This is a genomic window from Bradyrhizobium sp. CCBAU 11386 (assembly GCF_028128955.1).
Lineage (GTDB): Bacteria > Pseudomonadota > Alphaproteobacteria > Rhizobiales > Xanthobacteraceae > Bradyrhizobium.
In genome coordinates, this window is the sequence record NZ_LBKA01000251.1 from 1 (window position 1) to 115343 (window position 115343).

Below are 115343 nucleotides of genomic sequence, written 5' to 3' on the forward strand. Positions count from 1 at the left end.
TCGAGGCCGTATACATGACCGCTCCCCGATCCATTCGTCGAAGCACCAAAAAGCCCTTGCCGAGAGGGGGCCGTCCATACATGCCGAGAGGGGGCCGTCCATACATGACGAGGAGGAGGCTCCGCGGCTCTACCTGACGCCGTCAACGCGGAAGCAGCCCCACCCCACCCTCTCCCCGTAAGAACGGGGCGAGGGAGCGCAGCTGCGTATGCCGACATGGCTCGGTCCAATTTTCGTCTATTGATCCGGCCGCGGCTCCGGCTGCGCCTCGTCGGTGGGAAGCTTGGCGCGCTCCCAGCCGTCGGTGCCATCAGGATACCAGGTGATGTTGGAATAGCCGTAAGCCAACGCACGCTTGGCGGCGTTCCAGGACATCCAGCAGTCGGCCAGGCAATAGATCACGAGCAGCGCGGCCTTGTCGCCGCGCGACGCTTGCGCGAGGCCGCGCTGCAAATAATCGTCCATGGCTGGCGGCAGATTCCCGTAGCCCGTATCCGGAAGCCACAGGCTGCCGGGAATGTTTCTGCGCGGCGCATCGCGCCAGACGGTGCCTTCGGGAAGATTCTTCGGCTTCGGCGCGCGCGGCATCACGTCGATGAACACGCCGCTCTTCGCGCGCCAGATCGCCTCGGCTTCGGCTGTGGTGAGCACGCGCGCGCCGGCGAGCGTCGCCGGCACCGGCGCGCGGTAATTGTCGGTGCGGTAGCCCTCGGGCTCGAACGGCTCCTGCTGCTGCGCCCATGCCGGCGCCGCCAGAACGGCGGCGACCAGCGCAGCGGCAACGCGCCGCCTCACTGCGCCTTCTTGGCCGTCTCCGCGCCGAGCGGCCGGTCGCTCTCGTCCAGCAAGGGAACGCCGAAGTCGAGCAGGATCTTGTTGATCTCGCCCTGGTTCTCCTGGATCAGCTTGTTGAGCTGCCGCTTCCAGTTCTGGTCGACGGGACGCACGCCCATGCCGATGCGATAGACCAGCTTCGGCCCGGTGGTTTCCTTCACCAGCGGCGTGACGTGGAGCGAGCCGGCCTTCTTGGCATAGAAGCCCGCCATCGGTCCCCACAGCACGCCGGCGTCGATCTTGCCGGCCGAGAGGTCATCGATCATCGCCTGCGCGGAATTGTCGAAGCGCGTGTCGATCATCAGCGGATAGGGTTTTGCGTCGCCCATCAGGCCGGCGATCGCCATATTGGTCGCCGGAGGCGTGCCGGCGACGATGCCGACATGCTTGCCCTTCAACTTCGCGTCCTCAAGCGTGTCGACGTCCTCGAGCCCGCTGCCGGCCTTTGCGACCAGCGCATAGGTCGTGCGGTAATAGGGATTGGTGCCCTGCACGAGGTCGTCGCCTTGCGGGAAACCCATGATGACGTCGCAGCGATGTGCGCCCAGCGTCATCCGCACGAAGCCTGTGGCCTGCGGGAAGAAGACGTAGTCGAGCTTCTTCCCGAGCTTGTCGGCGAACAGCTCGGCGAGCTTGTTCTCGAACCCCTCGCCCTTCTCGTTGGAGAACGGCAGATTGCGCGGATCGGCGCAGACCCGCAGCACCTTTGGGTCGACCAGCTCGAACGAGAGGTCTCCGGTCTCGCTGGTCTGCGCCATGGCGACGTCGCCCGGCGCACAGGACGCAACCAGCCCCCACAGCAAGACCAACCAGCGACGATGTCGTCCGGCCTCCGTCATCGCGCTTCCTCCTCGTTTTGTTTGAATGTTATCCATGCAACGCATGACGCGCCATGTTTTGCCAAACTTTGTGCTGGCCTCTCATTGTTGCAGTGCAATGCAGCAAACCCTTTGAACTGAGGCGGAAAAGTGTCTCACATCGCTTCAAGGATCGCCGCCCTGACCCTGCTCGGGATAGCGACGCTAGCACGCACGGAAGCAGCCGAATTGCCTGTAAGCGAAGTCGCGCCGGGAATCTTCGTACACGCTGGGACCATCGCCCTGATGACGCGCGAGAACGAGGGTGACATCGCCAATGTCGGCTTCATCGTGGGCGCGGATGCGGTCGCCGTGATCGACACCGGCGGCAGCCTCCGCGAAGGCGAGGCGCTGCTGGCGGCCGTGCGGGCCCGCACTGAGAAGCCGATCCGCTACGTCATCAACACCCACGGCCATCCCGACCATGTCTTCGGCAATGCGGCCTTCGTTGCGGAAGGAACCAGCTTCGTTGGCCACAGCAAGCTGCCGCAGGCCCTGGCAACGCGCGGGCCCTACTATCTCGACAATTTCAGACGCATCATGGGCGGCGAGCTGATCGATCCCGTGAAGATCGTACCGCCCACCCTGCTCGTTTCGGACACGATGACGCTCGACCTCGGATCGCGCCGCCTGACCTTGCGGGCCTGGCCGGCCGCGCACAGCGACAGCGATCTGACGGTGTTCGACGAGACGACCAAGACGCTGTTCACGGGCGACCTCGTCTTTCTCCGCCACATTCCGGTCATGGACGGCAGCATTCGCGGCTGGCTTGCCCTGCTCAAGGAGCTTGAAACGGTTCCGGCGGCTCGCGTCGTTCCCGGTCACGGCCCCGTGAGCGACTGGCCTGCGGCGCTAGCCGATGAACGACGCTATCTCACGACGGTGCTGTCCGACGTCCGCACACTCAACAAGAAGGGCGCGCCGATCCGAACCGCCGCGGACAAGGCAGCTGAATCGGAACGGACGCACTGGCAGCTGTTCGACGACTACAATGCCCGTAACGCTACCGCAGCATTTTCAGAAATTGAATGGGAGTAGCGGGCGCGCTACGCTGTACCAGGATCAGCTTCGCGGACCCTGACTGCTTTGTCCGCACGGGACCATGACCATGACGGGATGCATACGCCGCTTGCCCCTGATCGCCCTCCTCCTCGGCGTCGCCTTCGCCGCGCCGGCGCAGGCCGAAGAGGCCTACGATCCCTGGCCGGGCCTGGTGCAGGACATCTTCAGCAACCGTCCGATGAACGACGGCGCCGACGTGATCGGCATCGAGATGCCGTATCGCGCCGAGGACGCGGCCATCGTGCCGGTGACCCTGCGCAGCAAGCTCTCGCCGGGCGATGCCCGCCGCATCCGCTCGATCACGCTGGTCATCGACCACAATCCGGCGCCGATGGCGGCGAAGTTCGAGCTCGGGCCGGATGCCAATGTCAGCGAGATCTCCACGCGCGTGCGCGTCAACAACTACACCGATGTCCACGCGGTGGCCGAGCTCAGCGACGGCCAGCTCTACGTGTCGAAGACGTATGTGAAAGCCTCCGGCGGCTGCTCCGCGCCGGCGGGAAAGAATGTCGAGGAAGCGAGGAACCGGCTTGGGCAGATGCGCTACCGGCAATTCGCGCGCGAGGACGCGCCGGCGAGCCGTGTCCGCGAGGCGCAGATCATGATCGGCCATCCCAACAATTCCGGCCTGCAAATGGACCAGGTCACGCAGCTCTATATTCCCGCCTTCTTCGTCAACCAGTTGAAGCTGACGCAGGACGACAGTCCCGTTCTGTCGATGGAAGGCGGCATCTCGATCTCCGAAGATCCCAATCTGCGCTTCACCTACGTGTCGAACGGCGCGAAGCGCTTCCGCGCGGAAGCCAAGGACACGGATGGGCACGTGTTCCGCAACGAGTGGGATGTGGAGAAGCCGGGGACGTAATAGTCACGCCGTCATTCCGGGGCGGTCCGCAGGACCGAACTATGGTGCGCGATTGCGCACCTGAGAATCTCGAGATTCCGGGTTCGATGCTTCGCATCGCCCCGGAATGACGGTGTTAGATCAGAAGCACCTCACCTCGGCTTCCGCCTGCGCCCGCCTCAGATCATTCACCGCCGAATTCGCCTGCTCCGAGGTGCGAAACTGGACGCCGAGATTGCCGCGGACCTGGGACATGCTGAGCGCGGTCTCGGCGGTGACATAGCGCTCATAGGTGACGATCGAGGCGACCACGTCGATCGAGCAGGAACATTGCTCGATCGCGGCCCGCGTCTCGCCATTGGCCTTCATGCAGCCGTAGACGTACTCCGCGCGCGCCGACGTCGGATAGTCGTTGGCCTCCTCGGCGCGCGCCGCGGACACGGCCGCCGCCAGCACCGCCAATGCGGCGACAATCGGTCGTAGCTGTCCCGCCAGATTCATGAGCGTCCTCCCGCTGGTTGCGACGAAAGCTATGCTATGCGTATTGTCCTGAAAAGCACTCCTTCGAGGAAACGGCTCACAAGGTGATGAGAGCACTTGGTCGAACATTGGCGCTCGCGGCGACGCTGGCACTGGCACAGGTCGCAAGCGTCCGCGCCGCGGATACCATCCGCCTTGCGGTGCAGAAGACCGGAACATTCTCCTGGGAACTGGCCGCGATCCGGGCCGGTGGCCTCGACAAGGACGCCGACCTGTCGCTGGAGGTCAGCGAGCTTGCGAGCCCCGAAGCCGGCAAGATCGCGCTCCGCGCTGGCAGCGCCGACATCATCCTGTCGGACTGGCTGTGGGTGTCGCGCGAGCGCGCCCTCGGCGCCAAGCTCACCTTCTACCCCTATTCCAGCGCACTCGGCGCGGTGATGGTGCCCGCGGCCTCGCCGATCAAGACGCTCGCCGACCTCAAGGGCCGCAAGCTCGCCGTCGGTGGCGGCGCGATCGACAAGAGCTGGCTGCTGCTGCAGGCGCGGATGAAGCAGGACGGCATCGACCTGAAATCGGAAGCGACCATCGTCTATGGCGCGCCGCCCTTGATCGCCGCCAAGGCGCTCGACGGCGAGATGGATGCCAGCCTCAATTTCTGGAATTTCTGCGCCCAGCTCGAGGCCAAGGGCTTTCGCCGCCTCGCCGGCATCGAGGACATCCTGCCGAAGCTGGGCGCCAAGGGAGCGGTCTCCGCGGTCGGCTATGTCTTCGACGAAGGCTGGGCGGCAAGCCATCGTGCGGCGGTGGCGCGCTTCATCGCGATGACCCGCAAGGCCAAGCAATTGCTGGTCACCTCCGATGCGGCCTGGGAGAAGATCGCGCCGCTCACCGGCACGAGCGATGCCGTCATGCTCAAGACCTATCGTGACCGTTATCGCGACGGCATTCCGCGCCGGAGCATCGCCGACGAGGAGACGGATGCGCGCGTGCTCTATCGCGTGCTGGCCGAGACCGGCGGCCGCGACCTGGTCGGGCCGGCGGCCGAGCTCGATCCCGGCACTTTCTATCACGCAGTCCCCGGAGACTGAGGTGCTGCGTCTGCTCTCGTTTTCCCTGTTCCTCGCGACCTGGTGGCTTGCGGCGCTGTTCGTCGGCGGCGCAAAGCTGCCCTCCCCGCCTGCCGTGCTCAACGTCATCATCGAGGAAGCCTCGAACGGCGGGCTGTTCCTGCATCTCGGCGCCACGCTGGCCCGCGTCGCACTCGCCTTCGTGCTGGCGATGTCGCTCGGCAGCGCCATCGGTTACCTGATGGGGCGGGTGAAGCTCGCCGACCGGCTCGGCGATCCCTGGCTGATCCTGCTGCTCAACCTGCCGGCGCTGGTCGTGATCGTGCTGGCCTATATCTGGGCCGGCCTGACCGAGGCGGCCGCGATCGCCGCAATCGCCATCAACAAGCTGCCGACCGCCATCGTCACCTTGCGCGAGGGCACGCGCGCGCTCGACCGCTCGCTGGACGAGATGGCGAGCGTGTTCGCGATGCCGCGCTGGCGCGCCTTCCGCCATGTCGTGCTGCCGCAGCTTGCGCCCTATATCGCAGCCTCGGCCCGCTCCGGGTTGTCGCTGGTGTGGAAGATCGTGCTGGTCGCCGAGCTCTTGGGACGGCCGAACGGCGTCGGCTTCGAGATCGGGGTCGCGTTCCAGCTGTTCGACACGCCGCGGCTGCTCGCCTATTCCCTGACGTTCGCCGCCGTCGTGCTCGTGATCGAGACGGTGCTGGTGCAGCCGTTCGAGGCCCGTGCAACAAGGTGGCGGCCCCGTGCGGCTTGAGGTCGATATCACAGGCAAAGCGTTCAGGAACGCGGCGGGCGGGACGCAGGACGTGCTGGCGCCGATCAAGTTCGCGCTTCAATCCGGCGAGGTCGGCGTGCTGATCGGCCCGTCCGGCTGCGGCAAGAGCACGATGCTGCGCATCCTCCTCGGCCTCGACCGCGACTTTCACGGGACCATCGCGCGGCCACCGGAGGCACGGATCGGCATGGTGTTCCAGGAGCCGCGGCTGCTGCCGTGGCGCTCGGTCGAGCAGAATGTGCGGTTGGCTGCGCCCGGCATCTCCGATGCGCAGCTGTCGGAGCTGTTCAGGATCCTCGAGCTGGAGCAGCATCGCAACCACTTCCCGGGCGAATTGTCACTGGGGCTGGCTCGCCGCGTCGCACTCGCCCGCGCCTTTGCGGTCGAGCCGGACATTCTGGTGCTCGACGAGCCCCTCGCCTCGCTCGACGACGCGCTGGCCGGCCGCCTGCGCGACGAGATCGCGACGCTGGTGGCAAGCCGCCCCGTGATGACACTGCTCGTGACCCACAGTATCGACGACGCGGTGCGCCTCGGCGACCGCCTGTTCTTCCTGTCGCCGCGCCCGGCGCGCATTCTGGCCGAGGTGCCCATCGGCATCCCGCGCGAGGCGCGCGGCGACGCCGCGATTGCCGCGATCAAGGCCGGGCTTGCGCGGCGAGCCCAGGATGAGCAGGGCGGCGAACGCACCGGGCGCGATGTCTCATAGGCAGCCGCGCCGCGCGTGTGCTAAACAGGCCGCCAGCGGAGCCTAACGATGAGACGAGCGGTTGCTCTGACGACGCTTGGCCTCGCACTCGTCGCGATGACGGCGAGCGCGCAGGACATGATGCGTGACGTCGACCTCACCTCGCCCGCCATGGTCTCCGCTGAAATGAGCCGACAGGAGGTCGAGGCCGTGCTGGCCAAAGCGAGCGCCGGCACGCCCGCCAACTTCACCGGCACGCGCCTGTCGGGGCTCGATCTCTCCGGGCTCGACCTTTCCAGGGCAGTGCTTCGCGCGGCACGGCTCAACAGGACAAAACTCGGCGGCGCCCGTCTTGATCGAGCAATCCTCGATCAGGCGTGGCTTCTCGACGCGGATCTCACGGGCGCGAGCCTGAGGGGCGCCAACCTGTTCGCCGCGCAGATGGCACGCGCTCACCTGGACGGCGCTGATCTGACCGGCGCGCGCATCGCAGCCGATCTCAGCGGCGCGAGCCTGGTCGGGGCCACGATCGCCGACGCGAATCTCAGCGCCGACATGCGCAACCAGTCGATGGGGTTGATGCGCGCCGTGCTGAGATCGGCCAATCTGGAACGGTTGAATGCGCGCAACGCCGACTTGTCGCGCGTCGATCTCGAGTTTGCCTCTCTCAGGGGAGCCGACCTGAGCGGTGCGTCGCTCCGGCACGCCCAGCTCGGCGGCGCCGACCTGACCGGGGCGACCCTCATCGACACCGATTTCGAGGGCGCCGATCTCACCTCCGCCAAGCTGATCGCACCGATCGGCCTTGACCGCGCCAAAAATTTCGACAAGGCAAAGAACCGCGAGCGCCTGATCAGGCAATAACGGCGTCGACTGGGGAGGATGATTTGATGCGTTGGAGTCTGGTGTTGATCGCGTTGCTGGCATTTGCCGGCCAGGCCGCCGCGCAGAGCAAGGGCAAGGGCATCCGGCTCTGGAATCTGACGACGGAGACGATCTCCGGTTTTCAGCTCTCGCCCGCCGGCAAGACCGACTGGGGCCCAAACCAGTGCCTGAACGACAAGGACAAGGAGGTCGACCACGACGAGCGTTTGCGCATTACCGGCGTCGAGCCCGGCCGCTACGACGCCAAGGTCAGCTATTCCAATGCGCGGCAGTGCATCGTTCGCGACATCGAGATCAGGCCGGACGCGGTGTTCTCGATCGCCGACAAGGATCTGAAGGACTGCACCAAGTAACGCGCGCGGCTTACGCCTTGTCGTTCGGGTGCGGATATTCGCAGCGCCACCGCACCGCATGCCACTTCGGATGCTCGCCGACCCATTGCGCGATGTAGGGCGGTGCGGCCATCGCGCATTGCCGCGGCGACCCCGCATAGTTGAACACCAGATGCTGTTCCTCGCAGGTCGCAGGCGAGAGCACCGCACACACAGTCACCACCAGGTCGATCGGGTTCATGCCGGAATCCTCTCGCGGGACGATGGAATTAGCACGAAAGGTTACGTTTCAAGGAGAGGGAAGTTTCAATCCGGCGTGAGGGATCGGGAGCCGGGAACCGTCTCCGTCATGCCCGGGCTTGTCCCGGGCGTCCACGTACTTCGTGCTGCGTAGCCAAGCGTGGATGGCCGGGACAAGCCCGGCCATGACGATGCCGATGCTTTAATACCCTAAGAATTTGCATCATGCGCAAGAGCGCTAGAAATTCACCCCGAACACCAGCCGCGCCTGATGGCGCTCGAAATTGACGAGATCGAGATTGGCGCCCGATCCGGCCGGACGGCCCCAGGCCTGCATGCTCCAGCTCACGGTGAGGCGCGAGCGCTCGGAGAGCTGGAAATAGGCGGTCGGGCCGACGAACAGGGCCTGGCCCGAAAACTCGCCGAGGCCGATGCCCTCGTATTGCCGGAAGTAGCGCAGCTCGCCGCCGAGCAGCATGTTGGGCCGCACCCGCACGAGGCCGGCGAAGGCCGCGCCGATCGTGGAGTTTTTCTCGGACAATCCCCCCACTTCGAAGCGCGCCCATTCCGGCTGATAGATCAGGTTGAGCGCGCCGATGGCGAAGTTCGGGATCAGTTCGCGATCGAAGGCGAGCGTGAAGTCGGTGCCGTACATCCGCCCCTTGGCGCCGCTGGTCTCGTCGATGCGGTCGCCGTGGAGCTCGGCGGCGACGGTCAGGCCAAACGGCGCGCGCTCGCGGTCGAGCAGGCGATAGCGCAGGTCGAGCGAGGCGCCCTGGAAATTGAATTGACGGCGATCGTCGATATCGGGGACGCCGGTGATGTCGTGCAAGCTTGCGGTGGCGCCGACCTCGATGCGGAAGTTCGGCAACGGCACCACCTCGATCTCGACCTCCTGCGCGAGGGCGCGATAGGTGCCGCCGCCCTTGCCGAACCGCCCCGTGGTCTCGCTCTGGAATTCGCGCTCGCCGGGATTGCCGACATCGGTGCCGATCATGAAGCCGAAGATGTGCTCGGTATCGAAGCCCTCTTCGGCGCTGACATATGCCGGTGCAAGCGCGATCGTGCAGGCAGCCATGATCCAGAAGGTTTGAGCTCTCGCGCGCATCCCGAACACTACCACGGCTTCGATGGCATTCGCCACCGAAGCCGTGGCAGGTTCGTCAGTCTTACTTGCGCGAAGCGCAGGCGTACATGTTGATTTCCATGCCGACCGACACTTCCACGATCTTCGGAGCTTTCCAAGCCATCCGGGATCTCCCAAGGTATAGAGCGCGACATCGCGCGGGGCAAAACCTAGGGCTGCGTCAGGCACAGCGCAAGCCTGGAATCGCAGAGCGAACACAGCGAACTGTCGCATATCGCTCGCGAATTTCCCTCTCGGGCAAACTGTCTTCGCTCCCAGTCAAGCGCCGCTGCTTTCACCGCAACAGGCGCAGCAGTGCGCGGCCGGCGCGCGAGTTCAGCTCCTTCGCATCCAGCGTTCCGTCCTTGTCCGGATTCGCCGCGTTGAAGCGCTGCTCCACCACGGACAGATATTCGTCGAGCGTGAGAGTCCCGTCGCGGTCGGGATCGGCAGCGGCGAGTTCTTTCGCCGTCAGCCGTCCGTGCAATTCGCGCGCATCCAGCGTGCCGTCGTGATCGGGATCGAGCTTGGCGAACAATGCAGCGGCCGCCTTCTTCACCTCGGCAAGGTCGAGCGTGCCGTCATTGTCGGTATCGAACATCTTGACGGCATTGCCGGAGGCCGACCAGGCCGGAGCGGACAGCATCGCAATCGCGAGCGCAAGCGCAACAGAGCGGCGTGACATCATCGAAACCTCCCCTGATAGAGCACCCCGATTCGAACGGGATCGAGACGACATAAATCCGCAAGCGCGCCGCCGGTTCAAGCCTGCAATTGCACCCTGCCCCGCCTGCAACCGACGGGACCCGCCCCTGCACGCCACTTCGCGTCGCGGAATTTCAGCAGCGTCTGTACGCAACTCGCGACATTGCCGAAAGGTTTACCCGAAGTAACCGGCCGCCGGGTCCAACATATCGGCAGCGGGCATTCGACTTTCGTATTGACGCGTTTTGCATTCAGGCGGAGTGTTGCTGTCGCAGCGTCAAAAGGCGCGCATATTGGGAGGAACGGATGAAACGCTTTGCGATGGCCGCGAGCCTCGTCATGCTTGCATCAACGTATGCAAACGCCCAGACCGCCGAACAGCTGGTCAAGGGTGCGACCGACACGTCGAACGTTCTCAACTACGGGATGGGCTACAATCTCCAGCGCTTCTCGACCCTGAACCAGATCAACAAGGACACCGTCAAGAACCTCGTCCCGGTCTGGAACTACTCCTTCAACGACGATCGCAGCGAGGAATCGCAGCCCCTGGTGTACCAGGGCGTGATCTACGTGACCTCGCACAACGCGACCATGGCGGTCGACGCCAAGACCGGCAAGCAGATCTGGAAGAGCAAGATCGAGTATCCCGCCGAGACGCCGCGCATCGTCTGCTGCGGCATCATCAACCGCGGCGCCGCGCTCTACGACGGCAAGGTGTTCCGCACCACCCTCGACGCCAACGTGATCGCGCTCGACGCCAAGGACGGCAAGGAGCTGTGGCGGCAGAAGGCGGCCGACATCAAGGAAGGCTATTCGATGACGGTGGCCCCGCTGGTCGCCGACGGCGTCGTCATCACCGGCATCTCCGGCGCCGAGTTCGGCACCCGCGGCTTCATCGACGGCTGGGATCCGGCGACGGGCAAGCATCTCTGGCGCACCCATTCGATCCCCTCGCCCGACGAGCCGGGTGGCGACACCTGGAAGGGCGACACCTGGAAGCTCGGCGGCGGCTCGACCTGGATCACCGGCTCCTACGATCCCGAGCTGAATACGGTCTATTGGGGCATCGGCAATCCCGGCCCGTTCAACTCGGCGGTGCGCCCCGGCGACAACCTCTACACCTGCTCCGTGCTGGCGATGGATCCCAAGACCGGCAAGATCAAGTGGCACTACCAGTTCTCGCCGAACAATCCGTTCGACTATGACAGCGTGGCCGAGATGGTCCTCGCCGACATGAATGTCGAGGGCAAGCCGACCAAGGTGCTGATGGATGCCAACCGCAACGGCTTCTTCTACGTGCTCGACCGCACCAACGGAAAGCTGCTCGCGGCCAATCCTTACGTGAAGGTGAATTGGGCAACCGGCATCGACATGAAGACGGGCCGCCCCATCGAGACCGACGTTTCGAAGGACGCGCGCGAGGGCAAGAAGGTCACGGTCTATCCGTCGATCCTCGGCGGCAAGAACTGGGAGCCGATGTCGTTCAATCCGCAGACCGGCCTTGCCTACGCCAACACGCTCGCCTTCGGCGGCAGGTACAAGACCGAGCCCGTCACCTTCAAGCAGGGCGAATGGTATCTCGGCATGGACCTCACCGATCTCTGGGAATGGGGTGACGGCCCGCGCGGCCATCTGAAGGCGATCGATCCCATGACCGGCAAGGCCAAGTGGGAAGCGCCAAGCGACATCCCGCGCTTCTCGGGCGTGCTGTCGACCGCGGGCGGCGTCGTGTTCTCGGGCGCGCTGACCGGCGAGTTCGAGGCTTTCGACGCCGACACCGGCAAGAAGCTCTGGCAGTTCCAGACCGGCTCCGGCATCGAGGGGCAGCCGGTGACGTGGCAGCAGGACGGCGTGCAGTACGTTGCCGTCACCAGCGGCTATGGCGGCGTCTACTCGCTGTTCTCCGGCGACGAGCGGCTTGCCAAGGTGCCGCCCGGCGGCTCGCTGTGGGTCTTTGCAGTCAAGCAGTAACCACGGCACGATGCTGAAGGACGTAGCTCACAAGACGGTGGCGACAATCGCCACCGTCGCGGCGCTGACGGTCGCGCTTGCCGCGACCGTTCGTGCCGCGGACGATGCAACCGGCAATCCCGTGCAGGCACAGATCGACCATGGCAAGTCGACCTATGCTTCAAAGTGCTCGCACTGCCACGGTCCCAACATGATGAACTCCGGCACCATCACACCGGACCTGCGCGCCTTTCCCGACGACAAGACGCGCTTCATCACCACCGTGAAGAACGGCAAGAACAACAAGATGCCGCCCTGGGGCGATATCCTCAGCGACGACGAGATCGGTGATCTCTGGGCCTTCATCTCGAGCCGGAGGAAGCCATGAGGCGCTGGCCAGCCGCCTGGAGCCTCGCCGCGATCCTCGCGGCCACGGGCGCGCACGCGGCCGATGATCCCTTGAATGTCTGTCTCGACGAGGACCGGCCGCCGCTCTCGGTGCATCACAAGGGCAAGGCGGATTCCGGCTTCGACGTGCTGCTGGCGCAGGCGATCGCGGAGCGGATGGGGCGACCGCTGAAGATCCAGTGGTTCGAGAGCAAGCTGGATGAGGATTCCAGCCCGCAGCTCGAGGCCAATGCGCTGCTCTCCGACGGGCGCTGCTCGCTGGTCGGCGGCTATGCGCTGACGACGGATTCCCTCGTCAAGCCCGGCATGAAGACGGCGCGCCTGCCGGATTTCGCTGGCGCCACGCGCGAGGACCGGCGGCGCCGCGTCGCGCTCGGCGTGCTCACGCCGAGCCAGCCTTATGTCTATTCGCCGATGACGGTGGTGCTCGGGCCGAAGGCGGAGGGGCGCAAGATCGCGGACATCGGCGATCTCGCCGGACTCCGCCTCGCCATCGAGAGCGGATCGCTGGGCGATGCGATCCTGATGACCTTCGACAAGGGGCGCCTGATCGACAACATCACGCATCTCGTCCCCGGCCGCGACGATCTCCTCGGCGCGCTGGCACGTGGCGACTACGACGCGACACTGATCGACCTCGGCCGCTTCGATGCCCATCGCGCCGCGCATCCGGATGCGCCGATCACCGCGTCCGGCTACTATTATCCGATCGGCGCCAATCGCGGCTATGTCGGGCTCGCCGGCGATCCCGCGCTGATCGACGCCGTCAACAAGGCGCTGACCGAGCTCGCCGCTGAAGGCAAGATCGCCGAATTCGGCAAGCAGGCCGGCCTCACCTATTTGCCGCCGCGCGAGCCCGCGATCCTCGGCGATGTCTGGATGAAGATCATTCAGCGGTGAGGTCGCCTCTGACCGAGATCATCTGGCAACGGGTGATGCGAAAGGCCTGATTGCCCGGATGGCGCGCGGATAGGCAGCGCCATACCTTCCAATGCGCCAATCTGTCTCGCCTGCCGCCCATGGCAGACACGGTGTGATGCAGTAGGTTCGGCAAAAATCCGGGAGAGAATCATGTCCGCAAAACTCGATCGCCGCCACTTCGTCGCCGCCGGCGCCACTGCACTCGCGATGCCTTTCGTCGCGCGCAGCGCCTCGGCCCAGGGCACATCCCAAGGCGCATCCCAAGGCACATCCCAAGGCATCTGGCCGTCGCGGCAGATTCGCATGATCTGCAGCTACCCGGCCGGCGGACAGACCGACCTGCTCGCGCGCGCCTATGGCGAATTCATCTCCAAGCAGGTCGGCAAGACCGTCGTGATCGAGAACAAGCCCGGCGCCTCCGGCGCGATCGGCACGGCGGACGTTGCCCGCGCGGAGCCCGACGGCCACACCATCCTGTGCTCGATCTCGACCACCTACATCATGAACCGGGTGGTGATGAAGAATCCCGGCTACGACATGGACAAGGACGTGACGCTCGTCAGCGTCATTCCGGGCGCCGGCCTCTTGCTGGTGGCGAACCCGAAGACCGGCGTCAAGACGCTGGAGGATTTCGTCGCGTTCGCGCGCAAGAGCGGCAAGGTGAACTTCGGCACCTACAGCGCGGGCTCGGCCCCGCACATGACGATCAACGAGCTCAACAAGCAGTATGGCCTCAACATCGAGCCGGTCCATTACCGCGGCGAAGCGCCGATGTGGACGGGCATGCTGGAAGGCACGCTCGATGCCGCGATGGGCAGTTACACGGCCGCGCAATCCGTCCTGCAAAGCGACCGTGGCACCGTGTTCGCGGTGCACTCGAAGAAGGTCGACGCGATTCCCACCATCAAGACGCTTCCCGAGCAGGGCGCGACGTCGAAATTCTTCACCGTCAGCGGCTTCACCGGCTGGGCGGTGCCGAAGGCAACGCCGCAGCCGGTGGTCGACCGCCTGGCCGGGCTCTGCGTCGCCGCCAACAACGATCCGAAAGTGAAGGAGGTGCTCACGACCTTCGTGCTCGAACCCGCGATCGGCTTCAAGGAGACCAATGCCCTGTATCAGCGCGAGCTGCCGATCTGGATCGAGAGCGCGCAGTCGCTTAGCCTCGAACCGGCCTGAGTCTTCGGGCATGGCGCAGCGGGCGAGCTTCCACTGCGTGGCCCGGCATCCGACCAAAGCCTAAGTCGAAGTCGGCGACGGCATCCATTATCATCCATTATCATGGGTGCAGCCGGAGACCCCCGGGGTCCGGACGAGAAAGGCCGATCGCATGACACCGGATGCCATCGCCATAGCCGCCATGATCATCCTGCTCTTTCCGATGGGCTATTTCACGCTGGCTTCGCCCGCTTTCCTGCTGGTGAAGCTCGACATCCGGCCCGTCGCCCTGCTGCTGCGCGGAATGTTCAATGTCCATTTCCTGGTCATGGGCGTTGCCGGAATCATCGGGACTGCGGCCTTCCTCCTCGCCGGACGTCTGCTCTTCGCCGCGGTCGTCGGCCTGCTTGCAGCTGTGGCGATCGGCGGGCGCCGCAGGTTCATGCAGCGGATGGATGACCAGCTCAGCGCGAGTGACGCGGGCGATACCGAGGCTCCGCGTCGGCTGCGCCGGCTGCACTGGAGCGGGATGCTGTGCAACGCGGTCCTGCTCGCCGCTCTGCTGGCCAGCATTCCCTACATTGCCACGTCGGCGTAAAGCACATTGGGCGTAAAGCACATTGGCGACCCGCCGGGAGCTCCCCGGCGTGCGCTCAATGCTCGTTCGCGGCCGCGGCGCTCTGCTGCCCCTTGTGGATCGAGGACGGCACCACGCCGAAATACTTCCGGAACACGCGGCTGAAATGCGACGAGCTGGAGAAGCCCCAGGAGAACGCGACGTCGGTGATGGTCTTGCCGGCGTGGGCCTCGAGCTCCTGGCGGCAGTTCTGCAAGCGCGCCTGCCAGATGTAATCGCTCACCGTGGTGCCGCGCTCGGAGAACAGCATGTGCAGATAGCGCTTGGAGCAGCCGAGCTCGGCGGAGATCTGGTCGATGCACAGATCCGGATCGCGCAGATGCTCGCGGATGAAGAACTGCGCACGCACATACATCGCCTCGGGCCCGACCCGATCGAACATCGTGTCGGCTTCGCGCAGCGGCAGCAGCAAGAGGTCGATCAGCGAATCGGCGACGCCGACCGCGCTGTTCGCCGACAGCTTGGCCGCCTCGTCGAAGGTCGCGTGGACGAAATCGTGGGCGATCCGCCCCGTACCCGTCTTCGCCGACAATTTGCAGGCCGGCATCCGCTGCGACGGGAAGCCGCGGTCGCGCAGCAGCGCCTTCGGCACGATCACCACGTCGTGACGCGTGAAGGCGGGGCTGATGATCGAATGCGGGCAGGAGACGTCATAGGCGATGATGTCGCCCGGATTCAATTCGATGTGGCGACCTTCCTGTTCGAAATAGGACACGCCGTAGGTCTGGAAGTGGATCTTGATGTACGGGTGCTGGTTGGCCTTGGCGCGCGCGAGCGTGTGCGCGATGCGATGCTGGCTGACCTCGATCTGGCACAGCTTCAGGCGCGAGACCGAGGTGTAGTCGATGCGGCCTTCGAGCGAGGAGGCCTCCAGCGGATCGACGTCGAAATACCCACACAGGCTGGTCAGCCCGTCGATCCAGCTCTGGATCTGCCGCTTCGGCGTCATTCCAGTCGTCGAGAGCGTATGAATTGTGTCGGACATTAATCCAGCCACTGGTTTGATTCGGAAATTCGACGCGAATCACGACCAGCGCTGCTGGAGCCCTCAGCCGAGATTGCGTGACGTTTGCCTCGAATTTGAGTGGTCTGTTGCAACGAGCGCCATCGTTTCATTGCCACCCTCGAAGATTAATCCTCCGCCTTAGTTGCAGCGCCGTCAAGGGGAACCTGAGCGCTGAACGTGGTCCCGACGCGGTGCAGAAGCCGCTGAATTCGCTACTGCAAAATCAAAATCTTCGCGTCCGTGCGCTGTCAAGCAAACCGGCTTCTCTCTTGGGCAAGTTTCCCGTTGACGAAGGCGTTAGGGATTGCGGCAGGAACAACAAGAACGGGCCGCTCCTGCACGTGGACCCGTGGCTCTCATCAGGAGGAGGAAACACCGCACCATCGTTTCTGGTCCCAATCGTGACCGCCCTGCACGAGCAGACGCCGGACGAGAAGCCCGGTGATTGAGCAACGCTTCGGAAACAATAAACGATACCAACGGAGGAAATGACAATGCGCAAGGTGCTACTGGCGACCTATCTTGGCTCCGCGGCGGCTCTCGCCGTCGGCAGCGCTTCAGCCAATGACGAGCTGATCAAGATGTCGCAGAATCCGAAAGACTGGGTGATGCCGGCGGGCGACTACGCCAATACCCGGTATTCCAAGCTGAACCAGATCAACGCACAAAACGTGGGCAAGCTCCAGGTCGCCTGGACCTTCTCGACCGGCGTGCTGCGCGGCCACGAAGGCGGCCCGCTGATCATCGGCAACACGATGTACGTCCATACACCGTTCCCGAATAAGGTCTACGCTATTGACCTTTCCAACGAGAACAAGATCGTGTGGAAGTACGAGCCGAAGCAGGATCCGAACGTCATCCCGGTGATGTGCTGCGACACGGTCAACCGCGGCCTGTCCTATGGCGACGGCAAGATCATCCTGCATCAGGCCGACACCAACCTCGTCGCGCTCGACGCCAAGACCGGCCAGGTGGCGTGGTCGGCGACGAACGGCGATCCGAGCAAGGGCCAGACCGGCACCTCGGCGGCACTGGTCGTCAAGGACAAGGTGCTGGTCGGCATCTCCGGCGGCGAATTCGGCGTGCAGTGCCACGTCACCGCTTACGATCTCAAGAGCGGCAAGCAGGTCTGGCGCGCCTTCTCCGAAGGTCCGGACGACCAGATCAAGGTCGATCCGGCCAAGACGACGTCGCTCGGCAAGCCGGTTGGAGCCGACTCCTCGCTGAAGACCTGGCAAGGCGATCAGTGGAAGATCGGCGGCGGCTGCACCTGGGGCTGGATGTCCTACGATCCGGCTCTGAACCTCGTCTATTACGGGTCGGGCAATCCCTCGACCTGGAATCCGAAGCAGCGTCCGGGCGACAACAAATGGTCGATGACCATCTTCGCGCGCGACGCGGATTCCGGCATGGCCAAGTGGGTCTATCAGATGACGCCCCATGACGAGTGGGACTATGACGGCGTCAACGAGATGATCCTCTCGGATCAGCAGATCAACGGCCAGCCGCGCAAGCTGCTGACGCATTTCGACCGCAACGGCCTCGGCTACACCATGGACCGTGAGAGCGGCGAACTGCTGGTTGCCGAAAAGTACGACCCGAAGGTGAACTGGACCTCCGGCGTCGACATGGACAAGAACTCGCCGACCTATGGCCGTCCGAAGGTGCTCGACGCAGCTTCGACCGACAAGGCCGGCGAAGACCACAACGTGAAGGGCATCTGCCCGGCCGCGCTCGGCACCAAGGACGAGCAGCCGGCAGCCTACTCGCCGGACACGCAGCTGTTCTACGTTCCGACCAACCACGTCTGCATGGACTACGAGCCGTTCAAGGTGAGCTACACCGCGGGCCAGCCCTATGTGGGTGCGACGCTCTCGATGTATCCGCCGCAGGGTGAAAGCCACATGGGCAACTTCATCGCCTGGGACGGCAAGACCGGCAAGATCGTCTGGTCGAACAAGGAGCAGTTCTCGGTCTGGTCGGGTGCGCTCGCAACCGCCGGCGGCGTGGTGTTCTACGGCACGCTCGAAGGCTACCTGAAGGCGGTCGACGCCAAGTCCGGCAAGGAGCTCTACAAGTTCAAGACTCCCTCCGGCATCATCGGCAACGTCACGACCTATGAGAACGGCGGCAAGCAGTACGTCGCAGTGCTCTCGGGCGTTGGCGGATGGGCCGGCATCGGTCTCGCCGCAGGCCTGACCGATCCGACCGCCGGTCTCGGCGCGGTCGGTGGCTACGCAGCCCTCAGCAACTACACGGCACTCGGCGGTACGCTGACCGTGTTCTCGCTGCCGACGAACTAGCCTCAACTCCGTATCGCTCCGGCGCGTGGATCAACTCCACGCGCCGGCTCGTCCCCCGGCTCCTTCGAGGAACAATCTCTTGCGTAAAATCTGCTCTGTCATTGCTGCGGTAATCTTCGTTGCGTCCGGAGGAATTGCGGTCGCGGACGGTCCGGGCGACCCGACCTCCGTGAAGAAGGAAGACGACGGAAAGTGGCTCGATAAGGAAGGAAATCCGACCTACAAGATTTCGGCCGACGGCACCGTGGACTGGTTCACCTACTCTGGATACCGCCGCTATCACTCCGACTGCCACGTCTGCCACGGCCCCGACGGCATGGGCTCCACCTACGCACCGGCGCTCAAGGATTCCGTCAAGAGCATGAGCTATGGCGACTTCCTCGGCGTGATCGCCTCCGGTCGCAAGAACATCTCGACCGCGCAGGAGAACGTCATGCCGGCCTTCGGCGACAACCCGAACGTCGCCTGCTACATGGACGATCTGTACGTCTATCTGCGCGCGCGCTCGACCGAAGCGTGGGGCCGGCAGCGTCCCTCCAAGAAGGAGGAGAAAACAGAGGCCTACACCAAGGCGGAAGACGCCTGCATGGGCAAGAAATAAACGCTACGAGGACTGCCGAGACTACTTCTTGGCGCCCCGTGAGAATCTGAGGAGTTTACGATGAAGACACGTGCCGCCGTTGCTTTCGAGGCGAAGAAGCCGCTTGAGATCGTCGAGCTCGATCTGGAAGGACCGAAGGCCGGCGAAGTCCTGGTCGAGATCAAGGCGACGGGCATCTGCCATACCGACGCCTACACGCTCGACGGCTTCGACAGCGAGGGAATCTTCCCGTCGATCCTGGGCCATGAGGGCGCCGGCATCATCCGCGAGATCGGCCCCGGCGTGACCTCGGTGAAACCGGGCGACCACGTCATCCCGCTCTACACGCCGGAATGCCGGCAGTGCAAAAGCTGCCTGAGCCAGAAGACCAATCTCTGCACCGCGATCCGCGCGACGCAGGGCAAGGGCGTGATGCCCGACGGCACCAGCCGCTTCTCCTACAAGGGCAAGCCGATCTACCACTACATGGGCTGCTCGACCTTCTCGAACTTCACCGTGCTGCCGGAGATTGCTGTCGCCAAGATCCGCGAGGACGCGCCGTTCGACAAGAGCTGCTACATCGGCTGCGGCGTCACCACCGGCGTCGGCGCCGTCGTCAACACCGCCAAGGTCGAGCCGGGCGCCAACGTGGTCGTGTTCGGCCTCGGCGGCATCGGATTGAACGTGATCCAGGGCGCCAAGATGGCCGGCGCCGACAAGATCATCGGCGTCGACGTCAACGATTCCAAGGAAGATTGGGGCCGCCGGTTCGGCATGACCCACTTCGTCAACCCGAAGAAGATTACCGGCGACATCGTTCCGCATCTCGTCAACCTCACCGACGGTGGTGCCGACTACACCTTCGACTGCACCGGCAACACCACCGTGATGCGCCAGGCGCTTGAAGCCTGCCATCGCGGCTGGGGCACCTCGATCATCATCGGCGTCGCCGAAGCCGGCAAGGAGATCGCCACCCGCCCGTTCCAGCTCGTCACCGGCCGCAACTGGCGCGGCACGGCCTTCGGCGGCGCGCGCGGCCGCACCGACGTGCCGAAGATCGTCGACTGGTACATGAACGGAAAGATCCAGATCGATCCGATGATCACCCACGTGCTCAAGCTCGAAGAGATCAACAAGGGCTTCGACCTCATGCACGAGGGCAAATCCATCCGTTCCGTCGTCGTCTACTAGCTCACCGCCATCACCCCCAAGGAGGATCGACCCATGACTGTTGCACTCCACCCATCGATCGACAACGGCCTCAAACAGGGCAGCGGCAGCTTCGCCGGCGGTACGCTCGCCTGCAAATGCAAGGACCATCAGGTCAAGATCGGCATCAAGGGCGACGTCGCCCACAACCACGCTTGTGGCTGCACCAAGTGCTGGAAGCCGCCGGGCGCGACGTTCTCCGTCGTCGCCGTGGTGCCGCGCCAGAACGTCACCGTGCTCGAGAACGGCGACAAGCTCCAGATCGTCGATCCCTCCGCGGTGATCCAGCGTCACGCCTGCAAGGCCTGCGGCACGCACATGTACGGCCGCATCGAGAACAAGAACCATGCGTTCTACGGCCTCGACTTCATCCATCCCGAACTGTTCCAGGAACAGGGCTCGCAGGCGCCGCAATTCGCCGCCTTCGTCTCCTCGGTGATCGAATCCGGCGTGAAGCCGGAGCAGATGGCCGGCATCCGTTCGCGGCTGAAGGAAATCGGGCTCGAGCCCTACGACTGCCTGTCGCCGGCGCTGATGGACGCGATCGCGACCCACGTGGCGAAAGCCAAAGCAGCCTGACGAAGGCCGCCTGAACGAGGCGGCCCGAGCAGGGCCGCCAGACCCACGCCACGTCCGCTCGCTGGTCCCGACCAGCACCAGCGAGCCGGACGGAGGTGACTTCCAACGGCGAAGCCGCCGCTTCTGCACTCTGTGTCTACGAGGGCCACGCGCTCCCTCAGTCCTGGTCTCTGAATGACTGCGCAGTGCCGCCCGCTTCCCGCCTGAAGTCCGCGGCTCCTGCGTTTCTCCCTCCCTCGACTGAGGCATCCTGCTTCGTCCGTACAGTCTTTCTGGCGGACGAAGCTTTTTTATTGCGACCTGCTTTGCAGTTGCGCAATGCGCGCGGCGCAATGCCGCGCCCTGCTTTTGACAAACCACAGATGCAATCTGTTCACGCTGACAACACCCGGCTGTGCCGGGCCGGCCGATCGCTGCTACGATCGCGCCGTGACGATGCCGCGCGAAGTTCAATCAAACAAGAACAAAACGGGAGGTATCGAGCACATCCAGACATCGCTATTGGCGTTCCTGCCTCCCTCCGGGATCTGCCCGCGCGGGACGACGGCGGGGCGCGGCGACGACGCACGAGCCGCCGCCGGCGCTGCCGGCGCATTTGAATTTCATGCTTATGAAGAGCGAGGGAAGATCATGATCAAGGTGAAGATCAACGGCCAGGAACAGAGCTGGGACGGCGACCCGAATCTCCCGCTACTCTGGTTCCTGCGCGACGAGGCCGGGCTAACCGGCACCAAGTTCGGCTGTGGCCAGGCCCTGTGCGGCGCCTGCACCGTCATCGTCGACAAGGAGGCCGTGCGCTCCTGCATCACGTCGGTCAACGACGTCGCCGGACGCGAGATCACCACGATCGAGGGATTGCATCCCAACGGCGATCACCCGGTTCAAAAAGCCTGGCGCCAGGTCAACGTGCCCCAATGCGGCTTCTGTCAGGCCGGCCAGATCATGCAGGCCGCGGCGCTCTTGATGGACAACCCGAAACCCTCGCACGACCAGATCCGCGAGGCGATGTCCGGCAACATCTGCCGCTGCGGCTGCTACCAGCGCATCGAGAACGCCGTCCATCTCGCATCGACGGGAGTGTGACATGAATTTCATCGACAATCCGCGGAAGCTCCACAGCTTCGAAAAGAACATCCGTGTCGAGAAGGTCTCGCGCCGCAGCATCCTGAAGGGGCTCGGTGTCACCGGCGGCTTCGTGCTCGCCGCGCCCGTGATGTCGCGCCAGGCGTTTGCCTATGAGACCGGCGCCGGAAAGATGCCGCACGGCGTCGTGGTCGATCCGCGCGTGTTCGTCGCAGTCGCGCCCGACGGCATCGTCAGCATCGTCGCCCACCGCTCCGAGATGGGCACCGGCGTGCGCACCAGCCTGCCCCTGATCGTGGCCGAGGAGATGGAGGCCGACTGGTCCAGGGTGAAGGTGCAGCAGGCCCATGGCGACGAGGTCAAGTTCGGCAACCAGGACACCGACGGTTCCCGCAGCACGCGGCATTACCTGATCCCGATGCGCCAGATCGGCGCCGCCGCCCGCACCATGCTGGAGCAGGCCGCCGCCAAGCGCTGGGGCGTGCCCGCGACCGAGGTCAAGGCCGTCAATCACGAGGTCGTCCACAGCGCCAGCGGACGCAAGCTCGGCTTCGGCGAGCTCGCCGCCGACGCCGCCAAGGAATCGGTGCCGAGCATCGAAGGCCTCAAGCTGAAGGACCCCAAGGACTTCCGCTATCTGACCAAGGGCCAGATCGGCATCGTCGATCTTCACGACATCACCACCGGCAAGGCGCAATACGGCGCCGACGTGCGCCTGCCGGGGATGAAATATGCCGTGATCGCGCGCCCGCCGGTGACCGGCGGCAAGCTTACCTCGTTCGATCCGGACGCGGCGTTGAAGGTGCCCGGCGTCGAGAAGGTGATGCAGGTGCGCGGCTGGCCGTGGCCGTCGAAATTCCAGCCGCTCGGCGGCGTCGCGGTGATCGCCCGCAACACCGGCGCCGCGATCAATGGCCGCGACGCGCTGAAACTGGTCTGGGAGGACGGCCCCAACGGCAAATACGACTCCGTCGCCTACCGCAAGGAGCTCGAGGAGGCCTCGCGCAAGCCCGGCCTCGTCGTGCGCAAGGAGGGCGATGCGGACGCCGCCCTGAAAGGCGCCGACAAGGTGATCGTCGGCGAATACTACGTCCCGCATCTCGCCCATGTCGCCATGGAACCGCCGGTGGCGGTTGCCGACGTCAAGGGCGACAAGGCGGAGATCTGGGCGCCGGTGCAGAGCCCCGGCGGCACCCGCGAGGACGTCGCCAAGACGCTCGGCATCCCCGAGCAGAATGTCACCGTCAACGTCACGCTGCTCGGCGGCGGTTTCGGCCGCAAGTCGAAATGCGACTATGCGCTCGAAGCCGCGCTGCTGTCGAAGGAGCTCGGCGCGCCGGTGAAGGTGCAGTGGACGCGGGAGGACGACATCCACAACGGCTTCCTGCACACCGTCTCGGTCGAGCGGATCGAGGCCGGCCTCGACAAGAGCGGCAAGGTGATCGCCTGGCGCCACCGCAGCGTGGCGCCCAGCATCGCCTCGACCTTTGCGGCCGGCACGGTGCATCAGGCGCCCTTCGAGCTCGGCATGGGCCTCGTCGACATGCCGTTCGAGATCGCCAACATCTCCTGCGAGAACCCGGAGGCTGCGGCGTTCACCCGCATCGGCTGGTTCCGCTCGGTCTCGAACATCCCGCGCGCCTTCGCGGTGCAGTCGATGGTCGGCGAGATCGCGAACGCGACCGGCCGCGACCAGAAGGAGACGCTGCTCGCGCTGATCGGCAGCCCGCGGATCGTCAAGCCCGCGGTGAAGGACATGTGGAACTATGGCGAGCCCCAGGACAGCTACCCGATCGACACCGCCCGCCTGCGCAAGGTGGTCGAGCTGGTGGCCGAGAAGGGCGAATGGGGCCGTCAGGTGCCGAAGGGCCACGGTCTCGGCATCGCGGTACACCGCAGCTTCGTCAGCTATATTGCGACCATCGTCGAGGTGGCCGTCGACGACAAGGGCAAGCTGACCGTGCCGCGGGTCGACACCGCGATCGACTGCGGCACCTATGTCAACCCCGAGCGCATCGCCTCGCAGATCGAGGGCGCGGCGATCATGGGCCTCAGCCTCGCCAAATATGGCGAGATCACCTTCAAGGACGGCAAGGTGCAGCAGAAGAACTTTGACGACTTCCAGGTCGTCAGGATCGACGAGTCTCCCGTGGTGACCAACGTCTACATCGTGCCGCCCGCGCCAGGCATGCCGCCGAGCGGCGTCGGCGAGCCCGGCGTTCCGCCGTTCGCACCGGCGCTGATGAATGCCATCTTCGCCGCGACCGGAAAACGCATCCGTGCGCTGCCGATCGGCAAGCAATTGGAGGCGTGAGCGCGTGATCCGGAAAACCACCCAGACCATCGGGCAGAGCAACACCGATCCAAAGGTTCAGGAGATGAACCAGAAGGAAAAGGACAAGCTGGATCGTCACGGGAAGTAGCGACGCCGTGCTTTTCCACGCGGCTGTTTCCGCGTCATGGCCGGGCCTGTCCCGGCCATCCACGTTCTTTTCACGCGAAGCCAGGACGTGGATGCCCGGGACACCTAGCGCGAAGACGCGCTTCGCGCTTCTGCCCGGGCATGACGAGTTCGTGGCACGGGCGTCGGCCTTGCCACAAGCCACACGCACAAAATGCGGCGGACGTTTCCGTCCGCCGCATTCGCCACCCCCCTTGCTGCTCCGCTTCTTTCGATCCGCCCGCGGAGCTATTTCTTCAGCGCGAACACCCAGATCGCGCCGCCCTGCGGCACGTTGGCCTCGATGCCGATGTTGTTGGTCACCAGCGCATCCTGAATCCGCTGCGCGTCCACACCCCATCCCGACTGGATCGCAATGTATTGCGTGCCGTCGATCTCATAGGACACCGGCATGCCCATGATGCCGGAATTGGTCTTCTGCTCCCACAACAGCTCGCCGGTCTTGGCGTTGAAGGCGCGGAAGTTGCGATCGTTGGTGCCGCCGGCAAAGATGAGATCGCCCGCGGTCGCCGTCACCGAGCCGAACAGCTGCGACTTCGGGAAGTTGTGCTGCCACACCTTCTTGCCGGTGACGGGATCCCAGGCCTGCAGCTCGCCAAAATGATCCGCGCCCGGCTTTGTCTTCAGCCCAATGTCTTCCGGCTTGGTGCCGAGCCAGAGCTCACCCGGCTTGAGTGCGACCTTCTCGCCGGTGAAGCCGCCGCAGAAGTTCTCGTTGGCGGGCACGTAGACCAGGCCGGTCTTCTGGCTGTAAGCCGCCGACGGCCAGTCCTTGCCGCCCCACAGCGACGGACAGAACTCCACGCGCTTGCCAATCACCGGCTTGTGCGCGGGATCGACGATCGGCTTGCCGGTTTCGGCATCGATGCCCTTCCAGACGTCGGTGGAGACGAACGGCCAGCCTGCCACGTAGTTGATCTTGGTCGGCGTGCGCTCGAGCACCCAGAAGATCGCGTCGCGCCCCGGATGGACCAGGCTCTTGATGTTGCGGCCGTCGCGTTGCAGGTCGATCAGCATCGGCGCTTCGACCTCATCCCAGTCCCAGGAATCGTTCTGGTGGTACTGGTGATAGGTCTTGATCTTGCCGGTGTTCGGATCGAGCGCAAGCACCGACGAGGTGTAGAGATTGTCGCCGGGATGGGTCTCGCCCGGCCACGGCGCCGCGTTGCCGACGCCCCAATAGATCGTCTTGGTGTCCTTGTCGTAATTGCCGGTCATCCAGGCCGAACCGCCGCCGTTCTTCCAGTCGTCGCCCTGCCAGGTGTCGTGACCGGGCTCGCCTTCGCCGGGAATGGTGTAGGTCCGCCACAGCTCCTTGCCGTCCTTGGCGTCATAAGCGGCGACATAGCCGCGCACGCCGAACTCGCCGCCGGAGCCGCCGACGATGACCTTGCCGTCGACGATCAGCGGCATCAGGGTCATGTACTGGCCCTTCTTGTAGTCCTGCACCTTGGTGTCCCACACCACCTTGCCGGTCTTGGCGTCGAGCGCGACGACATGATCGTCGGTGGTGGCGAGATAGAGCTTGTCCTCCCAGAGGCCGACGCCGCGGCTGGTCGGATGCAGCTGGAACAGATCGTCGGGGAGCTGCCGCTTGTAGCGCCAGTATTCGTCGCCGGTTTTCGCGTTCAACGCGATCACCTGCCCCATCGGGGTTGCCACGAACATCACGCCATTGTTGACGATCGGCGGCGCCTCGTGGCCTTCGACGACGCCTGTTGCAAACGTCCAGACCGGCGTGAGACCCTTCACGTTCGAGGTGTTGATCTGGTCGAGCGGGCTGTAGCCCTGCCCGTCATAGGTGCGCCGATAGAGCATCCAGTTGCTCGGTTCCGGATTCTCCAGGCGCTGCGCGGTGACCGGAGAATAATTCTCGATCGGGCCAGACACGGCGGCGGTCGAGGCAAGACAGGTGAAGGCGACGAAGCCGGACAGTAACCACTGCTTCCTGGTCATGGACGTTCCCCTTTTTCATCCGTTTGAATTCTTGTGTTGAATTCTTGTCGTTCGTCCCGTCGTCCGCCCATCGGCGGATGCGGCCTCTCGTGACGCGGGCATGACCCGCGACCGTCCATCATCCTGGCTGCGCGCCACCTACCTTTCCGACGAAGTTTCCGCCGACGCTGAGCGAACCGTCAGCGAACGCCAGCGGCAGCGCCGCGAGCCGCCGCGGTGCCGGCCCGAACACGACCTGCGCGCCCGCGCGAGGATCGTATTCGGAGTTGTGGCACATGCACTTGAGCACCTCCTTGTCGCCGACGTCGCTCTTCACCCAGGCGGTGACGGGACAGCCGGCATGGGAGCAGATCGCCGAATAGGCGATGATGCCGTCGAGGGCGCGCGCGCGGGTCTGCTCGTCGAGCTCGGCGGGATCGAGCCGGATGACCAGGATCTCGTTGAGCCGCGAGGCGCTGCGCACGACCGAGGTCTTGGGATCCTTCGGCCAGGCATGCACCGGCGGCCCGCCGGCCGGCAGGTCGGCCGTGGTGATCAGCTTGCCCTCCTGGTCACCTTCGGAGAAGACGAGCACATCGCCCTTCTGCGGCCGTTCGTCGGAGCCGGGCGGGTCCTCGCCTGCGCGCGCCGATGTGGAACAGCCGAGGCAGGCGGTGGTGGCGAGCGCACCCAGCAGCAGCGTTCGCCGCGTCTGCTCCGTGGCCGCGTCAACTTCAGGCTCCGAAGTGTTCTCGGAGGATGAGGAATTGATGTTGAACGATGCGCGCGACATGCACGCTAGCAGGCGCTGGAACTCTGCCGAAAACAAGGCGAAGAATTGGCGCCGCAGTGCATCAATGTGGCTCTGCTCGCTTTGATTGAACGAGAGTGAACGCGTTCAAACGTATTTTCACCAGTTCTACGTCGCACCACGCGAGCGGCATGATGATTTTGCAGACCAGACCGATGATGTTGGAATTGGTGCAACGCGCCATCGCGCGAGCTGCACGTTTCTCAGGCAGGCATTTGGTATTTCACGATCTGAGCACGTGACGCGGCGAAGCGATGCGGCCTGCGACGGTTGCCGACGCCATTTCAAAACTGTCGGCGATGCGGCGTGCCTTGTCGATGAAGAGCGCAGCGGCCGCAGGCGGACAGACGTCGCGCGCGGTCTGTTCGAACAGATCGAGCCAGCGGTCGAAATGATCGCCGACAAGGCTGAGCGGCAGATGCGCCCGCATCGGCGAGCCATGATAGCGGCCGCTCATCAGCACGACTGACGACCAGAAATCTCCGAGCTTGGCGAGATGCTCGTCCCAATTCTGCACGACCGCGAATACCGGCCCCAGGAGCGCGTCCTCGCGCACGCGCCCGTAAAAGCGGGTGACGAGTTCCGCTATCATCTGTTCGGTGATCCCGGTGCGCTCAATCGCATCCTGGGTCAGCAGGTTCCGCCGCGCGGCCGCCGCCTCGCGCTCGGCCTTCAGTCGATCCGACATTGTCCTTTGTTATCCGTTCCGTTGTTCCCGCAGGCCACCCGTTCGACATTGTCGGGCCGATTGCGCGCGGCGTCTTTGTCGCAGCGCAAATTGCGGGACGGGCGGCGAGGCTCGAACGCCCCGCCGCCTACGCCGTGTCATCAGGCGCCGTAAGTGTAAAAACCCTGCCCGGTCTTGCGGCCGAGATGGCCGGCATCGACCATTTCCTTCAGCAAGGGGGCCGGACGGTATTTGGGGTCGTTGAAGCCTTTGTAAAAGACCTCCATCACCGACAACATGGTGTCGAGCCCGACGAGATCGGCGAGCGCCAGCGGCCCGATCGGATGATTGCAGCCGAGCTTCATGCCGGCGTCGATCTCTTCCGCCGTCGCGATCCCCTCCTGGAGGGCGAAGATCGCCTCGTTGATCATCGGGCACAGGATGCGGTTGACCGCGAAGCCCGGGCTGTTCTTGGCCGTGATCGCCACCTTGCCGACGCGCTGGGCGAAATCGAGCGCCTTGGCGTGAGTGTCGTCGGAGGTCTGCAAGCCGCGGATCAGCTCGAGCAGCGCCATCACCGGCACAGGATTGAAGAAGTGCATGCCGATGAAACGGTCGGGGCGATCGGTTGCGGCGGCAAGCTTCGTGATCGAGATCGACGAGGTATTGGTTGCAACCAGCGTGCGCGGCGACAGCGTCGCGCAGAGGTCCTTCAGGATCTTGACCTTGAGCTCCTCGTTCTCGGTGGCGGCCTCGATCACCAGGTCGCAATCGGCCAGCTTCGCCCGGTCGGTGGTGCCGGTGATGCGCTTGAGCGTCGCCTCGCGGTCGGCCGCCGACATCTTCTCCTTCTTGACCAGACGCTCGAGGCTGCCGCCGACGGTCGAAAGCCCGCGGTTCACCGCCGCATCGGAAATGTCGACCATCACGACCGAGAGCCCGGCTGCGGCGCAGATTTGCGCGATGCCATTCCCCATGGTCCCTGCCCCGATGATGCCAACGGTTTGAATCATTGCGTCACATCCTTCTCATCCTTGCGGGCGTGCCGGTAGCGGCCCGGCCCCATTGTTCCTGCATCAGGCTCTAGCACCGCCAGTTGCCGGGTGCGACCTGATCCTGCCCCTTCCTTAAAGCATCCATGGCGGGAATAAAGCCGCAAAAGGGCATGATTTCGAGGCCTCGCGGCCCGTTTGGCCCGAGCCATGCGGCGCATGCGCCTGCCCGAGGGCGCGGCGGGGGCCGGGTCGATCGGCGGGGCCACCTGCGGCGTCGGGCCTCGCCTCATCCGAGACGCAGCACCTTGCCCGGATTCATGATGTTCTTGGGGTCGAGGGCCCGCTTGATCGTGCGCATAATGTCGAGCTCGGTCCTGGAGCGATAGTGCTGGAGCTCGTCGAGCTTCTCGATGCCGATGCCGTGTTCGGCCGAGATCGAGCCGGCCATGGAGGTGATGAGGTCGTTGACGACCCGTGTGATGGCCGCAGAGTACTGGGTGAGCGTGTCGCGATCCATGCCCTTCGGACCCATGAAGGAGAAGTGCAAATTGCCGTCTCCGATGTGGCCGAGCGGATAGGGGCGGATCGTCGGCAGGATGTCGAGCACGGCCTTGAGACCCCTGTCGATGAACTCGGGAATCCAAGAGATTGCGACCGACACGTCGTAGCTCAGGCCCGGCCCCTCGGCGCGCGATGCCTCGGCCACGCTCTCGCGAATGCGCCACATGTTGCGCGACTGCGCTTCGGTTTGCGCGATCACCGCATCGAGCACCCGGCCCGCCTCGAGCTGATCGGCCAAGAACTGCTCCATCCTGTCCGACATGCCCGCGCCGCCGTCCTGCCGCGGCCGGGCTGACGACCATTCGAGAAGGAGATACCATTCGGTCCCGGCCTTGAGAGGGTCCTGGGTGCCGGGAATGTGGCGCAGCACCATGTCGGTGCAGGCGCGGCTCATGAGCTCGCAGGAGCCGACATTGTCGTCGGACGCGGCATGCGCCTCCGACAGGAGCTCGATCGCCGCCCTGGGATCGCGGATCGCGAGCCATGCCGTGCACACGTCCTTCGGCGCGGGCCAGAGCTTCAGCACCGCCTTGGTGATGATGCCGAGCGTCCCTTCGGCGCCCATGAACAGATGCTTGAGGTCATATCCGGTATTGTCCTTCTTGAGTGCGCGCAGCCCGTCCCAGACCTCGCCGCTCGCCAGCACGACCTCGAGACCCAGCACCAGATTTCGCGCATTGCCGTAACGCAGCACCTGCACTCCTCCGGCGTTGGTGGACAGATTGCCACCGATCATGCACGAGCCCTGGGCACCCAGGCTGAGCGGAAAGAATCGATCATAACGCGCGGCCGTGTCCTGGAGCGTCTGGAGGATGCACCCCGCCTCCACCGTCATGGCGTAGCCGACGGGATCGACATTCAGCACATGATTCATGCGACCGAGCGACAGCACGATGCCGCGGTGCGCGGGCCACGGCGTGGCACCGCCCATCAGGCCGGTGTTGCCGCCCTGCGGCACGATGGCAATGCCGTTGTCGTAGCAGAGCTTGACGGCAGCGGAGACTTCCGCGGTGTTGGCCGGACGCACGATCGCCGCGGCCTGCCCCGCCAGTTCGCCGCGCCAATCAGTCACGAACGGGCGCTTGTCCTGCTCGTCCAGGATCAGGCCCTTGTCACCCACGATGGCCCGCAAGCGGTCGAGAATGGCGGGCGTCACGGGCGCGGTCGGAATGGAGGGAGCGGTGACAAGGGCTGCACCCGGCATGTGTTCCTCGCTTTGCGGCTCTTCTGCGCAGCCTGGGGCGCGCCGGCCTTCGTTCTTGTTTTCAATTCTGGACGTTTGCGCGATGAACCTAGCACGAAGGTGGCGTTTGCGGGAGCGTCCCCGGCTGCGACGCTTGTGCAGACCTGCCTCGACTGCCGAACCGGAAGCGCACTTCCGTCGGCGCCCGGCGTGCCCTACTGTGCCGCGATCAACCTGGATTGGAGATCATGAGCCGCTTCTGGAGTCCGGTCGTCCACACGCTTTCGCCCTACGTCCCGGGCGAGCAGCCGAAGCAGGATGGCGTCGTCAAGCTCAATACCAACGAGAATCCCTATCCGCCCTCGCCGCGCGTGCTGGCGGCGATTGCGTCGGCTGCGGAGCGGCTGCGCCTCTATCCAGATCCGCGCGCCACGCGCCTGCGCGAGGCGATCGCAGCGTACTGCGATGTTGCGGCCGAGCAGGTGTTCGTCGGCAATGGCTCCGACGAGGTTCTGGCCCACACCTTCCCGGCCCTTCTGAAGCACGACAGGCCGCTGCTGTTTCCCGACGTCACCTACAGCTTCTACCCGGTCTATTGCCGCCTCTATGGCGTAGCTCACGAGGAGGTGCCGCTCGATGCCGCGATGAAGATCGAGATCGCCGACTACAGGCGGCCATCGAGCGCCATTCTTCTCTGCAATCCGAACGCGCCCACCGGCATCGCCCTTCCGCGCGACACGATCGCGGCGCTGGTCGCCGAGAATCCCGACCGGCTGGTGGTGGTGGACGAGGCCTATGTCGATTTCGGCGCCGAGAGCGCGGTGCCGCTCGTTGCGCGCCACGACAATCTGCTCGTCATCCAGACCTTCTCGAAGTCGCGCTCGCTCGCCGGCCTGCGCGTCGGCTTTGCCATCGGCCAACCGCCGCTGATCGAGGCGCTGGAGCGGGTGAAGGACAGCTTCAACTCCTATCCCGTCGATTGTCTCGCCATCGCCGGCGCCGTCGCCGCCATCGAGGACGACGCGTGGTTTCTCAAGACCCGCGCCCGTATCGTCTCGAGCCGCGAAGCCCTGACCCGCGATCTCGGACAACTCGGCTTCGAGGTGTTGCCCTCCCTCGCAAACTTCGTGTTCGCGCGTCACCGAAGCCGGAGCGGAGCCGATCTGGCGGCCGCACTTCGCCAGCGCGGCGTCCTGGTCCGGCATTTCCAGAAGCCGCGCATCGACGACTTCCTGCGCATCACGGTCGGAACGGAGGAGGAATGCGGCCGACTGATTGAAGTGCTGCGCGGCTTGATTTGATCCCGGGGCGTGACGGCTCGCTGTCCGATACCTTCGCAGGGATCGCCCCGCAGGACGCGCCGGCCTTCATCGCCGCGCAGATCGTCGGGGCACTTCTCACCGTTCCGCTCGCAGGCTGGCTGTGGGGCGGCGACCCGGCGAAGCGGGACGCCCCGCCGCTCGCATCCTGACGCCGGATCCCGCGGCTGCGGCATTCGCGGCCGGATGAAGCGGGTTTTCAAAACGCTTCTGCCGAGTATTCTGTGAGCCGCCTCCCGCGGCGGCGGTGCCTCGCTGCTTTTGCTCCACACGACGAAACTTGCAGGGACCAGCCCGTGACGCGCTTTTGCAGCCTCGACATCGACGCCCCGGAGGCCTACGCCCGACCGCTGAAGTTCAGGCGCGGATGAACGACTTCGCACGATCCGCGGGTGCCGCCTTCGCGCTGATCGGCGAGGCCGATTCCGAGCTTCTGGGCATCGTCGCCTTGTCGGTGCGTGTCAGCCTGACCGCGAGCATCGTCGCGCTCCTGATCGGCGCACCGTTCGGCGCCTTGCTTGCAATCGCCCGTTTCCGCGGACGTCAAATCATCATCGTGCTGACCAATGCGCTGCTCGGCCTGCCGCCGGTCGTGGTCGGGCTCGCGCTCTATCTGCTGCTGTCACGGTCCGGCCCGCTCGGGGCGGCCGGCCTGCTGTTCACGCCGGCGGCCATGGTGATCGCGCAGACGCTGCTCGCGACACCGATCGTGGTGGCGCTGGTGCATCGGCCGGCGAGCTTGCTCTGGGCGGAGTATGGCGATCTGGCGCGGATTGACGGGCTGTCGGTCCTGCGCAGCATGGGGCTCCTGTTCGCGCTGGGACGGACCTCGCTGCTGACGGCCTTTCTCGCGGCCTTCGGGCGTGCCATCGCCGAGGTCGGCGCCATCATCGTCGTCGGCGGCAATATCCGCGGCTTCACGCGCACGATGACGACCGCGATCGCACTGGAAACCAGCAAGGGCGATCTGCCGCTGGCGCTGGGGCTCGGGCTGATCCTGCTCGCGCTCAGTGTGGCGGTATCGACCGTCGCTTTCTTGCTAGTTGGCCGCGTTGGGGAAAAATAGCTGCTCGCCGCCGACCTTGTAACCGGCAATCGCCTGCTGTCCCTTCGGGGAGACCAGCCAGTCGATGAAGGCCTGCCCATCCTGCGCCTTCACGTTCGAATGCTTTGCCGGATTCACCAGCATGACGCCGTACTGGTTGAAGAGCCGCTTGTCGCCCTCGGTCAGGACGGCAAGCTCGCCGCGGTTCTTGAACGACAGCCAGGTGCCACGATCCGACAGAAGATAGGCGTTCGAGGACGAGGCCATGTTCAGCGCCGGACCCATGCCCTGGCCGATCTCGCGATACCAGCTGTCCTTGCCGGCACCGAGATCGACGCCCGCCTCCTTCCACAATCTCAGCTCGGCTGCGTGCGTGCCGGACTTGTCGCCGCGCGAAATGAACGGCGCCTTGGCTGCCGCGATCTTGCGCAGCGCATCCGCGACATCCTTGCCGCCGGCAATCTGCGCCGGATCGCTCTTCGGCCCGACGATGACGAAGTCGTTGTACATGACGTCGAAACGCTTCACGCCCTGCCCTTCGGACATGAACTTGTCTTCGGCGGGCCTGTCATGGACGAACACCACGTCGGCGTCGCCTCGCCGCCCGATATCCAGCGCCTGGCCGGTGCCGACGGCAACGACCTTCACGCTGATGCCCTCGGCCTTCGAGAACAGCGGCAGCAAATAGCCGAACAGGCCCGACTGTTCCGTCGACGTCGTCGAGGCCACGGTGATCGTGCGATCCTGCGCGAATGCGATGGTGGACCAGAGCAGAACCGCTCCGATGGCGACTATTCTTCTCATGTGTCGTCCCTACACCAGATGCCGGATGTTCCAAACTACCTTCGACGGAGCGGCGCAGGGAACCCCGACGTTCGGCGCAACGCGCCCATGGCGAGGAGCCTCGCGGCGCTGCCGTGGCTTCATGACGATCGCAGCTTCTCTCGCGAGCGATGGCGCGCGGATGTTCTGCAATTGGTCCCACCCAGATTGACATCGGTGTGACGGCCGGGGCAGTTTTTCACATTGCTGGCGAATCAGCGATTGCCTCACGCCGAGTACCTCTTGGACAACTCCCAGTGCTTTCGAGACTGATATCGTTGCTGCGCCGCATCCCTGCGGTGAAATGGGCGTTTACGAGGCTTCGGCCCTTGCCGCAGGGCGGCAGCATCGACGTTTCGCCGATCGCCACGGATGATTCGCCTGCCATCGCTGTCGACGTTGCAGAAGCCGCGCCCACTCCCGACATCAGCATCAAGACCGATGTCAACGACCCAGGCATCACGGTCGCAGCGCCGGTCGCCGAGGACGACACCGCGATCTCTGTCATCGCGGAGAGCCCGCCGGCCGCGCAGACAGAGACCGGCGTCAGTGACGATTCATCTCCGGAGAGCTCGACGGAGCCGGTCGTCGTGGAGGAGGCTTCGGTCTCGCCTGTCGACGTGGAGACCGCGTCCGTTGATGTTGCTGACCTCACCGTCAGCAGGGGCTCACCTGCGGAACTCCCGACGCACGTCGAGTCGGTCGGCACGGAAGAGGCCTCAGTCCAGCCCGTCGTCGTCGATAGCGCGCCGGTCGACATTCCCGAGCTCGCTGTCAGCGGCAGTCCAACTCGTGAACTGCCGACCGACGTTGAGCCCGTCGTCACGGAGGAGACACCGGTCTCGTCTGTCGATGGCGAGACCGCTCCGGTTGCTACGCTCGACCTCATCGTCAGCCACGAGCCATCCTCAGACGTTCTCGTCGATATCGAGCCGGCCATCGTGGACGACCCGCATATCGCCCTCGCCGACATCGAAGTCTCTCCGGCTGATATCCCTGCCGTCAGCGTTGACAGCGGTTCATCCGCCGACGTCGCCGTGGAGATCGAGCCGGTCCCAAGCGATCCCGCACCGGTCATAGCGGTCGCCACGGAGGACGCTTCTGCCGACACCTCCGGCGAGGTCGCGGACATCGCGCCGGAGCCGATCCTTGCGTCTCCCGCACTGGAGATCCGCAGCACACCGAAAGTTCGCGCAAGAGCGACGGACCCCGCCGACCGCACGGCGCTGATCCGGCAGCGCTGGGCGGAGACCGGGATCAGGATGTGGAATCCGCGGCTTCACGGCACCGGCGATGCCACGTTGAACATCCAGGGCCGTGTCGAACTGCTGCCGCCCGCGCCCGGCGAGACGATGCCGCGCTACGACAAGCTCGAATTCAGGATGCTGGGCGGGCAGATCGTCTGCGAGGGCGTCATCGTCGAGGCGCCCGCACAGGCGAGCCATCGCAGCTTCACCCGGCTCGCCGAGCCTGGGAAGCCAGACCGGGTCCGCGAGCCGGTGCGGGAACGCCAGGCCGCTCTCGCCTGACCTTTTCCTCTGCGACGACGCCCGCCATATGCTAGGCTGATGTCCTCGATATGGGAGCTCGCATGCCCACAAAATCATTGCGATTGATTGTGATCGTCGCCCTCTGCGTCTCGCAGGGAGCCTTTGCCGCTTCCGGCAAGTGGTCGCGCCATGCGCCCGCCACCGATCCGGCCGCACCCTACAAGGCCGACCGGCTCTCGTCCTCGCGCGGCGAGACGATCCTCGACACGCCGGGGCAGACCACCGTGCTGACGCGGCAGGTCCTCGACGACATGAACGCGAGAAGCCTCCGCGACGCCATGCGCTCGACCGCCGGCGTCACGATCGGGCGGTGAGACGCTGACGCCCAGCGCCGCGATGGCAGGCGCGCCGTTATTCCCGTGCCGTCCCCGAAATATTCCCGACACGAAGTCGTTGCTGCCGCACCTTGCACGACGTAGCTTGCGCACCGGCCGACGCAAAGGTCGCGTCCGATCGAAACGACAAGAACACTTTGGGAGGCAAACTATGAGAAGGCTCACGGCCGCGCTGTGCGCGCTGGTATTGTTCGTACCGGCTGCGCAGGCACAGACCATCAAGAGTTTCCTGGCGGCGGTCATGCAGAAGTGGACGGCGCCGTTCGAGCCGTTCCAGCTCGTCGACAACATCTATTATGTCGGAACCGACGGCATTGCCGTCTATGTCATCAAGACATCGCAGGGCCTGGTCCTGATGGACACGGCGATGCCCCAGTCCACCGGCATGATCAAGGACAACATCGCGAAGCTCGGCTTCAAGGTTGCCGACATCAAGATCATCCTCAACACGCACGCGCATCTCGACCACACCGGCGGCTTCGCCGAGATCAAGAAGGAGACCGGTGCGCAGCTCATCGCCGGCGAGCGCGACAAGCCGCTGCTCGAAGGCGGCTATTATCCGGGCGACGAGAAGAACGAGGACCTCGCCTTCCCCGCGGTGAAGGTCGATCGCGCGGTGAAGGAAGGCGACAAGGTCACGCTCGGCGACACCACGCTGACGGCACATGCGACGCCCGGCCATTCGCCGGGCTGCACGAGCTGGGAGATGACCGTCAAGGACGGCAAGGAGAACCGCGAGGTGCTGTTCTTCTGCAGCGGCACGGTGGCGCTGAACCGGCTGGTCGGCCAGCCGACCTACCCCGGCATCGTCGACGACTACCGCGCGACCTTCGCCAAGGCCAAGGCGATGAAGATCGACGTGCTGCTCGGGCCGCATCCGGAAGTCTATGGCATGCAGGCCAAGCGCGCGGAGATGAAGGAGGGCGCGCCGAACCCGTTCGTCAAGCCGGGCGAGATCGCGACCTACGCGACCGGCCTGTCGGAGGATTTCGACAAGCAGCTCGCCAAGCAGACCGCGGCGCTGGAGAAGAAATAGCAGCCGTCTTGCGCTCTCTCACCTCTCCTCCCGCGGGGGAGAGGTGAATCAGGTGGGCCGGCTGACCGCGCGGCAATACGCTGCACCGCGCCGTCACCGACGCGCATGGTTAACAGATCGTAGCTGCGGCGATTGCGGGCGAACAGTGCCCGAGACATCCGCCTCCGCCGCTGGATATCGCTAACGCCGCCTCACCAATGCACGTGGCCGGAAAATCTGCGGTAACGTGCAACCTGCGCTGGCTTTCGCGCGGAACCCGATCTGACGCGCCCTTTACCCCCGATGTGCAAGATCGCCCTCGTTTTGAAGGGATCCGGGGCGCGTATTTCAATGCCTGTCGCCAATTTGACGTCTCATTTCGCCGCCGCCATGCGGCTGTTTCGCGTGCCGGCCGACAACCCCGACCTGACGCGCGCGCAGTTCGACGCCTTCTCCAAGCAGGTCCCGCTGCTCTACTTCATTCTCATGAGCAACACGATCGCGGTCGCCTACACATATGTGAACGTGGCGCCGGACTGGCTGACGATGATCGTGCCGAGCGTGCTGACCGTGCTTGCGGCCCTGCGTACCTTCTGGTGGCTGCGCCAGCGTCACCTCGTGCGCAGCGACGGCGACATCCTGCGCAATCTACGCGCCACCAACTGGCTGACCGTGCCGATCGGTGCCGGCTTCACCGCCTGGTCCTTCGCGCTCTACCCTTACGGCGATCCCTTCGCCAAGAGTCAGGTCGCCTTCTACATGGCGGTGACCGTGATCGGCTGCATCTTCTCGCTGATGCACCTGCGCTCGGCGGCGCTGATCGTGACGCTGATCGTCGACGTGCCCTATGTGCTGTTCTTCTTCGCCACCGGCGAGCCGACATTGAAGGCGATCGCGGTCAACAACCTGCTGGTCTCCGGCGCGATGGTGACGGTGCTGTTCATCTATTACCGCGACTTCGCCGATCTCGTATCGAGCCGCAAGTCGCTGCTGGCGCAGCAGGCGGCCACCCAGGCGCTTTCGGACGAGAACTTCCGCCTCGCAAATCTCGATTCCCTCACCGAGCTGCCGAACCGCCGTCGCTTCTTCGCCGAGCTGTCGAGCGCCTTTGCCGATGCCGAGCGCAGGAATGTTCGTGTCGCGGTCGGGATCATCGACCTCGACGGCTTCAAGCCGATCAACGACAACTACGGCCACAGCGTCGGCGACCGCGTCCTGATCGAGGCGGGCCGGCGCATCCGCGAGGTCTGCGAGGGCTTCGGCCCGCAGCGGGTGGAGTTCGCCCGGCTCGGCGGCGACGAGTTCGGCCTCGTCGTGTGCGGCGACCCCGAGGAGGCGGATCTGGCGCGGCTTGGCGAACGCATCGGCGACCAGGTCAAGCTTCCCTACCAGCTCGACAGCGCCCATACCGGGCTGTCCTGCTCGATCGGCTTCGCACTATTCCCGCAATCGGCAACGACGGCGGAGGCGCTCTATGAATGCGCCGACTATTCGCTCTATCACGCCAAGCGCCATCTGCGCGGCCGCACCGTGATCTTCTCGAGCGAGCTCGAGGCCGAGATCCGCAGCCGCGGCGTCATCGAGAATCTGCTGCGCACCGCCGATTTCAGCACCGAGATGGACCTGGTGTTCCAGCCGATCGTGGACGCCATGAGCGAGCACACCGCCGGCTTCGAGGTCTTGGCGCGCTGGCACAGCTCCCGCCTCGGTCTGGTTTCACCGGCCGACTTCATCCCCGCCGCCGAGCGCATCGGCCTGATCCGGCCGCTGACGCAGGCGCTGCTGGTTCGGGCGCTCGCGACGGCCAAGACCTGGCCCGACCACATCCGCGTCTCGTTCAACCTCTCCGCCCACGACATCTGCGCGGCCGAAGGCATCCTGCCGCTGATCACCATCGTCGAGAAAAGCGGGCTGCCGCCGCACCGGATCGATTTCGAGATCACCGAGACCGCCGTCACCTTCGATTTCGTGCGCGCGCAGCAGTCGATCGCGGCATTGAAGGCAATGGGCTGCGGCATTTCACTGGACGATTTCGGCACCGGCTATTCCTCGCTGAGTCACGTGCACCGTCTGCCGCTCGACAAGATCAAGGTCGACCGCAGCTTCGTCGCCGACATCAACGACAATCCGGTCAGCCACAAGATCATCAAATCGCTCACGGGCCTGTGCGACGACATGGAGATCGCCTGCGTCGTCGAGGGCGTCGAGACCCGCGCCCAGCTCGACAGCCTGCGCCGCCTGGGATGCGATTTCATCCAGGGCTATTATTTCGCAAAGCCCATGCCGGGCAATGCGATTGACGACTATCTCGCGAACGAACGGCAGCGCCTCGACGGCGCCGAGGCCAAGGACGTGGCCTGAGGCCAGGGACCGGGCGCGCTATTTCGTCAAACTGGGCAGATCGAGCCCCTTGTCACGGGCGCAATCGATCGCGGTCTCGTAACCCGCATCGGCATGGCGCATGACGCCGCTTGCCGGATCGTTCCAGAGCACGCGCTCGATGCGCTTTGCAGCCTCCGGCGTGCCATCGGCGACAATCACCATGCCGGCATGCTGGGAATAGCCGATGCCGACGCCGCCGCCATGATGCAGCGACACCCAGGTCGCGCCGCTGGCGCAATTGAGCAGCGCATTGAGCAGCGGCCAGTCGGACACCGCGTCCGATCCGTCCTTCATGGCCTCGGTCTCGCGGTTCGGGCTTGCCACCGAGCCGCTATCGAGATGGTCACGGCCGATCACGACCGGCGCCTTGAGTTCGCCGCGCGCCACCATCTCGTTGAAGGCAAGGCCGAGCCGGTGACGGTCGCCGAGGCCGACCCAGCAGATCCGCGCCGGCAGCCCCTGGAATTTGATGCGCTCCTTCGCCATGTCGAGCCAGTTGTGCAGATGCTTGTCATCAGGCATCAGCTCCTTGACCTTGGCGTCGGTCTTGAAGATGTCCTCGGGATCGCCCGACAGCGCAGCCCAGCGGAACGGCCCGACGCCGCGGCAGAACAGAGGGCGGATATAGGCGGGGACGAAGCCGGGGAAATCGAAGGCGTTCTTCAGGCCCATGTCCTGCGCCATCTGGCGGATGTTGTTGCCGTAGTCGAGCGTCGGGATTCCTTGCGCGTGGAAGTCCAGCATGGCCTGGACATGCTCGACCATCGAGGTCTTCGACGCGCGCTCGACGGCCTTCGGATCGGAGGCGCGTTTCGCTTCCCATTCGGCGAGCGTCCAGCCTTTGGGGAGATAGCCGTTGATCGGATCATGGGCGCTGGTCTGGTCGGTGACGATGTCGGGCTTGACGCCGCGACGCACCAGCTCCGGGAAAATCTCCGCGGCATTGCCGAGCAGGCCGACCGAGACCGCCTTCTGCGTCTTGGCAGCATCGGCCATGATCGCGAGCGCTTCGTCGAGCGTTGCGGCCTGGCGATCGAGATAGCCGGTGCGCAGCCGCATCTCGATGCGGCTCGGCTGGCATTCAACCGCGAGCATGGAGGCTCCGGCCATGGTCGCGGCCAGCGGCTGCGCGCCGCCCATGCCGCCAAGGCCGGCGGTGAGGATCCATTTGCCGGCCAGGCTGCCGCCATAATGGCGACGGCCGACCTCGACGAAGGTCTCGTAAGTGCCCTGCACGATGCCCTGGCTGCCGATATAGATCCAGGAGCCGGCCGTCATCTGGCCGTACATCATCAGGCCCTTGCGGTCGAGCTCGTTGAAATGGTCGAGCGTCGCCCAATGCGGCACGATGTTGGAGTTCGCGATCAGCACGCGCGGAGCATCGGCGTGGGTGCGGAAGATTCCGACCGGCTTGCCGGACTGGATCAGCAGCGTCTCGTCGTCTTCGAGCTTGCGTAACGCCGCCGTAATCCGGTCAAAGCTCTCCCAGTCGCGCGCGGCGCGGCCGATGCCGCCATAGACGACGAGCTCGCTCGGGCGCTCCGCGACATCAGGATCGAGATTGTTCATCAGCATGCGCAAGGGGGCTTCCGTCAGCCAGCTCTTGGCGCTGATGTCGCTGCCACGGGGCGCGCGGATGGTGCGGTCGTTGTCCAGTCGGCGGTTCATGCGGAACACCTCTTCAGGCAAGTCTCGGAAATGGATCGGATGAGAGCACGCCGATCGCAGCCGCCGGCAGCGCGTCGGCCTCGACGAGTGCGGCGGCCTTGGCGAGATCGCCGGCCATATAGCGGTCGGCGCCGAGCGCGGGCACCTGTTCGCGAAGCGCGGCAATGACGGCGACGAGCGGCGTGCTGGTCGCGTGCGGCGCGCGCAGCGTAATGCCTTGCGCGGCGACCAGGAGCTCGATGCCGAGGATGGCAGCGAGATTGTCCGCCATATCGGCGAGGCGCCGTGCGGCATGCGCGGCCATCGACACGTGGTCTTCCTGGTTGGCGCTGGTCGGCGTCGAATCGATCGAGCAGGCGAGCGCACGCTGCTTGTTCTCGGCATAGAGCGCGGCCGCCGTGACCTCCGCGATCATGAAGCCGGAATTGATGCCGGGATCTGGCGTGAGGAACGGCGGCAGACCGAAGTTCAGCGCGGGATCGACCAGCGTCGCGATGCGCCGCTCGCTGATCGCGCCGATTTCCGACAGCGCCAGCGCGATTGTATCGGCCGCAAACGCCACCGGCTCGGCGTGGAAATTGCCGCCGGAGACGATCTCGCCGGTCTCGACCAGGACGAGCGGGTTGTCGGTGACGGCATTGGCCTCGACGATCAGAGTTCGCGCAGCTTGCGTGATCAGATCGAGCGCGGCACCTGCGACCTGCGGCTGGCAACGCAGGCAATAGGGATCCTGCACACGTTCGTCGCCTTCGAGATGCGACAGGCGGATGTCGCTGCCGTCAAGCAGCGCAGTCAGCGTCGCGGCTGCGGCGATCTGCCCGGCATGGCCGCGCAGCGCCTGGATTTCGGGGCGGAACGGCGCCGTGGAGGCCATTGCCGCATCGACCGACAGCGCGCCAGTGACGAGCGCAGCACGGGCCAGATGAAACGCACGCAGCACGCCGGAAATGGCATAGGCGGTCGAAAACTGCGTGCCGTTGATCAGCGCAAGCCCTTCCTTGGGGCCGAGCGTCAGGGGCGCGAGCCCCGCGCCGGCAAGGGCCTCGCCGCCGGACACAGTCTTGCCGTCGACAATCGCCTGCCCCTCGCCGATCATGACGGCCGTCATGTGCGCGAGCGGTGCGAGATCACCGGAGGCACCGACCGAGCCCTGCTGCGGCACCAGCGGACAGACACCCCGCGCCAGCATTCCCTGCAACTGCTCGATCACCTCGCGGCGTACGCCGGAGGCGCCGCGCCCGAGCGAAATGATCTTCAGCGCCATCATCAGCCGCACGATCGGCTCCGGCGTCGCCGGACCGACACCGCAGCAATGCGAGACGATGAGGTTGCGCTGGAGCAGCGCGGTCTGATCGGACGGGATGCGCTTCGAGGCGAGCTTCCCGAAGCCGGTATTGATGCCGTAGACGGGTGCGTCTGCTTGCGCCGCCTTGGCGACGATCGCGGCGGCCGCCTCGACACCCGGCCAGAACGACGGATCGAGCGCGACGGGCTGTCCGGCAAGCACGCGCGCGAGATCGTCCAGGCTGACCGTTCCCGGTTTGACGACGATCGCCGCGCCCTGCTCCGTCACTGTCCCCTCCATACCCGGCGGTGCAGCGGATTGAAGCCGATGCGATAGACGAGCTCGGCGGGACGCTCGATGTCCCAGATCGCGAGATCGCACCATTTGCCAGCCTCTAACATACCGGTCTCCTGGAGCAGCCCGAGCGCTCGCGCGCCTTCGCGGGTGACGCCGGCGAGGCATTCGGACACCGTCATCCGGAACAGCGTCGCCCCCATGTTCATCGCCAGCAACAGCGAGGTCAGCGGCGAGCTGCCGGGATTGCAGTCGGTCGCGAGCGCCATGTGAACGCCGTGCTTGCGGAACGCCTCGACCGGTGGCTTTTGCGTCTCGCGAATGAAATAGAAGGCGCCGGGCAGCAGCACGGCCACCGTTCCCGCCTTCGCCATCGCGGCCGCTCCGGCTTCGTCGGTATGCTCCAAATGATCGGCCGACAGCGCGGAGAATTTGGCAGCAAGCGCAGCACCGCCAAGGTTCGACAGCTGGTCCGCATGAAGCTTGACCGGCAGCCCAAGGCTCCTCGCCGTCTCGAACACCCGCGCGGTCTGATCGGCCGAGAACGCAATGCCCTCCATGAAGGCGTCAACGGCATCGGCAAGACCAGCCTTTGCGACCGCGGGCAGCATCTCCTTGCACACGAGATCGATATAGCGATCCTTGTCACCATCGGCCTCGGGCGGCAGCGCATGGGCGCCGAGGAAGGACGTGCGGATCGCAACCGGCCGCTGGCGGCCGAGGCTGCGCGCGGCTGCGAGCTGCCGGATCTCGGTCTCGGCGTCGAGGCCGTAGCCCGACTTGATCTCGACCGTGGTGGCGCCCTCGCCGATCAGCGCATCGAGCCGCGGCAGCGCGCTTGCGATGAGCTCGGCCTCGCTTGCCTTGCGCGTCGCGGCCACCGTCGAGACGATGCCGCCGCCGGCACGCGCAATCTCCTCGTAGCTTGCGCCCTTCAGACGCAGCTCGAACTCGTGTGCGCGGTTGCCGCCATAGACGAGATGGGTGTGGCAGTCGACGAGGCCTGGCGTGATCCAGCGCCCCGCGCAATCGATCCGCTCGATGGCATCCGCATCCGCCGGAAAGTCCGCGTCTGCGCCCGCATAGACGATATGGCCGCCGCGCGCGGCAATCACGCCATGCTCGATCTCGCCGAGATCGGGGCGATCGGCCCGCATCGTGGCGAGGCGGGCATTGTGCCAGATCCGGTCGAAGCGCTCTGCCATGCAACTGTCCCTTCGCGGATGTCCCTGCGCCCTGGGATGCTTGACTTATATGTCTAGACATATAATCGTAAGGCGGTTCTGTCCAGCCGGCGTGTGATCATGACCCGACTGCATTTCGCCTCCGCGCTCCTGCCCTCGGGCTGGGCCAATGACGTGCAGGTGGTGATCACCGCCGGCGCGATCGCGGCGGTGACACCGGGCGTCGCGCCGGCCGCCGGCGACGAGCGCCACCAAATCGCGCTTCCGGGGCTTGCAAGCCTGCACAGCCACGCCTTCCAGCGCGGCATGGCGGGACTTGCGGAGCAGCGGGGCGACTCGACCGACACGTTCTGGACCTGGCGCGAGACGATGTATCGCTTTGCGCTGGCAATGACGCCGGACGACGTCGCGACCGTTGCGACACTGCTTTATGTCGAAATGCTGGAGCAGGGTTTTACCCGCGTCGGCGAATTCCATTATCTGCATCACGATCGCGACGGCTCGCCCTACGCCGATCTCGCCGAGATGGCTGCGCGCATTGCGCAGGCCGCCGAAGCGTCGGGTATTGCGCTGACGCTGCTGCCGAGTTTTTATGCGCATGGCTCTTTTGGAGGCGCGGCACCACATGCCGGCCAACGCCGCTTCATCTGCTCGGTCGATCGGTTCGCCGCGCTGATGGCTGCGTCGCGTAAAGCGATCGCAACATTGCCAGGAGCCAATATCGGCATCGCGCCGCACAGTTTGCGCGCGGTGGCGCCGGACGAGCTCGCGGCGATCATTCCGCTCGCCGACGGCGGCCCTGTGCACATTCATGCCGCAGAGCAGGTCAAGGAAGTCGAGGATTGCCTGGCCTGGTCGAGCCGGCGCCCGGTGCAATGGCTGCTGGAGCACGCACCGGTCGATCAACGCTGGTGCCTGATCCACGCAACCCACACGACGAACGAGGAGGTCACCGCGCTCGCCAAGACAGGCGCGGTTGCCGGCCTCTGCCCCATCACCGAAGCGAGCCTCGGCGACGGCATTTTCCCCGCCCGCGAATCCCTCGACGCCGGCGGCCGGTTCGGCGTCGGCACCGATTCCAACGTGCTGGTCGGCGTCGCCGACGAGCTGCGCCAGCTCGAATATGGCCAGCGGCTGAAGCATCGCCAGCGCAATGTGCTCTCCAGCGGCGCAGGCGCCTCGACCGGACGCACGCTGTTCGATCATGCCCTCGCCGGCGGCTCGCAGGCACTTGCGCAGCCGACCGTCGGCCTCACGCCGGGCGCGCGCGCCGACATCGTCACGCTCGACTCCACGCATCCGTCGCTCGCAGGACGTCAAGGCGATGCGGCCATCGACAGCTGGATCTTTGCGGCAGGCAGCGGCGCGATCGATTGCGTCTGGGCCGGCGGCGACAAGGTCGTCGAGGGCGGACGGCACCGGCTGCGTCAGGCGGCGCGCGAGCGTTTCAACGCATCGGTGCGGAGGCTCCTCGCATGAGCCTCGCTACGGACGGCGCCGACCAGCCGACGCTCTACAAGCGGATCCGCGCCGACATCGAGAAGCGCATCCTGACCGGCGAGTGGCCGCCGGGCCACCGTATTCCGTTCGAGCACGAGCTGGTGGCACGCTACGGCTGCTCGCGCATGACCGTGAACAAGGCGCTGTCGGAGCTCGCGCAGGCCGATTTGATCGAGCGGCGGCGGCGGGCCGGCTCCTTCGTCCGCCGGCCGCAGCATCAGTCGGCGGTGCTCAAGATCGCCGATATCCGCGCCGAGATCACCGCACTCGGCCGCGCTTACGGCTACGAGCTGATCCATCGCAAGCTGCGCATAGCGACCGCCGCCGACCGCGACCGTCTCGGGGTGAAGAAGGCCGGCAAGGTGGTCGCGATAAGCTGCCGCCACAGCGCCGACAACGTGCCGTTTGCCGTCGAGGACAGGCTGATCGATCTCTCGTCCGTGCCGAACGCTGCGACCGCGGACTTCTCGCGCGAACCGCCCGGCTCGTGGCTGCTTCACCATGTCCCATGGACAGAGGCCGAGCATACGATCAGCGCCATCGTCGCGGACGATCGCGCGGCGCAGGCGCTCGACATCGCCGTCGGCGCGCCCTGCCTCGTGATCGACCGCTACACATGGCGCAGCACGCGCACGATCACCGCGGTGCGGCTGCTCTATCCCGGTGACTCTCACCGCCTTGTCGCCCGATTCAAGGGAGGCTGAGAGACCAATGTCGGCACAATTCGTGCAACGCTTCGGGCAACGGTCTGCATGGACCGACACGAACAGATCAACAGGACGTCAATCCATCGATCGGCAAGAGGACGACAATCATGCGTAATTCGAAAGTATTTGCGACAATCATTGCCCTTGCGGCTTCCACTCCGGTGCTCGCCGACGACGTCAAGGTCGGCGTCGGCATCTCCGGATGGACCGGCTTCGCACCGCTGACGCTGGCGAAGGAGGCCGGCATCTTCAAGAAGAACGGCCTCGACGTCACGATCAAGAAGATCCCGCAGAAGGACCGCCACCTTGCGATTGCTTCCGGCGACATCCAGTGCGCGGCGACCACGGTCGAGACCTGGATCTCCTGGAACGCCAACGGCGTCCCCACCAAGCAGATCTTCCAGCTCGACAAGAGCTATGGCGCCGACGGCATGGCCGTGCGCAACGACATCGCCGCGATCAAGGATCTGAAGGGCAAGACCGTTGCGGCCTCCGCGCCCGGCACCTCGCCGTATTTCGCGCTGGCCTGGATGCTCAAGAAGAACGGCCTCACCACGAAGGACGTGACCGTGGTGAATCTCGAGCCCGCCGCGGCGGCGCAGGCCTTCGTCTCCGGCCAGAACGACGCCGCGATGACCTATGAGCCGTATCTGTCGACCGTGCGCGCCGCGCCCGACAAGGGCAAGATCATCGCCACCACGCTGGACTATCCGATCGTGATGGACACCTTTGGCTGCACGCCGAAATTCCTGAGCGAGAATCCGAAGGCCGCACAGGCGCTCGCCAACAGCTATTTCGAGGCGCTCGACATGATCGCCAAGGACCAGGCCAAGGCCTATGAGATCATGGGCGCGGACGTGAAGCAGACCGGCGAGCAGTTCGGCAACTCGGCAAAATATCTGCGCTGGCAGGACAAGGCCGCGAACCAGAAGTTCTTCGCCGGTGATTTCCTGACCTTCAACAAGGATGCCGCCGAGCTCCTGCTCGAGATCGGCATCATCAAGGCCGCGCCGAAGGTCGAGGACCTCTACGACGCCAGCTTCATCAAGTAACTTCTGCAAGCTGCCGGTTCCGCCAGGAGGCGGAGCCGGCGCCTGATCGACTATTCGGATAGACAGTTTGATGCGTCCCCTGGATCCCGTGACATCGAGGCAGCGCGTAGCCTATGGCCTCGCGTTCTTCATGCTGTTCGTTGCCCTCTGGTCGTGGGCGACCTTCGGCGGCCATGTGTCGAAGACCTTCCTTGCCAACCCGCTGACCATGGTGCAGGAAGGTTTCGACCTGCTGACGAAGCAAGGCTTCGTGTTCGACATCGGCATGACGATCTGGCGCGTCGTCGGCGGCTTCGCGCTCGCCGCGATCATTGCGGTGCCGTTCGGCGTGCTGATGGGCGCCTATAAGCCGGTCGAGGCCTTTCTCGAACCGTTCGTCTCCTTTGCACGCTACCTGCCCGCCTCCGCCTTCATTCCGCTGTTGATCCTGTGGGCCGGCATCGGCGAGCTGCAAAAGCTGCTCGTCATCTTCATCGGCTCGGTGTTCCAGGTCATCCTGATGGTGGCCGTGACCGTCGGCGCGACGCGGCGGGATCTGGTCGAGGCGGCTTATACGCTCGGGGCCAGCGACCGCGGCATCATCCGCCGTGTGCTGCTGCCCTCCTCCGCGCCCGAGATCGCCGAGATCCTGCGGCTGGTGCTGGGCTGGGCCTGGACCTATGTCATCGTCGCCGAGCTGATCGGCTCGTCCTCCGGCATCGGCCACATGATCACCGACAGCCAGGCGCTGCTCAACACCGGCCAGATCATCTTCGGCATCATCGTGATCGGGCTGATCGGCCTCGTCTCCGACTTCCTGTTCAAGGCGTTCAACGCCTGGCTGTTTCCGTGGAAGCTCGCATGACGACGCTGAAGATTGAACAGGTCTCACGGACCTTCCCCGCGCGCCACGGCAATGCGCCAACGAGAGCGCTCGAGCCGACCGACCTCACCATCGGCAACAACGACTTCGTCACCATCCTCGGCCCGTCCGGCTGCGGCAAGTCCACGCTGCTTCGCATCGTCGCCGGCCTCGACCGCCCGACCGGCGGGCGCGTCACGCTCGACGGGCGCGAGGTGACCGGCCCGGGCGCGGATCGCGGCATGGTGTTCCAGTCCTACACGCTGTTTCCCTGGCTGACCGTGCGCGAGAACATCGCCTTCGGCCTGCGTGAGCGCGGTGTGTCGCAGGACGAGCGGTACAAGATCGCCGACGCCTTCATCCGCCAGGTCGGATTGTCCGGCTTCGAGAACCACTGGCCGAAGCAGCTCTCCGGCGGCATGCAGCAGCGCACGGCAATCGCCCGCGCGCTGGCCAATGATCCCAAGATTCTGCTGCTCGACGAGCCCTTCGGCGCGCTCGACAACCAGACCCGCGCCTTGATGCAGGAAATGCTGCTCGGGATCTGGGAGCGCGACCAGAAGACCGTGCTGTTCGTGACGCACGACATCGAGGAGGCGATCTTTCTCGGCAGCCGCGTCATCGTCATGAGCGCGCGCCCCGGCCGCATCAAGGCCGAGATTGCCATAGACCTGCCGCATCCGCGCTCCTACAAGATCAAGACCACGCCGGAATTCGTCCAGCTCAAGGAACGGCTGGTCGAGGAAATCCGTACCGAGGCGTTGAAGGTTGCCGAACATGCCTGACAATCGTCCTTCCTTCGACGGCGCGCGCGTTCTCGCCGACCTCAATGCGCTCCGCGCCATCGGCGCCTACAAGACCGGCGTGCACAAGCCGACCTTCTCCGAGCCGCACAAGCTTTCACTGGACTGGCTGGTGCAGAAGCTGCCCGATGCGGATCTCTCCGCCGCGATTGACGGCATCGGCAATGTGTTCGGGACGAGCACCAAGCCCGGCCCGAAGCTTCTGGCGGGCTCGCACCTGGAAAGCCAGAACTACGCCGGCTGGCTCGATGGTCCGCTCGGTGTCGTCTACGCGCTCGAGGCCGCGCGGGTGCTCAATGCCGATCCCTCCGTGAAAGGCGCGGTCGAAGTCGCCGCCTGGTGCGACGAGGAAGGGCACTTTGGGCATTTCCTCGGCTCGCGCTCCTATGTCGGGCAAGTGACCGAGGCCGACATCGATGCCGCGCGCGACCGCACCAGCGGCCGCGCCATGCGCGATGCGCTCGCCGACATGGGGCTCGCCGGACGCCCGCGCATCACCGCCGAGCCGGGACGGCACGTCGGATATCTGGAGGCACATATCGAGCAGGGCGACACGCTCGAAAGCGGGCAGCTCGCGGTCGGCGTCGTGACCTCGATCGTCGGCATCTGGCAGTACCAGATCAATTTCGTCGGCGAGCAAAACCACGCCGGCACCACCCGCATGGCTGCACGCAGGGATGCCGGCCTTGCGCTGGCCAAATTCTGCGTCGCGATCGACGAGCGCTTCCCGGCCACGTGCGGTCCGCGCACGGTCTGGACCACGGGCCGCATCACGCTCGACCCGGGCGCGCCAAGCATCATTCCCGGTGGCGCCGAAATGCTGTTCCAGATCCGCGACGACAACCCGGCGGTCATCGCGCGGCTGGAGGAATTGCTGAGGGCCATGGCGGACGAGGTCAACGCGAGCGGCCCCTGTACCGTGACCGTGGAGAAACTGCGGACCGGCGCTCCCGCCATGATGAACTCCGGTTTTCAGGACGCGATCGAGGCTGCGAGCGAGGCCGCCGCCGGCGGACGATCCGTCCGCATGCCCAGCGGCGCCGGCCACGACGCACAGTTGCTCGCGACCGTCATGCCCGCGGGGATGCTGTTCGTGCCGTCGATCGGCGGCATCAGCCATCACTGGACCGAGAACACCGCGGACGCCGACATCGTCACGGGCGCGCAGGTGTTCGTCGACGCCTGCCGGCGAATCCTCGGAGGTTAGGTGTCTGATGCCGGCATCATGACCGCAAGCGAACCCTATACCGAGGCTACGACGGGCTATTGGCAGGATCTGACGCCGGAGATCCCCGCACGTTTCTCGGCGACGCCCCCCTATCGCTTCGGGTATCCCGCCACCCTGCCCTGCGGCCGCATTCTCGTCTTGCCGCTGCGCCGGTTGCCCGATGGCGATCGCGCCGTCGCCTCACTCATTGCCAATCAAGCTTCAAACCTCGTTGTCGCGGCGCTGGCGGACCATATGGCGACGCAGGCGCGCACATTCGATGCCGAAATCGTTGTCGGACTCCCGACCCTTGGTCTTGCCTTCGCATCGCAGGTCGCCGAACGGCTCGGACAGCCGCGCTATGTCCCGCTCGGTTATTCGCGTAAATTCTGGTACGACGACGCGCTGTCCGAGCCCGTGACTTCAATCACCAGCCCCGACGCCGGCAAAAAGCTGCGGCTCGATCCGAACCTGCTGCCCCTGATCGAAGGCCGCCGCGTGGTGCTGATCGACGATGCGATCTCGACCGGGGCGACTGCGCTCGCGGCGGAGCGCCTGTTGCAGAAGGTCGGCGTCGAAATTGCCGGCATCGTCGTCGCGATGAAGCAAACCAATCGCTGGCAGGCCTCGGCCACCGCACTTCCGGTTCGCGCAGTCTTCGGGTGCCCGCTCTTCCAACGTGGCGAGGGCGGCTGGATACCGCTGACGGAGACGCAACCCAGCATTCCCTGATTGGTCAGGCGATTGCGAGCATCGGCCACGTGGGCCAGCGCGGGGCACGTGTCTTGAGCAGGATCGGGCAAAACCCGACCGCTTTGGGAAAGATCGCGGGTCCACATCGCGGCTAGAATCTGGCTCGCACACGCGAGAGATCCGCCATGGCCGAAAGTCCGAACGATGCCGCGACGCCCGCCTCCATCGTCTGGGCACTGAAGGCCGTCGCCGGCAATCCGCCAAAGGTCCGCGCCAGCTTCGCCAAGGGCTGGTGCGTTCGGGGTACCTACACCCCGTCGGATCGCGCGGGGGAGATTACGCGATCGCAGAGCTTCACAAGGCCATCGCGCGTGCTGGCGCGCTTCTCGGTCGGCGGCGGCAATCCCAACGTAGCCGACACCAACAATCTGGTGCTGCGCGGCTTCAGCTTCAAGCTTGGCGATGGCGACCACCGCTCGGATATTCTCGTGGAAAGCGCGCCTGTGCACTTTGCTCGAACGCTCGACCAGATGCTGGCCTTCCTCGAGGCGCGCATCCCGGGACCTGATGGCAAGCCGGACATGGCGAAGGTCAAGGCCTTCTCGGCGGCCAATCCCGAAACGCTCAACCAGGCGAACTACGTCGCCGCGCGTCCGCTGCCCGGAAGCTTTGCCGGCACGACCTATTGGGGCGTGCATTCCTTTCCGGCGACCAATGCGGAGAATGAGACGCGCTTCATCAAGTTCAAGGTCGTCCCGGCCCGCGGCGAGGTCACGCTGACCAAGGACGAAGCCAGGACGAAGCCGGCCGACTTCTTGCACGACGATCTCGGCACGCGGATCGCTGCGGGCAATGTCCGCTTCAACGTGATGGCGCTGCTCGACCGCCCCGGCGACCCCACCATGGACGTGACCGTGCGCTGGCCGGACGAGGATAATCGCGAAGAGGTGCGCCTGGGCACGATCGTAATAACCGGCCTCGAGCCGGACGAGGCCTGCGACGCCTCCATCTTCAATCCGGCCAATCTCGCCGACGGCATCGGTCATCCGCCGGACGAGATCTTTGCGGCGCGGCGGGCCGCCTACACGATCTCACTCGCGAAACGCCGCTGAGGACGGAAGGCGCCCGGCTTCACGTCTCGCGATTCGAAGCGCCGAGCGACTCGCGGCGCCACGCTGCCGGGCTGACGCCGACGATCGAGGAGAACACGCGCGTGAAGTGACTCTGGTTGGCAAACCCGGCCGAGATCGCGATCTCCGACAGCGGCAGGTCGCGGACGCTCATCAACTGCTTGGCGGCCTTCACGCGCTGCTGAAGCAGCCATTGATGCGGCGGCAGGCCGACCGAGATTCGAAACGCGCGTGAGAAATGGCTGACCGAGAGATCGAGCTCGGCCGCGATCCTCTGCAACGAGAGCTTGCCTCCGAGGTCCGACTCGAGCCTCTCGCAGGCGCGTTTCGCCTGCCATGGCGCGAGCCCGCCGCGCGCGAGTTCGGACGTGCGCTGAAGCCCGCCATAGGTTTGGGCGACATGGGCGGTCAACCCGAGCATCATGTGATCGATGAAGAGCTGATTGGCCTCGTCCGGCCTGCGCAGGCCCTCCTGCAGCGACGCGCCGATGTGGCGGATGATTCCGTCGTCATGACCAACACCGATCTGACAATCTAGCTCGTCGACCCGCGGCGCGTTGCACTGTTCGGCGATGCTGTCGAGCGCTGAACGTGGAATGTAGAAGAACAGGGAGTGGAACGGCTTGTCGATCACGTAGCGCGGATCGCGCTTGAGGTCGTACAGATAGGTCGTCCCCGCCCGGACGTCCGCCGTCATAATGCATTTGCCGCGCTCCCAGAGCTCGCAATCCGGGTAGTCGTGGAGCTTCAGGCTGACGAGAAAGGCGTCTTCGGCGGCGAGCGATCCGGACAGGCCAGGCACCGGGTGGTCATTCCGGGTTTCGGTGATCGCAAGCTCGGCGCTGCGCAGCGAGCGGGTGACCAGCGAGGGCGGCGCATCCTTCAAGCGGAGGAACTGCCCGAGCCTCTGTCCGTAGGCGCCTGCCTGTGTCATCGGGTTCCTTCTGCGGACGTCCAAGTGCAGGCCACAGCGCCCCGCAATTTCCGGCACGCATTATCCGACATCCGCCAACGGCTGTCCACGCGCGCACGAGGCAAACAGCAGTCGCTCCGGCACATTCACATCGGCGAAACAGGACGATTTCGCAGCAACTTCAACGTGGTTTCATGTTCCGCCCATCCGGAAGGCCGATCACACATTTTCACAAATGCACGACAAAATGCCGCGACGTCCCGTGCAGGTATCGCATCGCTAGAACGAGGTGCCGCCGCCGAACCTGAACTCCTGGACGTTGTCGTATTTGCCCTTCGTCAGCGGCACGGCATAGTCGAATCGCAGCGGCCCGAACGGCGAAGCCCAGATCAGGCCGACGCCGACTGACGAGCGCACCACGTTGCCATCGTCATATTGCAGCCCGCAGGTCGGGCAGGCCTTGGTGTTGACTTCGCCCGTGGCCGACCATGATGTCGGTCCCTGGTATCCCCAGAGCGAACCGGCGTCGGCGTAGACCGCGCCCTTCAGGCCGACCTCCTTGGGCAGGAACCAGAACGGCATCTGCAACTCCAGGGACGCGCCCCAGTATTTCGTGCCGCCAAGCGCATCGCCGCTGGAGCCGTAGTTGAGGTAGGTGATGTCGCGGGGACCGATGCCGTTGGAGGCGAAGCCGCGCACGAGGTTCGGGCCCATCTGGAAATGATCCAGCATGCGCAGATCCTGGTCGCCGATCTTGCTGAGGATACCGCCCTGGAGGTGGATCACGCTGACGATCTCGGAGACGAGCGGCGTGTAGTACTTGGTGTCCACCGCGGTCTTCAGATAGGTCACGTCGCCGCCGACGCCGGCGAAATCCTGTCGGAAGTCGATCAGCAATCCGTCGGTCGGGTTCTTGGTGTTGTCGAGCGTGTTGTAGGTCAGCGTGTAGCCAAGCGACGACGTCCAGGTCCGACCGTTTGCCAGTTCCTTCCGGACCGGCAGGCTCGACTCGCCGTCGCCGTAGCAGCCGTAGCCATAAACGCCCGAATCCGTGGAATTGGTCGGATCCACGCCGCCGAGGACGTTCTTGACGTAGGCCGGTGTCGGGTTGTACGCCAGCGACGTGTTGGCCGCGTTGTTGTTACAGTTGTTATAGGCGCTGGCGAGCGTGATGCTCTGCTGATAGAGCGAGTAGCGCAGCTGGAGCGAGAGATCCTCGCGCAGCGCAAAGCCCAGGCGCGGCGAGAATCCCAGCGTCGTCACGCCGTAGCTGGTGTAGCTGTTCGACAATTGCTGGCGCCAGGTGACGTCCATTCCCAGCGCAAGACGGTAATCGAGCAGATAGGGCTCGACGAACGACAGCGATATGCCGCGCGAATACTGGCCGTAGCTGACGGACGCCTTGGCGTAGAGCCCCTTGCCAAGCAGGTTGCGCTCGGCGATCGAGACTTCGGCCAATGCGCCGTCGCTCGTGGAGTAGCCGCCCGAGATCGAGAAGTCGCCGGTCGATTTCTCTTCCATATCGACGACCAGAATGACGCGGTCACTGGAGGAGCCCGGCTCGGTCACGATCTTGACGCTCTTGAAGTAGTCGAGGTTCTTCAACCGCCGCTCAGCGCGGTCGACCAGCGCGCGGTTGTAGGCGTCGCCCTCGGAGAGGTCGAATTCGCGCCGGATCACGTAGTCACGCGTGCGGGTGTTGCCGCGCAGGTTGATGCGCTCGATATAAGTGCGCGGGCCTTCGTCGATGTTGAACACGACGGACACCGTATGCGCCTCGAAATTGCGGTCGCCGCTCGGCCGCACCACGGCGAACGAATAGCCGGCGCGATGCTTCGATCTGCATCTCTTCGGTCGACTTCTCGACCGATTCGACGTTGTAGAGCGAGCCGGCGCCGACGCGCGAATAGACGCGCAGCGAGTTCGCGTCGAAATTGGGGATGCTGGAACGGAAGTCCACCGATCCGACGCGATATTGCTGGCCTTCGTCGATCTTGAAGGTGACGAGAAAGCCCTTCTTCTCCGGATCGTATTCGGTGAGCGCGGCCACGACCTGGACGTCGGCGAAGCCATTCTTGAGATAGAAGCGGCGGATCAGGTCGCGGTCGGCTTCGACGCGATCGGGATCGTAGATGTCGTTGTTGCCGAGGAAGCTGAGCAGATTGCTCTCATGCGTCTTGATCACGTCGCGCAGGCGCGCAGCCGAATAGGCGCTGTTGCCGATGAACTCGACCGATTTGACTGCGGTCTTGGCACCTTCCTCGACCGTGAAGATGAGGTCGACGCGGTTGTTCGGCTGCTCGATGATCTCGGGCGTGACGCGCACGTCGTAGCGGCCCGAGCGCCGATAGATTTCGGCGATGCGCAGCGTGTCTGACTGCACCAGCGCGCGCGAGAACGTCCCGCGCGGCTTGGACTGGATTTCGGCCGAGAGCTGCTCGTCCTTGATCTTCTTGTTGCCCTCGAAGGCGACGCGGCCGATCACGGCATTTTCCACCACCGACACCACGATGCGGCCGCCCGCCTGGCTGATCTTCACATCCTGAAACAGACCCGTGCCAATCAGCGCCTTGAGTCCGTCGTCGATGGCGGGCTGATCGAGGCGCCCGCCGGGGCCGGGCCTGAAGTAGGAGCGGACCGTCTCGGCCTCGACGCGGCGATTGCCCTCGACGACGATCGTCTCCACCGCCTGCGCGGCCGCCGGCTGCGGCAGCAGCGCAAAGGGAAACGAACTCGCAATCGACACGCCACTCATCACCGCCGCGATCAGCCAGGCTCGCAAAACCGACATTCCACACCTCAAGAGCACATGACCTGCTCTGAAACGGGAAAGCTGTGGCCGCGGTGTGGCCCTGAAGTTGCTGGATATTTCCGCGCATTGAATTTGATGAGGCCGATCAGTCGCACCGGCACGCGCCAGCGTGACAACCGTGACGATCGGAAGGCTCAAGCCAAATGCACTTGATCCGGCATGGCGGCTCTCGTGCGCGCGCCCGCCCGGGCGGGCGCCCAGCAACATCGCGCAAAAAGTGAATTGTTTACACGCTGCAAGGCCGATGCGAGAGGCGTCGGCATCAGGAAAAGCCGTATGGAATATTTGCCGATGAATGCGATCGTCATGACCAGACTGACGCTGGTTGCCGTCCTCGTCTCGACCGTCCCCGCTCACGCCGCCACCGCCGGCAAGCGCGATCGACAACCGACGACGCAAAACACCGTCTACGAGTACGGTCCGCGCGGCCCCAACCGGTCTTACCAGTCCGGTTCGCATACGCGCATCTATGTCAGCAAGCGGTCCTGGCTCGATGGAGGCACCGAGGTGCTTCCCGGCGAGCGCAAGTTCAGCGACTACGCTTTTCCACCCGGCACGTCGTTCGCCCGCGGGAACAACAACCGGCCGCTCGATCGCCAGCCTCTGAGCCCCGACTCGGATCTCGGCGGATTTGCGCAGCGAATCCCGATTTCCTGGTAACTCGCCTTCGGCAATCTCGGCGGTTTCCTCGACGAGCGAGGCGACCGGCAATGTCGTGTCGCATGCGGCAATGCTCCGCCGACGCAAGGCCGCGATCGCACGCAAAGCGGAGACGACGCCCGCGTGCGCGCATCTGCCGCATGCGACATGCGAGCGACTCAAGTTTTTCAAACGCATCTCGAACCGTTCCAAACTCGCTCACCGCACGTTCAACGGGATTCGCCTCACATCGTCATTGCCCACTCTCGTGTCCCGGACAGCTGCAACGCGCATAGCGCGTCGAAGACGCGCGTAAACGCGCTTATGGCGTTGCGGCGCGGAGCCGGGACCCAGAAGCCACAGATAGCCTCTCGGAGACATGGGCCCCGGCTCTGCAGCGCACCGCTGAAGGGCGCTGCGCTGCGTCCGGGGCACGCATCGAATATTGAGGCGCACGCTCCCTCCACCTCGTCATTGCAATGACGACACTATTGGCTCCGTCATCCTGAGGTGCGAGGCTTGCGATGCGAAGCATCGCAAGCGGAGCCTCGAAGGATGCGCGGCCCCGATGCAGCCGGGCCGTCGCCCTTCGAGGCTCGCTCCACGGCGCGATGCGCCGCGGAACGCGTACCTCCAGCGACAACGGCTTCGCCGTTGCGCGGGGGTGACGGTCATAGTGTGCTGCTCGCTGTCTCCACATCGTCATTGCGAGCGCAGCGAAGCAATCCAGAATCTCTCCGCGGAAAGACTCTGGATTGCTTCGCTGCGCTCGCAATGACGGAGCAAGGGGGATCGTCGTCACTCACTCTCGTGTCCCGGACAAGCTGCAACGCGCATAGTGCGTCGAAGACGCGCGTAAACGCGCTTATGGCGTTGCCGCGCTGAGCCGGGACCCAGAAGCCAGAGATAGCGCTCTCGGAGACATGGGCCCCGGCTCTGCAGCGCACCGCTGAAGGGCGCTGCGCTGCGTCCGGGGCACGCATCGAATATTGAGGCGCACGCTCCCTCCACCTCGTCATTGCGAGCGTAGCGAAGCAATCCAGACTGTAACCGCCGAGGGATTCTGGATTGCTTCGCTACGCTCGCAATGACGGAGTATGAGGCATCGGCTTCTTCTCCAAGTACCACTGTCATTCCCGCGCAGGCGGGGAATCCAGTATGCCGCGGCCTCTCGGCTCAATCACAGCAGTCTCTGGGATACTGGATCGCCCGGTCGAGCCGGGCGATGACGGCGAGTGTGTGGTTACAGACACGCCTTCCCGTCCTCGCGGCGCAATTCGCCCGAGCTTTGCTTCGTCTCTCCACCCTCTTGTCCAAGAGGGCGCAGGGAAGGCCGGGTGCTGACCTAGCACCCGCGGTCTGCTGCGCGAAAAGCACACGCAGGAAGAACCGCACAGCAGCATACAGGTGTAGCCAATCACTCGGCCTTCCCTGCGCAGTGGTTGGACGGCTTATGCCGTGCTCTCCCGGGAGCCGAGTTCCTGCTGGCCTCCCTCGCCTTCGCGGAATTCACCGACGCCGCGCCGGTTGACGCGACTGCCGCATCCGCAAGAGCTTGACCGTAGCAACGACGGCCAGGACCACACGGTTTTGCCGTACGCACGGCCCGCCATTTCGCCGCAGTTTTCCCGGCCCTGTCGACGGAGCCGGAAACTTGCTGGCGAGACGAACCTGACAGCGCCGCTCGTCGGTACGTGGCCTCGGGCTCACGGAGAGCAATCCGCCCTGCCTTAACCTCTCGTACCCGACGCTGCCGCGTCCACCGCAAGCCCGGCTCGCGAAAAATGACGACCACATGATCGCCCCTCAAGGATGAGCCGGGATGGGTAACACATACGACAAATCCGAATTTCGGTAAAGTAGAATATTTTTATGAAAAGGGATTGACGGGGCGGCGAGACAGGGCCGGTGTTTTGCCCGACGGGCGAGCCCAGGGGCCTGCGCCTCCACTTGCAGCGTTCGGGGACCTGCTGCAACAAATCGTGCACATCAGGACATAAAGTCGCGGCAATCGTCGGGCCTGTCGATTGCGCCCTCCTTGCCCCCTGCTTTCCGGAGTTCTCATGACTTCTGCCGACCGGCCGGCGACACGGCTTGCGACGCGACTTGCCTTTCTCGTCGCGGGCTTCGGCATCGCGTGCTGGGCGCCGCTGGTGCCGTTTGCGAAGGCACGGCTCGGCGTCGACGACGGCGTTCTCGGCCTGCTGCTGCTCAGCCTCGGCATCGGCTCGGTCGTCGCCATGCTTCTGACCGGAATCATGAGCGCGCGCTATGGCAGCAGGCCGATCATCATCGCCGGCGGGCTCGGTCTCGCCCTGGTCCTGCCTCTGCTGGCCATCGCGAGCTCGCCGGCAGCGCTGGCGCTGGCACTTTTCGGCTTCGGCGCCGCGCTCGGCTCCATCGACGTCGCCATGAACATCCACGCGGTGGAGGTGGAGCGCGCAGCGAGACGTCCGCTGATGTCCGGCTTCCATGCGCTGTTCAGCATCGGCGGCTTCGCCGGATCCGCGCTGATGACCGCGCTGCTCTCCTTGCAGCTCGGCGCCCTCGCCTGCACGCTGATCTGCTCCGTCCTGATGCTGATTGCGATGCTGATCACCTGGCCGCGCCTGCTCCGCTCCGTGCAGGTACAGGACGGACCGCTGTTCGTGCTGCCGCACGGCTCCGTGCTTCTGCTCGCGCTGCTCGGCGCCATCACGTTCCTGGTCGAGGGCGCGATGCTCGATTGGGGCGCACTTCTCGTCATTGACGCTGGCCTCGTCTCCGAGGCGCAAGGCGGGATCGGCTATATCGTGTTCTCGATCGCGATGACGATGGGGCGGCTCGGCGGCGACGCCGTGGTTGCGCGCATCGGGGATCGCACGACGCTGTTCTGGGGAAGCATCATCGCGGTCGCGGGCTTCGCGGTGCTGCTCACCGCTCCGGTTGCGGCGGTCGCCATAGCCGGCTTCCTGCTCATCGGCCTCGGCGCCTCGAACCTCGTGCCTGTGCTGTTCCGCCGGGCAGCCCGGCAGACGGTGATGCCCACGGGGCTCGCCGTCGCGGCGATCACGACCGCAGGCTACGCCGGCATCCTCGTTGGTCCCGCCGGCGTCGGCTTCGTCGCACGTATCGGCGGATTGCCGACGGCGTTCTGGCTCCTGGCTGTGCTGATGGGCCTCGTCACGCTGTCGGCGCGCATCGTCACGACGAAGCAGCGCGAGGTATCACCAGTCGACGCGTGAGCGGCCCTACAGATTGCCCAGTCCGATCGATTTGATGACGGGCGCGAGGCTTGCCGACGTCGCATCGACGATGCGCTGGAACTTGTCGGGGCTGGAATCGCTGTCGGGCTCCATACCCTGGGCGCGGTAGCTTGCCTGAAGCGCAGCGTCAGTCATGGCCAGGCGCGTCGCCTGTGCGATCCGGTCGATGATCGCATCGTCGGTGAGCTTGGGTGCGAACAGACCGAACCATCCCTCATATCTGAGATCCGGCATGCCGGATTCGACGGCGGTCGGAATATCAGGCGCGCCGCTCAGCCGCTTTTCGGTCGTGACCGCAAGCAGCCGGATCTTGCCGGCCTGGCTCAGTTGCTGCAACTGGACCGACATGACGGCAATGACGAGCGAGATCTGGCCGGCGACGAGGTCGTTGCTGGCCTGCGCGATGCCCCGATAGGGAACGTGAACGATGTCCAGTGCGCCCGCCTGCTGCTTGAACGTTTCCCCGACGAGATGATTGCCGGTGGCGATCCCGGGCGTCCCGTAGGACAGCTTGCCCGGATTGGCCTTCGCATAGGCGATCAGCTCGCGCAGATTTGCGGCAGGCACCGACGGATGGATGGCAAAAACCAGCGCACTGTTGATCAGGCGGTAGATGGCGCGGAAATCGCCGACGGAATAACCGGGATTTGACGAGGTCAGGGGAATGATGACCTGCGTGCTGCCGTTGCCGAGCAGCAGCGAATAGCCGTCGGGCTCCTCGCGCGCGACCGCCGCGGTCCCGATCGCGCCACCGGCGCCGCCGATGTACTCGACGAATGTCGGCCCGAGCAGCGCTGACATCCTGTCGACCCAGGGACGTCCGATCTGGTCGCCAGATCCGCCGGCGCCATACGGAATCACCAGTCGAATGGGGCGGGACGGATAATCCGCGGTCTGCCCGCTGCGTGGTAGCGCCGCCAACGCCGCTGCGCCGGATAACGCATGGACGAACCGTCGCCGCGAGAAGGAAGGCATGACCGAATTCCGGAAGTCGGTAGTCACTGTCGAGGCGGGACCGGCTCCCGGACCGACCAATCGCAGCAATCCGCCGCCGCCGTCAATGCTCCGTCCGGACAAGCCGCGGCGCCATCGCCATGGCATGGCGACCTAACCCCTTCCGTTCAAAGTCTTATTTCGGCAAGCCGAAGCCCCCCAAGCGATCTGCGCAGGTCTGCCAGCCATGCTGCTTTCGGCCAGTTTACTGTACGCTTCGTTCTGGTAGACCAGAACGAAATACCTTTTGACTCCCGCCGAGGGGGCAGTGGCGCGTGCCAGACCACAACGAAGACTCGGCCATTTCATTTGGGCCATTTCGGCTGTTTCCAAAGTCCCGGCTCTTGGAGAAGGAGGGCTCGCCGCTTCATGTCGGCGGCCGCGCGCTCGATATTCTCATCTTCCTTGCCGAACGCCCCGGTGAAGTCGTCGACAAGAGAGAGCTGGTCAAGCGCATCTGGGCCGACGTCAATGTCGACGAAGGCAGCCTGCGCTTCCATGTCGCAGCGCTGCGCAAGGCGCTCGGCGACACCGGCAAGTCGGCCCGTTATGTCGTCAATGTGCCCGGCCGCGGCTATTGCTTCGTCGCCTCGCTCGCTCAAGCGGCCCCTCCGGTCGCGCCGGTCTCCCCCGACGTCGCCCCTCCTCGCTCCCTGCCCGTTCAGCTCGCGAAGATGATCGGACGAGAGGAGGTCATCGAGAAGATCTCGAACGGACTGTCGCTCTATCGCTTCATGACCGTGGTCGGCCCGGGCGGGATCGGCAAGACCGCGGTCGCCGTCACCGTCGGGCATCGGCGTTCCCAGGATTTCGGCGGCCGCGTCTTCTTTGTCGATTTCGGCCCGCTGAGGGATGCCAGCCACATTGCAACCACCATCGCCTCCGCGCTCGGGCTGACCATCAACGCGGAGGACCCGACGCCGGCCTTGCTGACATTTCTCAAGACCGGCCCGGCCCTGCTGATCTTCGACAGCTGCGAACACGTGCTGGATGATCTGGCCCCGCTGGTCGAGCGCATCGTTCGCGAAGCGCCGCAGCTTCGTGTTCTCGCCACCAGCCGCGAGTCGTTCCGGAGCGAAGGCGAGCGGATCTTCCGGCTGTTCCCGCTGGATTGTCCGCCGGAACGGAAAGACCTTGATGTCGCCGAGGTCCTCACCTACCCCGCGGCCCAACTCTTCGTCGAGCGTATTGCCCAGAGCTCGGGTCCGTTCCAGCTCAGCGCAGAAGAAGCGCCGCTCGTCGCGAGCATCTGCCGGCGCCTCGACGGCATTGCGCTGGCGATCGAGCTCGCGGCGGGCCGCGTCAATGCCTATGGCATCGCAGGCACGGCTTCCCTGCTCGACAGCCGTTTTTCGCTGCAATGGCGCGGACGGCGCACGGCCGTGCCGCGGCACCAGACGCTCGCCGCGGCCCTCGACTGGAGCTACGACCTGCTGCCCGCGGCCGAGAGCGCCACCTTGCGGCGACTGTCGGTGTTCGCCGGGCCCTTCGCGCCGGAGGCGGCTGCCACGGTCGCGGCCGGCGACGGCCTCAGCGCATCGGAGACGCTCGAGGCGATCGACAGCCTGGTCACCAAATCGCTGATCTCGCCGTCCGGCTCGCGCACGCTGCGCTATCGCCTGCTCGACACCACGCGCACCTACGCGCATGGAAAGCTCAACGAGCTCGGTGAAACCAGACAGTTCGCGCGGCGCCACGCCGAGCATTTTCGCGATTTCTTCCAGCGCGCCGAGGCCGACACGTCGACGCCGCTGCCCGAATGGCTGCACGTCTACGGTGCGGAGCTGGACAATGTGCGGGCGGCGCTGAACTGGGCCTTCGGGCCTGACGGCGATCCGGCGCTGGGAATCGCGCTGACGGCGGCCGCGGTCACGTTGTGGGTGCGGCTTTCGCTGTTCGCCGAATGCCGCGAGCGCACGAGAACGGCACTCGCCGCGCTCGGAGACGGCGGCGACGACCGCGTCCGCATGCAGCTCCTGTCGGCGCTCGGCTGGTCGCTGATGTATGGCGAGGGCCGTGCGCGCGAGGCGCGCCCGATCCTCGAGACGACTCTCGAGCTGGCCGACAGGCTCGACGACAAGGATTTCCGCCTGCGCGCGCTCTGGGGCCTGTGCATCGACCAGTTCAACAACGGACAGTTCGGCAAGGCCCGCGCACTCGCCGATCGTTTTGCGAAGGCGGCGGCGAACTCTCCCGACAAGTCCGATCTCATGCTGGGCGACCGGCTGATGGCCGTCGCGCTGCACTATCTCGGAGACCAGAACGACGCGCGGGAGCACATCGACCGGGTGAACGCATCGCTGCATGTGCTGGCGGAGAAGCCGAAGATCTTCCCGCTCGATCTCAGGATATCGACGCAATATTTCCGGGCCCGCATTCTCTGGCTGCAAGGCCTCGCCGACCAAGCGCAGGCGCTGGCCGCGCGAAACATCGAGGAAGGCCTCGCCAACGGCCACGCGCTGACCTTCTGTAGCGTGCTGGGTCAGGCGGCCTGCCCGATCGCCTTCTGGGCCGGCGATTTCGACGCCGCGGAACGCCACGGCACCGAGCTGCTCGAACACGCCGAGCGGCACGCGATCCGGCTGTGGGGCCTGTGGGCACGCGCCTTCAACGCGGCGGTCGTTGCCAAGCGCGGCGACATCGCAACCGGTCTGCCGCTGCTGCGCGAAGAGCTCAACCGCGCCGGCGATGCGCGCTTCCTGCCGCGCTTTCTTCCCTTGCTTGGGGAGCTTGCCGCCTGTTTTGGCGAGGCCAACCAGGCCGATCGCGGCCTGGAGATGATCGAGGACATCCTGGCGCGCTGCAACGACCGCCAGGAGCGCTGGTATCTGCCGGAGCTGATCCGCATCAAGGCCGAATTGATGCTCAAGCAGACGAAGGGCCTGCCCGCCGCCGAAGCGGCTTTTCGCGAAGCGATGGACATCGCAACGCAGCAGGGCGCACGATCGTGGGAGCTGAGATGCGCCATCAGCATTGCGCGGTTCAGACTGGGACAAGGCCGCGATGCGGAGGCGCTGGAGGTTCTGGAAACCGTTTGCCGGCCGCTGACCGAGGGATCCCGCACCGCTGACATGCGCGAGGCCCAAGGTCTGATCGCACAGCTCCGAAGCTGAGGCGGCGCTGCTCGGCCTGTCCCCCGCCATGCGCGACGATGCGGTCTAGCCTCCCACAGCGGCCGCGCGCCGCGGCAACTTCCAGCCGGGCCGGATGAAGTGACAGGTGTAGCCGTCCGGATAGCGCTCGAGATAATCCTGGTGCTCCGGCTCGGCCTCCCAGAAATCGCCGGCGGGCGTGACTTCGGTCACCACTTTGCCGGGCCACAGATGCGAGGCCTCGACGTCGGCGATGGTGTCTTCCGCGATCCGCTTCTGCTCGTCGCTCGTCGTGAAGATCGCGGAGCGATAGCTCGTGCCCCAGTCATTGCCCTGACGGTTGAGCGTGGTGGGATCGTGGATCTGGAAGAAGAACTCCAGCATCGTCCGGTAGCTCGTTTTCGCCGGGTCGAAGATGATCTCGATCGCCTCGGCGTGGCCCTCGTGATTGCGATAGGTCGCGTTCTTCACCTCTCCGCCGGTGTAGCCGACGCGTGTCGAAATCACCCCGGGCTGCTTGCGGATCAGATCCTGCATGCCCCAGAAGCAGCCTCCGGCCAGAATTGCGCGCTCTGTCGTCATATGTCCGCTCCCAATTGATCGCTCCGCTCGCCCGCACCAGCCATTCGATACGCTCTATATCACATGGCGTCAGCCGGGCATTGTCGCAAATCTCCATCCGGCTCTTCTCGGGGCACCCGAAGCCCGCACAGCTTCAGTTTTCCCGATCAGGGCCGGATGGGTAGCTTGTTTGACGACGCGGTCAGGTCAGCTTGGCGTCGAGCGTGATCGCGGCGTTGAGCACCTTCGACACCGGGCAGTTCTTCTCGGCCTCGCCGGCGATCTTGGCGAAACCTGCGTCGTCAAGGTTCGGCACCTTGGCGCGCAAGGTGAGCGCCGACTTGCTGATCTTGAAGCCCTTGCCCTCGGGCTCGAGCGTAACCGCTGCCTCGGTCGAGAGCTCGTCCGGCGTGAAACCGGCGAGCTGGAGGCCGAAGGCCAGCGCCATGGTGAAGCAGCCGGCATGGGCCGCCGCGATCAACTCCTCGGGATTGGTGCCCTTCTCGTTCTCGAAGCGCGTCTTGAACGAATAGGGCGTATCAGTGAGCACGCCGGACTCGCTCGACAGATGGCCCGTGCCATCGCGGCCGGTGCCCTTCCATACTGCTGTTGCCTTGCGGATCATCTCATCTCTCCTTGTCTTTGTTGGTTCTAGCGCCGGCGCTCGGTACCGGAGAAAAGCGACATTGGCACGACCGCCTGTCACCATTCCAACCGGCCGAACGCCGCAGCGGTTCCGTCAGCTGCCGATCTGTCCGACGTGGAAGCCCAGCCTCCGGGTCGGTCTCGATCTCGGTGATGATGTCGTTGAGCAGCCGGGTCTTCTTGGGGCCGAGTCAAGCCGGATCTGCCCAGTGGTGAAGGTACGTTCGGGACGGTTCATTGCTAGCACTCCTGATATGTGTGTTCGAAGGCGGGGACGCGCGGCAGGCGCGCCCCTGCTCGGCTCAGATCGACTGGCGCAGCGGGCGGAACGCGGTGCGCATTTCCGCAGAGAACAGCGCGGGCTGCTCCCAGGCCGCGAAGTGGCCGCCCTTGTCGAGCCGGTTGTAGTGCATCAGCTTCGGATAGGCCTTCTCGGCCCAGCTGCGCGGGGCGGCATAGATCTCGTCGGGGAAGACGCTGACGGCAACCGGGATCTTGATGTGCTTGGGCTCGAAGAACACCAGCTTGTTCTCCCAGTAGAGCCGCGCCGAGGAGACCGCGGTGTTGGTGAGCCAGTACAGCGCGATGTTGTCGATCACATCGTCGCGCGACAGCCCCTCCGCCTTGCCGTCGAACACGCGCGCGATCATCGCGGCGCTACGCGCATCGTGATCGAGCATCCAGGACGCGAGGCCCGCCGGCGAATCGACGAGGCCATAGAGCGTCTGCGGCCGGTTCGACATCTCGATCGCGTAGCCGAGACCGCGCTTGTAGAAGTCGTCGAGCTGGTCGTAGGCGGTGCGCTCGTCGGCCGGGAGATTGGCCGGCGGCGACCCGCCGGGCTGAAGCGCCTTGGCGATGTCGTCAGGGACGGCCGCGGGCATGTTGGTGTGGATGCCGAGCAGTTCCGGCGGCGCGATCAGCGCCATCTGTTCCGTGACGGCATTGCCCCAATCGCCGCCTTGCGCGACATAGCGGCTGTAACCGAGCCGATTCATCAGCACGATCCAGGCCCGCGCGATGCGCTGGGGATCCCAGCCGAGTGTCGTCGGCTTGCCGGAGAAGCCGTGGCCGGGCAGCGAAGGGATCACGAGATCGAACGCGTCGGCGGCCTTCGCACCATGCGCGGTCGGATCGGTGAGCGGGCCGACGATCTTCATCTGCTCGATGACCGAGCCGGGCCAGCCATGCGTGACGATCATCGGCAGTGCATTCTCGTGCTTGGAGCGGACGTGAATGAAGTGGATGCCGACGCCGTCGATCTCGGTGACGAATTGCGGCAGCGCGTTCAGCCGCGCTTCCATCCTGCGCCAGTCGTAGTCGTTCTGCCAATAGCGCACGAGCTCTTGAACCGTCGTCAGTTGCACGCCCTGCGACTGGTCGGCGACGATCTCGCGATCGGGCCAGCGCGTTGCAGCTAAGCGCCGGCGCAGATCGAGCAGATCCTCTTCGGGCACGCTGACGTGGAACGGCCGGATTGCGCCGCTCGCAGCCGCTTTTGCGGGGCGCAGCGGCAGCAGGCTCGCAACGCTGACGGCAACGGCGGTCATTGCGGCCTGACCTAGCAATTGACGGCGATCGGGGTTGAGGATGTCGGCGCGTGCTTGCGTGGTCATGTTGGATCTCCCTTGCTTTGGTCGGTATCGTTGACCGAATTCGAAATCGAGACGTCGCCTCGTCATGTAGGGAGATTGGCGCAGGCGCTTCCGATTTGCTCGTTATGGATTGTTAGACTGCGTTAGCCGTTGCGAGTCTGCGCGATTGAGGCGAGCAATCGATGATCTTGCGATGCGCGCAATACAACGCAACACGGCGCGCGACGACCAAGTCATCGCGCGCCGTGAACGGAGAGTGCCGCAACCTCAGGACGGCAGCGGCTGACCGGCCTGCTCACGCACGATGTAGTCGGCGTACCAGTCCGCCCAGTTGTCGTCGTGTCCGCCGGTTCGCTTCTCGTGCTCGCCGTGCGCCACCGCCGCGCGGCGCAGTGCCGCCGCCAGATCGGTCTGCGAGGCGAAATTCGTGCCGTCTGCCGCGATGCGTCCGGGCAGTCGTGCGGTGACTTCCTGGAACAGCCAGCCATTGCCGTCGGGATCGCTGAACGAGGCGAACGAGCTGTAGCTGCTGCGCTTCGGGTCAGCGCCACTGACCCGGATACTGCCGAACAGATATGGCTCGTCCGGCCCGACGTGAACATCGCCGCCGCCGTGGAATGGTTCACTGATCGAGATGCCGCGGTCGAGCAGATCTTGTCGTGCGATCTCCAGATCGGAGACGATCAGATACAGGCCGCGCGCCGAGCCGGGCGCTGCCGCCGTGACGTTCCTGCCGAAAATCACCGAGCAGGCCGATCCTGGCGGGGTGAACTGGATCACGCGCCAGTCGTCGCCAGAGGCAAAGTCGGCGTCCAGTCGCCAGCCGATGCGCATGTAGAACGCCTTGGCGCGGTCGACGTCGGACACCGGGATGACGACGACCTCGAGCTTCAGATCGACGCTGCGCGATGGCGAGGGCTTGGTCCCGGCTTCGCGATCGATTTCGAGTGTGGCCATGTCGAACTCCCTGATGTGAGGCACGGGTTCGCAACCGAACCCATTCTTTGCAGGCTCAACTTCGCGCAGACCGGCGAATGCCGCTCGTTATCGAATGCTTGGGCTCGCCAGCGGTTGCGGGCACGGTCCATCTTCAAGCAGCCGGCATCACGATGGTCACCCGCGTTCCGCCCTCCCCCGCCTCGCCATGCAACCGCGCGTGGATGCTGCGTGCGAGCCCTTCGAGGATGCGGCTGCCGGTGCCCTGAAGCGGCCCGGTGGCGCCGATCCCGTTGTCGGCCACCGTGCAGACCCACGCGCCGTCGCGGTTGTCCATGTCGATGCGGATCAGTGCCCCATTCTTGTTCGGGAAGGCATGCTTTGCCGCGTTCGTGACCAGCTCCGTCAGCATCAGCGCGAGCCGATGACATTGCGATGCCGGTAGCACGCCGCTCTCGATCGCGGCCTCGCAGCGGACGCCCGCCGGCTCCAGCACCGCTTCGGAGAGCGCTCCGCAGAGATTTTCGAAGAAGGCCCCGACGGCGACGGCCGATTGATCGTCGTTGTCGGACAGAAGCTGATGGAGCCTGCCGAAAGCAACGATGCGCCGCTCGAACCGATCCACCGCAAGCGACACATCCCTGGTGCCGGCCCGCGTGAAGTCGCGACGGACTGACGCACCCAGCAGCGTCAGCGTGTTCTTCATGCGGTGGTGGGACTCCCGCAGCACGAGTTCCCAATCACGCGACTGATCGTCAAGGCTGGCGACAAATTGAGATCGAACGGCACTGCCGTTCGACATGGAGCCGATAGCGGACATGATGGCCTCCCCGTTGGAACAGGACCTAACTCGAAGGCCATACTGGATGCATCGCGCGCGTTATGCCCGTTAGACGTTGCAAGATTCTGTTATGATCGGGGGCATCACGACTTGGCAGCGGAGGCTGTCGTCGCGACGGTCAAGCTTGCTGACGAATTGTCGCAGTCGCGTCGTAAACCGCTCGCGTTTAAGCAAAATCCGCGGCGGGATAGTCCGCCTGCGTTCGGCGATCGCCACGCGATTTCGCCACTTTCGGCCCGTTTACTGATAACCTCGCTCTGTTAGATCAAAGCGCAGACGCCAGCCCTTTCACTGGAATCATTGGCCCGTGCCGGACACTAACGACCAGGATTCGGCCATTGCCTTCGGTCCATTCCGGCTGCTTGCAAAGTCGCGGCTGCTGGAGAAGGACGGCGCCCCGCTTCACCTTGGCGGCCGCGCACTCGACATTCTCATTTTTCTCGCCGAGCGCGCCGGCGAGGTCGTTGACAAGAGGGAGTTGATCAAGCGGGTCTGGTCCGGCGTGACGGTCGACGAAGGCAGCCTGCGCTTCCACATCACGACGCTGCGCAAGGTCCTGGGCGAAGCCGGCGAAGGGGCCCGCTACGTCATCAACGTCCCCGGACGTGGCTATTGTTTCACCGCCCCGCTGCTTCGCCCTGCACCTTCGGAGAGCCGGACCAGCCTGCCTGTCTCTTCGCCTCACTCGCTGCCCTCGCCGCTTGCGAGGATGATCGGGCGGGACGAGGCCGTCGAGAAGATCCTGGCCGAGCTTGCCCTGCATCGCTTCGTCACAATCGTCGGCCCCGGCGGGATCGGCAAGACCTCGGTCGCACTCGCCGTCGCGCACGGCGAGCTCGAGGCCTTCGAGGGCCAGGTGAGCTTCGTCGATTTCGGAGCGCTGACGGATGCCCGGCTCGTTGCCGGAACGATTGCGGCCACCCTGGGCCTGACCGTCAATTCCGACGACCCGATGCCGGGCCTGCTGACATTCCTGCGCAGCCGGCGGACGCTGCTGGTGTTCGACAGTTGCGAGCACATCCTCGACGAGCTCGCACCCGTGGTCGAGCGCCTCGTCCAGGAGGCGCCGGCGCTGCATATTCTTGCCACCAGCCGCGAATCCTTTCGCTCCGAAGGTGAGCGCGTCCATCGGCTGTTTCCGCTGGATTGCCCGCCAGAGCGCGACGGGCTTGGCATCGCCGACATCCTTGCCTATCCCGCAAGCCAACTCTTCGTGGAACGCATTGCCGAGAGCTTGAGCGAATTCGAGCTCAGCGAGGAGGACGCGCCGCTCGTCGCCGAGATCTGCCGGCGGCTCGACGGCATTGCGCTCGCGATCGAGCTCGCGGCCGGACGTGTGAACGCCTATGGCATTGCCGGGACCGCCTCGTTGCTGGACAGCCGCTTCTCGCTGCTGTGGCGAGGACGGCGCAGCGCGATCCCGCGGCACCAGACCCTGAGCGCGGCGCTCGCCTGGAGCTACGATTTGCTGCCCGCAGCCGAAAGCGCGACGCTGCGTGGATTGTCGGTGTTTGTCGGGCCGTTCACCCTGGAAGCCGCGCTTGCCGTCACGTCCTGCCAGGGTATCGACGAATCCGAGGCGGTCGAAGCCATCTCGAACCTGCTCTCCAAGTCCCTGATCGCGACCTCGCCTACGGAGCGGCGGCTGCGCTATCGTCTGCTCGACACCACCCGCGCCTTCGTCGGCAGCAAGCTCGTCGAGAACGGGGAAGCGGCCCGCGTCGCGCGCGCCCATGCCGAATATTTCCGCGATTTCCTGCGCGACATCGCGCTCAAATCCACGGGCATGCAAAGCGCGGGCGGCTTCCTTCCCTATGCCGACCACCTGCCCAATGTGAGGGCCGCGCTGACCTGGAGCTTCTCGGATGCCGGCGACCGGACGATCGGCGTGGATCTGGCGGCCTCGGCGGCCCAGTTCTTCCTCGAGCTGACATTGCTGACGGAATGCTACCGCTGGACACAGCAGGCGCTGGTGCCTCTCGCTACGGGCGCGATGGACAGCCGCCAGGAGATGACGTTGCAGGCCGCGCTCGGCGTCTCCGTGATGTTCACGCAGGGCAATACGGAGGCGGTCCGCTCCGCGTTCACGCGCAGCCTCCAGTTGGCCAGAGAGCTCGAGGACCTGCACTGGCAGCTCTGGCTGCTGCGCGGCTTGCACATCTACCTGACCAGGGTCGGAGATTTTCACGGCGCGCTCGGGACCGGCGTGCAAGGCGAAGGCGTCGCGCGGAAGCTGAATGATCCAGCCGCCACACTGAACGTGGAATGGATGCTCGGCGTCGCGCATCACCTGATCGGCAACCAGGACAAGGCCGTGCAGTTCTGCGAGAGCGCGATGGTGCACAATCCCGGCTCGCAGCGGCTGAATATCGGCCATCTCGGTTATGACGACCGCATCGTTGCGCTGGTGGCGCTGGCGCGCGGGCTCTGGCTCACCGGCCGGCCCGATCGTGCGATCGAGGCGGCCAGATACACGGTGCGTGAGGCCGAGCTGCTCGAGCAGCCGCTCACGCTCGGCATTTCCCTGATCTGGACGATCTACGTGTTCCTCTGGGTCGGCGACTGGGCCAATGCCGAAACCATGATCGAGCGGCTGATCAACCATGCCGAGCGGCACTTTCTCGGCCCCTATCATGCGGTCGGCATCGGCCAGAAGGGCGAGCTGCTGCTGCGCCGCGGCGACATCGCTGGCGGGATCGAGCACCTTCGCCGCAGCCAGGCCACCCTGTACGCGACGCGGCACCGGATCATGACAACGGTGTTTGCGACCGCACTCGCGGAGGGTCTTGCCTCCCAAGACCAGCCCGACGAAGCCTTGCGCATGATCGATGAGGCGATCGCACAGATCCCCGATCACGGCGAATCCTTCGACATGCCGGAGATGCTCAGGGTCAGGGGCGACATCCTGGCCCAATCGGGAAATGCCGCGGAGGCCGAGAATTACTTCCGGAAATCGCTCGATCTATCGCGCCGGCAATGCGCGCTCGGCTGGGAGCTGCGGGGGGCGATCAGCCTCGGCCGCGTCTGGCGTCATACCGGAAAGGCCGGCGACGCACGCGATCTGCTCGCGCCGCTCGTCGCGCGATACCAGGAGGGCCTCCAAAGCCGTGATCTCGTCGCCGCCAGGGAGCTCCTGGGCGCGCTGAATTGAGAGTATCTTCAACGAGATACCGCCATACTGCCCGCTCGCAACTCCTAACAACTTCTAACACGCCAAGCCGCATGCACCCCGCCATGGTGGTGACGTTTCACGGTGGATATGGCGGGACATGGCTCTTCTCGACGATGTAATCGATGCCAGCGGCGGTTTGGGCCGCTGGAACAGCTTGAACCGTTTCACGCTCCACCTTTCCGTCGGCGGAACGCTGTTCTCCAGTGCCGGACATGCCAGAGAATTCAAGGATGTGACCGCGGAAGGCTCGACCCGGACGCAATCCGTCCGCTTCACCGGCATCACCGGGGGAGAACACTCAGGCTCCTTTCAACCCGATGCGATCACGATCGAAAGCCTGGATGGCGAGGTGCTGCGAACCTGGCGCAATCCGAGCCTTGCGTTTCCCGAGGCCAGTGCCCCCGCGCTCGCGGACGAACTGCATCTGGTCTTCTTCTGCGGTGTCGCGATCTGGAACTATCTGACGATCCCGTTCCTGCTGGCTCATCCCGATGTCGTGTTGGAGGAGCTGTCGCCCTGGTGTGAAGGCCCTGAGACCTGGCGGCGGCTGCGGGCGCAATTCCCCGCGCACCTGATCACGCTCGCGCCCGAGCAGATCTTCTATTTCGACCAGAGCGCTTTGCAACGGCGGACGGATCACGATCTCTTCGGGATGAAGGTCGCACATCATTCCTGGGCCCATGACAGTTTCGGCGGCATCGTGGTGCCGACGCTTCGACGTGTGCAGGCGCTACAGGCTGATGGAACCGTGATTGCCAAGCCGGTGCTGATGGACGTCGAGATCTTCGACGCCGTGTTCGAGTAGCGGCGGCGACGCGCGGCCCTCGCAATGTCTAACACCACATAACGAGCCAACGACCCAACTTGGGTGCAGATTACGTTTGCGAGCGGCGAACGAACGCAGCAGCTCGGCGAAGACTTGCACCGATGTGCTCCATCAGGAGGGAGCGCGTCATTCAGCAAACGCAATCAAGGGAATCCGTGTCATGAAGGTATTGATGGTCATCACCTCCCACGACCAGCTCGGCAACACCGGACGCAAGACCGGCTTCTGGCTCGAAGAGCTTGCAGCCCCCTACTACGTCTTCAAGGATTCCGGCGCGGAGATCACGCTCGCTTCGCCCAAGGGCGGCCGCCCGCCGCTCGATCCCAAGAGCAACGAGCCCGAGTTCCGCACCGAGCTCACGGTCCGTTTCGAGAACGATGCGGCAGCGGAGGCCCAGCTCGACAAGACCGTCCGCCTCGACAGCGTCCGGCAGGAAGACTTCGACACGCTGTTCTATCCGGGCGGCCATGGCCCGATGTGGGACCTCGCCGAAGACAAGAACTCGATCAAGCTGATCGAGTCCTTCCTCGCCGCCGGCAAGACCATCGCCGTCGTCTGTCATTCCACCGGAGCGCTGCGCCACGTCAAGACGCCCGATGGCAAGCCGCTGGTCCAGGGCAAGGAAGTAACAGGCTTTACCAACGGCGAGGAAGAGGATGTGGGCCTGACCAAGGTCGTTCCCTTCCTCGTCGAGGACGAGATGTTGAAGCTCGGTGCCGTCTTTTCGAAAACGGCAAACTGGGGCGCGCACGTCGTCAGCGCCGGCCAGCTGATCACGGGACAGAATCCGCATTCGTCGGGCCCGGCCGCGGAGACGCTGCTCGCCGCCCTCAAGGGCAGGCCGATGGCGAAGGCTTCTTAAATTCTGGATGCGGTCGCATCGGGAGGCGCCGGCGACGGCGCCTCCCAACGCCGCGATATCCCCGGAGAGGACACGATATGGACTTGCTTTTCTATGCGAAGACAATCGCAGAGCCCGTTGAAAAATTTGACAAAGTCGGCCGCTCTGCGACGGGCTGTCACACCATATTCGCGCACACAAAATCTAACACATCCTAATCATCACTAACGGGCTTCTTGTCCGGCCCACGCCTATCCTCCGAGCATGGAAAATCTTCTTGAAAGCCTTGTTGAAAGCGTTGGGCTTGAGAGTTTGCCGGTCGCCGCCAGCGGCCGTGATGCCAAGAGAGGACGAGCGATGTTTACCGACTTGCAGGCGGCGCCTGCCTGGATCGATCTTCAGGCCGACCCGCGCGATCACCAGGTCCGCCAGGCGGCACAGGCGATCCCCAGGGAACGCGGATGGCGCCGGATCGACCGCAGCCCGGAGGCGGCGATCGAGGACATCACGATTTCGCGATGGGAGGATTTCAGAGACAGCTCGTCGCACGACGCGACGACGCCGGAGGATCGCTACTTCGTCGGCATTGCCCTGAAGACCACGCGCGCGAAATTGACCCGTGACCGCCAGGTCATCTTCGACGGCACCATGCCCGCAGGGACACTCTATGTCAGCGCGCCGTCGAAGCCTCTCGCCGCACAATTCCAGGCGCCATGCGCCTTCCTGCACTTCCACATCTCCGCTGATCATTTCCCGGCGCAACTGCCTGCCGCGGAAGGACTTGGCGACCTCGTCCTGCTGCGCGACCCGCTCGCCGCCGAGCTCGCCAAGGCGCTGACCGAGCACAGCGATGCCGCGGATCAGCAGTTCGCACGCTGCATCGGCCGAACCCTTGCGATGCACCTCGTCCGGCTGGAGCCGCCGCGCGCCAGGGTCAACGCCTTACCGAAATGGCGGCTGCGGCGCGTCGAGCAATACATCGCGGACAATTTCGACCGCTGCATCAGCCTGTCCGAACTCGCCAATGTCGCCGGCCTGTCCAGAATGCACTTTGCAGCACAATTCCGCGCCGCGACCGGCTACCGTCCGCGCGAATATCTGCTCAATCACCGGATCGAGCACGCGAAGACGCTGCTCGCGACGACCGGGCGGCCACTGGCCGAGATCGCGCTTGCCGTCGGCTTCAGCACGCAGGCGCATTTTTCGACCGTCTTCAAGCGCATCAGCGGCCAGTCTCCGGCACGCTGGCGCCTCGCCAGCAAGGCCGAGCCTCTCGCAGCCGAAGCGCTGCCGCGGCGCCGTCCTGCTGCGGACAGGGATTGGATGGCCAGCGCGGCCGCGTAGCGCGTCCTTTCAACACGCCAGGCGACATGGAGTTGCGGAATACGCGTCTGGTTTGATCTGCAACGTTTTGAACGTAAGTGCCCTGCCACTTGCGCCGGCTCGCGCCCTCCCCCTCCCGGGCCTACGAGCCACTCGGGGCCGTCTCTGCTCCCTCACAGGACGGCCCCTTTTCTTTGTGTCGCTGCAACCGCCACCGCGGCGCGAGGCATCACGCATGCGGACCGGTGCGGCCGGACTCGTACAGGAACCAGACCCGGCGCTCGGCCTCATCGATCCAGTTCTCGATCAGGCTTGCGGTTGCGACATCGCCATATTCGTCGCAGAGCTCGTGCACGCGCCGCATCTCCCGCGTCAGCTGCTGGTTGTCGCTGCGCAATTCCGCCAGCATGTCCAGAGGGTCGACATAGTCCGCGTCGTTGTCGAGGATGCGCTGCTCGCGCGCGATGTGGCCGATCGAGCGCAGCGTCGTGCCGCCGATCTTGCGCGCGCGCTCGGCGATGTCGTCGGTCATGGCGAAGATCTGGTCGGCCTGCTCGTCCAGCAGCAGGTGATAGTCGCGAAAATGGCTGCCCGACATGTGCCAGTGGAAGTTCTTGGTCTTCAGATAGAGCGCGAAGACGTCGGCGAGCAGGGCACGCAGCGCGGCGGGAATGTCCCGGTTCGCGTTGGCGCCGAGATCGGTCGGGCTTTGGAGGTCTGCCTTGGTCATGTTCGTTGATCCTTGCCTGAAGTCACGAACCCTTAGCAGCACGGCGCGGGAGCTTTCTTTCGTCTGCGCGGGCCGATTTCGAATTCGCACGGGTGGGCTACGCCGCTCTCGTGTCCCGGACGCGCTGCAACGCCCCCTAGCGTTGCTGCGCAGAGCCGGGACCCGGATGGCGACACGGTAGGGCGCGGCGACATGGGCCCCGGCTCTGCAGCGCACCGCTGAAGGGCGCTGCGCTGCGTCCGGGGCACGAGAATGTTGTCACACAACGCAAGGATCTGTAGCCCGGATGGAGCGCAGCGCAATCCGGGAAAAGTGCTGCGCCGACCAAACGGTCCCGGATTACGCTTCGCTCCATCCGGGCTACGGGCGACAAAGCCCGCTACACCGGATCGAACGCCCGTATCGGCGGCAGATTGCCGGTGAATTTCTCCACCTCCACCGTGGTCAGCTGCCCGGTGCAGCCCTGCGCGAAGGACGAGGTGCCGATGTCGCGGGTGAGCACGTTCGGATTGCCGTGGACGCAGAGCGGCGCGTCGTCCTCGGGGTCCATCGGGTCGTACCAGGCGCCGGTCGGGAGCTGGACCACGCCGGGCGCGATGCCGTCGGTGACGTGGACCGCGGCGAGGCAGGCGCCGCGCTCGTTGAACAGGCGGATGATGTCGCCGTCCCTGATACCGCGCGCGTCGGCATCGCGCGGGTTCATGCGCGCGACCTCGCGTCCCCGATGTTTGCTTTGAAGCGAATGTCCGCCGAAGTCGAGCTGGCTGTGCAGGCGCGTCACCGGCTGATTGGCGACGAGGAAGCACGGCGCCCCTCGCTTGGGCATGTCGGTCTTCTCCAGCCAGACCGGATGTCCCGGACAATCCGCATCGCCATGGCCTTCGATCTTCGCAGAGAAAATCTCGATGCGGCCGCTCGGCGTCGGCAGGGCGTGAGCGACCGGATCCTCGCGGAAGCGGCGCAACCGGCCGCCATCGTCGGGCTGTTGCGGCACGACCAGGCTGCCGCGCTGCCAGAATTCGTCGAATCCTGGCGCCTCGAGGCCGCGCGCTTCGAGCGAGGCGCGGGTCGGCTCGTAGAGATGCTCCAGCCATTGCCGCGACGTGCGTCCCTCGGTGAAGGGTTCGCGCGCGCCGAGACGTTCGGCAAGATCGGCAAAGATCTCGTAGTCGTCGCGCGCGAGGCCAAACGGCTCGGCGATCCGGTGCATCGCGACCATGAGGGGATCGTTGGTGGAATAGCCGATGTCCTCACGCTCCAGCGTCATGGTCGATGGCAGCACGATGTCGGCGTGCCGCGCGGTGGCGGTCCAGGCCAGCTCGTGCACGACCAGCGTGTCGAGTTGCGCAAAGGCCCTGCGCAAGCGGTTGATGTCCTGATGGTGATGGAAGGGATTGCCGCCGGCCCAGTAGACGAGGCGGATGTCCGGATAGGTGCGCGTCTCGCCATTGTAGCGATAGGTGGTTCCGGGATTGAGCAGCATGTCGGCGATGCGCGCGACCGGGATGAAATCGCGGACGCCGTTGCGGCCCTGCCCGAGCGTCGGCCCCGGCACGTCGTTGACGCGGCGACCGTAATAGCCGATCGCCCCCAATGAATAGGCATAGCCGCCGCCGGGCAGGCCGATCTGGCCGAGGGCTGCCGCCAGCACCATGCCCATCCACACCGGCTGCTCGCCATGCTCGGCGCGCTGGAGCGAATGCGAGACGGTGATGAGTGCGCGCTTTCCGGCAAGGCGGCGGGCGAGCGTGCGGATCGTGTCCGCGCCGACGCCGGAGATCGCGGCGGCCCACTCGGCGCTCTTCGGCTGCCCATCGCTCTCCCCGGTGAGATAGCGCAGGAAGACGGGCCAGCCCTCGGTGTAGCGATCGAGGAAAGCCTGATCGTGCAGATTCTCGCTGACCAGCGTGTGGACGATGCCGAGCATCAGCGCGGTGTCGGTGCTGGGCACGCAGGTCATCCATTCGGCACCGGCCTCGACCGGCAGGTCTTCACGCAGCGGGCTGACCAGGATGAACTCGCAGCCGCGCCGATGCGCCGCCGCCATGGCGCCGCGCTCGACATGCTTGCTGATCGAGCCGCCGGCCACCATGGAATTTTTCAGCGCCATGCCGCCGAACGCCAGCACGATCTCGGTGTTATCAGCGATCTGCTCCCAGGTGACGTTGCGCTTGGTGATGTCCTCGTAGCCCGCCATGATCTGCGGCAGCAGCACCGAGGACGCGCCCGAGGAATAGGAATTCACCGAGCGCACATAGCCGCCCATCGCGATGTTGAGGAAGCGATGCACCTGGCTCTGCGCGTGGTGAAAACGGCCCGCGCTCGACCAGCCATAGGAGCCGCCGAACACGGCGCCGGGTCCGCGCGTGTCGCGGATGCGGCCGAGCTCGTCGCCGAGGAGGTCGAGCGCCTTCTCCCAGCTCACGGAGACGAATTCGTCGCGGCCGCGGCGATTGTCCGGACCGGGACCTCGTTCGAGCCAGCCGCGGCGAATCGCCGGCTGGGCGATGCGCGCCTGGTGCCGCAGCGCGCCGGGGAAATTGTCGATGATGCCGTTCGGATCAGGATCGCCCGCATAGGCCCTGACCTCAAGGCCGGCTGCGCCGTTGCGCGCCGAGAACACGCCCCAATGCGAGGTGTGCGGCTTGAAACCGTCGGACAGGTCGAGGCCGGGGTCGGGGAAGCCAATCGTATCGTCCATCGTCTGATCCTTGTTCCGGTACATGGTGGCAGTATACCGATCCACGTCCCGATGTCGTCGAGATCAGGGTTGACGGAAACGCTGGGCTCCCGCGCGCGGCGCAGGCAGGTGGGGATGTGTGGCGGAACGATCGGCGACGGATCACCGGATATGGTGGCCGCGACCGGCCTCGAGCCCGGGATTCGCCGATCCAAAGACATGCTCAAGCAATTGATTTTTCTTAATTTTCCCCAGGGAGCCAGAATACGATCGTCGCAGATCAACGGGTCATAGGCTGGAGCTACTCGCGCGACAACGCCGCCACGGGATCGAGCCGCGACGCGTTGCGTGCTGGCATGTAACCAAATGCCACGCCTATCACGGTCGAGAACGCCACCGCGATGACAATCGCCGTCGTCGAGTAGATTAGCCTGAAGCCAACATCGAAGGCGTTGAAGATGGCGCCGAAGCCCAGCGCAGAGCCGATCCCGAGCGCGCCACCGATCAAGCAGACCAGCACCGCCTCGATCAGGAATTGCTGGAGGATGTCGGACTGACGCGCGCCAACCGCCATGCGCACGCCGATCTCGGCGATGCGTTCGGAGACGGACACCAGCATGATGTTCATCACGCCGATGCCGCCGACGATCAGCGATATCACGGCGATGGCGGCGACCAGCAGCGTCAGGATCTGGGCGGTGCTCTGGATGGTCCGGCGGATCTCGTCGGTATTGAGAATGAAGAAGTCCTTGGTCCGGTGACGCTCCGTCAGGAGGCGAGTGACCGCCTGCTCGGCGACACTTGTCGACATCGTGTCGTTGATCCGGATGCTGATGCTGCGCAAGGACGGATCGCCGAGAAAACGCGCCTGCACCGTGGTGTAGGGCAGATAGACGGTGGGATTGGCGCTGGACCCAAATCCACTCTGCTGCTGGCGGGTGACGCCGACGATGCGGCACGGCACCTTTCCGACGAGAATGACCCTCCCGACCGGGCTCGCGGTGCGATCGGGAAACAGCGCCTTGCGCGCGTTGTCGTCGATCACCGCGTCCTGGGCATAGCTGCGCACGCTGTCCGCGTCGAAGAAGCTGCCCTCGGCCAGCTGCGTGCCCTTGACCTGAAAGTAATATTCTCCGACGCCGCTGACCTGTGCGCTGGCCTCGGTCGCGGCGAAGCGCAGCGTGGTCGACGTGGACACCGTCGGCGAGACCGCGGCGACATAGGATTCCTGCCCCAGCGCACGCGCATCCGCCAGCACCAGCGTCTTGATCTTGGCCGAACGGGTGTCGCCGAAGTCCTTGCCCGGAAATATCTCCAGCGTATTGGTGCCGAGGCTGTTGATGTTGGCGAGCACCCGCTCCTGCGAACCCGAACCGAGCGCCACGACGCAAACCACGGACGCCACGCCGATGATGATGCCCAGCATGGTCAGGAATGCCCTGAGCCGATGTGCATTCATGGACAACAGCGCCATGCGCATCGTTTCCTGGAAACGACCCAGCGTCGCCCGCCAGCCCGACGGCGACGCTGGCGCCGCCTCCTCCGTCGTCGGCGCATGAGCCGTGGCAACGGCGGCACGATCGCCCGGATTGGGCTGATCCGAGCACACCTTGCCATCGCGCAGCTCGATGATGCGCCGGGCGCGCCGGGCCACCGCCATGTCGTGGGTAACGATGATCACGGTGCGGCCTTCGGCGTGGATCTCGTCCAGGATGCGCAACACCTCTTCGCCGCTGCGGCTGTCGAGCGCGCCGGTCGGCTCGTCGGCGAGAATTACGTTGGCATCATTGATCAGAGCCCGCGCGATCGAGACGCGCTGCTGCTGGCCGCCCGAGAGCTGCCCCGGGGTGTGCTGGAGCCGGTTCACCATGCCGAGACGGCCGAGCAGGTCTGATGCCCGGTCCCGCCGGTCGGAGGCGCTGCGGCCGGCATAGATCGCCGGCATCTCCACATTGCCGACCGCGGTGAGCTCGGCAAGCAGATGATAGCGCTGGAAGATGAAGCCGAAATGCTCCCGCCGCAGCGCGGCGAGCTCGTCCATGTCGAGCGAGCCGACGTCGCGGCCGGCGATGCGGTAATGCCCGGAGGTCGGACGGTCGAGGCAGCCGAGGATGTTCATCAGCGTCGACTTGCCCGACCCGGACGCACCGACGATCGCGACCATCTCGCCAGCGGCGATCCGGATATCGACGCTGTCGAGCGCCACCACGGTGGATTCGCCCGAGACATAGGCGCGGCTGACCGCGTCGAGAACGATCAAGGGCTCGGCCATGTCACATCCCCGGCTGCGGCGGAAGAGCCGACTTGGCCTGCGACACATCGTTGCTGCCGATCACCACGCGCTCGCCGGCGGAAAGCCCACTGCGGATCTCGGTCAGGATCTTGTTGCTGAGGCCGACCTTCACCATGCGGGTGACGACGGTGCCCGACGGCTCGACCACCCTCACCCTGGCGGTGCCGTCCGCGGATGTCTCGCCAAGCGCGGCAACCGGAACGGTCAGGACGTTATGTGCTTCCCCGAGCAGGATATGCACCTCCGCGGTCATGTAGGTCCGCAGATCGCCTTCGGGGTTCGGCACCTTGAAGATGCCGTTGTAGTAGATCGCCGACGAGGTGGACGACGAGGACGAGCTGCTGCTCGAGGACGTCGTGGTCGTCGAGGTAAAGCTGCTGTCGGTCTTGATCGATTCCGGCGCAGGCTCGATGGATTCGAGCTGCGCCTCGTAGCGGCGTGCCGGATCACCGAGGATGGTGAAATAGACCTTCTGGCCGGGCCGGCACCGCACCACATCGGCTTCGGAGATCTCCGCGCGGACCGTCATGGTGTCGAGCCGGCCAAGCACGACGATGGTCGGTGCCGACTGCACCGAATTCACGGTCTGGCCTTCCTGGGTCACGATGGAGAGCACCGTACCGTCGATCGGCGCGACGATGCGGGTGTAGTCGAGATTGATCCGCGCGGTCTCGACCGCGACCTCGGCCTCGATGATCTGGGCGTCGAGCTGGGCGATCTGGGCCTTGGTGGTCTTGACGGTGGCTTCGGCGGAATCATAGTCGGCGCGCGAAGACGCCTTCTGGGCCAGCGTGGTCTGCTGGCGCGCGAAATTCGCTTCGGCAAGCGCCAGGCTCGCCTCCTTTTCCGCGCGCTGGGCGCGGGTGTTCTGAAGCGCCGCCTGGTTGGTCCGCAGCGTGTTCTGCTGGGTCAGGGAATCGATCTCGGCAATCAGATCTCCCGCCTTCACCGTCTGGCCGAGCACAACCTTCAGCGACACCAGACGGCCCGAGGCTTGCGCGCCGAGCGCCACCAGCTTGACCGGCTTCAGCGTGCCGGTCGCCAGCACGGTCTGCTCGACGTCGCCCAGCGTGACGGGCGCCGTCGTCAGGTCTGCGTTCGACGATGGAAGGATCACGACCTTTGCGCCCCAGCCCACCAACGCCAGCAGCAGGATGGCCGCCAGGATGCGCACGCGCCGCGAAAATGATCTCTGGCGCGGCGGTGCGCTCGGCTGCGGCGCATGGCTCGTCGGTCGCGGCGTTGCGTCCGTCCGCGGAATACGTTCCCGCCCCTTGATTTCCACCACATCGTTCATGATCGCTCCGATCGATGCCGTCGTGTCCGATTGCGCGTCTGCATCATTGTCCCGCGGCCAGATGTGGCCCCATTTCGGCGTCGACGACCTCCGGCTTGCTGCTGTCGATCGCGCCATCCCAGCCGCCGCCGAGCGCCTTGCCCAGCGCGACGTAGTCCCGCGCCAGATTGGCCCGGCTCTCCAGCAACGAGTCTTCTGCGGAGAATTGCGAACGCTCGGCGTCGAGCACGTCGAGGAAGCTGCTCGACCCGCTCTCGTAGAGCGAGCGCGACAACCGGGCGGCCTCGCCGTAGCGCGAGGCGGATTCGGACAGGCTGCGGATCCTGATCCGCTCCTGGGCGAGCGAGACGATGGCGTTCTCGACATCCTCCAGCGCCGTCATGACGGCGCTGCGCCAGGCGACGTGGTACTCGTCGCGCTGGGCCTGCGCCACCTCGACGGCGGCGCGCAGCTTGCCGCCGTCGAAGATCGGCACGCTCAGCGACGGGCCGACCGACCAGCCGATCGTCGAATTCTTGCCGAGATCTCCGAGCTTGAGCGCAGTCGTCGAGACCGATCCGTTCAGGCTCACATCGGGATAGAGGGCGGCTTCGGCCTGTCCGATCTTGGCGGTGTATTGCGCGAGCTGCCGTTCGGCCTTGCGCACGTCCGGCCGCAACGTCAGCAGGTCCGCCGGAATGCCCTTCGGCAACGGCAGGCGCGGCGCCGGTATCGGCACCACACGCGCCATGCGCGAAACCAGCGCCGTGGGATCGCGCCCGAGCAGCACGCCGAGCCGGTGCACCGCCTCCCTGTAGGAGGCCTCGTGGGTCGGAACATTGGCCTCGGTGCTGGCGGCCTGCGCGACGGCCTTGGCGTTGTCGACGGCGGACGCCGAGCCCGCGTCGAGCTTCTTCTGGGTCAACGCTGCCGTTGCGCGCTGCGAGGCCGCCGTGCGCCGTGCCAGCGCCGCACGGGCCTGATAGCCCCGGGCCTGGATGTAATTGGAGGCGACATCGCCGATCAGGGTCAGCAAGGTCGCGCGCAGGTCGTCTTCCGATGCCTGCACATTGTAGGTCGCGCTTTCCACGGCGCGGCGGTTCGCGCCGAACAGATCGAGCTCCCAGGATGAATCGAAGCCGGCCTGGAACTGATTGTAGGTGGTGGCGCCGGTGCCCTCCGTCGCAACGCCGGCGCTGGTGCGGTTCGCGGTCGCGGAGCCGGATCCCGATATCTGCGGAAACAGCGCACCGATCGACTGGCGCTGCAGTGCGCGCGCCTCGCGGATGCGCGCTTTTGCGGCTGCGACGTCCAGATTGCCCTGCACGGCCTCCTCGATCAGTTCGTTCAGTAGCGGATCTTTGAGACGCAGCCACCATTGTGCGAGCTGCACGGGGCTCTGTCGCGGCCGCTTGCCAGCATCGTCGCTCCAATGCGTCGGCAGCGCGATCGTCGGGCTCATATGATCCGGCCCCACGGCGCAACCGGCGAGCATCGACATGACAAGCGGAAGCGTCATCAAACCAGCCGTTCTGACAATGGCCTTCATCATGCCCCGATCGATCGATCGCTCATTGGCTGCTCGCCGGCGCGCCCTTGTCGGACCACTCCGGCGGCGCGCCCAGACCTCTCGCGACCATCCCGACCACGCCTGGGTCGCGGCCGAACGCCTCGCAGGCTTCGTATTTCGGCCTGCCGCCCAATGACGAGCCGATCCCGTCGAACGACGGCAGGCTCGGTGCCTTTCCGAACGGCGACTCTCCGGTGACCAGCAGCCGGCTGAAATCCCCGGCGAACGCACCGGCGAGGTCATAGGCGTCGCCGGCACTCGAGACGGTCGGCGAATTCGTGAAGGAGTTGGCGCCGCGCGCCCAGATCATTGCGGCCTGCTGCCGGCCGGTGCGGTCCTGCGCCTCGGCTTCCAAGGACAACGTGCCGAGCCCGATCGGCAGACGCGGTATCGGCGCCGGCACGCCCAGTGCGGCGGGCACCACCGACACCACCTTCGAGGCGCCGGCGGCTACCTCGTTCGTCGGCGCAGCCTGCGTCACCAGAACACGGGTCGTAAGGTCTGCCGGTTGGTCCGGACCGACCACCCGAAACCGTTCGCTGAGGCCGATACACAATGCGCGGTTCACGGCATTGGCCACCAGAGTGCGCTGCTCCTGCGACAGCGTCGGCGATGCCGCTTTCGAGAACGCCGCCGGCATGAGCCGCACGGTCCTGGCCGCCAGCACATCATCTTTGCTGACGCGCACCAGCGATTTCGCCAGCACGCCGTCAGACGGCGCCATATCGTCGTAAGACGACAGCGAGCCGCCCCTGGTCAGCGGTGCATTGGCGCAGCCCGATAGCGATACGGCTGCCAGAAGAACGAGAACCGGGCGCGGGCGCGGCACGCGTCCATGCGATGCGCCAGCCGGGCGCAGACATTCGACATCCGCGATCATCAGCGCACCAGCCCTGCCGGAGCAACCAACAATCGCGCAGTCGGCATCGGCCGCAGCGCCGGCGCGTGATCGACCGGCTCGTAAAGCCGCCGCGGACGATTCACGCCCGCGACGGGCCGACTGAAGCTGAAAACCCACGCGACCGCCATAACATCCTCGGATATCCGAGCGGCACGATAGGATGGGGGCGAATGACCTTGGATTAAGAGATATTACAAAAGATTACGGCGGCGAAACGCGCATTGTGCGGGTTCGCCCCGTGGTTCACGGCTTTCGCGCGTCATTCATCAAATGAAACACTTCGCGCCCTGCTCATCTGCGATGAATCTCCTACGGTGTTGCGATGCCACCTCCTCTCGACACCGCACGCTCCCCCGCCCACAACATTCGCACAGATTCCCCGTCACGCCTCCCCGCGTCGAACGTCGGAAAGCGCCTGATGACGTTTGTCCAGCGGCTGCTGCCGCAAAACATCACGACCCAGATTACCGGCCTTGTCGCCGTCTCGGTGTCGCTGGGAATCACGCTTCTGGCGGCGATCCTCTGGTTCCTCTACGATCCGCCCGCGCGCGACGACAGCCCGATCTATGCTGCCGCGCGTATCACCGAGATCACGCGGATCGTGCGCGCCGCAAAAGGGGCGGCGGAGATCGACGCGATACTGAATGCGATCGGGCGCAGCGGCCTCCAGGTCAGGCGCATCAACCTCGCCGATCTCGCGCCGGGCAGGACCGACGCCTTGTCGGCCCGTCTCGCGACGCATCCGCTCGAGACGCGCCGCGACATCGAGATCCTGGACGGCGTGAGGGATCCTGCGGGTCCGCCGTCGCAGATCATCGCCCGGCTCGACGACAGTCATGGCCTGATGTTCAATCTCTCCGTCAGGACCTGGCCGATGTTCATCCCGCCCACCGCCCTGCTGTTGATCACGGTCGTGTTCTCCGCGCTCCTCATGTCCATCTATGCCGTGCGCTGGGTGGTCGCGCCGCTGGCTGCGGTCGCGAGCGCCGCGACCTCCTTCGGCCGCTCGCAACAATCCTATGACGCGTTGAGCCGGCGCGGTCCCCGCGAGATCACCCAGGTCACCGACGCCCTCAACGAGATGCGGACCCGCATCCGCTCGCTGCTGAACGACCGCACCCGCATGCTCGCGGCGATCAGCCACGACCTGCGGACGCCGCTGACGCGGCTCCGACTGCGCGCCGAGCAGATCCAGCAGGACAGTCTGCGCGCGCCGATGCTGCGCGATATCACCAAGATTGGCCGCATGCTCGACGACACGCTGGAGTATCTCCGGGACGACGCCAAGTCGGAACCGTTGACGCGTGTCGACCTCCCGAGCTTTCTACAAACGATCTGCTCGGACTTCTCCGACATGGGGCATGCGGTGACCTATGCCGGTCCGGAGCACCTCTCCTACGCCTGCCATCCCCGCGCCCTGTCGCGTGCCGTCACGAACATCGTCGAGAATGCGGTCAAGCATGCCAGCACGATCAACGTGTCGCTCGGCACCAACGCCGGCGATGCGATCGAGATCGACGTTTCAGACGACGGCCCGGGTATTCCCGTCCCTCTCCTCGACCAGGTGTTCCAGCCTTTCTTCAAGGTCGACGACGCCAGGGGCGAGAACAACAGCGGCTTCGGCCTCGGTCTCTCGATCGCACTCGAGATCACCAAGCGGCATGGCGGCCACATCGAAATGCGGCCACGGCTGCCCACGGGCCTGCAGGTGCTGATGCTGCTGCCGCCCGAGCGGTCTCGCCAAGCCACAGCAGGCGATGGACCGGCATCGCGGTGACTAGGCCGCGTCCTGACGCGCCGGACGGGCGATCAGCGCATAGGCTACGGGCACCACGAACAGCGTGAACAGCGTCCCGATCGAGAGCCCGGTCGCGATCACGAGCCCCATATTGTAGCGCGACACGGCGCCTGCGCCGCTCGCCGTGATCAGGGGCACGACTCCGAGCACCATCGCCGCCGTGGTCATCAGGATCGGCCGCAGCCGGATCGTCGCCGCCTCGATGATCGCCTCGGTGAGCTCCTTCCCGGCCGCGCGCAGCTCGTTCGCGACCTCGACCATCAGGATGCCGTGCTTGCTGACGAGCCCCATCAGGGTGAGAAGGCCGACCTGGGTGTAGATGTTGAGGCTCGCGCCTCCGACTCCGACGCTGATGAAGATCAGCGCGCCGGCGAGCGACATCGGCACCGGCACCAGGATGATGACGGGATCGAGAAAGCTGTTGAACAGCGCAGCGAGCGCCAGGAAGATGATGATCACGGCGAAAGCGAACGTGGTGACGAAGCCGCCCGATTCCTTCTCGAGCTGCCGCGATGCGCCGCCGAAATCGACCGAGTAGCCGACCGGCAACGTCTTCGCCAGCTCCTTCAGCGTCGCCAGCGCGCTTCCCATGGAGACGCCGGGCATCGCGACCCCCGAGATCGTCGCCGCATTGATCTGCTGGAAGTGGTTGCGCGACTGCGGAATGGTCTTGTTCTCGAGATGCGCCACGGTCGACAGCGGCACCATCGTATTGTCGCTGGCTCGAATGTAGTAGCCGAGCAGCTGGTCGGTGGTCAGCCTTTCGTTCTGCCGGGCCTGGGGGATCACCTTGTAGGACCGGCCGTCCAGGCTGAAATAGTCCAGATAGTTGCCGCCCAGCATGGTCGCGAGCGCACCGCCGAGATCGCTCATCTTCAGGCCGAGATCGCCGGCCTTGTCGCGGTCGAACATGACCATCGTCTGCGGCTTGTCGACTTTCAGGTCGGTGTCGAGGAAGATGAACTGGCCGCTCTTGAGCGCCTGCGCCATGAAATTCCGCGAGACCTCGTCGAGCTCGTTGAAGGATCCCGTCGTGCCGATGATGAACTGGATCGGAAGTCCGTTGCTCCCCGGGAGCGGCGAAGGCTGAAACGCGACCGACCGGGTGCCGGCGATGGTGTTGAGCAGGTTCTGGAAGTCCGGCTGGAGCGTCTTGGTGGTGAGACTGCGCTGCTCCCAGGGCTTGAGCACCCAGCCGCTGATCACCTGGGTCGAGGTGTCGATCTGGAAGACGGTAGCGGTCTCGGGCCGCTTGGCCACGAGGTCGTAGAGCTGCCGCCCGTAGAACTGCCGCTGCTGAAGGGTCGCCGAAGGAGCGGCCGTGGTCAGCGAGAGAATGACGCCCTGGTCTTCGTCCGGTGCCAGCTCGCTGGTCGAGGTCGCATAGAGCCAGGGGATGCCGGCGAGCAGCAGCAGCGCGAACACGGCCACCACGGGCTTCATGGCGAAGACCGCCTCGAGCCGGCGGCGATAGGCGCTGGAGAGCCACTCCAGCACATGATCGATCCCGCGCACCAGGCGCGCCTCCCAATTGGCCGCATCGCGTTCGGTCTTGCGCAGGAGCCAGGCGCAGTTCATCGGGGACAGCGTGAGCGCGATCACCGCCGACACCGTCACGGCGCCCGCAAGCGTGAAGGCGAACTCGGTGAACAGCGCGCCTGTCAGGCCGCCCTGGAATCCCACCGGCACGTAGACGGCGATCAAGACCACGGTCATGGCGATGATCGGGCTCGCCAGCGAACGGGCCGACTCGATGGCGGCCTCGACCGGAGGCATGCCCTCGTCGATCAGCCGATGCACGCTTTCGACCACGATGATGGCGTCGTCCACCACAAGTCCGATGGCGAGCACGAGCGCCAGCAGCGTCAGGAGATTGATGGAAAAGCCCATCAACAGCATCAGGCCGAACGTGCCGATCAGGGACAGCGGAATCGCGATGACCGGGATCAGCACCGAGCGCCAGGACCCCAGAAACAGGAAGACCACGACGATCACGATCAGCACCGCTTCCAGCAGCGAGTGGATGACCTCGTTGATCGAGGAGTTCACGAAATCCGTGGAGTCGTAGAGCACCTCACCGGAGAGGCCGTTCGGAAGCTGCGCCTTGATGTCCGGCAGCACCGCCTTCACGCCGTTGATGACGTCGAGGAGATTGGCCGTTGGCGCCGCCTGGATGCCGATATAGACGGCGGTCTTGCCGTTGAACCGCGTTTCGGTGTCGTAATCGTCATTGCCCAGCGTCACGTTCGCCACATCCCGCAACCGGATGATGGCGCCGTTGACGTTCTTGACCACCAGGTTCCGGTACTGCTCGAGCGAATGCAGGTTGGTCGATGCCGCCAGATCCACCTGCACGAGCCGGCCCTTGGTCGCGCCGAGCCCGGAGATGTAGTCGTTGCCGGAGAGCGCGGTCGAGACGTCGCTCGCCGTCAGGCCGTAGGCGGCGAGCTTGTCCGGATCGAGCCAGGCCCGCAGCGCGAACTTCTTTGCCCCCAGCAACTCGGCCGTCTGCACGCCGGAGACAGCCTGAAGACGCGGCTGCACCACGCGCGTGAGGTAGTCCGTGACCTGGTTCGGCGCCAGCACCTCGCTGGCAAAGCCGATATACATCGCGTCGATGGTCTGGCCGACCTTGAGCGTCAGGGTCGGCTGCTGCGTGCCGGTCGGAAACTGGTTGAGGACCGAATTGACCTTGGCATTGATCTCCGTCATGGCCTTGCCGGAGTCGTAGTTCAGCCGCAGATTGATCGTGATGGTGCTGGTGCCGGTGACGCTGCTCGACGTCATGTAGTCGATGCCGTTCGCCTGGGCGATGGCATTTTCCAGCGGCGTCGTGATGAAGCCGGCGATGATGTCGGAATCCGCGCCGGCATAGGCCGTCGTCACCGTGACGATGGCGTTCTGGGTCCGCGGATATTGCAGGATCGACAGCGTCGACATCGAACGCAGGCCGAGCACCAGGATCAGGGCGCTGACCACCAGCGCCAGGACCGGCCGGCGGATGAAGATATCGGTGAAACGCATCGCTAAGGCTGCCTGCTGGGACTCGTGGCCGGGTCTACTGATCGACGATATTGGGTGCGGCTTCGGCGACCGGCACATGGGAATTGTCGATCTTGACCGGGCTGCCATTGCGCAGCTTGAGCTGACCGGCAATCACCACCATCTCGCCCGGCTTGACCCCCTCGTTCACCGCGATGCGGTCGCCCTTCGGCGACCTGGCCTTGACGAACATCTGGCGTGCCGTGCCCTGCCCGTCATGGACATCATCGACGAGATAGACGAGATCACCGTAGGAATTGCTGACGATCGCGGTCAGCGGCACCGTGACGACCTGCTCGGGCTTGCCGACGGCGATCTCGACCTTGGCGAACATGCCCGGCAGCAGCCGGGCTTCGCCGTTTCGCAAGGTGGCGCGCACCTGGACGTTGCGGCTGCTCGAATCGATCTTGGCGTTGATGGCCGTGATCTGTCCGGTGAAGCGCTCGGCCGGAAACGCATCGACGGCGATCGTAACGTCCTGCCCGGTACTGATCGCCGCGAGCGCCTGCTGCGGCAGGTAGAAATCGACGTAGATCGGATCGAGGCTCTGCAGGGTGACGATGCTCGTGCCGGCGCTCAAATACTGGCCGAGATCGACGGCACGGATGCCGAGCCGGCCGGCGAACGGCGCCTTCAGCGTCTTCTGCTCGAGCAGCGCCTTCTGCTGCCCCACCAGGGCCTGGGCGTTCTTCAGATTGGCCTTGTCGCTGTCGACCGTCGCCTGGCTGACGGCGTTGAACTTGATCTGCTCCTCGTCGCGCTTCAGCACGATGGCGTAGTTCTCGGCGGTTGCTTGCAGCGAGTTCAGCTTGGCGATGTCGTCGGTTGCGACCAGCGATAGCAATGGCTGCCCGGCCGCGACGCTGTCACCGGAGGAGAACTGGATATTCTGGACGATGCCCGCGACCTGAAGCGCGAGATCGGCGCCGTTGACGGCTCGCAGCGAGCCGACGGCGCTGAAGGTCGACTGCCAGGGCGCGTTGGCGGCCACCACGGTGGACACGACCTGCGGCGGATTGGCCATGCCCCCGATCGCCTTCCTGATCATCATGTCCTTGAAGGTCTGAAAGCCGTAGAGGCCGCCGAACAGGACGGCCATCCCGCTCAGCATGATCGTCATGCGCTTGATCATCGCATCGCTTCCTGGTTTTTCTTGTCGGGACCGGCGAAGTAGCCGGGATTGGCGCGCGGCAGCGCGTCGGGGGTCTCATCCGTCCGATTCCACCAGCCGCCGCCGAGCGACTGAAACAGCGCGGCCGTATCGGTGAAGCGCGTCGCCTGCGCCTTGATGCGCGACACGCGCGCATTGAGATAGGACTGCTGGGCGTTGATGACGGTCACATAGGGGACCGCACCGGTCTTGAATTGCTCGACCGCCATCGCGAGACTGTCCGCAGTCGCCTTCTCCGCGGCCGCTTGCGCCTTCAGCGTCGCGGCGTCGTACTGGATGGCGCGCAGCGAATCCGCAACGTTCTGGAAGGCAGTCACGACCGCGCTCTTGTAGAGCGCCAGATCCTGCTCGAACGTCGCCACGTCGGCTTCCTTGGTGTGATACAGCGTCGCGCCATCGAAGATCTTCTGGCTGACGCTCGAGGCCGCGCTCCAGACGATGGTGTCGGGCGAGAACAGCCGTTCCGGACCGCTGGCTCCATAGCTGCCCGACAGCGTGAGCTGCGGCAGCAGATTCGCGATGCCGACGCCCACGGTCGCGGTCGCCTGATGCAGCGTCGCTTCGGCCTGGCGGATGTCGGGACGCTGCCGCACCAGCGTCGAGGGCAAGGACACCGGCAACCGGCCCGGCAGACGCAGATCGGCAAGCCTGACATGTTCGCCGCGGTCCTGGCTCGGCAGCCGCCCGAGATACGCCATCAACTGGTTGCGCTGCTGCGCCAGTTGCTTCTGGAGAGGCGCCAGCGTTGCTCGCGCCTGCGCCAGCGTCGCCTCCTGCGACAGCACATCCGATTTCGAGTTCGCGCCGATCTCGAACTGGTGCTGGATGCGCACGAGTTGGTCCGACTCGGCCTTGATGATCTCCTCGGTCGCGGTGATTTGATCGCGCAGCGAAGCGTCCGTGATCGCGGCGGTGACCACGTTGGCGGTCAGCGCCAGATAGGTCGCCTCGAGCTTGAACGCCTGGTAGTCCGCCTGCGCCTGAAGGGATTCGACCTGACGTCTCGTGCCGCCCCAGATGTCCAGGGCGTACGACACGCTGACCGAGGCGCCATAGAGCGTATAGTTCGAGGTCTGCCCCGGCCACTGCCCCTGCTGAGCCGTCGTCGCCTGCTCGCGCTGCGCCGATCCGTCCGCGGTCACCTGCGGAAACAGGCTCCCCTGCTGCGCCGGCGCGTTTTCCCGCGCATTGCGCAGCGCGAATTGCGCCGCCTGGACGTCGGGATGGTTGCGCACCGCCTCCTCGACGAAGGCGCTGAGCTGCTTCGATCGAAACAGCGTCCACCAGTACCCGGATATGTCGCCGCCGGAGGCGAAGCCCTGCGCGTTGCCGCCGGCAACCGGAGCGCTCGTCGTCGCCGCGAGGCGTTGCTCGCGCGTAAAACCATCGACCGCCGGGGCCGAGGGCGCGATGAAATCCGGCCCGACGGCGCAGGAAGCGAGCAAGAGACCGGGGAGAAGGATGCCGGTCCAGGCAAGCCCTCTGCCGCGCCGCTCGGCCGCAACGGAGGGCCTTCGCCGGCGTGGGTCGCGTTTGCGAGGCATAGTCGAACTAAACCGTTTAGTTTTGTTTCGTGGCCATGTATGCTGCCAGCCTCGGGGAAATGTCAAGCCGCGGAGGAACGGGTCATGGCAACTGCTGCGCAAAAGCCGCAAACACGACGGGCGCCGAATCGGATCGAGGCCAGCGAACGGCCGCGGGCAAAGGCGAAGTATCGCCAGATCCTCGACGGCACGCGCGGGCTGTTTCTCGATCTCGGCTTCGACGCGACGAGCATGGATGCGATCGCGCGCCATGCCGGCGTGTCGAAGGCGACGCTCTACGTTCATTTCGACGACAAGGACGACCTGCTGCTGGCGCTGGTGAGCGACGAGTGTCGCCGCTTCGGGCCGAAGACGTTGTGGCAGGACGACGGCGGACCGATCGACCTCAGGAAGGGGCTGCGCACGATCGCAAAGACCTTCCTCGAAGGCTTTCTCGACCACAGAGGCCTGGCGATGCACCGGCTGATCATGTCCTGCGCCTCGCGCCATCCGCGCGTGGCCGAAGTCTTCATGAAGGCCGGGCCCGAGCGCTGCGACGCCGAAGTGGCCGCATTCCTGCGCGCAGCGCAGGCGCAGCGGCTCGTCAACATCCCCGACATCAAGCTCGCAGCCACACAGTTTCTGAGCCTGATCCAGGGCAAGGTGATCCTGAAATGGGCTCTCTCCATGAATGTGCCGAGCGAAGCCGAGTGTCGCTCCCTGATCGAGGGAGGTATCGGCGTCTTCCTTGCCGCCTACCAACGCAATCCCGCCGCAGCGAAAACCACCGCCAAGCGGACCCATCAAAGTTCGGTGAAGGCGCGAACTCGGCGTTAACATCGGCGTGTGGCCGCCTGGCTCGGGAACGTGACGAAGAGCACGGCGGCGTTGCTACCGCCTGAGCCGCAGCTCCACCGCGCTGTCCGTGTAAGCGTCCAAGCCTCCGGCGACCTTCGCGAAGCGATGGCATTTGACGCCAATAATGGTCATCGTGATGCAGATGTCTTCGCCCTTGATCCCCATGTCGCCGACACCGTCATAGGTCCCTCGAATGTCCCCGTGCCGTCCGGATTGAAGGTTATCCTCGCCTGGCGACCGCCCTCCCCCGTCGCAGCCCAAGGCCTGGAATCGGCGAGGATCTTTGCGGCCTGGGCCGGACGCAGGAACTCGCGCTCCGCCTGAGCCCGCACGATGCCGCCGGACGGCCCGAGCGCCGTCACGATCGCCGCCCCCGTGCGGATCACTCGCACTAATTTGATGATTGTCGGCCGCATGTCCGGTATTCCTTGCTCAGCTTCCTGCAAGCAGTTGATCGTCACTCCTGCGCGACGATCTTTACTGCCTCGATGCGTCGGCAGGATGAGCCGCAAGTTTCGGATTATTTCATTCTGTAACGTCCGGTCGGTTGCGTTGAGGACGGCTCCTGCAAGGAGCGCGGTCAAACGGGCGGCTGTTACACATTGTTACGAGAAAACGCTTGAGACGATCGAAAAACCGAAGGATGCCTCGATCATGTCGGCTCCCCACATCCTCATCGTCGACGACGATCCGAAAATTCGCTCCGGCCTGGCCAAATTTCTCGGGCAGCAAGGCTTGCGCGTGTCGGTTGCGAGCGACGGAAGGCAGTTCCGGGAAAAGCTTGCGACCTCCAAGCTCGATCTGATCGTGCTCGACGTCATGCTGCCCGACGAGAACGGACTGTCCCTGCTGCGCCAGACACAGGCCGAGAACCCGGTGCCCGTGATACTCTTGACCGCGGTTGCCGAGGAGACCGACCGGGTGATCGGCCTGGAGCTCGGTGCGGAGGACTACATCTGCAAGCCGTTCGGTCTCCGCGAGCTCCTGGCCCGCATTCGCGTGGTCCTGAGGCGTCAATCCACCGTCGATGTCAACAAGTCCGCCAAGCAACAGACGGTGTTGGTGTTCGCCCGATGGACTCTGGACATCCGGGCGCGAACGCTGAAATCCCCGTCGGGCGCGCTGGTCGAGCTCACCTCCGGCGAATATGACCTGCTTCAGGCCTTCGTCGAGCACCCCAACCGCGTGCTCAATCGCGACCAGCTTCTGGACTTGGCGCGCGGCCGCACCTCGACGTCGGTCGATCGCACCATTGATGTCCAAGTCATGCGCCTGCGGCGCAAGCTGGAAGAGAACCCCGAGAATCCGACGCTGATCAAGACGGTGCGGAATGGCGGCTACATCTTCACACCGGTCGTCGAAAACAATGCTGCCTAAGGAACATGCCCTGAGCTGGATTCGGCGACCAGGGATTGGCCGCCGAATTGCCGCCGCCATGGTTCTCAGCCTGGTGGCCGTCCAGTCCCAAGCGATCTTCCAGGTCTGGCTGTTCTCGGAGCCGCAAATACGGATGACCGGAGCGCGATGGCTCGCAGAGCAGACAAGCAGCCTCGCCGCCGAGGTCTTCGCGCAACCGGCGCTGGATCGGGCCGCCAAGGCAACGCAATCCAGCTCGCTCCTGTCCGTGACGTGGTCGAGGGAAAAGCCGATCGACAAGTCCGACAACGGCCAGAACCCGACCTATGCCAGGCTGGGCGCGACGATCAAGGCTGCACTTGGTGACGGGATTCGGACGGTCGAGGTCTACGATGCCGGGTTTGCCGTCGCACCCGTGGTTCAAACGATCAAGACGCAGGTCGTACCGGCCTCGGTCGGCGCCTCGTTGGGCGCCTCGCCCATGGCGCCGAGCGAGCCCGAAGCGCTCGTGCCGGCCAGCCTGAGGATCGCCGTTCAGGGGAGCGATAGTTCCTGGGTCAGTGTGTCATTCGCGGAATCGGTCGGTGGTTTGAACCATGCCCTGCCCCTGCTTCCCCTGATCGGCGGCCTCCTGATCATCGCGATCATCTCTACGCTGCTGACCCGCCGGATCGTCGCGCCGCTGGACAGGCTGGTCGAGGCCGCGGACCGGATCGGCAAGACGCGCGATTTCGTCTCGGTCTCCGATCAGGGCCTGTACGAGTTCGGTGTCGTCGCCAGGGCGTTCGAGGACATGCAACGGCGCCTGTTGTCCTTCGTCAAGGAGCGCACGCAAATGCTTGCGGCGATCTCTCACGATTTCAGATCGTCGTTGATGCGAATGCGAATTGCCGCCGAACAGCTCGACGCGGAGGATGATTGCAACGCCATGATGTCCGAGATTTCGGACATGACGGCGATGGTCGACACCACCCTCGCCTTCGCAAGCGGAGAGACGACCGAGGCGACGACCCAGCCGATGGATCTGGCCGCGCTGCTGATCAGCCTGGTCGACGAAGCCACCGACAATCGCCACGATTGCAGCTATGACGGCCCCGATCATCTCGAAATCGTCGGACGCCTGATTTCGCTCAAGCGGGCTTTTCGAAACCTGATCGACAACGCCGTGAAGTACGGCGCGGTCGCGCGGGTGAAACTGACGGCAGGCGGCCAGCACATCGAGGTCGGCATCAGCGACGACGGGCCCGGCATACCCGACGACAGGACCGACGAGGCGATGGCACCTTTTCGACGGCTGGATCAGGCCAGAAGCGCCAAGATTCCCGGCACCGGATTGGGCCTCGCGATCGTGCGCGACGTCGTCCTGAGCCATGGCGGATCCATCGGGTTCAAGACCGACCGTAGCACAGGATTTACCGTGACGATTCTGCTGCCCAAACCGAACTCGCGGCCATCGGCCGTTCGCCGGTGCTGACCCGCAGACATCGTCAGGCGCCGGCGTTGGCGCCACGGATGGAGTTGACGTCGGACGTGAACTGATACCCTCCGTTGCGGATCGTGCTGATGAGGCCGCCATCGGTCTCTGCAAGCAGCTTCCGGCGCAACCGGCTGACCAGCACGTCGATTGATCTCGCCGCGTCGTCTGTCGTTCGCCGATCCATGAGATCGAGCAATTGCGATCGCGACAACTTCCGGCCGGCCCGCGCAACGAACGCAGCCAGCAAATCGAACTCGGCCGACGTAAGCCGGAGTGATGAGCCGTTGGGTCTCGTCACACGTCTTTCCTTGACGTTCAGCCGCAGTCCTGCAAACGAATAGGTATCAGCAGCTTGATGACCGCGGTCGATGATCCGCAACCTCGCCCTGATGCGGGCCACGAGCTCCTTCTCGTCTACCGGTTTTTCGATGCAATCATCCGCGCCGAGCTCGAGCCCGATGACGCGATCGATGGGATCGCCACTGCCTGTGAAAAGGATGATAGGGACAAGGACGCCCTTCTCCCGCAATCTGCGGCAGGCTTCGAGCCCACTCCCGTCGTCATTGGCAACGTCCAGAACGACCGCGTCGACCGTATTCGTCTCGAGTTCGTGGAGCGCGTTGCGTCCCCGGCCGATGGCCGTCGTTGCGAACTGATGAGCCGCAAGACAGGCGCTGATCGTCCGTCGATCCGCTGGAGAACCGGAAACGAAAAGAATATGAGGCAGTCGTCTCGACATCACATCGATTGCTGAATTGGTCGAGCAGCAACATAACGCCTCACAGGTTCCGGCTGATGAGCGGCGTGTTCACTTGTGTAACAAACGATTGCAGCCATGCCGTCTCGCTGCCGAACGCAGCATGGACCGCCTTTCGTGTCATTGCCCGGCAACTGACCGTCTGCCCGTCACTTCATGTCCTTGTTCAGCTCGATGGCGACTTGCGAGACCCAGGCGCCGGGGGCATCCATGACGAAGGACTGACGATTGCCCTTGGTCCGGATCGTCACCAGGGCCGCGACGGTGTTGCCTTCGATTCTGGCTTCGATCAGCCCGTCCTCCGCGCTGGTTCCGTGAATCTTGCCGCCCTGGCGGTATTCGCTCTCGAACCAGTTGCCCGAGAAATCCGTTCCGTTCTGCTCGATGTTGGCGGACAGGATCATCCTGTAGGCCTCGCTTGCGCACCGCAGCTCCAGCGTCAGCGAGCGGCCGGGCTTCGTGACATTGTAGGCAACCTTGCAGCGTACCCTCTCGCGCGGACCGTCGGCGGGCTTCATCGAGCCCATGCCGGACCACGAGCCGGCCAGGGCGTCCAGAGTCGCTCCCGCAGGGGATGAGATCACGGCCGCCAGCACGAGGCAGGCGGCACCAAGGCCCCTTTGCGTCACGGATAATTTTAGGGACATCGCGGCGGTCTCCGATTCCAGCGTTTGAATCGATCCTACCCGAGGTCCGCTGGTCAAACTTTGGCGAAGATATTGAGATATGTTGCAGAACGTGGCCGAACTGCGCGGCGGTCGCTGCAGGCGGCGGCTTGAACCACGACGTCGTGATCCAAACCGCGCGCCCTGGCTCGGAGAAATGACCGCCAAACGTCTGTTTCGAGATCGCACCGATGCATCGCTACCAGCAGACGGGGCCGACGCCTCGCCATTGACTTTACAAGGCGCGTTTCATGCTCTCCGGGGCCAGCAGAATGCCGATGAAGGCGCAGACCGCAATCACCTCAAAATACAGAATGACAGACGTGAAGCTGCCGCCGGCTCCCATCAAGGCGGTGCCGACCAGCGGCGCGATGCCGCCGCCCAGGATGATGCCGAGCTGCTTGCCGAGCGATGAGCCGCTGACCCGGATCCCGGTCGGAAACAGCTCTGCGGTGAAGGCGGCTTCGGGCGCGAACATCAGCGCGTGGATGATCCCGATCGAGACGACGAGGCCCAGGATCAGCAGCGTCGGATCCTTGGTCGCGACGAGCTGGAAGTAGATCGGGTACCAGGCTGCGGCAAGGAGGATGCCAAGGGCGATGAACGGGCGCCGGCCGAAGCGATCCGAATAGCTCGCGATCAGCGGTACCATGCACATCTCCAGCACGTTGGCCACCATGGTGCCGAAGGTGACGGTGGACTGCGCCATGCCCAGCGTCTTCACGGCATAGCCGAGCACGAATACCGTGCTCATGTACTGGAAGGTGCTGTGCACCATGTTGGCGAGGCAGCCGAACAACACCGATGTCTTCCACGAGCGCAGCACGTCGAGCAGCGGCGCCTTTGGCCGCGCGGCGGAGGCCTGCACCGCCTTGAACAGCATGGATTCATCGACCTGGAGGCGGATGTAGGTGCCGAGCACCACCAGCACGAGGCTGAGGACGAAGGGCACGCGCCAGATCCATTGCGCAAAATCCTGCGGCGTCGAGACGAAGCCGAGAAGAGCGATGAAGCCCGAGGCCAGGATCACGCCGATCGGACCGGAGGCGTTGACGAAGGAGGCGAAGAAGCCGCGCCTTGCCGAGGGCGCGTTTTCCAGCGTCAGCGATACCGCGTTCATGTATTCGCCGCCGAAGGCAAAGCCCTGGGCGAAGCGCAGCGCCACCAGCGCGATCGGCGCAAGCAGCCCGATCGCGTCATAGCTCGGCAGACAGCCGATCAGGAAGCTCGCGATGCCCATCAGCATGAAAGTGATCGTCAGCATCGCCTTGCGGCCGAGCCGGTCGCCGTAATGGCCGAACACCATGCCGCCGAGCGGGCGGGCGACGAAGCCGACGGCGAAGGTCGCGTAGACCGCCAGCATGCTCGCCGTCGAATCCATCCTGGGGAAGAAGAAGCGGTCGAATACCACGGGCGCGGTGAAGGCATAGATGAAGAAGTCGTAGTGCTCGATCACCGAGCCCAGCGAGGAGGCAATCACGAGCTTGCGGAACGCGGGCGTAATTGGAGCCGCCGCTGCGGCTCCGTTCGCGCCGACCATGACATCTGCACTGTTGCTCATGACGTTTCCCCTCGCTGGTCTTGTTTGTATTGTCTTCAATCAGCGGCATGCCGGCGTGCGGACGAAGCCGGATGAGCTTCGCCGCCGCCGTTGCCGGCAGCTTCCGTCGGATGGACCGTTCACCGCGCCTCGTCCACGATCGGATTGCGCAGCACGCCAAGCCGCTCGACCTCGACCTCGACGACGTCGCCCGGCTTCATCCACAGCGGCGGATTGCGCCTCGAGCCGACGCCGCCCGGCGTGCCGCTGACGATGACGTCGCCGGGTTCGAGCCGCGTGAAGGTCGAGCAATATTCGATCTGGCGCGGGATATCGAAGATCATCTGTTTGATCCGCGCTTCCTGCACGACCTCTGCGTTGAGGCGGGTCGTGAGCTTCAGCTCGGCGAGTTCGCCGAGCTCGTCCGGCGTCATCATCCACGGGCCGAACGCGCCGGTGTCCGGAAAATTCTTGCCGGGCGTGAACTGATGGGTGTGACGCTGGAAGTCGCGGACGCTGCCGTCGTTGTAGCAGGCATAGCCGGCAACATGGCCCATCGCCTCGCTGCGGGAGATGTAGCGTCCGGCCTTGCCGATGATGACGGCGAGCTCGCCTTCGAAGTCGAGATCGGTCGAGACGCGCGGCCGGATGATCGGCTTGAGATGCCCGGTCTGGCTGTTGGCATAACGTGCGAAAATCGTGGGGTGCTCGACCTCGGTGCGGCCGGTCTCCTTGCGGTGCGTCTCGTAGTTCAGCCCGACGCAGAGGATCTTGTCGGGGTTCGGAACGACCGGCAGCCAGGTGAGCTTCGCAAGCGGCGTGGCCGCAGCCTTCGACCTGGCCTCCGCAACGTCCGCGAGGGCGCCCGCGATGGCCGCCCGGAGATCGGCATAGCGTGACGCGAGAACGGTCCCGACATCGAAAAAGTTGTCGCCCTCGACGAGGCCCCAGGTCGTCCGTCCGTCGATCGCAACGGTTGCGAGCTTCATGCTGTCTTCTCCATTTTCAGATCGGGTTGTGGTTGCCGCGCAGGCGTGAGCTGATGTCGTGCAAGAGCCGGCTGAGTTCGGACGCACTGCGCGCCGTCCCGAACACGTAGTGATCCGGGCGCACGATCGCGGCGACGACGCCGTGACGGTCGAACCAGCCGGCCAGCACGCCGTCGATTTCTTCCAGAGTGCCGGGCTTGTCGGCGCCGGCGGGTGCGACGGCCGTCGCGGGCAGGTCCGGGTGCGCGGCGCAGAGCGCGGCGAGCGACGATGCGTCGCTGCGCCGGCCGTCGATGAAGACGCGCAGGCCCGGGTCGGTCATCTGATCGAGCAGCCGAGGCCCGCCGTCACTGGCGATGCGCGGCTGCGGAAACAGGCTGCCGCGTGCCGCGCCGTCCTGCTCCGAAAGAAAGCCTGCGCGCAGCGGCGGGATGATCTCCTGCCGCGTCAGCACAAGCGGCTTACCGCCGCCCTCGGAGAGAATCTGCGCATCGCGCCGTCGAGCGGCGGCCGGGTCGCGCTCGCAGATCGACTGGCCGATCGCCTTGATCTTGCCGGTCAGCTCGATGACATGCTGCTTGCGCTCGGCGGTGTAGCTGTCGAGCAGGCCGTCGGGCGAAGTGCCCTTCAGCACGCGATCGAGCTTCCAGACGAGATTGGTCGCATCGCGCAGGCCCTGGCACATGCCCTGGCCGATGAAGGGCGGCTGCTGATGCGCGGCATCGCCGGCGATGAGGACGCGGCCATTGCGCCAGTCGGCAGCGACCAGGGCGTGGAAGCGATAGGATGCCGCGCGCCACAGCTCGCCATCCGCAGGCGCGAGCCACGGCGCCAGCAACGACCACACGTTCTCGGGCCGCTCCATCGCCCGCGGGTCTTCGCCCGGCAGCAGCATGATCTCCCAGCGGCGATGGTTGTTCGGGCCGATCAGAAAGCTCACGGGCCGCGCCGGGTTGCAGAACTGCGCCGAGCTTTGGGGCAGCCTTGCGATCGCGCCGGGATTGACGCGCACGTCGACCACGAGCCACGGCTCGTCGAAGATCAGGTCTTCCAGCGCGATGCCGGCGATCTGCCGCACCGTGCTGGACGCGCCGTCACAGCCGAGCACATAGCGCGCCGTCACCGATCGCAACTGTCCGTCGGCATCCCGCAGCGTCGCCTCGACGTGCTCGGGCCGCTGCACGAGATCGACCAGTTCGACGCCGAGCGCGGCACGCACGCAATCAAAGCTCAAAGCGTGACGGCGCAGCTCGGCCTCGACCGGCGGCTGGCTGAACACCATGCTCGGCGTGTAGCCGAGCGGGTAGGGTTTTGCGACCATGTCGATGCGACGGATCAACTGGCCGTCAGCGCCAAAATGTTCGGAAGCCGTGAAAGGCTCGACGTGAGGCGAGATTGCCTCGGCCACACCCATGTTGTCGAAGTGGCGAAAGATCTCGTGATCGAGCGCGATCGCGCGCGGCTTGTCGTAGATACCGGCGAGCCGGTCGACGACCAGCGTGCGATGGCCAAGCCGGCCGAGCAGGCCGCTCGCGACCGCGCCGGTCGGTCCGAAGCCGACGACGAGCACGTCATGGCCGGTGACTGCTGAAGACATCGTCATGCGTGCCCGCCTGCGTCGAACAGCACGGCGAGCTGTGCCGCCTTGCAGGCCTCGCTCTTGGGCGGCGCGATGCCCCATTGATCGGTGCGTCCCGGCGGCCAGACCCATTCGGCCGGTCCCTTCGCGCGATAGCTGTCATCAACCTGCAAGACTTCGGCGGTGTATTCGATGACGACACCGGTCGGATCGACGAAGTAGGCGAACACATTGTCGCCGGGCCCATGCCGGCCGACGCCCCAGCCGATCGGGAAGCCGTGATCGATCATGCGGCCGGAGCCGCGCATCACCGACTCCAGGTCCGGCATCAGGAAGGCGACATGGTTGAGGCCGTTGACCTTCGCCTCCGCGAGAACGGCAGCGTGGTGGTCGCTGTTGCAGCACAGAAACGCCATCAGCTTCGAGCGGTCAGTCTGGCGGAAGCCGAGAACCTGCTGATAGAAGCTCGAGAGCTGTTCGATGTCGGCGCTGTTGATGTTGACATGCGCGAGCCGCTCGGGGCGGTCGGCCGCGACGCGCGCCGTCTTGGTGCGATCGCCATGGACGAACTCCATGCAGCAGCCCTGCGGCTCCCGGATCACGAAATGCACGCCGCCTGACGGTGTCTGCGACGGGCCGGGCGGCGTGATGACTTCGCAGGCCGCTTCGCGCGCGCGGGCAAACAGGCGGTCGAGATCCTCGCGCGAACGCACGCGAAAGCTCACCTTGCGCAGCGCCGCCCGCTCGCCTTGCGTGAGCTCGAGAACGTGGAAGTCGGATCCCGTCGCCGCGAGATAGATCGTGCCATCGGCGTTCGCGACGAAATCGAGTCCCCAGACCTTTGCGTAGAAATCGGCCGAGGCACCGAGCTGCGGCGTCGTGAGCTCGACACTGCGCAGAGAGGCCACCGGGAAATTGGACATCGGGCTTCCTCGTCAGTGGCCGCGGACTGGAGCTGCCTGGTCGCGACCGAACCTGTTGTTGTTGGCGAAGGAGTAATATATATAAAATCGACCGTAAAGCATAAATTTATAAATTATCGGTCGACGGCCGGCTGATGTACAAAAAATGCCGATGAATCAGTGGGACTCTCATGAGCTCTGACCTGTCGAGCCCGAAGATGGAGGCGCCGGCAACGCTGGCGACGACCATCTATGCCCGCCTCAAGGCCGACATCCTGACCACGCGCCTCGCGCCCGGGCGCAAGCTCCAGTCGCGCTTCCTGATGGAGCACTACAATGTCGGGCAGACGCCGCTGCGCGAGGCGCTCAACCGTCTGACCACGGAGGAGTTCGTCATCGGCATGGAGCAGCGCGGCTTCTACGTGAAGCCGGTCAGCAAGGACGAACTCCAGGAGCTGACCAAGACGCGCTGCTGGGTCGAGGGCCTCGCGCTGCGCGAGTCCATGCAGAACGCGACGCAAGACTGGGAGGAAGCCCTCCTGGTCACGCATCACAGGCTCGACCGCACCCCGCGCTCGCTCGACCCCGAAAAGTTCGAGGACAATCCGGACTGGGAGAAAGCGCACCGCGCCTTCCATGCGACGCTGATCGGGCTATGCGGCTCGCGCCCGCTGCTTGGCTTCTGCGAGCAGCTCGCCGACCGGCTCTATCGCTATCGCATGATGTCGATCGCAAAGGCCTATCCGATCCGGAAGGTCGGCGCCGAGCACGCGCAGATCCTTCAGGCGGTGCTGGACCGCAAGACCGACGACGCCGTCGCGCTGCTCCAGCAGCACTATCAGCGCACGGCCGACGTCATCTATTCCGATCTCGAGACGGTACTCACCTAGCACCGTCAGGCCGTCAACGTTCGCCTCTAGCGAGGTTCTTCCACTACGCGCTCCAGTTTCTGCAAACAGCGCGTTGTGCGGACCACGGCCGGCATGTCCTCGTCCGGAAAATTCGTCTTCCAGTCGGTGACGCCGACCTCACCGACATACATGTCGCCCCTGGAATCCAGCGCGATGCCATGCGGCGCGAGGAATTTGCCGCTCGCAAGACCGGGACCATCCTCGCCGCCGAGCCGCGCGATGCGCTTGCCCTTGGCGTCCACGATCGACAGCCGCGGGCCGAGATTGGGCACCTTGCGGTTGACCGGCATGGCGGGGCCGAGCTCGCCGATCACGAAGGTCGGGTTCTTAGCCCCACCGCAGCAGCACAGCGCGCACGGCCGGTGCAGATTGTTCCACTGCGTCTCATATTTGCCGTTGCCGTCGAACACCTGCACGCGATGGTTCTCGCGGTCGGCGACATAGACCCAGCCGTCGGCGTCGGTGACGATGTTGTGCACGGTGTTGAACTGGCCGGGGTCGGTGCCGGGCGCGCCCCAGCTCCTGATCAGCCTGCCATCCGGTGTGAACTTGTGGATGCGGGCGTTGCCGTAGCCGTCGGAGACGTAGATCTCGCCCTTCGGTGACAGCGCGGTGTGGGTGCAGCGATGGAAGGGATCGCCGCTCATGAACGGCGATGGCTTTTCGGGGACGCCGATCGTCAGCAGCACCTTGCCGTCGGTCGTGCACTTGCGCACGGTGTGGTCGCCGTCGTCGGTGCAAAAGAGATTGTCATCGGCATCGATGGAAAGGCCGTGGGCGCGGGAGAACACCCCCTCGCCCCAGCTGCGCAGGAAATTGCCGTCGCGGTCGAGCACCACCATCGGATGGGCGCCGCGGTTGAAGACGTAGATGCGGTCGCGGCTGTCGACCGCGACCGAGGCAACGTCGGTGAGCTGCCAGCCATCCGGCAGCTTCGCCCAATTGTCGACGAAGCGGTAGCGATGCTCGCCCGAGCCGAGAATGGCTGCCACTGGTTTTCCTGTTATTGCTCGCTTGCTGCGCCTGCCGCTCAGGCGAAGGTGCAGCCCTTGGATTCCAGCACCTTGCCGATACCGGAGAGCTCGAGGATGTCCCCGCCGGCCTTGAGCGCCTTCATCACGCCGGCTTCCTTGTCCTCGCGCGCCGCGGACTTCACGCAGACGTCGGCGATGTTCTCCTTCGGCACGATCACGACGCCGTCGTCATCGGCGCTCACGATGTCGCCGGGACGGACGGCGATGCCGCCAATGACGATCGGCTGGTTGATGGTGCCGAGGGTCTCCTTGACGGTGCCCTTCATGCAGAGGCCGTAGGAGAAGACGTTGAAGCCGGTGGCGCGCACAGCCAGTCCGTCGCGAACGCCGGCATCCGTGACCAGGCCGACGATACCCTTGGCGACGCAGGCCGTCGCCAGCACCTCGCCGAAACCGCCCTGCTCGGGGTGATCGCCCGCGCTCACCACGAGCACGTCGCCCGGCTTGGCCAGCGAAATCGCCGTGATCAGCATCATGTTGTCGGCCGGATGGCAGCTCACCGTCAGCGCCGGTCCGCAGGCGCGCATCCCGGAATAGATCGGCTTGATGCGGGAGGTCAGCGCACCCGATCGCCCCTGCGCCTCGTGCAGGGTGGACGGAGGAAACTGCTTGATGCGTTCGATGAGGTCTGCACCAGGCCGATCGAATGTTCTGACGACGTGAACCATGGTCCCTCCGAGGGTCCGCAATCTGCGCTTCACCTCAGATAGTCGACCGTCTCACATCGGAGAATTTCAGATTTTAGGATTGCCACATCGCGTTTCGTTATGGCTCGTTCTTCTGACCCTCCAGAGGCGATGTTGGGGGCCCCTCTGCGATGGTAACCGCGCCGGGAGGGATATCGAACTGCCCCCAGGTCTTGACGATGATCTCGAGCAATATCTTGTAGACAGCGAATGCGGCGTCGGACAAGGCAGCGTTATCGGAAATGCAGAGCGACATCTGCTGCGAGGCCGACGGCGCATTGATCCGCCGAATGCAGAGTTCATCCAGGTTCGGTAATGCCTTTGCGATGGAGATGGGGAGCACGGCAGCACCCACTCCGGCCGCAATCGCCGAAGACAGGGTCGATTGGGAATGGATCTCGGCGACGATGCGCGGGCGCAGTCCCACCTCGGCGCAGACCCGCTCGACCGTCTGTCGCAGGAAGGATTCCCGATATGGAAGAAGCAGGTCGAATCGTGCGACCTCCTCCGCCGAAACCTCCTCCGGAGGCGTCTGCTCCGAATACATGCTGCGGGGTGCGACAAGATAGAAATACTCGCGCATCAGCGGCTTGTAATCGAGACCGGTCACCGGGCGATCGCCGTAGAGGACGGCCATATCCATGCTCCCCTTCAGCATCATTTCGCTGAGCATGACCCCGGAGCTGTCGTAAATGTGCGGCACGATGCCGGGATAGCGTTCACGCACCTGCATCAACAGCGGGGTCGCGAGCAATGCCGCCGAGCTCAGCGGGGCCAGGCCGATCGTGACGTTGCCGGTCAACTCCGGCTTGTTGTCCAGAATGGTGCGCCTCGCCTCTTCGATCTGCCGCTGGATCGACTTGGCATAGCGATAGAGGATTCGTCCGGCCTCGGTGGGCTTGACCCCGCGGGCGCTGCGATCGAGCAGCTTGCACTTGAATTCCGCCTCCAGGCTCGCAATGTGCTGGCTCAGGGCCGGCTGCGCGACATTCAGCACCTTCGCCGCGCTCGTCATGCTGCCGAGATCCACGACCTTGATGAAGGCCTCCAAACGTTTCGTATCCAATACGGCGCCTCCGGATATCCAGACAGGGAGCGATGCAGCAGCAATAGGCTGAAGCTATGGGATCAGAAGGAATTGTTCTTACCACCTGGAACCTGAGGGGCCTATAGGTAGTGCTGCACTCGTCCGCCGCTCGCGTTACAGCCGACGCCATTCGGGGTTGGACGGTAGCAGAGGAGCCCTCACGGATGGGATTTTCGGACTATCGAACGGCCCTGGTGACGGGCGCATCCTCGGGGATCGGGGCTGCGACGGTTCGCCGCCTGAGTGCGGAAGGGCTCGAAGTTTACGCCGTGGCCCGCGATGCCACTCGCCTGAGCGCCTTGTCCGCGGAGACCGGCTGTCGACCATGCGCCGTCGACATCAGCGACCTCGACGCGCTTGCCGCCCTGGCGACATCGGCCGAGTTCGACGTCCTGGTCAACAACGCCGGCCAGTCCCGGCGCGGCAATATCCTGGACACGACGCCGGAGGATGTCGATGCGCTCATCGACGTCAATCTGCGCGCGGTCCTGCATCTGACCCGGCTCGTCGTGCCGGGCATGGCCCGCCGCGACCGCGGCCATGTCGTCAACATCTCCTCCATCGCCGGCCATTACGCATTCGGTGGCGGAAACACCGTGTATCATGCCACCAAAGCGGGCATTCACTCGCTGTCGCAGCAATTGCGCGTTGACCTCTACGGAACCAGGGTTCGCGTCACCGAGATATCGCCGGCCCGGGTCGAGACGGAAGTGTTCGGACGGCTGCTGGGTGATCTGGCCGAAGCCAAGCGCCGCTTCTTCGACGATTACGATGCACTCCAGCCCGAGGACATCGCCAATTCGATCGCCTTCGCGGTTGGATCGCCGGCGCGCATGAATGTCGCCTTCATGGAAGTGCTGCCGACCCAGCAGGTCGTCGGCGGCCTCAATTTCGCACAGAAGAGCCGGCCGCCGGCAGAGTGAGGCATGAACGCCCCGAACTCGACAGGCCGTCAACGCGGAGCGTGACTGTGGACCTCCCCAAAATCGAACAACTCGTGGATCTGGTTGCACGCTCCTCCATCGCGGAGCTGGACCTCACGCAGGACGGGACCCGCATTCGCATCCTCAAGCGCGCCTCTGCGGGAGCCTCACCGGTCCCGGCACACCCCGCAAGCGAGAGCAGCGTTGAGGCTCCCGCTCTTGATCGCCAAGAGAGCCCTCGTCCCGACGCGACCGCCGACATTGTCGTGCCGGCGCCGATGCACGGCGTGTTCTACCGGGCCGCGGCGCCGGACGAGCCGCCGCTGGTCGAGGTCGGCGCACGGATCGAGGCGGGGCAGAAGATCTGCATCATCGAGGCGATGAAGACCTTCATCGACATCGCCGCCGAGGCACCCGGTGTCGTGCTTGCGATCCTCGCGGAGAACGGTGACGAGATCGAAGCAGGGCAGCCCCTGTTCCGAATCGATCCTGCAGGTTCATCCTGATGTTCGACAAGGTCCTGATCGCCAATCGCGGCGAGATCGCGCTTCGCATCCAGCGCGCCTGTCGGGCGATGGGTCTCAAGACGGTCGTCATTCACTCGGAGGCGGACCGCGACGCGCGCTACGTTGCGCTCGCAGATCAGGCGCTCTGCATCGGACCGGCGCCGGCGAGCAGCACTTATCTCAACGTGGCAGCGATCCTGCTCGCGGCCGAGGTCAGCGGCGCCCAGGCAATTCACCCTGGTTACGGATTCCTCTCGGAGAGCGCGGAGTTCGCCGAACGGGTCGCGCGCGCCGGTCTCACCTTCATCGGCCCGCCCGCCGACTGCATCCGGACCATGGGCGACAAGGTCGCCGCCAAGCGCGCGATGCGGATGGCGGGCGTCCCTTGCGTACCCGGACCGGACAGTGCCCTGCCGGATGATCCGGCCGAGGTGCGCGCGATTGCGCGGGACATCGGATATCCTGTCATCATCAAGGCCGCCGGTGGCGGCGGCGGGCGCGGCATGCGGATCGTCCGCAACGAGCACGCGCTGGACGAGGCGCTGGCGCTGACCCGCGCCGAAGCCAGCAAGGCCTTTGGGAACGCTGCGGTCTATATCGAGAAATTCCTCGAAAAGCCGCGCCATATCGAGATTCAGGTGCTGTCCGATCAGCACGACAATCACCTCTGGCTCGGCGACCGCGACTGCTCGCTCCAGCGCAGGAACCAGAAGGTCGTCGAGGAAGCTCCCGCGCCCGGCATCGATCGCGCGCTGATCGAACGGGTGGGCGCAAGCTGCGTCGAAGCCTGCCGCCGGATCGGCTATCGCGGCGCCGGCACTTTCGAATTCCTCTACGAGGACGGGCAGTTCTTCTTCATCGAGATGAACACGCGCGTCCAGGTCGAGCATCCCGTCACCGAGATGACGACGGGGATCGACATCGTCAAGGAGCAGATCCGCATCGCGCGGGGCGAGCCGCTGGGGATCGCGCAAGGCGACATCGCGCGTGTCGGCCATGCGGTCGAATTCCGCATCAACGCCGAAGATCCCACCACCTTCGCGCCCTCGCCGGGCACGGTGACGCGCTGGGACGTGCCAGGCGGCATCGGCATCCGCGTCGATTCGCACATCACTGCCGGCGCCTCCGTTCCCCGTCACTACGACTCGCTGATCGGCAAGCTGATCGCCCATGGCGGCACCCGTGACGAGGCCCTGGCACGCGCGCGCGTCGCCTTGTCCGAGTTGCGCGCCGAAGGCGTCCGAACCAACGTGCCGCTGCATCAGGCGATCCTCGCCGATCCTGCGTTCTGCCGTGGCGGCTACGACATCCATCATCTCGAGCACTGGATGAATGCGCGGGTGGCCGCGCAATGACGAAGCCGGACCGGCCGCGGATCAGCCTGCTCGGGACATCAGCCCTCCTGTTCGAGGCGCCCGGAGCGTTCGACCTGCCGCATCAGCGGCGCATCTGGTCGCTGGCGGCCACCGCGTCGAAATGGCCAGGAATCCGCGAGGCCATTCCCGGCATCACCAACCTGATGCTGACCTTCGAGACCCCTCCCCGCGAGCTGGACGACCTGATCGCCGCCCTCAACGACGGCTGGGACGCGGCGGAAGGCCTCGCGATTGGCGGTCGCGAGATCAGGCTGCCGGTCACCTACGGCGGAGAGATCGGATCGTCGCTCCAGTCCGTTGCCGATCACTGCGGCCTGTCCGTCGACGACGTCGTTTCGATCCATGCCGCGCCGCTGTACACGGTGTTCGCACTCGGCAGCCATCCCGGCTACTGCTACCTCGGCGGCATGGACGCGCGCATCACCATGCCGCGGCGGCAGACGCCGCTACAGCGTTCCGCAGGCGGCTCGGTCTCCATCGGCGGATCGCAGACCGGCGTCTCCGCATCGCCCGGGCCGAGCGGCTGGCACGCCATCGGGCATACGAGCTGGACGTTCTTCGATCCGACCTGGCCGACGCCGGCCGCGCTCGCGCCGGGCGATACGATCCGCTTCGAGATCAAGCAGGTGATCCGGTGATCGAGATCCTGTCAGTCACGGGACCCGCCAGCGTCCAGGATCTCGGCCGTTTCGACCAGTATCGCTTCGGGGTCGGCACATCGGGTGCAATGGACGACGTTGCCTTGCGCGCCGGCAACATCCTTCTCGGCAACGAAGAGAACGCTGCCGGCATCGAAATCCCGATGATGCCGTTCCGCCTTCGTTTCGGCCGGGACATGGCCTTTGCGCTCACCGGCGCCGGTGTCGAGGCCGAGATCGCAGGACGCGCAATCCCGCCATGGTGGCGGTCGCACGCCCATGCCGGAGATATTCTGAACATCAAGGCGATGCCCCGCGGCGCACGACTCTATCTGACCGTCGGCGGTGGCATCGAGGTGCCGATGGTGCTGGGCTCGCGCAGCACGCAGTTTCGCGGCGAGTTCGGCGGCTGGCACGGACGGCCGCTCCAGCCCGGCGACATTCTGCCCTGTGCCACCCCCACCGCGACCATCGGCGAGCTCGGGGTCGAACCGGCCGAGATCACGCTGGCGCAGCCGAACGCTGCCGCGGACGAGACCGTCGTCAGGGTCGTGATCGCCGGGGAATATGACGGGTTCGATGCCGCCACGCAGGAGCGCTTCTGGTCCAGCAGCTGGAAGATCACGCCCCAAAGCAACCGCTACGGCTACCGCCTGCAAGGACCTGCCGTGAAGCCGACAGCGCCGATCGAGAAACGCTCGCACGGCATCGTCCCCGGCGTCATCCAGATTCCGCCCAACGGACAGCCCATCATCCAGATGCGCGATGCGCAGACATCTGGCGGCTATCCGAAGATCGCGACCGTGATCCGGGCCGACCTGTGGCGCGTCGGACAGGCGCGGCTCGGCGGAATGCTGCGGTTCGAGCAGACCGCTTACGCCGATGCACTTGCAGCCGAGGCCGAGATGTCCGCCTATCTGGATCGGCTCAGGACCAGCGTGCGCCTTGTCGAGGAGAGCAGAACATGCCGATCAAGCTGACCGATATCGAGCGTCTGGCGCAGATCCTCGAAAGGGCCGGCGTCGACACGATCGAGATCGAGGAGCCCGGCCAGTCCCTGAAGCTCGTCGTGGACACCGGCGCCCGGATGGCTGCATCTGCGACGCTTGCCGCGGCAGCCGCCTCTGCCACAGACCATTCCGTCATCGCGAAAGCGGATGTCGCAGGACATTTCCTTGCGGCCCATCCCTGGCGGGACAAGCCGTTCGTCGCGCCCGGCCAGCGCATCGAGGCCGGCGCGATCGTCGGCCTGGTCAAAATCGGGTTGCTGTACGCGCCCATCGTTGCACCGGCCGCCGGCACCGTCGATGCCGTGATCGCGGAGCCCGGCGCGACCGTCGGCTATGGCACACCGATCGTGCGCATCTGCCCGCGCGCCGGGAGCGGCCCGATCAATTGAGCAAGACGGTCGCGGGCGTGACTTCGCCGCCGCCCTGCTCGATCACGCGGCGCACCGTGCCGGCGAGATTGACCGATCCAGGCGTGTCGCTGTGGATCAGGATCGAGCGCGCCTCGACCTTGATCGACTTGCCTTCGATGGTCTGCACCGTTCCGCTGTCGAGAAAGCGCTTGACCCGCTCGGCCACGGCTTCAGTCGAGGTGATGACCGAGTTGGGAAGCTTGCGGGACACCAGATGGCCGTTCTCGTCATAGGCGCGATCAGCCAGGAACAGAGTCAGGATGCGCAGGCCTACCTTGCGCGCGGCGCGCACGATCTCGGCATCAGGCTGCGAGAACACGATGAAATCGCGATTGATGGTCGCAATCGCGCGGGCGACGACATCGGCCATGTCGGGGTCCGCATTGACCATGTTGCCCATCGCAGCATGGAAGCTGACATGGGTCACGCGGTGGCCGGCATTGGCCGCGATCGCCTGCAACGCGCCGATCTGATAGACCATGTGCTTCTCGAGCTCGGCGGCGTCCATCTGGATCACGCGGCGGCCAAATCCGAGCAGATCCGGCAGACCCGGGTGGGCGCCGACCTCGACCCCCTTCTGCTTTGCCAGCCGGACCATGCGATCCATGATGATGGGATCGCCGGCGTGGAAGCCGCATGCCACGTTGGCGGACGAGATGATGCCCATCAGCGCCTCGTCGTCGCAGATGCGATAATTGCCGAAACCTTCGCCCATGTCCGAATTGATGCCGATTTTCATGTTCGCACCCTGCTCTTGTTCTTGTTGACGTTCACTCAAAGCGCTCGATAGAGATCCGCAGTCGCACGCAACTTCGCGAGGTAGTCGTTGACGGGAGCCATGGCCGCAACGGCCTCCTGGTAGCTGACCTCGCTGAAGGCAATGAGCGTTCCCGGCGCCGCCTGGCCCAGACGCCAGAGATCGGCCTGAATCACGGCCGCCATCTTCGGATAGCCGCCTGCCGTATTGGCGTCGCTCATCTGGATGATCGGCTCGCCGGCCGGCGGCACCTGCACGACACCAGCCACCACGCCATGCGAGCGCATCTCGACGGGCGCGTCCAATGTCAGCTTGTCTCCGGTGAGGCGGTATCCACCCCGGTCGCTCCGGGCGCTGATCTTCCATGTCGTGGACCAGAACGTCGCCTGCATCGCCTCCGAAAACAGATCATACTCGCCGGCCCGCATGACGCGTATCCGCAGCACACGATCATCCGCCGGGCCGGAACGCGTGATCGCCACATCCGGCGGCACGACGCCGAAATCGAAGCGGCCGTCAGCATTGCGCGGCGAACTCCCGATCGGCACGACGTCGCCCGCCTCCAAGGTGCGCCCCTCGAACCCGCCGAACCCGGCGCGCAGATGCGTGCTGCGCGAGCCCAGCACGCGCGGAACATCGATGCCACCGCCGAACGTCGCGTAGACGCGCGCCCCGCGCCTCGGCACGGCGATCGCGAGAATGTCGCCCGCCTTCGCCCGCGTGCACCACCACGGCCGCACGGCTGATCCGGCCAGCGTGGACTCGTGATCGGCGCCGGTGAGCGCAAACGCGGTGTCGGCCGAAAAGCGCAGGCGGAACGGAAAGGTCTGGATCTCGATGCCGGCCGCACCGTCGTCATTGCCGAGCAGCGCATTGCCGGCCGCGAGCGCGACGGGATCCATGGCGCCCGATGTGCTCACGCCGAAACGGCGCGCGCCGCGGCGGCCAAGATCCTGGATGGTGTTGAAGGCGGGACTGGTCAGTATCTCGATCACAGCTCGATCCGATCGATCCTGAATCTGACACGGTCACCCGGAAGCATGAGCGAGGGCTGCTCGGACTGCGGGTCGAACATCGCGACCGAGGCCCATCCGATGGCATTCCACCCATTCGGACTTGTCAGCACCGCGACGCCGGTCTGCATCCCGCCGATGGTCACCGAACCCGCCCGCATGTTGAGCGACGGCACGGATTTGCGCGGCATGTGGATGCGCGGATCGAGACCGTGGAGGTAGCCGAACCCCGGGGAGCTCGCGATGGCGCAGACGGTGTAGTCGCCCTCGCTGTGGATCCTGATGACCTCGCGCTCGGACAGTCCGGCGCGGTTCGCCACCGCCGGCAGGTCAAAGCCGAGCTCCCCGCCATAGACCACGGGAATTTCGATGATCTTGCCGTCGGCCTTGCGGCTCGGCATACGATGCCACAGTTCGACGATCGAAGCGCTGAGCATGCCAATATCCGCGGGCGGCCGCTCGAATACGAGCATCACATTGGTAACGCCAATGACGGCTTCCTGGACGTTGGGCCAGGCTGATACAGCATCCGCCAGCGCCCAGATGCGTCCCTGCTGAACCAGGTCAAAGTCACCCGGCGCCTCGACCAGCATCGCAAGCGTGCCGATCAGGCTGATCTTCGGGCTTTTCTCGATCGTGCCGACGAAGGGGGCGCTGGGCTGATTAATCGACAAAAGGGCCTCGCTGATCCAACGCCCGTGGCGCCGCCACCCTCAAATCTAGCCAGGCAGCGGAAGCCGATCCAAGACGATGTTCGTCTGCGGGTATAAGGGATGTCGATTGCCCGCGAGACGCCGCGCTCGTCCCGAGCTTCAGTGACGGGCAATGACGTGATTGCTCGGAGACTCCCACCGCGCGACAACCTCCTCGCCCACGGCGTATCGAAGTCCCGCTTGCTGCGATTGATTCTGCTCGAACACGATGATCTGCCCGCCGCTCGGCGTCTTGAGGTAGTAGTGACTGACGAATCCGCGATAAATGGCCTGGTCGACACGCGCCGTCACGCTATTGGCACGTTGCTCCGTCGGACTCCGGCCAACGCGCTCGACGAGGATCGCTTCCGGCCTGATCGAGACCATCACGTCGCTCGCCGATGGCGGTATCTGATCGACCTGAAGGCTCAATTCGGGCGATACACGAATGACCGCTCCGCTTCCGTTTCGCTGCTCGATGGGGCCCTCAAACAGATTTGACGCGCCGATGAACTGCGCGACGAATTTCGAGGCCGGGCGCTGGTAGATTTCGGTCGCCGAGCCGACCTGCTCGAGCTTGCCATCGCGCATCACCACGATCTTGTCGGCCATCGTCAGGGCTTCGTCCTGGTCGTGGGTCACCATGACTGTCGTCAGGCCGAGCCTGCGCTGAAGGGCACGCAGCTCGACCTGCATGCTCTCGCGAAGTCCCTTGTCGAGCGCCCCGAGCGGCTCGTCCAGCAGCAGCATCGCCGGCTCGATCACCAGAGCGCGCCCCAATGCGACGCGCTGCTGCTGACCGCCGGAGAGCTGCGCCGGATAGCGTTTCCCGAAGCTCGACAGCTGGACGAGATTGAGGGCCTCACCCACCTTCCTTGCGGCGTCGGCCTTGGATATCCCGCGCATCTCGAGACCGAATACGATGTTCTCCTCGACGGTCAGATGAGGAAACAGCGCGTAATTCTGGAACAACATCCCGACGTTGCGGCGATGCACCGGAACGTCCGTCATCCTCTTGTCGTTCACGAAGACGTCGCCGGATGTCGGGCGAATCAGCCCCGCGATCATGCGCAGGCAGGTCGTCTTGCCGCATCCGCTCGGACCGAGCAGCGCAACCATGTGGCCCGGCTCGATCGTGAGCGAGACGTCGTCGACCGCGACGGTGCGGTTGTATTCCTTGCTGAGGCGGTCAAGCCTGACTTCGGAAGACCTCATGGCACCCTGCCTTAGCTCGTGAACACCTGATTGTAGCGTTCCAGCCACGGACCGCGGCGCGGAACGATGAACTTCCAGTCCGGCGTGAACAACCCGAGATCGGTTGCCTTGGTGTCGGGATAGGCAAGGAACTTGGCCGTCTCCGGCTTGAAGTCGATACCGCCCACCGAGGGCGCGCTGAGAGTCTGCTCGGACAGCATCTTGGCCACCGAGGGCTCCAGAATGCGGTTGATCAGGGCACAAGCGAGCTCCGGCTCAGGCGCATTCTTGACCAGAGTCATGCTGTTGATGCCGGTGAACGCGCCTTCCTTGGGGAACGTCATGTCGATCGGCATGCCCTTCGCCGTGTGCGGATAGATCGCCTTCGAATATTCGATGCCGCCGATGGTCGCCTGGCCCTGCGCCACCTGCAGCACCTGCGCCTCGCTGTCGTAGATCGTCAGGACATTGGGCTTGAGAGCAGCGAGCTTATCCCAGCCGCTATCGACCAGGTATTGCGCCTCCTTCAGCGGCTTGCCCGTCGTGAGCGCCGTCGCCACGATGAGCATCAGCACGCTCTGGGTGTTCTTGGGCGTATTCAGCAGGATCTGCTTGCGATACTTGGCGTCGAAGATCTGCTCGTAGCTCTCGAGCGGCTTGGTCACCTGCGGATTGATGAACATGGCCGCACTGGAGATCGAGAAGCCGACGCCATAACCCTCCTCGAACAGATAGCGCGGATAGACCTTCGCAAGATTGGGAATCTTGCTCGCGTCGAGCTTGTCGATCAGCCCTTCCTGCTTGGCCTGGGGAATGCCGACGTCGTCCATCATCATCATGCTGAAGCGCGGCGTGTCGCGGGTCGCGCGAAGGGCGGCGATGTTGGAGAGCGTCGCGCCTTCGATCGTGAAGACGCGGCACTTGAACTCCGCCTCGAACTTGGGAATGACCTCTTTCTGGACAAGCTTGCCGAGCGCCGAATTGTAGACGCCGACATGCAGTTGCTTGGCATCCTGCGCCGACGCCCGGCTGATGATCGTCGGGAAGGCGATCGCAGATGCACCGGCTTTAATGAGAGTCCTACGTGTCAGCTTCATGGGTCCAATCTCCATCTACCAATGCACATCAGGCGGCCAGCGCGCGGCGAAGGCCAACCAGCTTTTCAAGTAACAGGACGCCGACCATCGCCATGAGGATGATGATCGTCGACATTGCAGGCACGGAAGGGTCAAAGACGTTGACCAATTGCCGCATCAGAACGAGCGGCACGGGCGAGTATTCGGAGTTCGCCAGCCACATTGTGACCGGGTAGTTGTCGAAGGACACCATGAAGGCGAACAGCCCGCCGGCGGCGACGCCGGAGGCGATCTGCGGCAACGTCACCCGCCAGAAGGTCGTCAGCCGGTTTGCGCCGAGGGTGCGCGCGGCATCCTCCAGGTTCTCATCCACCAGCTGAAGGCTGGTGACGACGGTGCGGATGACATAGGGCGACGTCACGACCACGTGCCCGATCAGGAGATTGAGCCGCGCATCCTGCGAGCCAAGCTTGGTCAGGACCTGAAGCAGCGCCAGGCCCGTGACCAGCGCCGGAAAAATCAGCGGCGACAGCAAGAAGCCCTTGATTGCCGCCAGGCCGAAGAACCTGCCCCGCACCAGCGCAAAGGCCGCGGGCACGCCGAACAGGAGCGAGCCCGCCGTCGTGCCGAGGGCAAGCAGAATGCTCAGCCTCATCGCCTCGAGGAAGTCGCGGTCCTGGAGAACCTTGGCGTACCATTTCAGCGTGAAGCCTTGCGGGGGGAAGGTCACGAAATAGGAATCGGAGACGGACACCGCCATGACGAGGAGCAGCGGCGCCAGGATGAACAGCATCATGCCGGCGGTGATGGTGTAGAGGATGAAGGCGCCGAAGCCTGAAAACCGCTCGTCCATCAGTCGGGCCTCCTGAGACGCCGGCCTTCCAGAAGCCACATCGAGACGCCATTCACCGCGAGGACGAGGCCGACGAGAACGACGGCGATCGCAGCGCCGAACGGCCAGTCGTAGACGACGAAGATCTGCTGCTCGATCAGATTTCCGAGCATCACCGCCGAGGCACCGCCCAGGATCGCGGGGATGACGAAGGAGCCGGCCGTGAGCGAGAATACGAGGGTAAAGCCCGCCACGAAGCCGGGCATGCTCAGCGGCAGCGTCACCCGGAGGAACACCCTCCACCACGGAGCGCCAAGCATGCGGGCGGCATCTTCGAGATTGGGATCGATCTTGCCGAGCGCCGACGCCAACGGCAGCACCATCATCGGGAAGAACACGTGCAGCGATCCGATGACGACGGCCACTTCGGTGTAGAGAACCGATATCGGTGCATCGACGATGTGCAGCGTCATCAGGATC

At 65.0% G+C, this 115343-nt stretch carries 101 protein-coding genes and 1 pseudogene (1 of these 102 running past the window's edge); 51 read left to right on the forward strand and 51 right to left on the reverse strand.

The features are described from left to right. Positions 1–237 precede the first annotated feature (237 nt). On the reverse strand, positions 238–795 hold the full coding sequence (locus tag XI09_RS32990; RefSeq protein WP_271570585.1) for a PQQ-dependent catabolism-associated CXXCW motif protein: 558 nt from the start codon (positions 793–795) through the stop codon (positions 238–240). After that, positions 792–1673, reverse strand: a complete 882-nt coding sequence (locus XI09_RS32995) for a substrate-binding domain-containing protein (protein WP_271570586.1) — start codon at positions 1671–1673, stop codon at positions 792–794. Before XI09_RS32995 ends, XI09_RS32990 begins: the two co-directional genes overlap by 4 nt. 129 nt (positions 1674–1802) lie before the next feature. On the opposite strand from XI09_RS32995, the gene XI09_RS33000 reads away from it, so the two are divergent. Next, positions 1803–2729: a quinoprotein relay system zinc metallohydrolase 2 gene (locus tag XI09_RS33000; protein WP_271570587.1), complete on the forward strand. Its 927-nt coding sequence runs from the start codon at positions 1803–1805 to the stop codon at positions 2727–2729. A 70-nt stretch (positions 2730–2799) separates the two neighbouring features. Beyond that, on the forward strand, positions 2800–3618 hold the full coding sequence (locus tag XI09_RS33005; RefSeq protein WP_271570588.1) for a quinoprotein dehydrogenase-associated SoxYZ-like carrier: 819 nt from the start codon (positions 2800–2802) through the stop codon (positions 3616–3618). 120 nt (positions 3619–3738) lie between these two features. Here the strand turns inward: XI09_RS33005 and XI09_RS33010 are convergent, their stop codons facing one another. Then, a complete protein-coding gene (locus XI09_RS33010; protein ID WP_271570589.1) occupies positions 3739–4098 on the reverse strand; it encodes a hypothetical protein in 360 nt (119 codons plus the stop codon). An 86-nt stretch (positions 4099–4184) separates the two neighbouring features. Here XI09_RS33010 and XI09_RS33015 point away from each other — a divergent pair, with 86 nt between their 5' ends. From XI09_RS33015 to XI09_RS33035, 5 genes are read left to right on the forward strand one after another with little or no spacing between them, the layout of a single operon-like run. Continuing rightward, positions 4185–5165 (forward strand): ABC transporter substrate-binding protein, encoded by a 981-nt coding sequence (locus XI09_RS33015; RefSeq protein ID WP_442869633.1) that lies wholly within the window; start codon positions 4185–4187, stop codon positions 5163–5165. A gap of 1 nt (position 5166) precedes the next feature. Continuing rightward, positions 5167–5904 (forward strand): ABC transporter permease, encoded by a 738-nt coding sequence (locus XI09_RS33020; protein WP_271570591.1) that lies wholly within the window; start codon positions 5167–5169, stop codon positions 5902–5904. Next, positions 5894–6634: an ABC transporter ATP-binding protein gene (locus XI09_RS33025; protein ID WP_271570592.1), complete on the forward strand. Its 741-nt coding sequence runs from the start codon at positions 5894–5896 to the stop codon at positions 6632–6634. Before XI09_RS33020 ends, XI09_RS33025 begins: the two co-directional genes overlap by 11 nt. 48 nt (positions 6635–6682) lie before the next feature. Then, entirely contained in the window at positions 6683–7477 is a 795-nt protein-coding gene (locus tag XI09_RS33030; RefSeq protein WP_271570593.1) for a pentapeptide repeat-containing protein, read from the forward strand. Positions 7478–7503: 26 nt separating this feature from the next. After that, positions 7504–7851, forward strand: coding sequence for a hypothetical protein (locus tag XI09_RS33035; protein ID WP_271570594.1), 348 nt, complete (start codon positions 7504–7506; stop codon positions 7849–7851). 10 nt (positions 7852–7861) lie between these two features. Here XI09_RS33035 and XI09_RS33040 read toward each other — a convergent pair whose 3' ends face one another. From XI09_RS33040 to XI09_RS33055, 4 genes are all read right to left on the reverse strand, one after another. After that, positions 7862–8071 (reverse strand): hypothetical protein, encoded by a 210-nt coding sequence (locus XI09_RS33040; protein WP_092188052.1) that lies wholly within the window; start codon positions 8069–8071, stop codon positions 7862–7864. Positions 8072–8308: 237 nt separating this feature from the next. Further along, a complete protein-coding gene (locus XI09_RS33045; protein ID WP_271570595.1) occupies positions 8309–9214 on the reverse strand; it encodes a hypothetical protein in 906 nt (301 codons plus the stop codon). 25 nt (positions 9215–9239) lie between these two features. Next, the gene (gene pqqA, locus XI09_RS33050) at positions 9240–9320 is read right to left on the reverse strand and encodes a pyrroloquinoline quinone precursor peptide PqqA (RefSeq protein WP_035663753.1); all 81 of its coding nucleotides are present in this window, start codon (positions 9318–9320) and stop codon (positions 9240–9242) included. Between the two features lie 171 nt (positions 9321–9491). Next, a complete protein-coding gene (locus XI09_RS33055; protein ID WP_271570596.1) occupies positions 9492–9884 on the reverse strand; it encodes a calcium-binding protein in 393 nt (130 codons plus the stop codon). A gap of 323 nt (positions 9885–10207) precedes the next feature. On the opposite strand from XI09_RS33055, the gene XI09_RS33060 reads away from it, so the two are divergent. From XI09_RS33060 to XI09_RS33080, 5 genes are all read left to right on the forward strand, one after another. After that, positions 10208–11872: a methanol/ethanol family PQQ-dependent dehydrogenase gene (locus XI09_RS33060; protein ID WP_271570597.1), complete on the forward strand. Its 1665-nt coding sequence runs from the start codon at positions 10208–10210 to the stop codon at positions 11870–11872. A gap of 10 nt (positions 11873–11882) precedes the next feature. Continuing rightward, positions 11883–12239, forward strand: a complete 357-nt coding sequence (locus XI09_RS33065; RefSeq protein WP_271570598.1) for a c-type cytochrome — start codon at positions 11883–11885, stop codon at positions 12237–12239. Continuing rightward, positions 12236–13159, forward strand: a complete 924-nt coding sequence (locus tag XI09_RS33070) for a substrate-binding periplasmic protein (RefSeq protein ID WP_271570599.1) — start codon at positions 12236–12238, stop codon at positions 13157–13159. The genes XI09_RS33065 and XI09_RS33070 overlap by 4 nt, the downstream gene beginning before the upstream one ends. 171 nt (positions 13160–13330) lie before the next feature. After that, on the forward strand, positions 13331–14356 hold the full coding sequence (locus XI09_RS33075; RefSeq protein WP_271570600.1) for a Bug family tripartite tricarboxylate transporter substrate binding protein: 1026 nt from the start codon (positions 13331–13333) through the stop codon (positions 14354–14356). A 151-nt stretch (positions 14357–14507) separates the two neighbouring features. After that, complete coding sequence (locus tag XI09_RS33080) at positions 14508–14933, forward strand: hypothetical protein (protein ID WP_271570601.1); 426 nt, start codon at positions 14508–14510, stop codon at positions 14931–14933. 55 nt (positions 14934–14988) lie between these two features. Here XI09_RS33080 and XI09_RS33085 read toward each other — a convergent pair whose 3' ends face one another. Then, positions 14989–15957 carry a helix-turn-helix domain-containing protein gene (locus tag XI09_RS33085; RefSeq protein WP_271570602.1) on the reverse strand — a complete coding sequence of 323 codons (969 nt, stop codon included), beginning with the start codon at positions 15955–15957 and terminating at the stop codon, positions 14989–14991. 515 nt (positions 15958–16472) lie between these two features. Here XI09_RS33085 and xoxF5 point away from each other — a divergent pair. The 6 genes from xoxF5 to XI09_RS33115 all read left to right on the forward strand — a co-directional run bounded on the left by xoxF5 (position 16473) and on the right by XI09_RS33115 (position 24046). Beyond that, positions 16473–18281 carry a lanthanide-dependent methanol dehydrogenase XoxF5 gene (xoxF5, locus tag XI09_RS33090; RefSeq protein ID WP_271570603.1) on the forward strand — a complete coding sequence of 603 codons (1809 nt, stop codon included), beginning with the start codon at positions 16473–16475 and terminating at the stop codon, positions 18279–18281. Between the two features lie 79 nt (positions 18282–18360). Continuing rightward, positions 18361–18882, forward strand: coding sequence for a c-type cytochrome, methanol metabolism-related (locus XI09_RS33095; RefSeq protein WP_442869634.1), 522 nt, complete (start codon positions 18361–18363; stop codon positions 18880–18882). Between the two features lie 60 nt (positions 18883–18942). Further along, positions 18943–20052: an S-(hydroxymethyl)glutathione dehydrogenase/class III alcohol dehydrogenase gene (locus XI09_RS33100; protein WP_271570604.1), complete on the forward strand. Its 1110-nt coding sequence runs from the start codon at positions 18943–18945 to the stop codon at positions 20050–20052. A 33-nt stretch (positions 20053–20085) separates the two neighbouring features. Continuing rightward, the gene (gfa, locus tag XI09_RS33105; RefSeq protein ID WP_271570605.1) at positions 20086–20649 is read left to right on the forward strand and encodes an S-(hydroxymethyl)glutathione synthase; all 564 of its coding nucleotides are present in this window, start codon (positions 20086–20088) and stop codon (positions 20647–20649) included. A 630-nt stretch (positions 20650–21279) separates the two neighbouring features. Continuing rightward, positions 21280–21732 carry a (2Fe-2S)-binding protein gene (locus tag XI09_RS33110; RefSeq protein ID WP_271570703.1) on the forward strand — a complete coding sequence of 151 codons (453 nt, stop codon included), beginning with the start codon at positions 21280–21282 and terminating at the stop codon, positions 21730–21732. 1 nt (position 21733) lies between these two features. Further along, positions 21734–24046, forward strand: coding sequence for a xanthine dehydrogenase family protein molybdopterin-binding subunit (locus XI09_RS33115; protein ID WP_271570606.1), 2313 nt, complete (start codon positions 21734–21736; stop codon positions 24044–24046). 375 nt (positions 24047–24421) lie between these two features. On the opposite strand, the gene XI09_RS33120 is transcribed toward XI09_RS33115, so the two are convergent. From XI09_RS33120 to XI09_RS33140, 5 genes are all read right to left on the reverse strand, one after another. Continuing rightward, complete coding sequence (locus tag XI09_RS33120; protein ID WP_271570607.1) at positions 24422–26149, reverse strand: methanol/ethanol family PQQ-dependent dehydrogenase; 1728 nt, start codon at positions 26147–26149, stop codon at positions 24422–24424. Between the two features lie 118 nt (positions 26150–26267). Next, positions 26268–26921, reverse strand: coding sequence for a QcrA and Rieske domain-containing protein (locus XI09_RS33125; RefSeq protein ID WP_271570608.1), 654 nt, complete (start codon positions 26919–26921; stop codon positions 26268–26270). A gap of 241 nt (positions 26922–27162) precedes the next feature. Then, entirely contained in the window at positions 27163–27627 is a 465-nt protein-coding gene (locus XI09_RS33130; RefSeq protein ID WP_271570609.1) for a group III truncated hemoglobin, read from the reverse strand. A gap of 140 nt (positions 27628–27767) precedes the next feature. Beyond that, entirely contained in the window at positions 27768–28619 is an 852-nt protein-coding gene (locus XI09_RS33135) for a 3-hydroxybutyryl-CoA dehydrogenase (RefSeq protein ID WP_011088963.1), read from the reverse strand. Positions 28620–28887: 268 nt separating this feature from the next. Next, entirely contained in the window at positions 28888–30366 is a 1479-nt protein-coding gene (locus XI09_RS33140; protein WP_271570610.1) for an FAD-binding oxidoreductase, read from the reverse strand. Positions 30367–30593: 227 nt separating this feature from the next. Between XI09_RS33140 and hisC the strand changes: the two genes are divergently transcribed. The 3 genes from hisC to XI09_RS33155 all read left to right on the forward strand — a co-directional run bounded on the left by hisC (position 30594) and on the right by XI09_RS33155 (position 32730). After that, a complete protein-coding gene (hisC, locus tag XI09_RS33145; RefSeq protein ID WP_271570611.1) occupies positions 30594–31646 on the forward strand; it encodes a histidinol-phosphate transaminase in 1053 nt (350 codons plus the stop codon). After that, entirely contained in the window at positions 31643–31816 is a 174-nt protein-coding gene (locus tag XI09_RS33150; RefSeq protein ID WP_333939150.1) for a hypothetical protein, read from the forward strand. Before hisC ends, XI09_RS33150 begins: the two co-directional genes overlap by 4 nt. A 215-nt stretch (positions 31817–32031) precedes the next feature. Beyond that, the gene (locus tag XI09_RS33155; protein WP_271570612.1) at positions 32032–32730 is read left to right on the forward strand and encodes an ABC transporter permease; all 699 of its coding nucleotides are present in this window, start codon (positions 32032–32034) and stop codon (positions 32728–32730) included. Here the strand turns inward: XI09_RS33155 and XI09_RS33160 are convergent. Beyond that, complete coding sequence (locus XI09_RS33160) at positions 32704–33513, reverse strand: extracellular solute-binding protein (RefSeq protein WP_271570613.1); 810 nt, start codon at positions 33511–33513, stop codon at positions 32704–32706. The genes XI09_RS33155 and XI09_RS33160 overlap by 27 nt on opposite strands. 296 nt (positions 33514–33809) lie before the next feature. Between XI09_RS33160 and XI09_RS33165 the strand changes: the two genes are divergently transcribed. The 4 genes from XI09_RS33165 to XI09_RS33180 all read left to right on the forward strand — a co-directional run bounded on the left by XI09_RS33165 (position 33810) and on the right by XI09_RS33180 (position 38792). Continuing rightward, positions 33810–35060: a hypothetical protein gene (locus tag XI09_RS33165; RefSeq protein ID WP_442869637.1), complete on the forward strand. Its 1251-nt coding sequence runs from the start codon at positions 33810–33812 to the stop codon at positions 35058–35060. Positions 35061–35122: 62 nt separating this feature from the next. Next, positions 35123–35395, forward strand: a complete 273-nt coding sequence (locus XI09_RS33170; protein WP_271570615.1) for a TonB-dependent receptor plug domain-containing protein — start codon at positions 35123–35125, stop codon at positions 35393–35395. Between the two features lie 172 nt (positions 35396–35567). Next, the gene (gene blaBJP, locus XI09_RS33175) at positions 35568–36452 is read left to right on the forward strand and encodes a BJP family subclass B3 metallo-beta-lactamase (RefSeq protein ID WP_271570616.1); all 885 of its coding nucleotides are present in this window, start codon (positions 35568–35570) and stop codon (positions 36450–36452) included. A 330-nt stretch (positions 36453–36782) separates the two neighbouring features. Next, complete coding sequence (locus tag XI09_RS33180) at positions 36783–38792, forward strand: putative bifunctional diguanylate cyclase/phosphodiesterase (RefSeq protein ID WP_271570617.1); 2010 nt, start codon at positions 36783–36785, stop codon at positions 38790–38792. Positions 38793–38810: 18 nt separating this feature from the next. Here XI09_RS33180 and hutU read toward each other — a convergent pair whose 3' ends face one another. Genes hutU through hutI form a run of 3 tightly spaced genes read right to left on the reverse strand, consistent with a single transcriptional unit; the run spans position 38811 to position 43265 of the window. Then, complete coding sequence (gene hutU / locus XI09_RS33185; RefSeq protein ID WP_271570618.1) at positions 38811–40481, reverse strand: urocanate hydratase; 1671 nt, start codon at positions 40479–40481, stop codon at positions 38811–38813. Between the two features lie 13 nt (positions 40482–40494). Further along, the gene (gene hutH / locus XI09_RS33190) at positions 40495–42054 is read right to left on the reverse strand and encodes a histidine ammonia-lyase (RefSeq protein ID WP_271570619.1); all 1560 of its coding nucleotides are present in this window, start codon (positions 42052–42054) and stop codon (positions 40495–40497) included. Then, positions 42051–43265 carry an imidazolonepropionase gene (gene hutI / locus XI09_RS33195; RefSeq protein WP_271570620.1) on the reverse strand — a complete coding sequence of 405 codons (1215 nt, stop codon included), beginning with the start codon at positions 43263–43265 and terminating at the stop codon, positions 42051–42053. Before hutI ends, hutH begins: the two co-directional genes overlap by 4 nt. A gap of 99 nt (positions 43266–43364) precedes the next feature. Between hutI and XI09_RS33200 the strand changes: the two genes are divergently transcribed. The 8 genes from XI09_RS33200 to XI09_RS33235 all read left to right on the forward strand — a co-directional run bounded on the left by XI09_RS33200 (position 43365) and on the right by XI09_RS33235 (position 51159). Continuing rightward, positions 43365–44723 (forward strand): formimidoylglutamate deiminase, encoded by a 1359-nt coding sequence (locus tag XI09_RS33200; protein ID WP_271570621.1) that lies wholly within the window; start codon positions 43365–43367, stop codon positions 44721–44723. Continuing rightward, complete coding sequence (gene hutC / locus XI09_RS33205; protein ID WP_271570622.1) at positions 44720–45448, forward strand: histidine utilization repressor; 729 nt, start codon at positions 44720–44722, stop codon at positions 45446–45448. The genes XI09_RS33200 and hutC overlap by 4 nt, the downstream gene beginning before the upstream one ends. Positions 45449–45558: 110 nt before the next feature. Then, positions 45559–46503 carry an ABC transporter substrate-binding protein gene (locus tag XI09_RS33210; RefSeq protein ID WP_271570623.1) on the forward strand — a complete coding sequence of 315 codons (945 nt, stop codon included), beginning with the start codon at positions 45559–45561 and terminating at the stop codon, positions 46501–46503. A gap of 70 nt (positions 46504–46573) precedes the next feature. Next, entirely contained in the window at positions 46574–47347 is a 774-nt protein-coding gene (locus XI09_RS33215) for an ABC transporter permease (RefSeq protein ID WP_271570704.1), read from the forward strand. Then, positions 47344–48129 carry an ABC transporter ATP-binding protein gene (locus tag XI09_RS33220; protein ID WP_271570624.1) on the forward strand — a complete coding sequence of 262 codons (786 nt, stop codon included), beginning with the start codon at positions 47344–47346 and terminating at the stop codon, positions 48127–48129. Before XI09_RS33215 ends, XI09_RS33220 begins: the two co-directional genes overlap by 4 nt. Beyond that, on the forward strand, positions 48122–49354 hold the full coding sequence (locus XI09_RS33225; RefSeq protein ID WP_271570625.1) for a Zn-dependent hydrolase: 1233 nt from the start codon (positions 48122–48124) through the stop codon (positions 49352–49354). The genes XI09_RS33220 and XI09_RS33225 overlap by 8 nt, the downstream gene beginning before the upstream one ends. An 18-nt stretch (positions 49355–49372) precedes the next feature. Next, the gene (locus XI09_RS33230) at positions 49373–50086 is read left to right on the forward strand and encodes a phosphoribosyltransferase (protein ID WP_271570705.1); all 714 of its coding nucleotides are present in this window, start codon (positions 49373–49375) and stop codon (positions 50084–50086) included. Positions 50087–50232: 146 nt separating this feature from the next. Continuing rightward, positions 50233–51159, forward strand: coding sequence for a catalase family peroxidase (locus tag XI09_RS33235; protein ID WP_271570626.1), 927 nt, complete (start codon positions 50233–50235; stop codon positions 51157–51159). Positions 51160–51178: 19 nt separating this feature from the next. Here the strand turns inward: XI09_RS33235 and XI09_RS33240 are convergent, their stop codons facing one another. Both XI09_RS33240 and bamA read right to left on the reverse strand, forming a co-directional pair. After that, positions 51179–52111, reverse strand: coding sequence for a helix-turn-helix domain-containing protein (locus XI09_RS33240; RefSeq protein ID WP_271570627.1), 933 nt, complete (start codon positions 52109–52111; stop codon positions 51179–51181). 258 nt (positions 52112–52369) lie between these two features. After that, positions 52370–54881, reverse strand: a pseudogene (gene bamA, locus XI09_RS33245) (outer membrane protein assembly factor BamA). A gap of 297 nt (positions 54882–55178) precedes the next feature. Between bamA and XI09_RS33250 the strand changes: the two are divergent. Next, complete coding sequence (locus XI09_RS33250) at positions 55179–55562, forward strand: hypothetical protein (protein ID WP_271570706.1); 384 nt, start codon at positions 55179–55181, stop codon at positions 55560–55562. 2042 nt (positions 55563–57604) lie between these two features. After that, positions 57605–58765 (forward strand): MFS transporter, encoded by a 1161-nt coding sequence (locus XI09_RS33255; RefSeq protein WP_271570628.1) that lies wholly within the window; start codon positions 57605–57607, stop codon positions 58763–58765. A gap of 6 nt (positions 58766–58771) precedes the next feature. Here the strand turns inward: XI09_RS33255 and XI09_RS33260 are convergent, their stop codons facing one another. Continuing rightward, positions 58772–59761 carry a Bug family tripartite tricarboxylate transporter substrate binding protein gene (locus XI09_RS33260; protein ID WP_271570629.1) on the reverse strand — a complete coding sequence of 330 codons (990 nt, stop codon included), beginning with the start codon at positions 59759–59761 and terminating at the stop codon, positions 58772–58774. Positions 59762–60054: 293 nt separating this feature from the next. Between XI09_RS33260 and XI09_RS33265 the strand changes: the two genes are divergently transcribed. Then, entirely contained in the window at positions 60055–62892 is a 2838-nt protein-coding gene (locus tag XI09_RS33265; RefSeq protein WP_271570630.1) for an ATP-binding protein, read from the forward strand. A 45-nt stretch (positions 62893–62937) separates the two neighbouring features. On the opposite strand, the gene msrA is transcribed toward XI09_RS33265, so the two are convergent. From msrA to XI09_RS33290, 5 genes are all read right to left on the reverse strand, one after another. Beyond that, positions 62938–63453, reverse strand: a complete 516-nt coding sequence (gene msrA, locus XI09_RS33270; protein WP_271570631.1) for a peptide-methionine (S)-S-oxide reductase MsrA — start codon at positions 63451–63453, stop codon at positions 62938–62940. Positions 63454–63634: 181 nt separating this feature from the next. Then, positions 63635–64057 carry an OsmC family protein gene (locus XI09_RS33275; protein ID WP_027546167.1) on the reverse strand — a complete coding sequence of 141 codons (423 nt, stop codon included), beginning with the start codon at positions 64055–64057 and terminating at the stop codon, positions 63635–63637. 322 nt (positions 64058–64379) lie between these two features. Continuing rightward, positions 64380–65693: an epoxide hydrolase family protein gene (locus XI09_RS33280; RefSeq protein ID WP_271570632.1), complete on the reverse strand. Its 1314-nt coding sequence runs from the start codon at positions 65691–65693 to the stop codon at positions 64380–64382. A 246-nt stretch (positions 65694–65939) separates the two neighbouring features. Further along, complete coding sequence (locus XI09_RS33285; RefSeq protein WP_271570633.1) at positions 65940–66629, reverse strand: VOC family protein; 690 nt, start codon at positions 66627–66629, stop codon at positions 65940–65942. Between the two features lie 133 nt (positions 66630–66762). Beyond that, on the reverse strand, positions 66763–67428 hold the full coding sequence (locus tag XI09_RS33290) for a sensor histidine kinase (RefSeq protein WP_271570634.1): 666 nt from the start codon (positions 67426–67428) through the stop codon (positions 66763–66765). Positions 67429–67756: 328 nt separating this feature from the next. Between XI09_RS33290 and XI09_RS33295 the strand changes: the two genes are divergently transcribed. From XI09_RS33295 to XI09_RS33310, 4 genes are all read left to right on the forward strand, one after another. Continuing rightward, positions 67757–70600 (forward strand): ATP-binding protein, encoded by a 2844-nt coding sequence (locus XI09_RS33295; RefSeq protein WP_271570635.1) that lies wholly within the window; start codon positions 67757–67759, stop codon positions 70598–70600. Between the two features lie 118 nt (positions 70601–70718). Further along, on the forward strand, positions 70719–71426 hold the full coding sequence (locus XI09_RS33300; protein ID WP_271570636.1) for a hypothetical protein: 708 nt from the start codon (positions 70719–70721) through the stop codon (positions 71424–71426). Positions 71427–71607: 181 nt separating this feature from the next. Next, on the forward strand, positions 71608–72309 hold the full coding sequence (locus tag XI09_RS33305) for a type 1 glutamine amidotransferase domain-containing protein (protein ID WP_271570637.1): 702 nt from the start codon (positions 71608–71610) through the stop codon (positions 72307–72309). A 336-nt stretch (positions 72310–72645) separates the two neighbouring features. After that, the gene (locus XI09_RS33310) at positions 72646–73632 is read left to right on the forward strand and encodes a helix-turn-helix domain-containing protein (RefSeq protein ID WP_271570638.1); all 987 of its coding nucleotides are present in this window, start codon (positions 72646–72648) and stop codon (positions 73630–73632) included. Positions 73633–73840: 208 nt separating this feature from the next. On the opposite strand, the gene XI09_RS33315 is transcribed toward XI09_RS33310, so the two are convergent. From XI09_RS33315 to XI09_RS33340, 6 genes are all read right to left on the reverse strand, one after another. Then, on the reverse strand, positions 73841–74341 hold the full coding sequence (locus tag XI09_RS33315) for a Dps family protein (RefSeq protein ID WP_135176758.1): 501 nt from the start codon (positions 74339–74341) through the stop codon (positions 73841–73843). A gap of 379 nt (positions 74342–74720) precedes the next feature. Then, positions 74721–77042 carry a molybdopterin guanine dinucleotide-containing S/N-oxide reductase gene (locus XI09_RS33320; protein ID WP_271570639.1) on the reverse strand — a complete coding sequence of 774 codons (2322 nt, stop codon included), beginning with the start codon at positions 77040–77042 and terminating at the stop codon, positions 74721–74723. 280 nt (positions 77043–77322) lie between these two features. Further along, on the reverse strand, positions 77323–79293 hold the full coding sequence (locus tag XI09_RS33325) for a MacB family efflux pump subunit (protein ID WP_271570640.1): 1971 nt from the start codon (positions 79291–79293) through the stop codon (positions 77323–77325). A 1-nt stretch (position 79294) separates the two neighbouring features. Next, positions 79295–80611 carry an efflux RND transporter periplasmic adaptor subunit gene (locus XI09_RS33330; RefSeq protein ID WP_271570641.1) on the reverse strand — a complete coding sequence of 439 codons (1317 nt, stop codon included), beginning with the start codon at positions 80609–80611 and terminating at the stop codon, positions 79295–79297. A gap of 43 nt (positions 80612–80654) precedes the next feature. After that, complete coding sequence (locus XI09_RS33335) at positions 80655–82109, reverse strand: efflux transporter outer membrane subunit (RefSeq protein ID WP_442869635.1); 1455 nt, start codon at positions 82107–82109, stop codon at positions 80655–80657. A 52-nt stretch (positions 82110–82161) separates the two neighbouring features. Next, positions 82162–83040 (reverse strand): DUF3313 domain-containing protein, encoded by an 879-nt coding sequence (locus XI09_RS33340; protein WP_271570642.1) that lies wholly within the window; start codon positions 83038–83040, stop codon positions 82162–82164. Between the two features lie 439 nt (positions 83041–83479). Between XI09_RS33340 and XI09_RS33345 the strand changes: the two genes are divergently transcribed. Continuing rightward, positions 83480–84838, forward strand: a complete 1359-nt coding sequence (locus XI09_RS33345; RefSeq protein ID WP_271570643.1) for an ATP-binding protein — start codon at positions 83480–83482, stop codon at positions 84836–84838. On the opposite strand, the gene XI09_RS33350 is transcribed toward XI09_RS33345, so the two are convergent. The 3 genes from XI09_RS33350 to XI09_RS33360 are packed head-to-tail and all read right to left on the reverse strand — an operon-like array spanning position 84839 to position 90616. Beyond that, the gene (locus tag XI09_RS33350) at positions 84839–87883 is read right to left on the reverse strand and encodes an efflux RND transporter permease subunit (RefSeq protein WP_271570644.1); all 3045 of its coding nucleotides are present in this window, start codon (positions 87881–87883) and stop codon (positions 84839–84841) included. Positions 87884–87917: 34 nt separating this feature from the next. Beyond that, positions 87918–89033 (reverse strand): efflux RND transporter periplasmic adaptor subunit, encoded by a 1116-nt coding sequence (locus tag XI09_RS33355; RefSeq protein WP_271570645.1) that lies wholly within the window; start codon positions 89031–89033, stop codon positions 87918–87920. Continuing rightward, positions 89030–90616 (reverse strand): efflux transporter outer membrane subunit, encoded by a 1587-nt coding sequence (locus XI09_RS33360; protein ID WP_271570646.1) that lies wholly within the window; start codon positions 90614–90616, stop codon positions 89030–89032. The genes XI09_RS33355 and XI09_RS33360 overlap by 4 nt, the downstream gene beginning before the upstream one ends. Positions 90617–90700: 84 nt before the next feature. Here XI09_RS33360 and XI09_RS33365 point away from each other — a divergent pair, with 84 nt between their 5' ends. Further along, a complete protein-coding gene (locus XI09_RS33365; protein ID WP_271570647.1) occupies positions 90701–91432 on the forward strand; it encodes a TetR/AcrR family transcriptional regulator in 732 nt (243 codons plus the stop codon). A gap of 54 nt (positions 91433–91486) precedes the next feature. Here XI09_RS33365 and XI09_RS33370 read toward each other — a convergent pair whose 3' ends face one another. Then, a complete protein-coding gene (locus tag XI09_RS33370; RefSeq protein WP_271570648.1) occupies positions 91487–91618 on the reverse strand; it encodes a hypothetical protein in 132 nt (43 codons plus the stop codon). A 168-nt stretch (positions 91619–91786) separates the two neighbouring features. On the opposite strand from XI09_RS33370, the gene XI09_RS33375 reads away from it, so the two are divergent. Beyond that, the gene (locus tag XI09_RS33375; RefSeq protein WP_333939151.1) at positions 91787–92830 is read left to right on the forward strand and encodes a response regulator; all 1044 of its coding nucleotides are present in this window, start codon (positions 91787–91789) and stop codon (positions 92828–92830) included. A 58-nt stretch (positions 92831–92888) separates the two neighbouring features. After that, the gene (locus tag XI09_RS33380) at positions 92889–94283 is read left to right on the forward strand and encodes a sensor histidine kinase (protein ID WP_271570649.1); all 1395 of its coding nucleotides are present in this window, start codon (positions 92889–92891) and stop codon (positions 94281–94283) included. Between the two features lie 13 nt (positions 94284–94296). Here the strand turns inward: XI09_RS33380 and XI09_RS33385 are convergent, their stop codons facing one another. The 6 genes from XI09_RS33385 to XI09_RS33410 all read right to left on the reverse strand — a co-directional run bounded on the left by XI09_RS33385 (position 94297) and on the right by XI09_RS33410 (position 100739). After that, positions 94297–95025 (reverse strand): response regulator transcription factor, encoded by a 729-nt coding sequence (locus XI09_RS33385; protein ID WP_271570650.1) that lies wholly within the window; start codon positions 95023–95025, stop codon positions 94297–94299. 167 nt (positions 95026–95192) lie between these two features. Further along, positions 95193–95690 carry a hypothetical protein gene (locus XI09_RS33390; RefSeq protein WP_271570651.1) on the reverse strand — a complete coding sequence of 166 codons (498 nt, stop codon included), beginning with the start codon at positions 95688–95690 and terminating at the stop codon, positions 95193–95195. Positions 95691–95943: 253 nt separating this feature from the next. Next, positions 95944–97269 (reverse strand): MFS transporter, encoded by a 1326-nt coding sequence (locus tag XI09_RS33395; RefSeq protein WP_271570652.1) that lies wholly within the window; start codon positions 97267–97269, stop codon positions 95944–95946. 119 nt (positions 97270–97388) lie between these two features. Continuing rightward, complete coding sequence (locus tag XI09_RS33400) at positions 97389–98237, reverse strand: fumarylacetoacetate hydrolase family protein (RefSeq protein ID WP_271570653.1); 849 nt, start codon at positions 98235–98237, stop codon at positions 97389–97391. Positions 98238–98253: 16 nt separating this feature from the next. Continuing rightward, positions 98254–99840, reverse strand: coding sequence for a bifunctional 3-(3-hydroxy-phenyl)propionate/3-hydroxycinnamic acid hydroxylase (locus XI09_RS33405; RefSeq protein ID WP_271570654.1), 1587 nt, complete (start codon positions 99838–99840; stop codon positions 98254–98256). Beyond that, the gene (locus XI09_RS33410; RefSeq protein ID WP_271570655.1) at positions 99837–100739 is read right to left on the reverse strand and encodes a VOC family protein; all 903 of its coding nucleotides are present in this window, start codon (positions 100737–100739) and stop codon (positions 99837–99839) included. Before XI09_RS33410 ends, XI09_RS33405 begins: the two co-directional genes overlap by 4 nt. Positions 100740–100909: 170 nt before the next feature. On the opposite strand from XI09_RS33410, the gene XI09_RS33415 reads away from it, so the two are divergent. Beyond that, complete coding sequence (locus XI09_RS33415; RefSeq protein WP_271570656.1) at positions 100910–101608, forward strand: GntR family transcriptional regulator; 699 nt, start codon at positions 100910–100912, stop codon at positions 101606–101608. Between the two features lie 26 nt (positions 101609–101634). Here the strand turns inward: XI09_RS33415 and XI09_RS33420 are convergent, their stop codons facing one another. From XI09_RS33420 to XI09_RS33430, 3 genes are all read right to left on the reverse strand, one after another. Beyond that, entirely contained in the window at positions 101635–102621 is a 987-nt protein-coding gene (locus XI09_RS33420) for a peptidyl-alpha-hydroxyglycine alpha-amidating lyase family protein (RefSeq protein WP_271570657.1), read from the reverse strand. 38 nt (positions 102622–102659) lie between these two features. Beyond that, a complete protein-coding gene (locus XI09_RS33425) occupies positions 102660–103331 on the reverse strand; it encodes a 4-carboxy-4-hydroxy-2-oxoadipate aldolase/oxaloacetate decarboxylase (protein WP_271570658.1) in 672 nt (223 codons plus the stop codon). Between the two features lie 97 nt (positions 103332–103428). Further along, positions 103429–104415 carry a LysR substrate-binding domain-containing protein gene (locus XI09_RS33430; protein ID WP_271570659.1) on the reverse strand — a complete coding sequence of 329 codons (987 nt, stop codon included), beginning with the start codon at positions 104413–104415 and terminating at the stop codon, positions 103429–103431. Positions 104416–104600: 185 nt separating this feature from the next. Between XI09_RS33430 and XI09_RS33435 the strand changes: the two genes are divergently transcribed. The 6 genes from XI09_RS33435 to XI09_RS33460 are packed head-to-tail and all read left to right on the forward strand — an operon-like array spanning position 104601 to position 109278. Further along, entirely contained in the window at positions 104601–105359 is a 759-nt protein-coding gene (locus XI09_RS33435) for an SDR family oxidoreductase (RefSeq protein WP_271570660.1), read from the forward strand. A 47-nt stretch (positions 105360–105406) separates the two neighbouring features. Continuing rightward, complete coding sequence (accB, locus tag XI09_RS33440; protein ID WP_271570661.1) at positions 105407–105865, forward strand: acetyl-CoA carboxylase biotin carboxyl carrier protein; 459 nt, start codon at positions 105407–105409, stop codon at positions 105863–105865. After that, positions 105865–107220, forward strand: coding sequence for an acetyl-CoA carboxylase biotin carboxylase subunit (gene accC / locus XI09_RS33445; protein ID WP_271570662.1), 1356 nt, complete (start codon positions 105865–105867; stop codon positions 107218–107220). Before accB ends, accC begins: the two co-directional genes overlap by 1 nt. Continuing rightward, on the forward strand, positions 107217–107879 hold the full coding sequence (gene pxpB, locus XI09_RS33450; protein WP_271570663.1) for a 5-oxoprolinase subunit PxpB: 663 nt from the start codon (positions 107217–107219) through the stop codon (positions 107877–107879). Before accC ends, pxpB (XI09_RS33450) begins: the two co-directional genes overlap by 4 nt. After that, the gene (locus XI09_RS33455; protein WP_271570664.1) at positions 107876–108859 is read left to right on the forward strand and encodes a biotin-dependent carboxyltransferase family protein; all 984 of its coding nucleotides are present in this window, start codon (positions 107876–107878) and stop codon (positions 108857–108859) included. Before pxpB (XI09_RS33450) ends, XI09_RS33455 begins: the two co-directional genes overlap by 4 nt. Beyond that, entirely contained in the window at positions 108844–109278 is a 435-nt protein-coding gene (locus tag XI09_RS33460) for an acetyl-CoA carboxylase biotin carboxyl carrier protein (RefSeq protein WP_271570665.1), read from the forward strand. The genes XI09_RS33455 and XI09_RS33460 overlap by 16 nt, the downstream gene beginning before the upstream one ends. Here XI09_RS33460 and XI09_RS33465 read toward each other — a convergent pair. The 7 genes from XI09_RS33465 to XI09_RS33495 form a co-directional block, all read right to left on the reverse strand. Beyond that, the gene (locus XI09_RS33465) at positions 109271–110038 is read right to left on the reverse strand and encodes a LamB/YcsF family protein (RefSeq protein ID WP_271570666.1); all 768 of its coding nucleotides are present in this window, start codon (positions 110036–110038) and stop codon (positions 109271–109273) included. The two genes, XI09_RS33460 and XI09_RS33465, sit on opposite strands and share 8 nt — an antisense overlap. A 35-nt stretch (positions 110039–110073) precedes the next feature. After that, positions 110074–111051, reverse strand: a complete 978-nt coding sequence (locus XI09_RS33470; protein ID WP_271570667.1) for a biotin-dependent carboxyltransferase family protein — start codon at positions 111049–111051, stop codon at positions 110074–110076. Then, on the reverse strand, positions 111048–111743 hold the full coding sequence (pxpB, locus tag XI09_RS33475) for a 5-oxoprolinase subunit PxpB (RefSeq protein WP_271570668.1): 696 nt from the start codon (positions 111741–111743) through the stop codon (positions 111048–111050). The genes XI09_RS33470 and pxpB (XI09_RS33475) overlap by 4 nt, the downstream gene beginning before the upstream one ends. 138 nt (positions 111744–111881) lie before the next feature. Beyond that, a complete protein-coding gene (locus XI09_RS33480; RefSeq protein WP_271570669.1) occupies positions 111882–112976 on the reverse strand; it encodes an ABC transporter ATP-binding protein in 1095 nt (364 codons plus the stop codon). 11 nt (positions 112977–112987) lie between these two features. After that, positions 112988–114052, reverse strand: coding sequence for an extracellular solute-binding protein (locus XI09_RS33485; RefSeq protein ID WP_271570670.1), 1065 nt, complete (start codon positions 114050–114052; stop codon positions 112988–112990). A 28-nt stretch (positions 114053–114080) separates the two neighbouring features. Beyond that, the gene (locus tag XI09_RS33490; protein WP_025576071.1) at positions 114081–114884 is read right to left on the reverse strand and encodes an ABC transporter permease; all 804 of its coding nucleotides are present in this window, start codon (positions 114882–114884) and stop codon (positions 114081–114083) included. Continuing rightward, positions 114884–115343, reverse strand: partial view of an ABC transporter permease gene (locus XI09_RS33495; protein WP_177234660.1) — the 3' portion only. Its footprint extends 473 nt past the window's final position; 460 of the gene's 933 nt are visible here — the last part of the coding sequence; the start codon falls outside the window, past its right edge; the stop codon is at positions 114884–114886. Before XI09_RS33495 ends, XI09_RS33490 begins: the two co-directional genes overlap by 1 nt.

What these genes read in the sequence shown, in the direction of transcription:
- XI09_RS32995 (WP_271570586.1), bottom strand. Translation starts at nt 1,673, where the DNA reads ATGACGGAGGCCGGACGACATCGTCGCTGGTTGGTCTTGCTGTGGGGG.
- XI09_RS33005 (WP_271570588.1), top strand. Translation starts at nt 2,800, where the DNA reads ATGACGGGATGCATACGCCGCTTGCCCCTGATCGCCCTCCTCCTCGGC.
- XI09_RS33010 (WP_271570589.1), bottom strand. Translation starts at nt 4,098, where the DNA reads ATGAATCTGGCGGGACAGCTACGACCGATTGTCGCCGCATTGGCGGTG.
- XI09_RS33015 (WP_442869633.1), top strand. Translation starts at nt 4,185, where the DNA reads ATGAGAGCACTTGGTCGAACATTGGCGCTCGCGGCGACGCTGGCACTG.
- XI09_RS33030 (WP_271570593.1), top strand. Translation starts at nt 6,683, where the DNA reads ATGAGACGAGCGGTTGCTCTGACGACGCTTGGCCTCGCACTCGTCGCG.
- XI09_RS33035 (WP_271570594.1), top strand. Translation starts at nt 7,504, where the DNA reads ATGCGTTGGAGTCTGGTGTTGATCGCGTTGCTGGCATTTGCCGGCCAG.
- XI09_RS33040 (WP_092188052.1), bottom strand. Translation starts at nt 8,071, where the DNA reads ATGAACCCGATCGACCTGGTGGTGACTGTGTGTGCGGTGCTCTCGCCT.
- pqqA (WP_035663753.1), bottom strand. Translation starts at nt 9,320, where the DNA reads ATGGCTTGGAAAGCTCCGAAGATCGTGGAAGTGTCGGTCGGCATGGAA.
- XI09_RS33055 (WP_271570596.1), bottom strand. Translation starts at nt 9,884, where the DNA reads ATGATGTCACGCCGCTCTGTTGCGCTTGCGCTCGCGATTGCGATGCTG.
- XI09_RS33060 (WP_271570597.1), top strand. Translation starts at nt 10,208, where the DNA reads ATGAAACGCTTTGCGATGGCCGCGAGCCTCGTCATGCTTGCATCAACG.
- XI09_RS33065 (WP_271570598.1), top strand. Translation starts at nt 11,883, where the DNA reads ATGCTGAAGGACGTAGCTCACAAGACGGTGGCGACAATCGCCACCGTC.
- XI09_RS33070 (WP_271570599.1), top strand. Translation starts at nt 12,236, where the DNA reads ATGAGGCGCTGGCCAGCCGCCTGGAGCCTCGCCGCGATCCTCGCGGCC.
- XI09_RS33075 (WP_271570600.1), top strand. Translation starts at nt 13,331, where the DNA reads ATGTCCGCAAAACTCGATCGCCGCCACTTCGTCGCCGCCGGCGCCACT.
- XI09_RS33080 (WP_271570601.1), top strand. Translation starts at nt 14,508, where the DNA reads ATGACACCGGATGCCATCGCCATAGCCGCCATGATCATCCTGCTCTTT.
- XI09_RS33085 (WP_271570602.1), bottom strand. Translation starts at nt 15,957, where the DNA reads ATGTCCGACACAATTCATACGCTCTCGACGACTGGAATGACGCCGAAG.
- xoxF5 (WP_271570603.1), top strand. Translation starts at nt 16,473, where the DNA reads ATGCGCAAGGTGCTACTGGCGACCTATCTTGGCTCCGCGGCGGCTCTC.
- XI09_RS33100 (WP_271570604.1), top strand. Translation starts at nt 18,943, where the DNA reads ATGAAGACACGTGCCGCCGTTGCTTTCGAGGCGAAGAAGCCGCTTGAG.
- gfa (WP_271570605.1), top strand. Translation starts at nt 20,086, where the DNA reads ATGACTGTTGCACTCCACCCATCGATCGACAACGGCCTCAAACAGGGC.
- XI09_RS33110 (WP_271570703.1), top strand. Translation starts at nt 21,280, where the DNA reads ATGATCAAGGTGAAGATCAACGGCCAGGAACAGAGCTGGGACGGCGAC.
- XI09_RS33115 (WP_271570606.1), top strand. Translation starts at nt 21,734, where the DNA reads ATGAATTTCATCGACAATCCGCGGAAGCTCCACAGCTTCGAAAAGAAC.
- XI09_RS33120 (WP_271570607.1), bottom strand. Translation starts at nt 26,149, where the DNA reads ATGACCAGGAAGCAGTGGTTACTGTCCGGCTTCGTCGCCTTCACCTGT.
- XI09_RS33125 (WP_271570608.1), bottom strand. Translation starts at nt 26,921, where the DNA reads ATGTCGCGCGCATCGTTCAACATCAATTCCTCATCCTCCGAGAACACT.
- XI09_RS33130 (WP_271570609.1), bottom strand. Translation starts at nt 27,627, where the DNA reads ATGTCGGATCGACTGAAGGCCGAGCGCGAGGCGGCGGCCGCGCGGCGG.
- XI09_RS33135 (WP_011088963.1), bottom strand. Translation starts at nt 28,619, where the DNA reads ATGATTCAAACCGTTGGCATCATCGGGGCAGGGACCATGGGGAATGGC.
- XI09_RS33140 (WP_271570610.1), bottom strand. Translation starts at nt 30,366, where the DNA reads ATGCCGGGTGCAGCCCTTGTCACCGCTCCCTCCATTCCGACCGCGCCC.
- hisC (WP_271570611.1), top strand. Translation starts at nt 30,594, where the DNA reads ATGAGCCGCTTCTGGAGTCCGGTCGTCCACACGCTTTCGCCCTACGTC.
- XI09_RS33155 (WP_271570612.1), top strand. Translation starts at nt 32,032, where the DNA reads ATGAACGACTTCGCACGATCCGCGGGTGCCGCCTTCGCGCTGATCGGC.
- XI09_RS33160 (WP_271570613.1), bottom strand. Translation starts at nt 33,513, where the DNA reads ATGAGAAGAATAGTCGCCATCGGAGCGGTTCTGCTCTGGTCCACCATC.
- XI09_RS33170 (WP_271570615.1), top strand. Translation starts at nt 35,123, where the DNA reads ATGCCCACAAAATCATTGCGATTGATTGTGATCGTCGCCCTCTGCGTC.
- blaBJP (WP_271570616.1), top strand. Translation starts at nt 35,568, where the DNA reads ATGAGAAGGCTCACGGCCGCGCTGTGCGCGCTGGTATTGTTCGTACCG.
- XI09_RS33180 (WP_271570617.1), top strand. Translation starts at nt 36,783, where the DNA reads ATGCCTGTCGCCAATTTGACGTCTCATTTCGCCGCCGCCATGCGGCTG.
- hutU (WP_271570618.1), bottom strand. Translation starts at nt 40,481, where the DNA reads ATGAACCGCCGACTGGACAACGACCGCACCATCCGCGCGCCCCGTGGC.
- hutI (WP_271570620.1), bottom strand. Translation starts at nt 43,265, where the DNA reads ATGGCAGAGCGCTTCGACCGGATCTGGCACAATGCCCGCCTCGCCACG.
- XI09_RS33200 (WP_271570621.1), top strand. Translation starts at nt 43,365, where the DNA reads ATGACCCGACTGCATTTCGCCTCCGCGCTCCTGCCCTCGGGCTGGGCC.
- hutC (WP_271570622.1), top strand. Translation starts at nt 44,720, where the DNA reads ATGAGCCTCGCTACGGACGGCGCCGACCAGCCGACGCTCTACAAGCGG.
- XI09_RS33210 (WP_271570623.1), top strand. Translation starts at nt 45,559, where the DNA reads ATGCGTAATTCGAAAGTATTTGCGACAATCATTGCCCTTGCGGCTTCC.
- XI09_RS33215 (WP_271570704.1), top strand. Translation starts at nt 46,574, where the DNA reads ATGCGTCCCCTGGATCCCGTGACATCGAGGCAGCGCGTAGCCTATGGC.
- XI09_RS33220 (WP_271570624.1), top strand. Translation starts at nt 47,344, where the DNA reads ATGACGACGCTGAAGATTGAACAGGTCTCACGGACCTTCCCCGCGCGC.
- XI09_RS33225 (WP_271570625.1), top strand. Translation starts at nt 48,122, where the DNA reads ATGCCTGACAATCGTCCTTCCTTCGACGGCGCGCGCGTTCTCGCCGAC.
- XI09_RS33230 (WP_271570705.1), top strand. Translation starts at nt 49,373, where the DNA reads ATGACCGCAAGCGAACCCTATACCGAGGCTACGACGGGCTATTGGCAG.
- XI09_RS33235 (WP_271570626.1), top strand. Translation starts at nt 50,233, where the DNA reads ATGGCCGAAAGTCCGAACGATGCCGCGACGCCCGCCTCCATCGTCTGG.
- XI09_RS33240 (WP_271570627.1), bottom strand. Translation starts at nt 52,111, where the DNA reads ATGACACAGGCAGGCGCCTACGGACAGAGGCTCGGGCAGTTCCTCCGC.
- XI09_RS33250 (WP_271570706.1), top strand. Translation starts at nt 55,179, where the DNA reads ATGGAATATTTGCCGATGAATGCGATCGTCATGACCAGACTGACGCTG.
- XI09_RS33255 (WP_271570628.1), top strand. Translation starts at nt 57,605, where the DNA reads ATGACTTCTGCCGACCGGCCGGCGACACGGCTTGCGACGCGACTTGCC.
- XI09_RS33260 (WP_271570629.1), bottom strand. Translation starts at nt 59,761, where the DNA reads ATGCCTTCCTTCTCGCGGCGACGGTTCGTCCATGCGTTATCCGGCGCA.
- msrA (WP_271570631.1), bottom strand. Translation starts at nt 63,453, where the DNA reads ATGACGACAGAGCGCGCAATTCTGGCCGGAGGCTGCTTCTGGGGCATG.
- XI09_RS33275 (WP_027546167.1), bottom strand. Translation starts at nt 64,057, where the DNA reads ATGATCCGCAAGGCAACAGCAGTATGGAAGGGCACCGGCCGCGATGGC.
- XI09_RS33280 (WP_271570632.1), bottom strand. Translation starts at nt 65,693, where the DNA reads ATGACCACGCAAGCACGCGCCGACATCCTCAACCCCGATCGCCGTCAA.
- XI09_RS33285 (WP_271570633.1), bottom strand. Translation starts at nt 66,629, where the DNA reads ATGGCCACACTCGAAATCGATCGCGAAGCCGGGACCAAGCCCTCGCCA.
- XI09_RS33290 (WP_271570634.1), bottom strand. Translation starts at nt 67,428, where the DNA reads ATGTCCGCTATCGGCTCCATGTCGAACGGCAGTGCCGTTCGATCTCAA.
- XI09_RS33300 (WP_271570636.1), top strand. Translation starts at nt 70,719, where the DNA reads ATGGCTCTTCTCGACGATGTAATCGATGCCAGCGGCGGTTTGGGCCGC.
- XI09_RS33305 (WP_271570637.1), top strand. Translation starts at nt 71,608, where the DNA reads ATGAAGGTATTGATGGTCATCACCTCCCACGACCAGCTCGGCAACACC.
- XI09_RS33310 (WP_271570638.1), top strand. Translation starts at nt 72,646, where the DNA reads ATGTTTACCGACTTGCAGGCGGCGCCTGCCTGGATCGATCTTCAGGCC.
- XI09_RS33315 (WP_135176758.1), bottom strand. Translation starts at nt 74,341, where the DNA reads ATGACCAAGGCAGACCTCCAAAGCCCGACCGATCTCGGCGCCAACGCG.
- XI09_RS33320 (WP_271570639.1), bottom strand. Translation starts at nt 77,042, where the DNA reads ATGGACGATACGATTGGCTTCCCCGACCCCGGCCTCGACCTGTCCGAC.
- XI09_RS33325 (WP_271570640.1), bottom strand. Translation starts at nt 79,293, where the DNA reads ATGGCCGAGCCCTTGATCGTTCTCGACGCGGTCAGCCGCGCCTATGTC.
- XI09_RS33330 (WP_271570641.1), bottom strand. Translation starts at nt 80,611, where the DNA reads ATGAACGATGTGGTGGAAATCAAGGGGCGGGAACGTATTCCGCGGACG.
- XI09_RS33335 (WP_442869635.1), bottom strand. Translation starts at nt 82,109, where the DNA reads ATGACGCTTCCGCTTGTCATGTCGATGCTCGCCGGTTGCGCCGTGGGG.
- XI09_RS33340 (WP_271570642.1), bottom strand. Translation starts at nt 83,040, where the DNA reads ATGATCGCGGATGTCGAATGTCTGCGCCCGGCTGGCGCATCGCATGGA.
- XI09_RS33345 (WP_271570643.1), top strand. Translation starts at nt 83,480, where the DNA reads ATGACGTTTGTCCAGCGGCTGCTGCCGCAAAACATCACGACCCAGATT.
- XI09_RS33350 (WP_271570644.1), bottom strand. Translation starts at nt 87,883, where the DNA reads ATGCGTTTCACCGATATCTTCATCCGCCGGCCGGTCCTGGCGCTGGTG.
- XI09_RS33355 (WP_271570645.1), bottom strand. Translation starts at nt 89,033, where the DNA reads ATGATCAAGCGCATGACGATCATGCTGAGCGGGATGGCCGTCCTGTTC.
- XI09_RS33360 (WP_271570646.1), bottom strand. Translation starts at nt 90,616, where the DNA reads ATGCCTCGCAAACGCGACCCACGCCGGCGAAGGCCCTCCGTTGCGGCC.
- XI09_RS33365 (WP_271570647.1), top strand. Translation starts at nt 90,701, where the DNA reads ATGGCAACTGCTGCGCAAAAGCCGCAAACACGACGGGCGCCGAATCGG.
- XI09_RS33370 (WP_271570648.1), bottom strand. Translation starts at nt 91,618, where the DNA reads ATGGGGATCAAGGGCGAAGACATCTGCATCACGATGACCATTATTGGC.
- XI09_RS33375 (WP_333939151.1), top strand. Translation starts at nt 91,787, where the DNA reads ATGCCGCCGGACGGCCCGAGCGCCGTCACGATCGCCGCCCCCGTGCGG.
- XI09_RS33380 (WP_271570649.1), top strand. Translation starts at nt 92,889, where the DNA reads ATGGTTCTCAGCCTGGTGGCCGTCCAGTCCCAAGCGATCTTCCAGGTC.
- XI09_RS33385 (WP_271570650.1), bottom strand. Translation starts at nt 95,025, where the DNA reads ATGTCGAGACGACTGCCTCATATTCTTTTCGTTTCCGGTTCTCCAGCG.
- XI09_RS33390 (WP_271570651.1), bottom strand. Translation starts at nt 95,690, where the DNA reads ATGTCCCTAAAATTATCCGTGACGCAAAGGGGCCTTGGTGCCGCCTGC.
- XI09_RS33395 (WP_271570652.1), bottom strand. Translation starts at nt 97,269, where the DNA reads ATGAGCAACAGTGCAGATGTCATGGTCGGCGCGAACGGAGCCGCAGCG.
- XI09_RS33400 (WP_271570653.1), bottom strand. Translation starts at nt 98,237, where the DNA reads ATGAAGCTCGCAACCGTTGCGATCGACGGACGGACGACCTGGGGCCTC.
- XI09_RS33405 (WP_271570654.1), bottom strand. Translation starts at nt 99,840, where the DNA reads ATGACGATGTCTTCAGCAGTCACCGGCCATGACGTGCTCGTCGTCGGC.
- XI09_RS33410 (WP_271570655.1), bottom strand. Translation starts at nt 100,739, where the DNA reads ATGTCCAATTTCCCGGTGGCCTCTCTGCGCAGTGTCGAGCTCACGACG.
- XI09_RS33415 (WP_271570656.1), top strand. Translation starts at nt 100,910, where the DNA reads ATGAGCTCTGACCTGTCGAGCCCGAAGATGGAGGCGCCGGCAACGCTG.
- XI09_RS33425 (WP_271570658.1), bottom strand. Translation starts at nt 103,331, where the DNA reads ATGGTTCACGTCGTCAGAACATTCGATCGGCCTGGTGCAGACCTCATC.
- XI09_RS33435 (WP_271570660.1), top strand. Translation starts at nt 104,601, where the DNA reads ATGGGATTTTCGGACTATCGAACGGCCCTGGTGACGGGCGCATCCTCG.
- accC (WP_271570662.1), top strand. Translation starts at nt 105,865, where the DNA reads ATGTTCGACAAGGTCCTGATCGCCAATCGCGGCGAGATCGCGCTTCGC.
- pxpB (WP_271570663.1), top strand. Translation starts at nt 107,217, where the DNA reads ATGACGAAGCCGGACCGGCCGCGGATCAGCCTGCTCGGGACATCAGCC.
- XI09_RS33460 (WP_271570665.1), top strand. Translation starts at nt 108,844, where the DNA reads ATGCCGATCAAGCTGACCGATATCGAGCGTCTGGCGCAGATCCTCGAA.
- XI09_RS33465 (WP_271570666.1), bottom strand. Translation starts at nt 110,038, where the DNA reads ATGAAAATCGGCATCAATTCGGACATGGGCGAAGGTTTCGGCAATTAT.
- XI09_RS33480 (WP_271570669.1), bottom strand. Translation starts at nt 112,976, where the DNA reads ATGAGGTCTTCCGAAGTCAGGCTTGACCGCCTCAGCAAGGAATACAAC.
- XI09_RS33485 (WP_271570670.1), bottom strand. Translation starts at nt 114,052, where the DNA reads ATGAAGCTGACACGTAGGACTCTCATTAAAGCCGGTGCATCTGCGATC.
- XI09_RS33490 (WP_025576071.1), bottom strand. Translation starts at nt 114,884, where the DNA reads ATGGACGAGCGGTTTTCAGGCTTCGGCGCCTTCATCCTCTACACCATC.